The sequence below is a fragment of the Bradyrhizobium erythrophlei genome, from assembly GCF_900129505.1.
In the GTDB taxonomy this organism is placed as follows: Bacteria; Pseudomonadota; Alphaproteobacteria; order Rhizobiales; family Xanthobacteraceae; genus Bradyrhizobium; species Bradyrhizobium erythrophlei_D.
The window spans coordinates 7,083,247-7,195,075 of the sequence record NZ_LT670818.1; the positions used below are offsets into that span (position 1 = coordinate 7,083,247).

Sequence of the window (111,829 nt, forward strand, 5' to 3'; positions counted from 1 at the left end):
ATCTCGGCCGGCAGCTTGGAGAGGAAATACAGCGTGGGATCGAACAATTCGGTGCTGGTCAGCCAGGACAGGAACTGCCGGATCGATTCGATGTTCAGGCAGATCAAAAGACCGACAAGCAGCCCGGTCAGCGTGCCGACCACGCCGATCGCCGCGCCCGTGATCAGGAAGATCCGCATGATCGAGCCTTGCGAGGCGCCCATGGTGCGCAGAATCGCGATATCGCTACCCTTGTCCTTCACCAGCATGATCAGGCCCGAGACGATGTTCAGCGCGGCCACCAGCACGATCATGGTGAGGATCAGGAACATCACATTGCGCTCGACCTGCAGCGCATTGAAGAAGGTCGAATTGCGCTGCCGCCAGTCGACCAGGAACACCGGCCTCCCGGCCGCTTCGGTCACGGTCTTGCGGAACTCGGCGATCTTGTCGGGGTTGGTGGTGAACACCTCGATCGCGGTGACGTCATTGTTGCGGTTGAAATAGGCCTGCGCCTCGGTGAGCGGCATGAACACGAAGCTTGCGTCGTATTCCGACATGCCGATCTCGAACACGGCGGCGATCCGGTAGGGTTTTATCCGCGGCGTGGTGCCCATCGCGGTCACCGCGCCCTTTGGCGATACCAGGGTGATCATGTCGCCGGCGTGCAGCGACAGCTGATCGGCCAGCCTGCGGCCGATGGCGACCCCCTGCCCCTCGTCAAAGCCCTCGAGCGTGCCTTGCTTGATGTTCTTGGCGATCGAGGTGAGATTGTTGAGGTCATCGGAGCGCATGCCGCGAATGAAAACGCCGGCCGCGTTGAACGGCGAGGATGCCAATCCCTGACCGTCCACGACGGGCGCGGCAAGCCGGATACCCGAAACCTGCGAGATGCGCTCAGCGACATCCTTCCAGTCGGTCAGCGGCGATTCCAGCGGCTGCACCAGCAGATGGCCGTTGAGGCCGAGGATCTTGTCCAGCAGCTCCTTGCGAAAACCGTTCATCACAGCCATCACGATGATCAACGTGGCGACGCCGAGCATGATTCCCAGAAAGGAAAAGCCGGCGATGACGGAGATAAAGCCTTCCTTGCGACGAGCCCGTAAATAGCGTCCGGACAGCAGCCATTCGAATGGCGCGAAAGGTGGGGTTCGAACTGACTCGCTCATGGCTTCATCCATAGTCCGATTTTCACACGATTCGGGCCAATTGTGGCCGCAGCGATTAATACCCGGATACGCGTAGTGGATAATTCGTCACGCGGTCAGCTGCGCCACGACATCCGCCGGGCTGAGATTTTCGCGCGACCCGTCGCTGCGCCGCTTGAGTTCGAGCTTGCCTTCGGCGAGGCCCTTCGGTCCCACCAGAATCTGCCAGGGAATGCCGATCAGGTCGGCGGCCGCGAACTTGGCGCCGGCGCGTTGGTCGGTATCGTCGTAAAGCACCTCGACGCCTTTGTCCGAAAGCTCGTTATAGAGCTTTTCGCAGGCAGCGTCGGTAGCTTGGTCGCCCTGCTTCAGATTCAAGATCATTGCCTCGAAGGGCGCCACGGCTTCCGGCCATTTGATGCCGGCGTCGTCATGGCAGGCCTCGATAATGGCACCTACCAGACGCGAGACGCCGACGCCGTAGGAGCCGCCATGGATCGGCACGTCGACACCGTCGGGGCCTGCGACCAGCGCTTTCATCGTGTCGGAGTATTTGGTGCCGAAATAGAAGATCTGGCCGACCTCGATGCCGCGGGTGTGCAGCTTCTTTTCCGCAGGGACCTCGCGGTCGAAGCGCGCGGCGTCGTGGACGTCCTCGGTCGCGGCATAGACCGAGGTCCATTGCTTGATGATCGGGGTGAGATCGCCCTCATAGTCGATATCGTCGCCGGGCACCGGCAGATTGAGCACGTCGCTGTCGCAATAGACACCGGACTCGCCGGTCTCCGCGAGCACGATGAATTCATGGCTGAGATCGCCGCCGATCGGGCCGGTCTCGGCGCGCATCGGGATCGCCTTCAGTCCCATCCGCGCAAACGTCCGCAAGTAAGCGACGAACATCTTGTTGTAGGCGCGCCGGGCGGCGGCCTCGTCGATGTCGAAGGAATAAGCGTCCTTCATCAGGAATTCGCGACCGCGCATGACGCCGAAGCGCGGGCGCTGCTCGTCGCGGAATTTCCACTGGATGTGGTAGAGATTGAGCGGCAGGCTCTTGTAGGATTTGACGTAGGCGCGGAAGATCTCGGTGATCATTTCCTCGTTGGTCGGCCCGTACAAAAGTTCGCGCTTGTGGCGGTCGGTGATGCGCAGCATCTCCGGACCATAGGCGTCGTAGCGGCCGCTTTCGCGCCAGAGGTCGGCGAGCTGCAAGGTCGGCATCATCAGTTCCAGCGCACCGGCGCGGTCCTGTTCCTCGCGGACGATCTGCTCGATCTTCTTCAGGACCTTGAAGCCCAGCGGCAGCCACGCATAGATGCCGGCCGCTTCCTGCCGCATCATGCCGGCACGCAGCATCAGCCGGTGCGAGACGATCTCGGCCTCTTTCGGATTCTCTTTGAGGATGGGTAGAAAGAACCGTGATAATCGCATGGGCACACCAATAGAATCGGTCGGGCACAGGAAGCCCGCAGTGAAACCGGATCGGGTGCGAAAACACAAGGGCGGGGATGAGGATAACCCGCTAAGCTTGCGGTTTTCCTGCCGTTTTACGGCCGACGTTAAGGGCGCGAATAAGGCACGGTCGGTCACAAAGCACGGGACCTGCGAAAAACCCCTTTCAAGGGGCCGGCGCCTCGAAATCATCTTCCAGCTTGTGCGGACGGCGAGCGGCGCGGCCGCCGCCAGCCGGCACGCCACCAGCATGAATGCGGCCGCGACAGCCGTGGATCGGCCTGCCGCGGCCATTATCGGTCTCACATCTTCATGCCGGAATGATCGGGCGTCTTCTTCATATCCATGTTCTTCATGTCGGTGTGACCGCCGGCGTTGTTTGCCGGCGCCTGTGCGCCGATGCCCGCGACGTCGAGCGAGACCTGCACCTTGCCGGCTTTCTCGAATTCGAGCGTGACCGGCAGTTTCTCGCCCTGCTTGAGCGGGCTCTTGAGGTCGAACATCATCAGATGATAGCCGCCGGGTGCCAGTTTCACCGTTTTGCCGGGCTCGATCGCAAGACCCTTCTCGAGCGGGCGCATGGTCATCACGCCGTTGTTCATGGCCATTTCGTGCACCTCGACCTTGCCGGCGACATCGGCCGATCCGCCGATCAGCCGGTCCGGCGTGGAGCCCTTGTTCTCGATGGTCAGATAGCCGCCGCCGATCTTTGCGCCGCCCGGCGTGGCGCGGGTCCATGCCTGGGTGATGACGAGGTCGCCGGCCTTGACCTCTTGCGCACGCACAGGTGCTGCGAGAGAGCACCAGAGCACCGCAACGGCCGCGATGGCGGTCGTCATCGATACCGACGCCGGCTTTTTCATTGTTTTCTTCATCTGCATTTTTGGGTCCTCTTTCTCGGGCACGATCGCCTCAACGTCTCATGAAAGGTGGATGGCGGGATGCAGCGTGCCGAGCACGCCGACAATGGCGAAAATGGCCAAGCCCAGAGCGATCTCGACGACGCTGTTGCGCATCAGCTTGCGAACGGCTTCGTGGTCGTTCCCCGACGAGACCACCAGCCGCGGCGTCAGGGCGAACCGGTTCACGCCAGCGAACACCAGCATGGCGGCGAACACAATCAGCTTGAGCATCAGGACCTGCCCGTATTCCGTGGCCGGCAGTGCGCGAAACGAGCCTACCAGAATCCAGCTGTTGACGAGGCCGGTTACCGCGAGCGTCGCGACACTGACGATGCCGAGCGTCGAAAACCTTTGCGCCGCATCGCGGGCGAGCGACGCCCCACCGTGGCGCCGAACCGCGGCGAGCAGCAGCGAAAGCGCCACCAGGCCTCCGATCCAGCCTGCCGCGGCAACGAGATGCAAGGCATCGGCGGCCAGATGCAGGTTTCCCAGTTCGCCGAGCGTCGAGCCGGCGTGGCCGGTCCATGCGATCGAGGCGGTCAGGCCGACAGCCGCCGCGAGCGCCAGCCGGTCCGCCAGCGCAAACCGGTCAAAGGCAAGGGCCGTTGCCAGAATGATCGCCAGCACGCTGCGGATTTCCGTCACCACGCCGAATTGCGTCTCGTTCAGCACCGTCGACAGCACCTGCGAGGTCATGGCCTCGCCGGGCGGCAGGCCGCTCATGGAGACCGCCTGCAGCAGGAGCCAGCCCGCCCCGGACAACAGCGTCACCGCAAGTGCGATCCAGGCAACCCGCAAGGTTTGCGACCGCCATCCCAAGGCGATCGCCTGCTCGGACGGCAAAGCGGGTCTTGCCACCCACGTCCGGAAAACCAGGGTGCCCGTGATCACCGCGCTCGCCGCGAAGTGAATCGCGCGAACCGTGATCAAGGGCCAATCGACCCCAGCGCCGAACCAGTCCATGGGTTGCGCCTACGGACCGACCTGAAACGTGAAATTCCCGTCGGTCGTATGCGTGTCCACCGACAGCACGCGCCAGTTCACGTGGTAGGTTCCGCTCCCGCCGCCGCGCAGCGAAACTGACATCTGGTTGCCGCTGACACGGGCCTTGCCGGTATCGATGCGTTTGCCCGCAGAGTCCGTGACGGTGACACTGCTGAAGGCCGGCTCCAGCTTCTGGGTAAACCAGAGCGTCACCTCGCGCGGCGGGGTTGCGACCTTGTTGCCGACGCGCGGTTCGGCATGATCGAGAAAGGCATGGGCTCCGGCTTCGCCCGTCGCAAGCAAGAGCAGCAGCGGGATTATTCCGATCAGAGATGAGCGTCGCATGATCAATTCCTTGCGAAGGGGCTGGCGGGCTGAACCGGACCTCCAAAGATCGGCTTGCCGATGCCGCGCGGATCGATGTCGTCGAGGTAGAGGTGTAATTGCGCGATCACCCCGACATTGGTGCCGCTTTGCCGGTTGATCGGGATCAGCGCCTCGACAGCGACCTGAAAAGTATTTCCAACCCAGATGACACCGGGATTGATGGTGCCCGTCGTCATCGTTCCCGAGGTGAGCGTATTCGCCACCGGCGTTTGCAGGGTTGCTTCGACTAGCGGGATTAGATGATTGATGAATTCCGGCAAGCCGAGATCCACCACCGCGGACTTCAGATAAGGCATGCTGTATTGGATCGTCGCACCCCAATTCAGAACTCGGGGATTGAATTGGGTGTCAACAGTCGGATTGCCGGTGTCCGGATCGATGCCAAACGTAGTGGTCGAGTTTCTGGCCGGGATCGAATAGCCGACTTGGCCGGTGATCGCGACCGGTCTGATCCAGGACAGCGTGTCGGGAAGATCGCCGAGGCCTTTGCCGAAATAGAGATTCGGCGTGTAATGATGGAACGGCTCCGCGCCAACACTTTCGGCACCCGTCCCGCCCCACTCGATGCTCAGACCGACCGACATCACGAACTCATGTTCCGGGTTCTTGTAGACGCGGTATTTGAAGGTCGTATCGAGGTTCTGAAAACCGTTGGCTCCGGCTGCCGTTGGATCGATCGGGCCAAGAAAGGTGTAGGTCGAGCCAAACGATATCGCGAAATCCTCGGTGATCCGTTTGGAAAACTCGCTGGATATGTCGCGCTGCCGCACGGGCGGAACGTCGCCGGTCTTCAAGCTGTCGACGGTGGGAAGCGACAGCTCGTCGTTCACGCCGGGATCGTCGATGCCGATCGTTGCCGGGAAGAAGCGATTACCGACGATCTCGTGGGCAACGCCTTGACTAAGGGGAATAAGCGCGACGGCGAGCCCTGACAGGCCCGCGCGCGCGAGACGGATAGACATGGAATTCTCCGCATGTGCGAATTGTGAACGCGTTAAGAACGGCCGATGGCCGTCAAGCTCACAGCGGCAGCGGTGGTGCGCGCGCCTGCGCGTTGGAGCCGACGCGAACGGTCGGCATCGGTTCTGTGGCTTGCAGCCAGGACAGGCGCTGGTACTGGCGGTGCAGCGTTACAAAAATCAGCGGCGCCGGCGCCAGCGCCGTGGCGCCGCCATGACCGCCTGCGCAAAACGCGCAGCAATCGCCGCGATCGTGCTGGGTGTTGGCCGGGGCCGTCTGCGCATCATCGGCGGCAGCTCCCATGCCGGAGCAGATCGACGCCATGTAAAGGGGATCGTTGGCGGCAGAGGCGAACGCGCGGAAGGCTGCGATCGGCGCCATCAACTGCACCAGGATCGCAAGTAGCACGATTGGAATGAGGAGTTCCAGCCGCCGTCGCATCATTGTCTCCAAAACGCCACGCTCGTCCTACCACCCGTTCCCCGCCCTGTCGAGACGGCCGCTGAAAGCCGGTTGATGCAGCGCAAAGAGGCGGTGGAAATGCCGGATAGGATTCGTCTTCGTCCACGGATCGTCAGATGTTCGACTTCGACCAACCGCTGCTTGTTGCCGGACTGCTGCTCGGGCTGTCGTCGAGCCTGCACTGCTTCGGCATGTGCTCCGGCATCGCCGCGAGCCTGCATTTCGCCGCCAGCCTCGATCCCAAACGGCCTGCGCGTGACCTTCTGGCGACGACGTTGCTGATCAACGCCGGGCGGATTTCCGGATATGTGATCGCGGGCGCGATCGTCGGCGGTGTGGGATCGGGCGTCTTCGGTGCATTCGATCATGCGACTGGCAATGCGGTCCTGCGCTGGGCCGCCGCGGCGGCGCTCGGCTGGATCGGACTTTCCATGCTCGAGATCGTGCCGCTGCCGACCGCGCTCTACCGGGTTGCCTCACACGTCAGCCACACGATGGACGCCGTGGCGCGCGCCGCGCGACTGCCGGCCAGGATGGGCCTGTTCCTCAGCGGGGCGGTGTGGGGATTTCTTCCCTGCGCCATGGTCTACGCCGCCCTGTTCTACGCGATGCTGTCCGGCTCCCGGCTCGGCGGGGCTGTCGTGATGTCCGGCTTCGGCCTCGGCACCTTGCCGATGCTGATCGCGGCCGGCCTCGGGCTCCCGCTGCTCCGCCGCCGCGCAACCTCGGTGTGGCTGCGCAATACGGTCGGGGTTGCCATGATCATGGTGGGCATCGTCAGCGCCGGCGTGACGCCGACGAATTTCGTGGCGTGGTGCCGATCCGGTTTATGAGATCCCACGTTGCAGCGTGGGGTCGAGTGAAAACGCTCGAACGAATCCTGCCGGGCGAATTTGGCCTGAAGTAGAATCCGACCGTCGTCGTCCAAGTGATAGCGGCGGAACGAGCACCTCAAATCCGCGCCCGATGCCGTAACGCTGGCATACCAGAGCAGGCCTACATTTTTTTACGATTTTCGGTTCGCAATTCGCCACTAACAGCCACTTTGCCCCATGAGGATGCAACCGGCGGTGGCGAAATCCCAATCATTTCGCAAATTGCTCGAATTTTGAACAATCGTTGCTGAAAATGGTGACAAGGCGAAAAAAGTGGTCTACGAGTGCAGCCTCAGGCTGGCCGAGAGGTTCAAGTCTGGTGGTCCAAGTCTCGGGAGGAGCCCTGGCGCGCACAAGCAGCGTCGCCCCGTCAATCAAGATCAAATCCAATTTTCGGGGATACAAAAGGGTCGACACAATTTTCAGAGCAGGGCTTCTTGCCCTGCTCTTTTTTTATTTTGAGCAGGGCTTCCCACCCCCGCTGTTTTTCGCGACAAGTTTTTCGAGATGTTTATCTTGCCTCGAAAGCGCTCACACCCGTTCGGCTCACGACGCGATGGCGCCCACCAATCTGATCCGGCACAGTCTTGAACTGGCCGCCGGGCGTTGCGAAGACATCACGCCTATGGTGTATCGCCGCCTGTTCCGCCAGCACCCCGAGGCCGAAGCGATGTTCCGCAGCGAGGGCGGCGATCTCGTCAAGGGGTCGATGCTGGCGCTTGCGATCGACGCGATGCTGGATTTTGCCGGCGATCGCAGCGGGCACTTTCGCATGATTGAATGCGAGGTAGCCTCGCATGAGGCCTACGGCACCCCGCGAGAACTGTTCGGCGAGTTTTTCCGCACGATCGCCGACACCTTACGTGAACTTCTCGGCGACGACTGGTCGCCGGAAATGGAGCAGGCCTGGCGAAACTTCCTTGGTGAGATCGATCAGGTCATCGCGCAGGTAGCGTGAACGCCAGGATTGTGAGACACTGCGTTCTCCCGTGGCGCAACAAAACGACGCCATCGGGGTAACAAAACTTAAAATCGAGGGAGCAAGCAATGTCCAGGAGCGAGAAATTCTCAACGACGAGGCGTGATCTTCTTCAGGCGGCGGCCGGCGCCGGTGCGGCAACGGCCTTGCTCGGCGGGCTGGGCACCAGTGCAGCGCTGGCGGCGGAAGTGGGGCGTTCGGAGAAGCCGCTGAAGGCCGCGTTCTCCAACGCGGGCCTGCAGGCGACCTGGTGCGCGCAGGGCAAGCAAGCGGCCGAATGGTGGGGCAAACTGTTCAATGTAGAAGTCACCTGGTTTGACGGTCAGCTCGACGCCGTCAAGCAGCGTGCGGCCATCGACAACATGGCCTCGCAGAAATGGGACTTCGTCGCCATCCAGGCGTTCGGCATCGGCACGCTGACGCAGCCGGTGCAGAAGATGATCGACGCCGGCACGCCGGTCATCGACATGGACACGCTGATCGCGCCGCTCGATCAGATCAAGGTCCACTCGTTCCTGGCGCCCGACAACGAATTCATGGGCGCCTCGGTGACCCAGGCGCTGGTCAGCGCCCTCGGCGGCAAGGGCAAGGTGATCATGACCCAGGGTGCGCTCGGCCACACCGGCGCGCAGGGCCGCGCCAAGGGTTTCAACTCGGTGGTCAAGCAGTACCCCAACATCGAGGTGCTCGATACCCAACCGGCGGACTGGGACGTCTCGAAGACGGCGCGGCTATGGGAGACGTACCTCACCAAATACCCGCAGATCGACGCGGCCTTCTTCCACAATGACGACATGGCGCTCGCCGCCTACAACATCATGAAGGCGCACAACCGCACCAACATCCTGATTGGCGGGGTCGACGCCATGCCGCCGGCGATCCAGGCGGTGAGCGAAGGCCGCATGTTCGCCACCGTCCGCAATCCTTCCTGTCGCATCCACGGCGGCGCCATTGTCGCCGGCGTCGCCGCTGTCGTCGGCGGCGAGAAGAGCGGACAGGGGATCCCGAAAAGCGTCGTGACGGATGGGCCGGTCGTAACCAAGGCCAACGCGACGGGAATGCAGTGGATGGAGGATCACTTCCTGATCTGAGCGCCTCATGCCGCAGGGCCGCTCACCCATGCTCGAACTGCACCAGATCACGAAGGCCTTCGGCGGCGTCGAGGCGCTCCGTGGGGTCGACTTCGCGCTCTCCGCCGGCGAGATCCATGGTCTCGTCGGCGAGAACGGCGCGGGCAAAAGCACGCTGATGAAGATCATCGCCGGCGTGCACGCGGAATTTTCCGGCCGTTTCCTGCTCGATGGGCGGGAAACCCGGTTCCGCTCCGTGCGTGACGCCCGTGCCGCCGGCATCGCCATGGTCCATCAGGAACTCAGCGTGGCGCCCGACCTGTCGGTGGCCGAGAACGTATTTCTCGGCGCGCAACCGACCAATCGCTTCGGCCTGGTACAGTGGCGGCGGATGGCGCGCGAAGCGGGCGAACAGCTTGCCAGATTCGGTATCGACGTCGATCCGCTCTCGCGGCTCGGCGATCTCCCGATCGGCCTGCAGCAGTTGATCGAGATCGTCCGCGTCCTGTCGTCCGGGGCGCGCATCATCATCCTCGACGAGCCGACCTCCGCCCTCTCGCCGCCGGAGGTGGAGCGCCTGTTCGCGACCTTGCGGCGGCTGCGCGACGAAGGCACCGGCATCGTGTTCATCTCGCATTTCATCGAGGACATCCTGCGGATCTCCGACACGGTGACGGTTTTCCGCAACGGCCGAAAGGTCGCCGAGGCGCAAGCCGCCGCGACCAGCAAGGCGGCCCTGATCGAAGCAATGATCGGCAAGGGCCGCGAGGAACTCGAAGAGAGCTACACCCACGACATTCCGCTGCCGCCGCGGAGCGATCATCCAGTGGTGCTGGAGGCTAGCGGGCTCTCGCTGGCGCGCAGCCTGAAGGACGTGTCGTTCGCGGTGCGCTCGGGCGAAGTGCTCGGCATCTACGGCTTCATGGGCTGTGGGCAGCTCGAGCTGGCGCGAATCCTGTTCGGCAAGCTGAGGCCTGATGGCGGAACGCTTGCGGTGGCCGGCGACGAAAAGACCTTCGCCAGCACGGCGGCAGCGCGGCGGGCCGGTATCGCCTTCGTTCCCGAGAGCCGCCGCGCCATGCTGTTCCACCAGGAACCGGTCTACAAGAACATCTCGATCAGCATCCTGGGCCGCATTTCGAACCTGTTTCTCAAACCGTCGCGTGAGCGGTCGATCGCCTTGCGGCAGGTCGAGCAGCTGCAAATCAGGCCGGCGGGCGTCGAGATCGAGCTCGGCATGCTGTCCGGCGGCAATCAGCAGAAGGTGGCGCTGGCGAAATGGCTGAGCTTTCCGCCGCGGCTTCTAGTGCTGTGCGAGCCGACCCGCGGCATGGATGTGGGCGCCAAAAGCGACGTCATCAACATCATCCGCGATCTGCGCGGGCGGGGGCTCGCCATCATCGTGCTCTCGACCGAGCCCGAGACCGTCCTGTCGGTTGCCGATCGCATCATCGTCCTCAAGCGCGGCGCGGTGGTGCGCGAATTCGCAGGTGAGGCGATCAGCAAGGACCGCCTGCTGGAAGCGGCGTGAGGAGACGCATATGACGACGGGTGAAAGCGTGACAGTCCCCGCGGCGGATCGGAAGCGGCCGCGCAAGATCGCCGCGATGTTGCGTTCCCAGATGCGCAACATCGCGCCGTTCCTGACGCTGATCTGCCTCAGCGGCTTCTTCGCCGCGGCAAGTCCCTCCTTTGCGACGCTCGACAATGTCGGCAACATCCTGACCCAGGTTTCGGTCACCGGCATCATCGCCGTCGGCCTGACTTTCGTGATCCTCTGCGCCGAGATCGATCTTTCGATCGCCAGCATCGCCAACGTCACCGGCATCGCGGTCGCCTATTTCACCATGCAGGAATCCTACGTGAACATCGCCAACCTCCCGATGGCCGGCTGGGCTGCGATCCTGCTCGCGCTCGTGCTCTGCGCGATGCTCGGTCTCGTCAACGCGCTCGGGCTCACAGTGATCGGCATCCCCTCCTTCATCATGACGCTGGCGATGATGCAGATCGCGGCCGGCATATCGGCGCTGCTGGTGCGCGGACAGATCGCCTACAGGGTGCCCGACCTCGTCACCACGCTCGGATCGTCGTCGATCTCCGGCGTTCCCTGGATCGTGATCGTTGCCGCATTGATGTTGCTCGGGGGTCATCTGGTGCTCACCTATACCCGCTTCGGGCGCTACGTTTACATGGTCGGCGGCAATCGCGAGGCGGCGGAATATTCCGGGCTCAACGTCAAGCTGATCCTCGGCAGCGTCATGGTCATCTCGGCGGTCTGCTCGGGGATCGGCGGCATGCTGGGCGTCGCGCATTTCGGCAGCGCGCAGCAGAACGAGTTCGACACCTATCTGCTCGATTCGATCGCCGCCGTCGTCGTCGGCGGCACCAGCCTGTTCGGCGGCCGCGGCGGCATCGGCAATACCATCGTCGGCCTGTTCGTGCTCGGCGTCCTCAACAACGGGCTCGATCACGTCAATATCGACAGCTTTCTGAAAATACTGATCCGCGGCCTCATCCTGCTCGCGGCGCTGGTCATCAACGTCTATGCGCAGCGGTGGCGGGACCGGGCGGTCGATTAATCGTGGCCCTCACCCGGCGAAATCCGGTTGCCAATCGTGCAGCTTCTTCGCCGCTTTCGTCACGTCGCCGATCGTGCGGAACGACGGCGCGCCCAACATCATCGCGCGCGCGAGGCGCAAGGCCCGCGCCTCGCAGGTCGCCCGCAGCCGTGCGTCTTCAATCCACTCGAAGTCGATATTATGCGCCAGACCAAGGATACGGCGGATAATCTTTGCCGCCGCGAACCCGACGGTGTCGCCGAACAGGCGCTCCATATAGGCCTGCCGCTCGGCCTCCAGCCGCGCAGCGCCGGTCTCGCCCGAGAAAAGCACGGCGGGATAGCCGTCACCATGGCCCCCGGCGCGCCAAAGCCCGAGAAATTTTCGGGAAAACTCCGCCCAGACGTTTTCGATCGTTTCCAGCATCCATGCCTCGAACGAACGCCGTTCGCCGGCCGAGCGCTCGTGGCCGGGCGAGGCCAGATAACCCATGATGAGATTGCCGAGCACGGCGCCGAGATCGAATCCCATCGGTCCGTAAAACGCGAACTCCGGATCGATTACCTTGGTCTCGCTTTCCGTCACCATGATCGATCCGGTGTGAAGATCGCCGTGGATCAGCGCTTCCGGACCTCCCATGAACTTCAACTTGAGCCGCGAGACCGCGACGTGCAGGTCGAGATCTTCACGAATGGCTGCGGCGCTCGCATCGAGCCACGGCGAAGTCCAGCGGTTCTGTTCGGCCTGACGGTAAGGGTCGGTAAAGATCAGATCCTCGGTGATCCGGCACAACGCATGGTTACCGGCGAACGCGGCAATACCCTCCTTCTTTCGCGCCGCCGCAACCGCGAGGTCGGAGCTCAGAAACAAGGTCCGCGCCAGAAAGGTCGTGATATCTTCGACGAAGCGGGGATAACAGGTTCCGGAAATCAGCCCCTTGCGCATGATGATGTGCGGCTCGAGCAACTCCATGGCGACGAGCGCAAGCGCCTCGTTGTGGTGAAGCACGGCGGGTACGAGACCGGGCGCCAGCTCGGCCTGATGTACGAGCGCCAGATATTCGTAATGGGAGCGCGACAGCGGCAGTGGCCAGCTCTCGCCGACCAGGCGCACATAGGGCAGCGCCTGCTTGACGGCAATTCCGCCCTTCGTTCCCTTGACGATGAACACGAGGTTGAGATTGCCGTCGCCTACCTCGCCGATCGACCAGCCGGCCGGCGCCCCGCCAAGCAGCGAAGCGACCGCGGGCAGCGACGCAAAATAGTCTCGCAGGTCCGCGTCCCGCAAAATTCGATATTCGTCCTGCGAAGGGGCGCCCGACGGTCGCTGCGGTGAAGTCATTGGATGTTGCTCCCAGTGCGATGGCGGGAGTGACGGCTTCAGTCCCGATCGAGGAAATTCGAGCCGATGTCGGCCTTCTTCTTGATCGGATCGTAGTCGCAATAGACGTTGTCGGCGACCAGCGTATAGCTGGCGCTGACCGTATATTTATCGAGCTTAACGGAGTTCAGCCCGATGACCGCGGTTCTGGTCCCGCCGTTCCATTTGAACGGGGTCGAGCTCGGCGCCTTCTCGCAGGCCGCGACCGCGTCGGCGAAGACATAGCCTTCGACAAAGGCTTTCACGGTCCGCAGCTGGGTCGCGAGCTTCCAGTCGATGTAGAAGGCCCCGGCGAGACCGGCGATCACCAGAATCAAAAGCCCGACAACGATTCGTTGAAACGTCATTTGCCCCTGCCCCAAAGTTACTGTCCGATCAGAACGGAAACCCCATCAGCTTCGACAGTCGCTCGACATTGAGAAGGCCGGCGCTGTAGGCCAGCCATGAGACCGCGAATATGACGGCCGAGATCACCGTGGTCCAGATCAGCTTGCGGCCCAGCCCCGGCACGATGGGCGCGCCGGGATCGGTCCCGGGCGCGCCGACACCGTCCTCGTGCTGGCTGCGCACGCCGAACGGCAGCGTCAGGAACAGGGTGACCCACCACATCACGAAGTAGATCGCAAACGCGGTTGAAATTGTGTACGCCATCGCGGATCAGGCCTGCTCGATTTCGACCAATGCGCCGGAAAAGTCCTTCGGATGCAGGAACAGCACCGGCTTGCCGTGGGCGCCGATCCTGGGCGTGCCGTCGCCGAGCACCCGCGCGCCCTCCTTGATCAGGGTATCGCGCGCCGCGATGATATCGGGCACGTCGTAGCAGACATGATGGATGCCGCCGTCGGCATTGCGCTGGAGAAATTTGGCGATCGGCGAGGATTCGCCGAGCGGCTGTATGAACTCGATCTTGGTGTTGGGCAGCGTCACGAACACGGTGATGACGCCGTGCTCGGGCAGCGGCACTGCTGCGGAGATATCGGCGCCGAACGCCGCGCCATAGATTTTGGCGGCCTTCTCGGCGTCCTTGACCGCGATCGCGACATGATTGAGCCGGCCCAGCATGGAATTCCTCCCACCGAAATTCTAAACAATCAGAACGTGAACGTAGCACAGGGGCTTCTTGCCCCAATGCTCGTTGATCACGGCGCGCACGGCCCGGCGCACCGATTCCGCCGTGGCCTCGGGATCGCGCCGCCGTGCCCGCGGCAGGCCCTCCACCGTCGAGACCACGACGTCGAACACAATCTCGTCGATGACCTCCCCGGCCGTATTCTTCTCGGGGATGCCGACGAGATCAACCTCGGGATCGTCGGCCAGTTCGCCTTTTTCGGTCATCGCGACCGCCACAAAGGCGCAGCCGGCAAACGCCAGCCGGCGCCGTTCGACCACCGCACGCGACTTGGAATCCTCCAGGATCGAGCCGTCCTTGTAGAGCCGTCCCGACGGCAATTGCTCGATGATACCAGGGTCGCCCGGCCCTAGTTTCACAAGATCGCCATCCCGGCAGATCAGCGTTTTGGGCACGCCCGCGGCGCGCGCCAGCTTGGCATGTTCGAACAAATGCAGCGCCTCGCCGTGCACGGGGATCAGGAGCTGCGGGCGTACCCACGAAATCATGTCGCGCAATTCGTCGCGGCGCGGATGACCGGAGACGTGGACGAGATGGGTACGGTCGGTGATGACTTCGATGCCTTGTGTCACAAGGCCGTTGATGATGCCGCCGACCGCCCTTTCGTTGCCGGGAATGGTGCGCGAGGAAAAGATCACGCAGTCGCCCTTGTTCAGCGTAACCTGCGGATGGTCGTCATTGGCGATGCGCGACAGCGCGGCGCGCGGCTCGCCCTGGCTTCCCGTGCACAGCGCCAGCACTTTGTCCGGTGGGAAATGGCCGTAGAGATCGGCGCCCCGGAAATTCTGCACGCCGTCGAGATAGCCGGTCTCCCGCGCCACCTGCACGACGCGCTCCATAGCGCGGCCGACGACCACGACCTCGCGGCCCGCCGCCTTTGCGGCATCGGCCACCGCACGCAGCCGCGCGACGTTGGAGGCGAAGGTGGTCACCGCGACCCGGCCTTTTGCCCCCTTGACCAGTTCGGTAATGGTTTTGGCGACTTCGGCCTCCGACGGCGAGCGCCCATCCCGCACCGCGTTGGTGGAATCACCGATCAGCGCCAGCACGCCGGCATCGCCGAGCTCGCGCAGGCGCCGCTCGTCGGTCGGCAAGCCGATGATCGGCGTCGGATCGATCTTCCAGTCGCCGGTGTGCAGCACCGTGCCGGCGGATGTATGGATCGCCAGCGCGTGCGACTCGGGAATCGAATGCGCGACCGGAATGAACTCGACATTGAACGGGCCGAGGTCGATGCGGCCGCCCGAGGGCACCACGGTGACCGGAATTTTCGGCGGATTGCGCTCCGACGCGCATTTGGCCTCGAACAGAGCGGCGCTGAATTGGGTGGCGTAGATCGGGCATTTCAGCTTCGGCCAGAGGTCGATGACGGCACCGAAATGGTCTTCATGGGCATGCGTCAGCACCAGCCCGACCAGGTTCTTGCGCTCTTTCTCCAGAAAGCGGATGTCCGGCATGATCAAATCGATGCCCGGCAGATGCTCCTCGTCGCCAAAGGAGACGCCGAGATCGACCGCCAACCAGGAGCGCTCGTGGCGGTTGCCGAGCCCGTAGATCGACAGATTCATGCCGATCTCGCCGACGCCGCCGAGCGGCGCAAAGGTCAGTTCGTCCGGGCGCGCCATCAGGTCGTCCCCGCCGAGGCCGCCGAGCCGAAATAGACGTCGCCGGCCGAGATCGGGACCGGCTTGCCGCCTGATGTCCGGACGATCATGCAACCGGTCTCGTCGATGCCATCGAACGTGCCCTCCACGGTGGTGCCACCGGTGTGGATGGCGACCGGCTGTCCCAGCCCCGCCGCACGCTCCAGCCAAAGCTTGCGGATCTCGCCGAAACCGCGCCCCATGTCCCAGATACCCCGGTATTCCGCCCAGGCATCCGAAAGCTCGGCAAACAGCTCCTCCGCACCGATGTTGACCCCCAGCGAGCGCAGCGAGGTCGCAGGCGTCGGTGTGCCCTCGGGTGCCGCGACAACGTTGGTGCCGATGCCGACCACGACGGCCAGGGCGTTGTCCCCCACGGCCTCCGCTTCCAGCAGGATGCCGGCTAGCTTTTGGCGCCCTGCCAGCACGTCATTGGGCCATTTCAGCGCAAATTTCATATCGTCCGATCCCGCTGACCTCAGCGATGCTTCAATGCTGACCCGGCGCAGCGCCGCCTCCAACGCCAGCCCGGCGGCAAAGCCGAGCGTCGCTGCGACCGCGGGCGAGACATCGAGCACTTCCAGGATGCTGCTGGCGAGATTACCACGGGGCGCGATCCAGGGACGATGGCGCCGGCCGCGTCCGGCGGTTTGTTCTGTAGTTACGAACCAGGTCGGCGCGCGCTCGCCCTGGCGGGCGCGCGCCATGGCTTCCGCGTTGGTCGAACCGATCTGATCGAAGGCGGCGAGCCGGTAACCCGCCGAAAGGGCTCGTGGACCGAGCGTGAATGCCATCTAGAAAAGCGACTTTGCCGCTGCCGCGGCAACGCTGACCAGCGGCCCCGGATAGACGAAAAAGAATATGTTGAAGAGCCCCGCGAACGCCAGCACCGTACGCAGCTCGACGCGCATCGGATCGAGTTTTGTCAGCGGCTCGTCGAAATACATCACCTTGACGATGGAGAGATAGTAATACGCGCCCACCACGCTGGTGAGCACACCGACCACCGACAGCGTGAACAGCCCGGCCTTGATCGCCGCAACGAAGACGTACCATTTTGCGAAGAAGCCCGCCAGCGGCGGAACGCCGGCCAGCGAAAACAGCAGCATCGCGAAGAAGAACGCCAGTAGCGGATTGGTGCGCGAAAGCCCGGCGAAGTCGCTGATGTTTTCGAAATGCTGACCGTTGCGCTTCACCGTCAGGATGACGGCGAAGCTGCCGAGCGTCATCGCTACATAGATCGAGATGTAGACCAGCACGCCCTGCGCGCCTTCGGCGGTGCCGGCGGCGAGCCCGACCAGGGCAAACCCCATATGGCCGATCGACGAATAGGCCATCAGCCGCTTGATGTTCTTCTGCCCGATGGCGGCGAACGATCCCAGCGCCATCGAGGCGATCGACACGAACACCACGATCTGCTGCCATTGCGGCACGATGCCCGGGAACGCGGTCAGCGCCACGCGGGTGAATACCGCGAGCGCCGCGACCTTCGGCGCGGAAGCAAAGAACGCGGTGACCGGCGTCGGCGCGCCTTCATAGACGTCGGGTGTCCACATGTGGAACGGCACCGCCGAAATCTTGAAGCAAAGCCCGGCCAGCAGGAACACCAGGCCGAACACGATGCCGATGCTGCCGGTTTTCACCGCCGCCGCGATCCCGGCAAAGCCCACGGTGCCGGTGAAGCCATAGATCAGCGAAGCGCCATACAGCAGCATGCCGGACGACAGCGCGCCCAGCACGAAATACTTCAGGCCGGCCTCGGTCGATTTGGCATTGTCGCGGTTGCTCGCGGCGACCACGTAAAGCGCGAGCGACATCAGCTCGAGCCCGAGATAGAGCATGATCAGGTCGCCGGCCGAGATCAGCACCATCATGCCGAGGGTGGAAAGCAGCACCAGGATGGCATATTCGAAGATGCGCCGGGACTGATCGGCCAGATATTCGATCGAAAGCACCAGCGTCGCGATCGAGCCGATCAGCGCCAGGATTTTCAGGAACTTTGCGAAGTCATCAACGATGAAACTGCCGCCAAAGGTCTTGCCGCCCGGCAGCCACAGCTCCAGCATGCCGGTCACGACCAGCAGGCAAACCGCCAGCCCCGTGACGAGGCCCGTGGTCTGCGGCCCGCGATAGGCGCCCAACATCAGAAGCGCCATCGCACCCAGGGCCAGCACAAGCTCCGGCAGCACGGGCAGCAGCTGATAACCTGCACTCTCAAAGCTCATGACGCGCTGTCCTGATCACTGCACAAGCGCGGCCGCTTTCACGGCCGTCACTGCGGTGTTGTAGTTGTTGACGAGTTGCTGCACCGAGGTGGCCGACATGTCGAGCACCGGTTTCGGATAGAATCCGAACAGCAAGGTGAGCGCGACCAGCGGCACCATGATCAGGCCCTCGCGGAAGGTGAGGTCCTTGATGGTGGCGAGCGACGGCTTTGTCAGCGCGCCGAACACGACCTTGCGATAGAGCCACAGCGCATAGGCCGCCGACAGGATCACGCCGGTAGTGGCGAAGGTGGCGGTCGGGATCGAGACCTTGAAGGTTCCAATGAGCGTCATAAACTCGCCGACGAAGCCGCTGGTGCCGGGCAGCCCGACATTGGCCATGGTGAAGACCATGAACACCAGCGCGTAGATCGGCATGCGGTTGACGAGGCCGCCATAAGCCGTGATCTCGCGGGTATGCATGCGGTCGTAGATGATGCCGACGCAGAGGAACAGCGCGCCCGACACGATGCCGTGCGACACCATCTGGAACACGCCGCCGGCGACGCCCTGGGTGGTGCCGGCGAAGATCCCCATGGTGACAAAACCCATATGCGCCACCGACGAGTAGGCAATCAGCTTCTTGATGTCTTCCTGCATCAAGGCCACCAGCGAGGTGTAGATGATGGCGATGACCGACAGCGAGAAGATCAGCGGCGCGAAATCATGCGAGGCCAGCGGGAACATCGGCAGCGAGAAGCGCAGGAAGCCGTAGCCGCCCATCTTCAGCAGGATCGCGGCCAGGATCACCGAGCCCGCGGTCGGCGCCTCGACATGGGCGTCGGGCAGCCAGGTGTGCACCGGCCACATCGGCATCTTCACCGCAAAGGAAGCGAAGAACGCCAGCCACGCCCAGGTCTGCAAGCTGCGCGGCACCGCGGTGTGCATCAAGGTCGGAATGTCGGTGGTGCCGGCATTCCAGTACAACGCCATGATCGCCAGCAGCATCAGGACCGAGCCGAGCAGCGTGTAGAGGAAGAACTTGAAGGAGGCATAGACCCGGCGCGGGCCGCCCCACACTCCGATGATCAGGAACATCGGAATCAGGCCGCCCTCGAAGAACAGATAGAACAGCACGAGGTCGAGTGCGGAGAAGGTGCCGACCATCAGCGTTTCCAGGATCAGGAACGCCATCATGTATTCGCGCACGCGCATGGTGATCGATTTCCAGCTCGCGAGGATGCAGAACGGCATCAGCGCGGTGGTCAGGATCACGAACGGCAGCGAAATGCCGTCGACACCCATGTGATAGGTGATGCCGGTGGCAAGCCACGACGTCCTTTCGACGAACTGGAAGTCTGCCTGTGCGGGATCGAAGCGCCAGACCAGAATCAGCGACACCACAAACGTGATCACCGTGGTCCACAGCGCGATCCAGCGCGAAGTGCGCCGCGCGGCCTCGTCGTCGCCGCGGTTGATATAGATCAGCAGCGTGCCGAATATCGGCAGGAAGGTAACGACCGAAAGAATGGGCCAGGTTGTCATCACTGGCCTCCCAAGCCGAACATGAACCAGGTGATCAATCCCGCGACGCCGATCAGCATCGCGAACGCGTAGTGGTAGAGATAGCCGGTCTGCAGCTTCACGACGTTGCGGGTCACGTCAAGCACCCACGCCGACACGCCGTCGGGGCCGAAGCCGTCGATGATCTTGCCGTCGCCGACCTTCCACAGGAAACGTCCGATCCACTTGGCCGGGCGCACGAAGATCAGGTCGTACAATTCGTCGAAGTACCATTTGTTGAGCAGGAACTGGTACAGCAGCGGCTGCTGGCGGGCGAGTTCGACCGGCAGATACGGCCGGCGGATATAGAAGACGTAGGAGATATAGGCGCCGATCACCATCATGACGGTCGGCAGATAGGCGATGGTCTCGGGGATATGGTGCATGTCCTCGATGATGTGCGGGTTCATTTTGACCGACTCGCGGAAGAATTCCTCGACGCCGTGGCCGGCGAACAGTTCCTTGAACGGGAAACCCGCGAGGATCGAGCCGGCGGCGAGAACGCCGATCGGGATCAGCATCCACAGCGGGCTCTCATGCGCCGCCTCGTAATGTGCCTGGTCGTGCGGTTCGCCGAAGAAGGTCTTGAAGATCAGACGCCAGGAATAGAACGAGGTCAGCCCGGCTGCGATCACGGTCATCAGGAAGCCGTACAGCGCAAACGGATTGTGCGAGGCGTAGGCGGACTCGATGATCGCATCCTTGGAGAAGTAGCCCGCGAACATCGGAAAGCCGGTCAGGGCCAGGGTTCCGATGCACATCACCGCGAACGTGTAGGGGATCTTGCGCCACAGCCCGCCCATATTGCGGATGTCCTGCTCGTGATGCATCGCGTAGATCACCGAGCCGGAGCCGAGGAACAACAGCGCCTTGAAGAAGGCGTGCGTGAACAGATGGAACATGCCGACCGAATAGGCCCCTGCCCCCATCGCCACGAACATGTAGCCGAGCTGCGAACAGGTCGAATAGGCGACGATGCGCTTGATGTCGTTCTGGACCAGGCCGATGGTCGCGGCGAAGAACGCGGTGGTCGCCCCGATAAACATCACGAACGCCTGCGCGTTTGGCGCGAGTTCGAACAGCGGCGACAGTCGCGCCACCATGAAGACGCCGGCGGTGACCATGGTCGCGGCATGGATCAGGGCCGAAACCGGCGTCGGACCTTCCATGGCGTCCGGCAACCAGGTGTGCAGCAGGAACTGGGCCGATTTGCCCATCGCGCCCATGAACAGGAGCAGGCAGGTCAGCGTCAGCGCGTCGGCGTGCCAGCCGAAGAAATCAATGGTCTTGCCGGTCAGGCCCGGCGCGCCGGCGAAAATGGTCTCGAAGTCGGTCGAGCCGATCAGCGCGAAAACGGCAAAAATACCGAGCGCGAAGCCGAAGTCGCCGACGCGGTTGACCACGAAGGCCTTGATCGCCGCCGCGTTCGCCGACGGCTTCTGGTACCAGAAGCCGATCAGCAGGTAGCTCATGAGGCCGACGCCTTCCCAGCCGAAGAACAGCTGTACCAGGTTATCGGCGGTCACCAGCATCAGCATCGCGAAGGTGAACAGCGACAGATAGGCGAAGAAGCGCGGCCGGTACGGGTCCTCGTCCATGTAGCCGATCGAATAGAGATGCACGAGCGACGAAATGGTATTGACCACCACCAGCATCACCGCGGTGAGCGTATCGACCCGCAGCGACCACGCCACCTGTAGATCGCCTGAATTGATCCAGGGGAACAGCGCAATCCTGACGTCATGGTGCATGAAGCCGACATCGACAAATGCCACCCAGGAGAGTGCCGCCGACACCAGCAGCAGCCCCGTGGTGATCAGTTCGGCCGCGCGCGAGCCCGCGGCCGCCGGTTCGACCGCATGATCGTCGTGGCCGTGGTCGTCGGCATGCCCGTCATGGGCTTCGGAGACATGGGCGTCGGCGCCATGCGCGTCGCCGTGATGCTCGACCTCGTCGCCGCTCGGATTGCGCGCATGGGCACCGAAGATCGAAATCAGCCCCGCGAGAACCGCGCCGATCAGCGGCAGAAAGACGATTGCCTGGATCATTGGCGGGTTAGCCCTTCATCAGATTGACGTCTTCAACCGCGATCGAGCCGCGGTTGCGGAAGTACACCACCAGCACCGCAAGACCGATCGCCGTTTCCGCCGCGGCCACCGTCAGCACCAGCAGCGCAAATACCTGGCCGACGATGTCGCCGAGGAAGGTCGAGAACGCCACCAGGTTGATGTTGACCGCGAGCAGGATCAGTTCGATCGACATCAGGATGATGATGATGTTCTTGCGGTTGAGAAAGATGCCGAGGATCCCGAGCGTGAACAGGATGGCGCCGACCGACAGGTAATGTCCGAGACCGATCGTCATTGCACCCACTCCGCCGCGTCCGCGTCCTGCAGGCCCTGGCCCGAGGCGACCTTGCGCACGCTCATCGCGATTGCCGGCGTCCGCGCGTTCTGCACATTGATGTCCTGCCGCTTGACGCTGGCCTTGTGGCGCAGCGTCAGCACGATGGCGCCGATCATCGCGACCAGCAGCACCATGCCCGCGATCTGGAAGTAATAGATGTACTTGGTATAGAGCACGAGGCCGAGCGCTTCGGTGTTGCTGACGTTTGCCGGAATCGCCGCGGTAATCGCTTTGGCGACGCCGGCATTGATGACCCACCCGCCGCCGACCAGCAGCAGTTCCGCGAGAAATATCGCGCCGATCACGAGGCCGATCGGCAGATATTCGAGGAAGCCTTCGCGCAGCTCCGTAAAGTCGACGTCGAGCATCATGATCACGAACAGGAACAGCGTCGCAACCGCGCCGACATAGACGAAAATGAGAACCATCCCCAGAAATTCGGCGCCCATCAGTATGAACAGGCCGGCCGCGTTGACGAATGCCAGGATCAAAAACAGCACGGAGTGTACGGGATTGCGCGACACAATCACCATCACCGCCGAGGCAACGCAGATGCCGGCAAACAGATAGAAGAACAGCGCTGGAAGGATCATGCCCTCACCTCACCGGTACGGCGCATCGAGTTCGATCGATTTCGCAATCTCGCGCTCCCAGCGGTCGCCATTGGCGAGCAGTTTCGCCTTGTCATAATAGAGTTCCTCGCGGGTCTCGGTCGCGAATTCGAAATTCGGTCCCTCGACGATGGCATCGACCGGACAGGCCTCCTGGCACAGCCCGCAATAGATGCATTTCACCATGTCGATGTCGTAGCGCACGGTACGGCGGGTGCCGTCGTTGCGGCGCGGACCGGCCTCGATGGTGATGGCCTGCGCCGGGCAGATCGCCTCGCACAGCTTGCAGGCGATGCAGCGTTCCTCGCCGTTGGGATAGCGGCGCAACGCGTGTTCGCCCCGGAAGCGTGGCGAGATCGGCCCCTTCTCGAACGGATAGTTCAGCGTCGGTTTCGGCTGGAAGAAATAGCGCATGGCGAGGAAGAACGCCGATACGAATTCCGACAGCAGAAGCGAGCGGGCTGTGGCGTTGATATTGACACTCATAGCGACCTCATTGCGGGGCGATCCCCGCGAAGTGCAGCACGCCGGCGACGACAACTACCATCGCCAGCGACAGCGGCAGGAACACCTTCCAGCCGAGCCGCATCAGTTGATCGTAGCGGTAGCGCGGCACGATCGCCTTCGCCATCGCAAACATAAAGAACATGAAGAATAGTTTGAGTGCGAACCAGATCACGCCGGGCACCCAGGTAAACGGCGCTACCGCGATGGGCGGCAGCCAGCCGCCCAGGAACAGGATCGTGGCCATCGCGCACATCGTGGTGATCGCGACATACTCGCCGAGCATGAACAACAAATAAGGCGTCGAGCCGTATTCGACCATGAAGCCCGCCACCAGCTCGGATTCGGCTTCCACCAGGTCGAACGGCGGGCGGTTGGTTTCCGCCAGCGCCGAGACGTAGAACACCACGAACATCGGGAACAGCGGGATGAAGTACCAGTTCAGGATGGTCAGCCTGGGCAGGCCGATCAGGCTGGCGAGCCCGCGGGTGTTCTGGGCCTCGACCACGGCCGATAGGTTCAGCGAGCCCGCGCACAACAGGACCGTGATGATGACAAAACCGATCGAGACCTCGTAGCTGACCATCTGTGCCGCCGAACGCAGCGCCGCCAGGAACGGGTATTTCGAGTTCGACGACCAGCCGGCCATGATGATGCCGTAGATCGACAGCGAGGAGATCGCGAAGATGTAGAGGACGCCGACATTGATGTCGGAGATCACCCAGCCGAGATCCATCGGGATCACCGCCCAGGCCGCGAGCGCCAGCACGCAGGAGACCAGCGGCGCCAGCAGGAACACGCCCTTGTTGGAGCCGGAAGGAATGATCGGCTCCTTCAGCACGAACTTCAGGAGATCGGCGAAGGACTGGAACAGTCCCCACGGGCCGACCACGTTGGGTCCGCGCCGGATCTGCACCGCCGCCCAGATCTTGCGGTCGGCGAGCAGGATGTAGGCGATCGCCACCAACAGCACGACGAGCAGCAGCACGCTCTCCGCGACCATGACGATCAATGGCCACAGGAAGCCGGTCCAGAATGCGCTTGCGAAGAAATCAGCCATCAGGTCACGCTCACTCCGCTGCCGTCAGCATCTGCCCGGACGCCAGGCGGGAACATTCCGCCATCACCGCCGACGCGCGCGCGATCGGGTTGGTCAGGTAAAAATCCTCAACGGACGATCTGAACGGCGTCTTCTCGACGCTGCCGCCCTTGGCGGCCCGCGTCTTGAGGCCGGCCTTGCCGGCCCGCGCCTTGAGGTCGGCCGCAGGCACAGCTGCGATCTGGTCGACGCGCATCAAATGCGGCACCGCCTTGAACAGCGCCTGGCGCAGCGCGGGCAGCGAATCATACGACAGCTTCTTGCCCAGGGTCTCCGACAGCGCGCGGATGATCGCCCAATCCTCGCGCGCCTCGCCCGGGGGAAACGCGGCGCGGTTGCCCATCTGCACCCGGCCCTCGGTGTTGACGTAGATGCCGGATTTCTCGGTATAAGCCGCACCCGGCAGGATCACGTCGGCGCGATGCGCGCCGCGGTCGCCATGGGTGCCGATATATATCACGAAAGTGCCGTCCGGCGCCTTGGTTTCGTCGGCGCCCAGCAAAAATAGCAGATCCAGCGTGCCGAACGTCGTCATCTGCGCCGCGCTCAGGCCTCCGGCGCTCGCCGCAAAACCGATATCGAGCGCGCCGACCCGGGAGGCCGTATCGTGCAGCACCGCAAAGCCGTTCCAGCCGTCCTTCACCGCGCCGACATCCGCCGCGAGCTTGGCGGCGGCCGCGAGAATCGCCGCACCATCATGCCGCGCCGCCGCGCCGGTGCCGACCAGCACGATCGGATTCTTGGCACCCTTCAGCACCTCGGCGAAGGAATGCTTGCCGGCTGCGAGATCGGTGAGCGAATCCGTGCCCGCACCGAGATGATCGTAGGTGTAAGTCAGGTCGGCCTTGGCGCCGATCACGCCGACCTTGAGCTTGCCCGTGCGCCAGCGCTTGCGGATGCGCGCGTTGAGGACGGCGGCTTCCTTCCGCGGATTCGAGCCGATGATCAGAAGCGCGTCGGCCTGCTCGATGCCCGCGATGGTCGGATTGAAGATATAGGAGGCGCGACCGGCCTTCGGATCGAAGGCGTCGCCGCCCTGCACCGCCAGATTGACCGAGCCGTATTTCGCCAGCAGATCCTTCAGCGCGAACATCTCCTCCACGGCGGCGAGATCGCCCGCGATGGCGCCGATCCGCTTGCCGTCGCTCATTTTCACCCTGGCGGCGATGGCCGCGAACGCTTCAGGCCATGTCGCGGCGCGCAGCTTGCCGTTCTCCCGGATGTAGGGACGGTCGAGCCGCTGCGTGCGCAGGCCGTCGACGACGTGGCGGGTCTTGTCGGAAATCCATTCCTCGTTCACCGCCTCGTTGACGCGCGGCAGGATCCGCATCACCTCGCGGCCGCGGGTATCGACCCGGATCGCCGAGCCAACGCCATCCATCACGTCGACCGACTGGGTCTTGCCGAGCTCCCAGGGCCGCGCCGCAAACGCGTAAGGCTTCGAGGTCAGCGCGCCCACGGGGCAGATATCGACCAGATTGCCCTGCAATTCCGAGGTCAGCGCCGACTCCAGATAGGTGGTGATTTCCATGTCCTCGCCGCGGCCGGTCGCGCCCATCTCGGGCGCGCCACAGACTTCGGCGGAGAAGCGAACGCAGCGGGTGCACTGGATGCAGCGGTTCATCGAGGTCTTGACCAGCGCGCCCAGATACTTGTCCTCGACCGCCCGCTTGTTCTCGGCGAAGCGCGAGGTATCGACGCCGTAGCCCATCGCCTGATCCTGCAGGTCGCACTCGCCGCCCTGATCGCAGATCGGGCAATCCAGCGGGTGGTTGATCAAGAGGAATTCCATCACGCCTTCGCGCGCCTTCTTCACCATCGGCGAGCGGGTGAGGATTTCCGGCGGTTCGCCCTTGGGACCCGGACGGCAATCGCGCACGCCCCAGGCGCAGCTTGCGACCGGCTTCGGACCGCCCTTGACCTCGACCAGGCACATCCGGCAATTGCCGGCGATCGACAACCGCTCGTGGTAGCAGAAGCGCGGAATTTCGGCGCCCGCGGCCTCGCACGCCTGCAGCAGCGTGTATTCGGCGGGGACATCGATCTCTTTGCCATCGATGATGAGTTTTGTCATAGCGCTCTCAAGTCTTTCCGAGCTTGCAGTCCGGTGATGTGACGCTGGCGGTCCTTAAGGACGCCTTCACCCATTGCTGGGTGTCCGTGGAATAGGTTTCGAGGTAGGCCGGCTCGGTCCTCGACTTCTCGCACAGGAACGGCAGATGCGCCTTCAGGTCGTAGTCGCAGGATGCCGTCCACTCCCGCCGGTCGGCGAAGGCGGCGGTCGCCTCCTCGCAGGCATAGAGGAAATACGAGACAAAACTCTCGTACTGGATCTGCTCATCGCGGCCGGCCGCCTTGATTGCCTCGTAATCCGGCGCCGAGAACTTCGGATTCTTGAACGCCAGGTCGGTGTAACCCAAAAACGCCTGCCGCGCGCTGACGGCGCGATTGCTGGTGCGGATTTCGTTGATCTGAAACAGGATCGCAACAAAGCCGAGCAGCGCCACGGACGCCTGCGCCATCTGCGCCAGCGTCCCGTATTTCTGCCACCATAAAATGCTCGGTTGCGACATCAACCCTACTCCGCCGCGACCATATGGGCGGGATCGAGAATACCGGCATCGTCGATATCCGCCTTGTGCGAATACTCGCTGATGCGCTCTTCGATCTCGTGACGGAAATGCGCGATCAGGCCCTGGATCGGCCACGCCGCGGCGTCACCGAGCGCGCAGATGGTGTGGCCCTCGACCTGTTTTGTGACTTCCAGAAGCATGTCGATCTCGCGCTTGTGGGCGCGGCCCTCTGCCATGCGCGTCAGCACCCGCCACATCCAGCCCGTGCCCTCGCGGCACGGCGTGCACTGGCCGCAGCTCTCGTGCTTGTAGAAATAGGAAATCCGGGCGATCGCGCGGATCAGGTCGGTCGACTTGTCCATCACGATGACGGCGGCGGTGCCGAGACCCGAGCGCAGCTTGCTCAAGGAGTCGAAATCCATCGGCGTGTCGATGATCTGCTCGGCGGGCACCATGCGCACCGAGGATCCGCCGGGGATCACCGCCTTGAGATTGTCCCAGCCGCCGCGGACGCCGCCGCAGTGGCGCTCGATCAGCTCGCGGAACGGAATCCCCATCGCCTCTTCGACGTTGCAGGGACGCTCGACATGGCCGGAAATGCAAAACAGCTTGGTACCGACATTGTTCGGCTTGCCGATGGCGGCAAACCACGCCGCACCGCGCCGCAGGATATCGGGTGCCACCGCGATCGATTCGACATTATTGACGGTGGTCGGGCAGCCGTAGAGGCCGACATTGGCGGGGAACGGGGGCTTCAGCCGCGGCTGGCCCTTCTTGCCTTCGAGGCTTTCCAGAAGCGCGGTTTCTTCGCCGCAGATATAGGCGCCGGCGCCGTGCGCGACATAGAGCTCGAACGGCCAGCCGTTGAGATTGTCCTTGCCGATCAGCTTCGCCGCATAGGCCTGATCGACCGCGGCCTGCAAATGCTCGCGTTCCCGGATGAACTCGCCGCGTACATAGATGTAGCAGACATGGGCGCCCATCGCGAAGCTCGCGAGCAGGCAGCCCTCGACCAGAAGATGCGGATCATGCCGCATGATCTCGCGGTCCTTGCAGGTGCCGGGCTCGGATTCGTCGGCATTGACGACGAGATAGCTCGGCCGGCCGTCGGTGGATTCCTTCGGCATGAACGACCATTTCAGGCCGGTCGGGAAACCCGCCCCGCCGCGTCCGCGCAGGCCCGAGGCCTTCATCTCGTTGATGATCCAGTCGCGGCCCTTGTCGATGATCGCCTTGGTGCCGTCCCACGCGCCGCGGCGGCGCGCACCCTCCAGGCCCCAGTCATGGAGGCCGTAGAGGTTCTTGAAGATGCGGTCCTTGTCATCGAGCATGACGTGAAGCTTCCCAGAGTCAGCGGTTGGACTGCGAATAGGCGAGACCGGCGGCGCATCCGCCGAGGACCAGCGCCCATAACAGGCATGATTCAAGCGAGGCATGCAGCACGAAGCGCTGCAGCAGGAAGATGAAGGCCGCGGCAGCGACGGTATGCAAGCCGATGTAGCGCCAGTTCTTCATCGCACCGACACTCCCCGGCCCCGCCGCTCGCAATGTGCGCTCGCGCGTCATGTGGTTTCCTTCAGCGTGGTCGGTCCGCCCACCGGCGCGGAGAACTGGCGGTCGATCTGCGGTCCCGGCTTCGGCGGATTGCCGGAGGCGAAGCCGTCCAGCACCTTGCCGAAGTTTTCCTTGGTCAGGTCCTCGTAGGTGTCCTTCCAGATCAGCACCATCGGCGCATTCACGCAGGCGCCGAGACACTCGACTTCCTCCCAGCTGAAATTGCCGTCCTTGGACAGATGGAAGGGATCGTGATGGATGCGGCTTTGGCACACATCGATGATGTCGCCGGCGCCGCGGAGGCGGCACGGCGTGGTGCCGCAGACCTGGACGTGCGCCTTCTTCCCGACCGGCTGCAGCTGGAACATCGTATAGAAGGTCGCGACCTCCAGCACCCGGATGTAGGGCATGTCGAGCAGATCGGCAACCGCGCGGATGGCGGCTTCCGAGACCCAGCCCTCGTGCTGTTCCTGCACCCGCCACAGGATCGCGATGACGGCGGAGGCCTGGCGGCCTTCCGGATATTTGGCGATCTGTTCCTCGGCCCAGGCGAGGTTTTCCGGCGTGAACGCGAAGTTCGCGGGCTGCAGTTCTTTCGGAGCGAGGCGGCGGACAGACATCGTCGTTCAGTCTCTCATTGCATGCGGCGCGCGGCATTCGCGTTCAGGGCGCTGATCCGGTTCTGCCAGAAGGCGCTTGCGGTGCCGAACACGTTGTAGCCGACGTGAGTGGAAACCTTGATCCGGTCGAGGATCGAAAGCTCGGTCACGGTTTCCAGGCGGTTGGAGCGGGGATCGTAGACGATCAGCTGAAGCGGGGTCTGGTCGAGGATGTAGCGCGACACCGTATGATTGCGGTCGCTGCCGTGTTCCTCGCACAACAGCACGCTGTCGCCCTGCAGCAGCCGGGTGCCGCCCTTGATGGCCTCGACTTCGACGCCTTCGACGTCGAGCTTGATCAGGTATTTTCCTTCGGCGGAAATCTTGCCGTCGTCGAGCAGGTTGTCGAGCGCGATGACCGGAACATCCTCGCCGCCGCTGTTCACGCCGCCGGCGATGCTGAACGCTTCGTGCTTGGTGCCGGACAGCCGCGCGGTGCCGCGCGCGGACCCGATCGCGCACTTCATCACCTCGAAGCGGCCGCCATTGACCTTGGCGTTGTTCGCAAGCTTGGCGAAATTCTGCGACGACGGCTCGATCGCGATCGCCTTATGCGAGCCGTAAGGCGCGCTGGAGACGAGCACCGACCAGTAGCCGAAATTGGCGCCGCAATCGAGCAGCGTGTAATCGACGGCAACCGAATCCCTGACCAACAGCTCCAGCTCGTCCTCGTAGGAGAACGAACGGTTAAGTAGCTTGCTCCAATACCCATCGCCATAGGGAAATTCGAACGTCGCGTCCGGATTGAGTTTGATCGCGATATCCCGCTCGGGCAAAGCCTTGCGCAGCAGATTGGCGCAGTGGTTGTAACCGCGGTGCGAAAAGTGCGACGATATTTTGGAGCCAGTCGCGAAGGCGAGCGCCGCCGTCCGCTCCCACAGATTGGCGCCCTCGAGCGCTCCCGAAGCCCGGTCAAAATGGATGGGCGGGAGCGCGATCACCGATCGACCTCTCCGAACACGATGTCGAGCGAGCCGAGGATGGCGGAAACGTCGGCCAAGAGGTGGCCCTTGCAGATGAAGTCCATCGCCTGCAGATGCGCAAATCCGGGCGCGCGGATCTTGCATTTGTACGGCTTGTTGCTGCCGTCAGAGACCAGGAACACGCCGAACTCGCCCTTGGGCGCCTCGACCGCGGCGTAGACCTCACCCTCCGGCACGTGGAAGCCCTCGGTATAGAGCTTGAAGTGATGGATCAGCGCTTCCATCGAGCGCTTCATCTCGCCCCGGCGCGGCGGGGAAATCTTGTGATCGTCCACAACCACGGGCCCTTGCCCATCGGCGGCGCGGAGCTTGGCGATGCACTGCCTCATGATGCGCACGGACTGGCGCATCTCTTCCATGCGGAGCAGATAGCGATCGAAGCAGTCGCCGTTCTTGCCGATCGGAATGTCGAAATCCATCTCGGCATAGCATTCGTATGGCTGCGCCTTGCGCAGGTCCCACGCCGCCCCCGAGCCGCGCACCATCACCCCGGAAAATCCCCATTCCCAGGCCTGCTTGAGCGACACCACGCCGATATCGACGTTGCGCTGCTTGAAGATGCGGTTGCCGGTGAGCAGCCGGTCGAGATCGTCGACCACGCGCAGGAACGGATCGCACCAGGCCTCGATATCGTCGATCAGTTTCGGCGGAAGGTCCTGGTGCACGCCCCCGATGCGGAAATAGGCCGCATGCATGCGCGAGCCCGAGGCGCGCTCATAAAACACCATCAGCTTTTCGCGCTCCTCGAAACCCCATAGCGGCGGGGTCAGGGCGCCGACGTCCATCGCCTGCGTGGTGACGTTGAGCAGATGCGACAGGATGCGGCCGATCTCGCAATACAGCACCCGGATCAGCTGCCCGCGGCGCGGCACCTCGATGCCGAGCAGTTTCTCCGCCGCGAGGCAGAACGCGTGCTCCTGATTCATCGGCGCGACATAGTCGAGCCGGTCGAAATACGGGATCGCCTGCAGATAGGTCTTGGTCTCGATCAGCTTCTCGGTGCCGCGATGAAGCAGCCCGATATGCGGATCGACTCGGGCCACGACCTCGCCGTCGAGTTCCAGCACCAGGCGCAGCACGCCATGCGCCGCCGGATGCTGCGGTCCAAAGTTGATGGTGAAGTTACGCAGTGCTGGTGCTTCGTTCATCGAGCGGCGCTCCGCGCCTTGGCGAATAGCGAATGGCGAATAGCGAATAGCGTCATCGGGTAGCGGCCTTTTCCTGCAGCGACCGTATCAAAGCGCGAAGCATTTTGCCCAAGCTCTCGCACTGGATGAGAACCGACTGCAGATCCAGCGCCGCCATGACACCAACTCGCTCCGCTAAAAGCATGTGCGTTTCGAGCTCCTTTAAAGAGCCCTGCGAGATTCGCAGGTGCTGCAAGAAGCTGCCAGTATTTTCGCGCTCGTGACCTTCGGCAATATTGGCCGGAACCGATCCCGCCGCGCGTCTGATTTGCGATGTGAGTCCGAACAATTCGTCTCGTGGAAATTGGCGCGTCAATCGGTAACAGGCTTCCGCTAAGGCCATGGCATCCTGCCACACCCTCAGGTCCCGATAGGAGTTGATCGATGGGTCGGTCAAACATCATCCCTATTCGCCACTCGCCATTCGCTACTCGCCACTTCTCTTCTCATCGCCGGGCAGCACCGGATAATCGGCGCCTTCCCAAGGCGAGAGAAAATCGAACTTGCGGAATTCCTGATTGAGGCGGACGGGTTCGTAGAGCACTCGCTTCTCCTGGTCGTCGTAGCGGACCTCGACGAAGCCGGTGGTCGGGAAATCCTTGCGCAGCGGATGTCCGTCGAAGCCGTAGTCGGTCAACAGCCGCCGCATGTCCGGATGGCCGATGAAGATCACGCCATAGAGGTCATAGGTTTCGCGCTCGAACCAGTCGGCGCCCGGAAACACCTCGATGATCGACGGCACCTGGGTGGTCTCGTCGGCCGCCAGACGAAGGCGGATGCGGGCGTTCAGCGTCGGCGACAGCAAGTGATAGACGACATCGAAGCGCTTTTCGCGGCCGGGATAGTCGACCGCGGTGATATCCGTGAAGTTCACGAAGCGGCAGCCGGGGTCGTCGCGCAGGAAGGTTACGACATCGACGATTCTGTCGGCCTGGACCGCAACGGTGAGCTGCCCGAACGCGACCGTATGACCGGTTGCAGCACCCGGAAGCGCGCCAACAATCGTCTGCCCCAATGCGTCGAGCCTGCCGTCATCCATTCCAAAACCCTTAGCGTTCGATGGTTCCGGTACGCCGGATCTTCTTCTGCAGCAGCAGCACACCGTAGAGCAGCGCTTCCGCCGTCGGTGGGCATCCGGGCACGTAAATGTCGACGGGCACGATGCGGTCGCAACCGCGCACCACCGAGTAGGAATAGTGATAGTAGCCGCCGCCATTGGCGCACGACCCCATCGAGATCACGTAGCGCGGCTCCGGCATCTGGTCGTAGACCTTGCGCAGCGCCGGCGCCATCTTGTTGGTCAGCGTGCCCGCAACGATCATCACGTCGGACTGCCGCGGCGAAGCGCGCGGCGCGAAACCGAAGCGCTCGACATCGTAGCGCGGCATCGACACCTGCATCATCTCGACCGCGCAGCAGGCCAGACCGAACGTCATCCACATCAGGGATCCCGTCCGCGCCCAGGTGATCAAATTGTCGGCGGTGGTGATGAAGAAGCCCTTGTCGGACAATTCGTGATTGACCTCGAGGAAGTACGGATCATTGGCTCCGACCGGCAAGCCGGTGGAGGGGTCGAGAATCCCGCTCGCGGCGGGTGCGACCGCCGGGGCAAATCCGGGCCTTGCGGCAGAGGGGCTCAATCCCATTCGAGCGCGCCTTTCTTCCATTCGTAGGCGAAGCCGACGGTCAGGACGGCAAGGAAAACCACCATCGACCAGAAGCCGGTCGCGCCCAGCTTCCCGAAGGCCACCGCCCACGGAAACAGGAATGCGACTTCGAGGTCGAAGATGATGAAGAGAATGGCGACCAGGTAGAACCGGACGTCGAATTTCATGCGGGCGTCGTCGAATGCGTTGAACCCGCATTCATACGCCGAGAGCTTTTCCGGATCGGGTTGCTGGAAGGCGACGATGAAGGGGGCGATCAGGAGCACCAGCCCGATCAGGGCGGCGACGCCTATAAACACGACAAGGGGAAGATAATTCTGCAGGATGCCGGTCATCGGCGGGGCCTTTTCCTGCGGTAGCTGACAGCCGCAGATTCGTTTGATTGGAATTATTCCGAGGCTTAGCGCAGCGCAACAAGGGGCGCAAGACAAGCAATTTTGACGGGGTCCGGGGTCTCGATTGGGGCGGGAAAATTTTGGAACACGACGGCCGGTCGGGGCCAGCCCCCGCCGAGCGAATGAGCTGCTCACGGCCTGACCTTCCCCTTGACCTGGATCAAGACGGCGGCAATTTCTGTGGCGGGGCGAAGAAAACATCGCTGGGGAATGGCGGTCGAGGCGTCGCCGCCCGGGCCCCGAGCACCCGACCGGGCCGGTGCAATGTTGTCAGCCGAGGTCTTTTTCGGCCTCCAGCATCCTGGCAGCGGTGTCCGTCAGGCGCTCGATAAGCCCCAGCAGCATTGCCACTTCGCCCTTGCCAAGCTGCTCCAGCAAACGCTGGTTGCGTTCCAAGGCCCCTGCCACGATCGTGTCGTGGGCGATCAGCCCCGCTCGGGTGAGGCAAACCAGCACTTCCCGGCTATCCCTGGGATTGACCCCTCTCGAAACCAGCTTGCGCGAAACCAGCCCGGCGAGCGCCCGGCTGATCTGGCCCTTGTCCATGCCAACCGCCTCGGCGAGCCTCGCCACGCTCATCGGCGGTCGGCGCCCCAGCGATGCCACCAGGCCGAACTCCACCGACGAAAGCCCGGCCAGACGCTTGTAACGGAGGATGGCCCCGCGTTTCAGCAGGTTGGCGAGCACCATCAGGCGCGACGACATCATCGCGGTGATCGGCGCCGCCCGATCATCCGGTTGGCGGGTCGGCGGCGCCCGGACAGCGCTTCTCGACGGCTGCTTCATGGCCAAGGTGTGCCAACAAAACCCTCGGCTGCCAAGGTTTTTGAAACCGTTGACATTGTCATCGATCTAACGTTCACTTTGCGAAAGGTTCTCATTCTTAAGGGAACGCGGCCGAAGGCCGGCAGGGAGGAAGCGGCGATGAACATCACCCAGCGTGATCGCGAACTCGGCACCGCCTACGCCATGCGGCCGTCGACGACCCGGACGGAGCTGACCGAGGTCGGCCGCGGCACGCCGATGGGGGAACTGCTGCGCCGATATTGGCATCCGGTCGGTCTTTCCGGTGACGCCACTGACGTTCCCCGAAAAGTCCGCGCGCTCGGCGAGGACCTGATCCTGTTCCGCGACAAGCACGGCCGCGCCGGCCTGCTGCATGCGCGCTGCTGCCATCGAGGCACCACGCTCTATTATGGCAAGGTCGAGGAAGACGGCATCCGCTGCTGCTATCACGGCTGGAAGTTCGACACCGAGGGCCGTTGCCTGGAGCAGCCCTGCGAACCCCAAGGCGGCCAGTTCAGGGACAAGGTGCGCCAGCCCTGGTACCCGGTCGAGGAGCGCTACGGGCTGATTTTCGCCTATCTGGGGCCGACTGAGAAAAGGCCGGTGCTGCCACGCTACGAATGCCTGGAAAAGATGGACGACGGCGAATTCGTGGAGGCCGATGACACCTCGATCGGCGGCGGCGGTCCGACCGTCATTCCCTGCAACTGGCTGCAGCACTTTGAAAATGTGGTCGATCCCTACCACGTTCCGGTGCTGCACGGCTCGTTCAGCGGGCCGCAATTCACCAACATGATGGCCTCGATGCCGGAGGTGAAGTTCGAGATGTCGCCGCGCGGCGTCATCGTGCGCTCGATCCGCAACCAGGACGACGGCAAGATTTTCTATCGGGTGACCGAAGCGGCGCTGCCGACGCTGCGGGTGGTGCCCAATCCGCGGGTCGCACAATTCGCCCGTGTCGAGTCGATCGGCTGGACGCTGCCGATCGACGACACCTCGTTCCGCATCTACGTGGCCGGCCGGGTCAAGGCGCGCGGCGATATCGGCCGGATGCGCTCGAAATTCAACGGCAAGTTCTGGTGGGACATGACCGAACGGGAACACCAGCAATTCCCCGGCGATTACGAGGCGCAGGTCGGCCAGGGGCCGGTGACGGTGCATTCGGAAGAACATTTCGGCCAGAGCGACCGCGGCATTCTGATGATCAGGCGCATGTTGAGCGACCAGCTCGAGGCGTTGGCCACCGGGCGCGATCCGATCGGTGTCTCGTTCGACCAAGCCTCACCGCCGGTCGAATTCGAGGCGGGGAACTTCATTCGCGAGGCGTGAACACTCGGCCGGACCCGAGAGAAGCAAACTGGTGAAAACCATGGTGGATGTCGCGCCCGATCTCACCGCACAGGCGGACAAAGCCGCAAGCCGGACCACAGGACGATACTATGTGCTGGGACTGTTGACCGTCGTTTACGCGCTGAATTTCCTCGACCGCACCGTTTTCAACGTCCTGATCGAGCCGATCAAAAAGGAATTTGTCCTCAGCGATACCGCCATGGGCCTGCTCGCGGGCTTCGGCTTTGTCCTGTCCTATTCCCTGCTCGGCATCCCCATTGCGCGCATTGCCGACCGACTCAACCGGCGCAACATCGTTGCGCTGGCGTTCGCCTTCTGGAGCGCGATGACGTTCCTGTGCGGCATGGCCTCGAGCGTGACGACGCTGGCGCTGGCAAGGATCGGGGTCGGGATCGGCGAGTCTGCCGGTACGCCCGCATCGCAATCCATGGTCGCCGATCTCTTCGACAAGAACGAGCGGCCGCGCGCGCTCGGCGTCTACGCCATCGGCACCTATCTCGGGGTGTTTCTGGGCTATTTCATCGGCGGCTATGTCAACCAGCACTACGGCTGGCGGATGGCGTTCTTCACCGCAGGCATGCCCGGCATCGCGCTGGCGGCGATCCTCTGGCTGACGATTTCCGAACCGAAGCGGGGCGCCCACGCGGAAACCTTTGTGCCGGAACCCATCGGACCGACGCTCGGATTCCTCGCCTCGCAAAAGACCTTTGTCATCGTGCTGATCGGCTTCTGCCTCACCACCTACACCAATTACGCCACCGCGGCCTGGATTCCACCGTTCCTGGCGCGGGTGCATCATCTGAACAGCGCCGAGATCGGAACCTATGCCGGCACCTTCAAGGGCCTGTTCGGCATGGCGGGCACGCTGGTCGGCGGGCTGGTGGTGGCGCAGATCAGCAGCCGCGACGATCGCTGGAAGCTATGGGCGCCGGCGATCACCTCCGGCCTCGCCGGCCCGGTGTTCGCGCTATGCGTGCTAACACTGGATTTTGCAACCATGGTTGCCGCGCTCGCCGCCACCTCCTTCCTGGTCGGCTTTCATCTCGGGCCGATCTTCGCCATTGCCCAGACCGTGGCGCGTCCCAGCATGCGCGCGCTGGCGTCCGCCATCGTCCTTTTGACCGCGACCTGTTTTGGCCAGGGCGTCGGCCCGCTCGCGGTCGGCATGATCAATGACGCGCTGAAGAACGACTATGGCGCCGACGCGGTACGCTATTCGCTGCTCTCGGCATCCGTCACGACCACTCTCGGCGCGCTGTTGTTCCTGTGCGCGGCAGCGTCGATCCGCGCCGACATCAAGCGGGCGGCGTGATCCTCAGCTGAGCGGGCCCGTGTACTTTTCCAGCTGCGCCCAGGCCTCGGCGCCGTAGGTCTTCTGCCACTGCGTGTAGAAGCCCGCCTTCACCAGCGCCGCCCTGAACCGCACCGGGTCCGGCTTGTTGAAGACCATGCCCTTGGCCGTAAGGTCGGCCTGCAACGAGTGCTCCATTTCCAACAGATCGGACCGCTCCTTGATGGCGGCGGCATCGAAGCTGCTGTTGAGGATCTCCAGGAGGTCGTCAGGCAGCGCGGCCAGCGCGCGGCGGTTGGCGATGACCCAATAGCCGCTCCAGCAATGGTTGGACAGCGCGCAATATTTCTGCACCTCGTAGAGCTTGCCGGTCGATACCTGCGCCAGCGGGTTTTCCTGGCCCTCCACGATATGGGTCTGCAGGGCCGAATAGAGCTCGCTGTAGCTGATGCTCGAGGGCAGCGCGCCCAGCCCGCTGAACAGCGAGGTCAGCAAGGCCGTAACGGGAACGCGAATCTTGAACCCCTTGAGGTCCTCGACGCTGTTCAACTGCCGGCTCGAAGACGAGGTGATCTGCCGAAACCCGTTGTCCCACATTTTCTTCATCGGCACGATCCCGGCCTTGCCAATGGCGTCGCGGACGACATCGCCGACGCCGCCATCCATCGCGGCCCAGACCTGGTCATAGGACTGAAAGGCAAAGCCGATGCTCGGCAAGCCCGACAGCGGCACCAGCGTCGACAGGGTCATGCTGGGTGCCGCCAGCAATTCGATACCGCCGGCGCGAACTTGCGAGAGCATCTCGGGATCGCCGCCGAGCTGGCTGTTGGGAAAAACCGTGACGTTGAGCCGGCCCGACGACTGGGCGCCGACCGCGCGCGCGGCTTCCGTCAGTCGAATCGTGAGGGGATGGGTATCCGGCGTGTTGACCCCGAGCTTGAACTCGAACTCGGCCGCTGCGCTGGCGGACCTGCTCACAACGGTGGTTGCCCAGGCGGCGGACGCGGCGCCGAGCAAACCCCTGCGGGTTATTGTCATTTTCTTCTTGCCTCCCGAGCGCTTTATCGCGCCTGCCGGCAGTTTCCTTCGAAACCGCTGCGGTCCGCAAGGTCTGGGAGCCGCGGCCGCAACGTCCCGTCCGTTCCCCGTCCGGCCGACGAAACCATTTTTGGGAATCCACGAAACCACCCGGAAACAGATGGGGGGTATTTCTACCGTCAACAAAGCGGTGGCAAAGCTGCCTGGAGGCTTAAGATGAACCATTCAATTCATTCAGCGGACCGCAGTACCCACCTGAAAATCGTGGTTGTGGCACTCGTGGCGGGCATCGTGGTGGCCGGCTTGGGTATCTCGGCGCGCACCAGCGCAGATTACAGCCAGACTGCCCACGTCATGAAGGCCGGCAAGCCGATCGCAGTGACCAGTTCTGACGCGATGCTGGTCCGCTAGGTCAGGCTCCCTTCATCCGGAAAAGGAAGGCGGCCGCCGGCGGGCGGTCTTTTGTTTTTTCGGCGCCCTAAAGCCCTCCAACACTCAGTCTACGAGCGTGGACGACAATGAAAACCTAAGGGCCTGAGTGGCGGTCGTTGTGGGCGGCGGCCGAAAAACCCGCCTAAGTACTTGAAAAGATGGCGCGAGAGACGGGACTCGAACCCGCGGCCTCCGCCGTGACAGGGCGGCGCTCTAACCAACTGAGCTACTCCCGCGGATGCCGTAATCGCTGACTGATCCGCACAGGAATGAGGGCTTAAAGGCGTGCCTCTCTTTAGTCAAGGTCGTTGCGAATCCTCCCATTTGGCAGGCCTTTTCCGGATGTCGATGCAAATAATAGGCTGTTTTCAGGTAGAACAGCGTAGGCACTCGCACCCCGAATCGTTTAAGGCCTGCTACGTCTGAGTTTCCTGAGCCATCAAACAAACGAGGAGGGCCAATTATGGCGAAGAAGGCAGCAACCCCGACCACGGTCACGCTCAAGCATCTGGCGGCGGCAATCGCCGACGACCAGGAACTGTCCAAGAAGAAGGCTGAAGAGATTCTCAGCGATCTGGTCAACCGGATCACCAAGCACCTGAAGAAGGGCGAGCGCATCCGCATCGTCGGCCTCGGCATCCTGCAGGTCCGCAAGCGCGCCGCCCGCATGGGCCGCAACCCCGCCACCGGCGAAGCGATCCACATCAAGGCGAGCAAGAAGGTTGCCTTCCGCGCGGCCAAGGAACTCAAGGAAGCCGTCTAACAAGACGCCCCTTCTGATCGGACTTTCAAGCGCCATTCCGGGTCGCGACGCGGCCCCCGGAATGGCGCTTTTCTGTTATAGAAACCTCCGGTTCCCATCTTGCCGCGGATATCATGTTGGCCACGTCCCCAGCCTTTACCCACACCGTGACCGAGCGCTTTCTGCGCTACGTCGTGATCGACACCCAGTCGGACCCCGCCTCCCCGACCTGCCCGTCCACCGAAAAGCAGAAAAATCTGGGCCGCCTGCTCGCCGCCGAGCTGCAGGCGATGGGTCTGCGCGACGCCCATCTCGACGAACACGGCTATGTCTACGCGACCATTCCAGCCAATACCGACAAGCCGGTCCCGGTGATCTGCTTCTGCTCGCATATGGACACCTCGCCCGATTGCAGCGGCAAGGACGTCAAGCCGCAGATCGTGCGGAATTATCGCGGCGGCGACATCGTGCTGCCGGGCGACCCCTCACAAATCATCCGTGCGGCAGAACATCCCGCACTCAGGGACCAGATCGGCAGCGATATCGTCACCTCGGACGGCACCACGCTGTTGGGGGCCGACAACAAGGCCGGCCTCGCCGAAATCATGGATGCGGCGCATTTCCTGATCAACAATCCGCAGATCAAACACGGCGCCATCAAGATCCTGTTCACGCCCGACGAAGAGATCGGCCGCGGCGTCGACAAGGCCGACCTGAAGAAGCTGGCCGCGGATTTTGCCTACACGATCGACGGCGAGACCGCCGGCAATATCGAGGACGAGACGTTTTCGGCCGACGGCGCCACCATCACCATCGAAGGCGTCAGCGTCCATCCCGGCTTCGCCAAGGGCAAGATGGAGCACGCCATCAAGATCGCCGCCGCCATCGTCGAGCGGCTGCCGAAAACCACCTGCTCGCCGGAAACCACCGAGGGCAAGCAAGGTTTTCTGCACCCGATTGGCATCTCCGGCGCGCTGGAGAAAGCCACGCTCGGTTTCATCGTGCGCGATTTCACCGACGAAGGCCTGAAAGAGAAAGAAGCCCTGCTCGAGAGTATCGTCAAGGACGTGATGAAGGGCTATCCGCGCTCGAGCTACCGGCTGGAGATCAAGCCGCAATACCGCAACATGAAGCAGGTGATCGACCGTCACCCCGAGATCGTCGACCATGCGATGGAGGCAATCCGCCGCGCCGGCCTCAAGCCGGTGAAGACCTCGATCCGCGGCGGCACCGACGGCTCGCGGCTGTCGTTCATGGGACTGCCCTGCCCCAACATCTTCGCCGGCGAGCACGCGTTCCATTCGCGACTGGAATGGGTCAGCGTTCGGGACATGGAAAAGGCCGTGCTGACCATCGTCCATCTCGCGATGATCTGGGAAGAGCGGGCTTAAAGCGTTTTCAAGCGAAGTGGATACCGGTTCGCGTTAAGAAAACGCGTCAACACAAAATCGCTCAGGCCCGCGCCGTCACGATCCAGATCGCGGCGGGAAGCGGCACCGACTGTCCCTTGAGAAAAGGCGTCAGCGCCTCGCGTATCGAGACGGCGGCGGCAGCGACCACTTCCGGCGGCTGTTCGGCGAGCGCGCGGGCGGCCGGTCCGATGTCCAGCGCGCTCTTGACCGCGGTATCGAGCCCGCGCCCGACCGCGATATCGAGCGAAAAATTGCACGGCTCCATGGCGATGCCGGTGAAGCCGGCCTCGCCCAGGATGCGCTGCACGCGCGCCTCGGAGGCGAAAGCGAACGGACCGGGATCTTCGGGCCCCTGTTGCGGCAGCTTGGGGACGTGCTTGTAGACGGCCTGCAGCGGCGCCATGAAGAACGGATTTTCGCGCGGCTCCCGCCAGCAGGCGAAGGCCAGCCGGCCCGACGGCTTCAGACCCCGGCGCAGATTGGCGAAGGAGCGCGCCGGCTCGGCAAAGAACATCACGCCGAAGCGGGAGGCCAGGAGATCAAAGCTGGCAGGCGCGAACGGGTAAACGGTGGCGTCCGCCAGCACGAATTCGACCGGCAGCCCCACCGGGGCGACCTCGCGGGCGCGGGCCAGCATCGGACCCGAAATGTCGATCCCCATCACGTATCCGGTCGGGCCGACCTTCTGCGCCAGCGCAATCGACGTGGCACCGCTGCCGCAGCCGACATCGACAATCCGCTCGCCGGCCGAGGGCCTGGCGCGGTCGATCAGGCGATCGGCGACCGGCGCCAGCAGAACGTCCTGGGATTGCTGCCGGTCGGCCCAGCGCTGGCCGCCCGGGCCGTTCCAATAGGCGATCTGGTCCGCGTTCAGGTCGTGGCCGACAGGTGTTTCCATGGGTCGAAACTCTTTGTTGGTCCGCCTTCGTCGCTTCGCAACTTCGGCGCGACAGCCTTCGCGTCGTTCATTTTTCGGCTCGCCGGGCCGAAGCCCAGAAGCGCGAAGGCTGGTAGGCGGCGAGAGATTCGAACTCCCGACCCTCTCGGTGTAAACGAGATGCTCTAACCAGCTGAGCTAGCCGCCCGTCAGCGCCTGTTTAGCGCCGCCCGAGCCCTCGGCGCAAGGTCGGACACCGTCAGTCGGTCGGCCGTCCCGGCAATCCCCTGATATCCTCGATCCAGGGCACAGCCGAACGGCACCAGAACTGCCGGCTTGGCTTGAGCTGGTCGCGCTGGCGAATGCTGCCCCATCGGATTCCCCAATCGCCAGGACCGCCCTCGCCGCTGGTGAACAGCGGGGAACCGCAATCGGAGCAAAAATGCTGAAAGCGCCGGCGGCCGTTGTCGCCTGTCTTGGCATAGACCGTGGGCGCTTTCCCCGTCATCCGGATTTGTTCGCCGGCGCAGATCACGGTGACCCGATAGGGCGAACCGGTCAGCGTCTGGCAATCCGTGCAGTGACAAACCGAGACTTGGTCAGGATCGATGTCGGCCTGATAGGTCACAAGACCGCAATGGCATTGCCCGTCGATGTTCATCGCGCTCACTCCGAAAACGGCGATCACTGGCGGTCCTCGCAAAAGAAAACGGCGCCCAAGGGCGCCGCTTTAGCATTTTAGATTGAATCGTTCAGTGCGCGGTCAGGCCACCGGCGGCTTCGTCGCCGGCTTCCGGCTTGACCGGCACCTTGCCGGTATCCTCTTCCCAGACAATCGGCACCGGAGGCCGCACCAGCGCCTTGGAGATCACGTCATCCAGCCGAGCCACCGGAATGATCGTCATCCCGCCCTTGATCGCATCGGAAATCTCCGTGAGATCCTTGGCGTTGTCCTCGGGGATCAGCACCGTCTTGATGCCGCCGCGCGCGGCCGCCAGCAGCTTCTCCTTCAAGCCGCCGATCGGCAGCACCCGCCCGCGCAGCGTGATCTCGCCCGTCATGGCGACATCATGCCGGACCGGAATCCCGGTCATGATCGAAACGATCGCGGTCGCCATCGCCACACCCGCCGACGGTCCGTCCTTCGGGGTCGCCCCCTCCGGCACGTGGACGTGGATGTCGCGCTTGTCGAACAGCGGCGGCTCGATGCCGAAGCCGACGGCGCGCGAGCGGACATAGGAGGCCGCCGCCGAAATCGACTCCTTCATCACGTCGCGCAGATTGCCCGTGACCGTCATCTTGCCCTTGCCGGGCATCATGACGCCTTCGATCGTGAGCAGCTCACCGCCGACATCGGTCCAGGCAAGGCCCGTGACAATGCCGACCTGCGGCTCGCTCTCGATCTCGCCATAGCGATATTTCGGCACGCCGAGGAATTCCTCGAGCGACTTCTCGGTCACCTTCACCGACTTCTTCTTGGAGATCATCAGCTCCTTCACCGCCTTGCGGGCGAGTGTCGAAAGCTCACGCTCCAGGTTACGCACGCCCGCTTCGCGGGTGTAGCGCCGGATCATCAACAGCAACGCCTCGTCGTCGATCGACCATTCCTTGGAATCCAGGCCGTGCTTGGCGATCGCGTTCGGGATCAGATGCTTGCGCGCGATCTCGACCTTCTCGTTCTCGGTATAGCCGGCGATCCGGATGATCTCCATGCGGTCCATCAGCGGCCCCGGAATATTCAGCGTATTCGCGGTCGTGATGAACATCACGTTGGAGAGATCGTAATCGACCTCGAGATAGTGGTCGTTGAAGGTCGAGTTCTGCTCGGGGTCCAGGACCTCAAGCAGCGCCGAGGACGGATCGCCGCGGAAATCGGCGCCCATCTTGTCGATCTCGTCCAGCAGGAACAGCGGGTTCGAGGTCTTCGCCTTGCGCATCGACTGGATGATCTTGCCGGGCATCGAGCCGATATAGGTGCGGCGGTGACCGCGGATCTCCGCTTCATCGCGCACGCCGCCGAGCGACACGCGCACGAATTCGCGCCCCGTCGCTTTCGCGATCGACTTGCCGAGCGAGGTCTTGCCGACGCCGGGAGGCCCGACCAGGCACAGGATCGGTCCGGTCAGCTTGTTGGCGCGCGACTGCACCGCCAGATACTCGACGATGCGGTCCTTGACCTTCTCGAGCCCGTAATGATCGCTGTCGAGCACGGCTTGCGCCGCGACCAGGTCCTTCTTGACCTTGGACTTCTTGTTCCACGGGATCGACAGCAGCCAGTCGAGATAGTTGCGCACGACGGTCGCTTCCGCGGACATCGGCGACATCTGGCGCAGCTTCTTCAACTCGTGCTGTGCCTTCTCGCGGGCTTCCTTGGAGAGCTTGGTCTTGGCGATCTTCTCTTCCAGATCGGCCAGCTCGTCACGACCTTCGTCGTCGCCGAGCTCCTTCTGGATCGCCTTCATCTGCTCGTTGAGATAATATTCGCGCTGGGTCTTCTCCATCTGGCGCTTGACGCGCGAGCGGATGCGCTTCTCGACCTGCAGCACCGAGATCTCGCTCTCCATCAGCCCGAGCACCTTCTCGAGGCGCGCGGTCACCGACAGCGTCTCCAGGATACCCTGGCGATCGGCGATCTTGACGGCGAGATGGGAGGCGACGGTGTCGCCGAGCTTGGCGAAATCGGTGATGGCCTGAACCACGCCGACGACTTCGGCAGAAATCTTCTTGTTCAGCTTCACATAGCTTTCGAAGTCGGACACGACCGAGCGCGCCAGAGCTTCGGCCTCGACGGATTTGGCATCGGTATCGGCGAGCGCGATGGCGGTCGCCTCGTAATATTCCGACCGGTCGCTGTATTTCTGGACGCGCGCGCGCTCGAGGCCTTCGACCAGCACCTTCACGGTGCCGTCGGGCAATTTGAGCAGCTGCAGGACGCTGGCAAGCGTGCCGGTTTCATAGATCGAATCCGGGCTCGGATCATCGTCCGACGCGTTCTTCTGCGTCGCCAGCATGATCAAGGCGTCGTTCTTCATCACTTCTTCGAGCGCACGGATCGACTTCTCGCGGCCGACGAACAGCGGCACGATCATGTGCGGGAAGACGACGATGTCGCGAAGCGGCAGCACCGGGTAAGCGTGGCTTTCGCCGTGGACGATAGATGGCCGGGGTTTCGGGGTCGTCATGGCCTATTCCTTTTGTTGTGCCCCCTTGCACGCAGTCCGCTGTTTTGCGCAACCGCCACAAGGTGCCGGGATGTTCCGGGACTGATGACCGCCTCTTGCGGCCGACATTTCCGGATCGTTGGTGCGACGAATCTCAAGGTTGGGTCTTCATCGCCGACAGCATTAGGTGGCTATCGACCATGGGGGTGTCAAGTGATGAAAAAGCCCGCCAATCGGGCCTAAGTCGCAAGGTAATGCTGCGCAAACGCGGCCGTCGAAAGTCTCGACGGCCGTTACTTCTTGCACACCTCAACTCACCCGCAGCCAGCGCGATCAGGCGCTGGCGCTGCTCTCGACGGCGCGGTCGGAACGATCCGCGTAGATGTAGAGCGGGCGAGCGGTGCCCTCCACCACTTCGCGCGAGATCACGACCTCTTCGACGCCTTCCAGGCCCGGAAGATCGAACATGGTCTCGAGCAGGATGCTCTCCAGGATCGAACGCAAGCCGCGCGCGCCGGTCTTGCGCTCGATCGCCCTGCGGGCGACCGCGCCAAGTGCCTCGTCGGCGAAGGTCAGCTCGATATTCTCCATTTCGAACAGGCGCTGGTACTGCTTCACCAGCGCGTTCTTCGGATCGGTCAGAATCTTCTTCAGCGAGGTCTCGTCGAGATCCTCCAGCGTCGCGACCACCGGCAGGCGGCCGACGAACTCGGGGATCAGGCCGTATTTCAAGAGATCCTCAGGCTCGACGTGGCGGAAGATTTCGCCGGTACGGCGGTCTTCCGGCGCCAGCACTTGCGCTGCGAAGCCGATCGAGGTCGAGCGGCCGCGCGCGGAGATGATCTTCTCCAGCCCGGAGAAGGCGCCGCCGCAAATGAACAGGATATTGGTGGTGTCGACCTGCAGGAATTCCTGCTGCGGATGCTTGCGGCCGCCCTGTGGAGGAACCGAAGCCACCGTGCCTTCCATGATCTTCAACAGCGCCTGCTGGACACCCTCGCCCGACACGTCGCGGGTGATCGAGGGATTGTCGGACTTGCGGCTGATCTTGTCGATTTCGTCGATATAGACGATGCCACGCTGCGCCCGCTCGACATTGTAGTCGGCCGACTGCAGCAGCTTCAGGATGATGTTCTCGACGTCCTCGCCGACATAACCGGCTTCGGTCAGGGTCGTCGCATCCGCCATCGTGAACGGCACGTCGAGAATCCGCGCCAGCGTCTGCGCCAGCAGCGTCTTTCCCGAGCCGGTCGGACCGATCAGCAGGATGTTCGACTTCGCAAGCTCGACGTCGTTGTGCTTGGTCTGGTGATTGAGGCGCTTGTAGTGATTGTGGACCGCGACCGACAACACCTTCTTGGCATGGCTCTGGCCGATGACGTAATCGTCGAGGACCTTGCAGATTTCCTTCGGGGTCGGGATGCCGTCGCGCGACTTCACCAGCGAGGATTTGTTTTCCTCGCGGATGATATCCATGCACAGTTCGACGCATTCATCGCAAATGAAAACGGTTGGACCCGCGATCAGTTTGCGAACTTCGTGCTGGCTCTTGCCGCAGAACGAGCAATAAAGCGTGTTCTTGGAGTCGCTCGTGCCGACCTTACTCATTCTTCTCTCCGTCCGCCGTTCGATCCCGTCCGCTCGATCGCCCTATTCCGGTACACACCGGCTCATAGTTCTAGATAGAGCAAATTTCGTACCAAAAAAGACCCTACATTCCAGATGCCGCACTCGGACTGCGGCGCACTCGAATCTCCTGCGACCCTGGCCGATCCCGCCTAGCCAACCATGGTCGCACCCGACTATCAAGAATTCGCTAATCGGCCGACCATCCGCTACCCGTGACAATACCGTGATTTGCGAGGTTCGCACGAGCGAAACCTGCCGAAATCAGCCAAGCGTTGCGCGATTGTCACGCCGCCAAATGAGCACGAAAGCGGAACTTTTTGCCCGCGCGAGGGCATTATAGTGCCGCTAGCGGCCAAAAGGGCCTAACGCAATAGTCCGTTAACGTTGCCGCGGGCGCAATCCGTGGTCCTACGTGGTCTTCATGGGGACCGGGTCTTCCATGCGCTTGTCGATCACCTTGTCGACAATCCCGAAGTCACGCGCCATCTCGGCGGTCAGGAACTTGTCGCGTTCCAGCGCATCCTCGATCGCCTTGTAGGTCTGGCCGGTATGTTTAACGTAGATCTCGTTGAGCCGCTTTTTCAAGTTCAGGATTTCCTGGGCGTGCAGCATGATGTCGGTCGCCTGACCTTGGAAGCCGCCGGAGGGCTGGTGGACCATGATACGCGAATTCGGCAGCGAGAACCGCATGTCCTTGTGGCCGGCGCACAGGAGCAGCGAACCCATCGAGGCCGCCTGCCCGGTGCATAGCGTGGACACCGGCGGACGGATGAACTGCATGGTGTCGTAGATCGCGAGGCCCGATGTCACCACGCCGCCGGGCGAGTTGATGTACATCGAGATTTCCTTCTTCGGATTCTCGGCCTCGAGAAACAGAAGCTGCGCCACCGTCAGCGTCGACATGCCATCTTCGACCGGGCCGGTCACGAAGATGATGCGCTCCTTCAGGAGGCGCGAGAAAATGTCGTAAGCGCGTTCGCCGCGGTTGGTCTGCTCGACCACCATCGGCACGAGGTTCATGTAGGTTTCCACCGGATCGCGCATTAGTCACCCAAAGGTTTGTAAAAGAGGGTTTGTAGATAGAAGGTTAGTAGACGGTTTGACCGACGAACTTCCATCGGCAAGACAGAACCGGCTGGAATTGCCAGGCACGGACGAACGTCCCGTGATGCAGGACTTAAAGGCAGGCTGACAGATATGGGCCAATTCCCCGGTAGCAAGCCCGGGCAAATAGCGGGGTTGATCTGCCGCACTTGAAGCTGATTCGGACGGGCGGGCATAGCGACGGCGGCCGCCGCCCAGCCGCTTTCACTTCTCAACCTTAACGTCAGGCGGCGCTCTTCTCGACCTCCTCGTCCCTGTAGAGTTCCTCGCGGGCCACCTTCTTCTCAGTCACGTTGGCGAGTTCAAGGATGAAATCGACTACCTTGTCTTCATAGATCGGAGCGCGAAGCTGGGCCAGCGCATTGGCATTGTTGCGGTAGTAGTCCCAGACCTCTTTCTCGCGACCGGGCATCTGGCGCGCGCGTTCGATCACCGCGCGGCCGACTTCGTCGTCGGTGACCGTAATCTTGTTCTTCTCGCCGATCTCCGACAGCACGAGGCCGAGCCTCACCCTTCGGTCGGCGATCTTGTGGTATTCTTCCTTCGCCGCCTCTTCCGTGGTGTCTTCGTCGGCGAAGGTCTTGCCGCTCGACTCCATCTCGGCCTTGATCGAGTTCCACATCAGATTGAATTCTTCCTCGACCAGCGACGGCGGCGCCTCGAAGCGGTGGGCCTCGTCGAGACGGTCGAGCAACATGCGCTTGACGCGCTGGCGGGTCGCGCCGGCGAATTCCGCCGTCAGCCGCTCGCGCGCGGCTTCCTTCAGCTTGTCGAGCGATTCCAGCCCGAGCGCCTTGGCGAACTCGTCGTCGATCTTGGTCTCCTGCGGCGCTTCGACCAGGGTCGCGGTGGTCTCGAACTCGGCCGGCTGGCCGGCGAGTTTCTCGCTGGCGTAGTTCTTCGGGAAGGAAACCTTCAGGGTGCGGGTTTCGCCCTGGGCGATACCGGTCAGCTGTTCCTCGAAGCCGGGAATGAAGGTGTTGGAGCCGATGGTGACCTGGATGTTCTCGCCGGTGCCGCCGTCAAACGGCACGCCGTCGATGGTGCCCTTGAACGAGATCGTAACCCGATCCCAGCTCTCGGCCTTGGCGCCCTCGCCCTTCGCGGCATAAGACCTGTTGCCATCGGCGATCCGCTTGATGGCTTGATCGACATCGGCCTCGGTCACATCGGCGACCGGCTTCTCGACGGTAAAGCTCTTGAAGTCGGCAAGCGCAATCGCCGGCACGACCTCGATCGAGACCGTATAGGTGAGATCGGATTTTCCGGCGAGGATATTCTCGACGGCTTTTTCTTCCGTCGGCATGGTGATTTTGGGCTCGGTCGCGAGCCGGAAGCCGCGCTCGGTGAAGATCTGCGAATTGGTATCGCGGATGGTCTGGTCGATGGTCTCGGCCATCACCGAACGGCCATAGACCTTCTTGAGGTGGCTCACTGGGACCTTGCCCGGACGGAAGCCGTTGAGACGGACCTTGTCCTTGAGATCGACCAGACGGGCATCCGCCTTGGCATCGAGGTCCGATGCGGGAACGCTGATCCGGAATTCGTGTTTCAATCCCTCGACGAGGGTTTCTGTGACCTGCATGGTGCCAATCTTCTTCCCGCTTTTGTCCGACCTTTCGGCGCGGACATTTGTCAATCTCGTCGACGCGCAGCTTTTGAGCCTGCGTCAGTGGTTCGGCGGACCCGTTTCTCTTCGGGCAAGTCGCCCCTTCGAAAAACAAATCCTCCAGCAATCGTCATGCAAACGCTGTCAGCGCTTGGTGCGGGCGGAGGGACTCGAACCCCCACAACTTTCGTCACTGGAACCTAAATCCAGCGCGTCTACCAGTTCCGCCACGCCCGCTGATCGCATCATGTCCGGCCGCAACGCCCGAGCACGATGCCGAAAAATGTGCAACGGTTTTCGGGCGGCCATCATGCTCCAACTTAATGGAATCGATCACGTTTATGATTTGGACGCCCGCATCCAAATCCCGAACGTGATCGTTGCGGCGGGCTTATAACATGGGCCAACCTGTTCGCAGCAAAAAAATGGCCGATTCAGACCTCCCGGGAGGTACCTGCACCAACTGGACATATCCAGCGGAAAATGGCCGCATCAACCTCATGGCAGATCGAATCTTCCGGTTAGACCGGCGCGAGCTTTTGACCGGGTTGGGCATTGCAGCCCTTGGTGCGTCCCTGCCGGATATCGCGACCGCTCAAGGCCGCCTGTCGCTGAAGCTGCAGGCCAAGGCAGGCAGTCTCGCCCTGCGTGCGGGCCAATCGGAAACCTTGATATGGTCGCTCCAGGGCTCGCCGCCAGACCCCCCTTTGCGTTTCCGGCGCGGCGACGAGCTTGAACTCACCCTCCAGAACGACCTGCCAGTACCGGCGGTGCTGAACTGGCGCGGGCTCGACGGGGTCGTGGCCGCCGAACCGCTTGCGGCGCGGCCGCCGCTGGCGTCGGCGGCAAAGGAAAGCCTAGTGATTCCATGGCGTCATGCCGGCACGCTCCTGTGTGACCTCAGCTTGCTGGGTGGAGGGGCGGCGCGGCCCAGCCGGGGATTGCCGGTGATCGTAGCCGAGAGTGAACCGGTCGCCGTCGACCGCGACGAGATGTTCCTGATCGAGGATTGGCGGCTGCGCCCGGACGGGATCGCGATCGCGCCCGGCGTCGAACCGACGGACACGACGCCGCTTTACACCGTCAATGGGCTGCAGACGCCGGATATCGCGATGCGCGCCCGCGAACGGCTGCGATTCCGCTTCGTCAATGGCTGCCAACGGACTGTCATTGCGGTCAAAATGGACGGGTATGAGGTCCGGGTGATGGCCCTGGATAGCCAGCCGGCTGAGCCGTTCCCGGCGCGGAACAGCGCGATCGTGCTGGCGCCGGGAGGTCGGGCCGACGCGTTCGTCGACGCTGGCGAAACGCCCGGTACTACCTCACCTGTCCTCTTGCACGACGGCAAGGAGGCCCGGCCGATCGCCCGCCTAATCGTTTCCAGCGAGCCGGCCCTGCGGGCCGCCGCCCTCCCCGCCGCGCCGGCGCTGCCATCCAATGGCTTGCCGGCCGAGCTTGACCTCAGGAGCGCCCAACGTTTTGAAGTGACGCTCGGCGGCCCGCAGGGCGACTGGGTGCGGCCTGCGGATTTTGCCGGATCGGCGGCGCCGGCGTTCGCTGCCAGGGCCGGCCGCACCGTGGTGCTCGCCCTGACCAATCGCGGCGTCATCCCGACCGTATTCCATCTCCATGGCCATCACTTCCGCCTGCTGGACCGACTCGACGACGGCTGGAAGCCGTTCTGGCTGGATACACTGGCGATCGATGCCGGGCAGACGCAGCGGGTCGCCTTCGCCGCCGAGCACGCCGGCCGCTGGCTGATCGAGGTTGTCGCCACCGACTGGGCGGCGGCGCGCCTCGTGCGATGGTACAATGTCGCGTGAGGCAACCGCCGCGCGCCGTCGTCTCCTCAGGCCACTTGAAGCCTCCTGCTTCGCAGGAGCCCTGCGCTCTCTGACGCTTCGTCCGGATGTCAAAAGCTGCAGCCGCATCGCACCCTTCAGTGCCATGGCAGCGCATGATCAGAACGCGGTGACCGAGCGCTTGGCGGATATTGCTGCGCTCAATACTCGATGCCGAACGCGTCATAGAGGCTGCGGAACACAGCCGGCAGCGTCTCCGGCAGGTCTTCCGCGATAAGTCCCGGACCGGCCTCGCGCGCGGCCTCGCCATGCATCCAGACCCCGATCGAGGCGGCCTCGAACGCCGGCACACCCTGTGCCAGCAGACCTGCGATCATCCCTGACAGCACGTCGCCGGCGCCCGCGGTGGCGAGCCAGGGCGGCGCGTTGGCGGCGATGGTGGCGCGCCCATCGGGTGACGCCACCACCGTATCCGGTCCCTTGAGCAGCACGACGCTGCCCGCGCGTTCGGCGGCTGCCCGCACCCTTTCGAGCTTCGAGCGAAGTGGATGTTTGTTGCTGATGTCGCTGAACAGGCGGGGAAATTCTCCCTCATGCGGGGTCAGAACGACCTGCGGATCGTGCGATGCTTTAATCGCTTCGAACAGATGTTCAGGTGCTTCGGCAAAACTCGTCAGGGCGTCCGCATCGAGCACCAGGCCGCGTTGCGCCGTCAGCGCGGTGAGCACGAAATCGCGGGTCCGCTCGCCGGGACCCGCCCCCGGTCCGATCACGCAAGCGTTGAGACGCTTGTCGGTCAGGAGTTCGGCGAACTCGATCGTGGTGTCGATGGGGCGGACCATCACCGCGGTCAGCGCCGCGGCGTTGACGGTGAGTGCGTCGCGCGGCGAGGCCAGCGTAACGAGGCCGGCGCCCGCCCGCAACGCGCCGCGCGCCGACATCCGCGCGGCTCCCGTCGCTGCGATGTCGCCGGAAACGACGACGGTGTGGCCGCGGGCGTATTTGTGTCCCTCGATTTTCGGCACCGGAAACGATTCGCGCCAGGTGTCCGGGATGTTCTCGAACGTCCGCGGGGCAATTTCCGCAAGCACTGCGAGATCGATGCCGATATCGGCGACGCGCACGCGGCCGCAATGCACGCGGCCGGGCAACAGTAAATGCGCGGGCTTGCGCCGGAAAAAGGTGACGGTCTCGGCGGCGCGAACCGCGATGCCCATGACGGATCCGCTGGTGCCGTTGATGCCGCTCGGCAGATCGACGGCGAGAACCGGCGCGCCGTTGGCGTTGATCGCCTCGATCACGTCATGCGCTTCGCCCTTGACCGGCCGGTCGAGACCGGCCCCGAACAGCGCATCGATGATCAGAGCGGGCTTGCCGATCGCCTGCGGATTGAACGGCAACAGCGGATGTTTCCACCCCTTCGCCGCGGAGGCCGCGTCGCCCTGCAGGCTCTCCCGCTCGCACAACAGCATCACCGAAACCTCGCGGCCGCGCGCCGACAGCTCCGCCGCCGCCACGAAACCGTCGCCACCATTGTTGCCGGGCCCGGCCACAACGAGGATCGGCCCCTCCTCCACCAGCTCCATCGCAGCCTCCGCGACGACCTGGCCGGCACTCAGCATCAGAGCGAAGCCGGGCGTGCCCGCAGCAATGGTGAGCCGATCGGCACGTTCCATTTCAGCCGTTGTGAGAACTTCCATGCCAAATCCCTGGTAAAAGCGCCTTATCCTGAGGCATTTCTTATGCCACGCGTAGCCCAATCCCCAGCAGTTGCATACCGATTGATCTGTTTGCCTATTTGGTGTGCTGAGCTATGGTGAAGCTATCAGCCCACCCGCTGGCGAATGCCAGATAAAAGGCTGATAACATTTCAAAATCAGGCGTCTTAATAACTTGGCATAGACCCTGCTTTTGAGGAAGTCGGCTCTGGATGATCGTGCTCAACGCCAATTGTTGGTATTCCCCGGCTACACGTCAGGACGAACGATCGAACAACCTGCGCGATATCGCGCAACGTCGAAGCAAGTCTGCTGTCTGAATTTTGGAAATGCCCGGGAGGCGCTCAGTGAAGAAGATCGAAGCCATCATCAAGCCATTCAAGCTCGACGAGGTAAAGGAAGCGCTCCAGGAAGTCGGACTGCAAGGCATTACCGTAACCGAGGCCAAGGGTTTCGGACGCCAGAAGGGGCACGCCGAACTCTATCGCGGTGCGGAATATATCGTGGACTTCCTGCCCAAGGTGAAGATCGAGATCGTGATCGGGGACGACCTGGTCGAGCGGGCGATCGACGCCATCAGGCGCGCGGCCCAGACCGGGCGCATCGGCGACGGCAAGATCTTCGTGTCCAACATCGAGGAAGCCATCCGCATCAGGACAGGCGAATCCGGGCTGGACGCCATCTGAGCCGGAGTTGCGAACCAACCGCATTTGTGACCGGAGTGGGCGATAGTCTGATATTGTATTGAACTTCCCCCGATTGTATTGAGCTTGACCGACGGTCTCGGCCCATGGCCAGATCGCGACGACCTGTAGCCAAAAGGGGTACTCATGAAGACCGCCAAAGACGTCCTGAAATCGATCAAGGACAACGACGTCAAATACGTCGACCTGCGCTTTACCGATCCGCGCGGCAAGTGGCAGCATGTGACTTTCGACGTCGGGATGATCGAAGAGGAAACGTTCGCCGAAGGCCTCATGTTTGACGGCTCCTCGATCGCCGGCTGGAAGGCAATCAACGAATCCGACATGTGCCTGATGCCCGATCCGGTCACCGCGACGATCGATCCGTTCTTCGCCGAGACCACCCTGGTCATCACCTGCGACGTGCTGGAACCGACCACCGGCGAACCCTACAACCGCGACCCGCGCGGCATGGCCAAGAAGGCCGAGGCGATGGTCAAGTCGATGGGCGTCGGCGACACCGTGTTCTTCGGACCGGAAGCCGAATTCTTCGTGTTCGACGACGTGCGCTACCAGACCACGCCTTACAACACCGGCTTCAAGCTGGATTCGGTCGAACTGCCGATCAATTCGGACACCGAATATGAGGGCGGCAATCTCGGTCACCGCATCCGCACCAAGGCCGGCTACTTCCCGGTGCCGCCGCAGGACTCGGTGCAGGACATGCGCTCGGAAATGCTCGGCGCGATGGCCAAGATGGGCGTCAAGGTCGAGAAGCATCACCACGAAGTCGCCTCCGCCCAGCACGAGCTCGGCATGAAGTTCGACACGCTGACGCTGATGGCCGACCAGATGCAGATCTACAAATATTGCATCCATCAGGTCGCCCACATCTACGGCAAGACCGCCACCTTCATGCCGAAGCCGGTGTATGGCGACAACGGCTCGGGCATGCACTGCCACCAGTCGATCTGGAAGGACGGCAAGCCGGTGTTCGCCGGCAACAAATACGCCGACCTCTCGGAGACCTGCCTGTCCTACATCGCCGGCATCATCAAGCACGCCAAGGCGATCAACGCCTTCACCAACCCGTCGACCAACTCCTACAAGCGTCTGGTCCCGGGCTACGAGGCGCCGGTGCTGCTCGCCTACTCCGCGCGCAACCGCTCGGCTTCGTGCCGCATCCCCTACACCTCGAACCCGAAGGCCAAGCGCGTCGAGGTGCGTTTCCCCGATCCGATGGCCAATCCCTATCTCGGCTTCGCCGCGATGCTGATGGCCGGCCTCGACGGCGTCAAGAACAAGCTCGATCCGGGCCCGGCGATGGACAAGGATCTGTACGATCTGCCGAAGGAAGAGCTGAAGCAGATTCCAACCGTCTGCGGCTCGCTGCGCGAGGCGCTGGAAAATCTCGACAAGGACCGCGCCTTCCTCAAGAACGGCGGCGTGTTCGACGACGACTTCATCGACGCCTATATCGAGCTGAAGATGACCGAAGTCGAGCGCTTCGAAATGACCCCGCATCCGGTCGAATTCGACATGTACTACTCGCTGTGAGCTGACGCGCTTCCGCGCATCACTGTCCGACAATGCAAAAGGCGCTTCCGGTGGAAGCGCCTTTTTTGCGCGATTTTCCTTTTCCGCAATGAAAACGCGCTAACGCTTCTGCGCCACCAGTGCCTCGCCGAAAGCCTCGAACAGCGCCCGGTTGATCGGGTTGCGCTGCGGATCGTATTCGGCGTGCCACTGCACGCCGAGCGCAAAGCCTGGCGCGTCGGCGATCCGGATCGCCTCAATGGTGCCGTCCTCCGCGACGCCCTCGATCACGACCCGCTTGCCCGGCTCGAGGATCCCCTGGCCGTGCAACGAGTTGACGCGGATGCTCTCGCATTTGAGGATTTGCGCAAACGCGCCGCCGGGAACGAGGCTGACCTCGTGGCGGTCGGCGAAGATGACCTTGGGATCGGGGTGGATTTCACCGTTCTCCAGCCGCGGCATGCGGTGGTTCATCCGGCCGGGCAGCTCGCGGATTTCCGGATGCAGCGAGCCGCCGAAGGCGACGTTCATCTCCTGCAGGCCGCGGCAGATCCCGAACAGCGGCACGCCGCGGGCGACACAGGCTTCCGACAGCGCCAGCGCCAGATCGTCGCGCTTGATGTCGTAGGGTTCATGGCGGGGATCCGGCTCGGTGCCGAACCGCGTCGGGTGGACATTAGCGCGGGCGCCGGTCAGCACCACGCCGTCGACGGTATCCAGCAACGCGCCGATATCGGTGATATCGGGGCAGCCGGCGAACATCAGTGGCAGCGCGCCCGAAACCTCGGCGACCGCGCGGAGATTGCGCTCTCCGACCATCTGTGTCGCAAATCGATTTTCGATGCGGTAGGCGTTTCCGATAACCCCGACCACCGGCCTTTTCATCGTCTTCAATGCCGATTCTCACCTCGCAAAGGTCAGTTGCCGATCATGCCTGCCGGCCGCCAAGGGATCAACAGGTTAGGCCGCAAGGCGGCGATGCTATTTCCGCGTAAAGGCTTCCCTGGCGTCGAAGGGTTCGCCGGTCGGCAATCCGGCCGCCTTGATCGCGGTCGCCGCCGAGCCATCCGCCGCGTTCAGCCACTTCAATTTCGCTTCGATCCCGCGCGTCACGGGCTCGCCGAGGGGTCCTCCGAAATCGAGCGGCCACAAACCGTTCGGCACCACCTCCGCCGTCACGCCGTGAAGGCGAAATCCGTTGCCGAACACCGCTTCCAGACCGTCCGGCGCGACCTTGCGCGCGGTTGCGGGATCGCCCGCGTCGGCGAACGTCAGCAGAACCGGAATCAGTGCGCCGGTCACCGCTGCCACCCCTGTCATCCCACTCATTTCATTGAATGTCGGATTGCGGCCGGCGGCCTTGTAGGCGCGCAGCGCTACGTAATTGATGTCGTCGAGATCGACCGTCTTGTCGACATGCGCCAGCAAGGCGACAAGGTTCTTGCCACCACCGAGATCGACGAACACGGCATCGCCCTTCGTCGCGGTGTGGCCGCGACGGCTGTAACCCCGGTCGGGATGCACCGACAGGACGCCGGAGGCCGCCTTGAGCCCGCCGGGCGTCTCCACCCCGATGGTAAGGCGATATTTGTGGCCGGGGCGGTTGATGCGAATCTGATCGCCGATGAAGAGCGCAGCCAATAGGGCCACCGGCCCCAGCCATTTGAAGTTCATGCCGCGCGCCCCCGCCTATTCCCTGTCCCGCTGATCGCTTGGCACAAGGCAGGCGCCGACGTCAAACCGGCGCGTCCGTCGAGCTTGATCCCGGGCGCAATTGACGAAAGAGTGCGGCTGCAAACCGGTTGAGAGAAGGAATCATGGTAGCAGTATCGGCTCGCGAACCTCGTCCGTCCCGCAACGACCTGGCATGGGCGATATCGGTCGGCGGCATCGGTATTGTCGGCTTTGCCACCCTGCTGCTGTTCACCTGGTACTATTCCGCGACACTGTTTCTGATTTTCGCGGGCATGCTGCTCGGCGTCGCGCTCAACGCCCTGACCGCGATGCTCGGCCGCATCGTCAAGCTGCCGCATCCGCTGCGGCTGACCATCGTCTGCCTGGTGCTGGCGACGTTGTTGTCGGGCGTGGTCTTCCTCGGCGGCGCCACCATCGCGCAACAGGCCACCGCGCTGAGCGATACGATCAAGGGACAATTGGTCGGCGTCAAAGCCTTCCTGGAGCGCAACGGCATCGATACCAGCTATTTCGAGCTCGGCAATTCCAGCGCGACACCGGCTTCGTCGACATCGGCAACGCCGAGCCCCGCACCAACGCATAACCTACCGAGCGCAGGCGCGCTGGCCTCCAGCGGCGGCGCGATCGTCAGCCAGACCTTCAAATTGCTGCTGGGCACCCTGAGCGCCGTCGGCAATTTCTTCATCGTCCTGTTTCTCGGACTGACCTTCGCGGCGCAGCCGGGCGTCTATCGCAGCGGGCTGTTGTTCATGGTCCCGGCGCGGCATCGCGCCCGCGCCACTGTGATCGTCGACCGCATCGGCGAGACGCTGGAGCGCTGGCTGATCGCGCAGATCATCACCATGTTCGTGGTCTTCGTCGTCACCTGGATCGGCCTCTCCATCATCGGCGTCCAGGGGTCGTTCATCCTGGGCATCCAGGCCGGATTGCTCACGTTCATTCCGACCGTCGGCGCGCTGATCGGCGGCTTGATCGTGGTGCTCGCGAGCCTTGCGTCCGGATGGGTCGCGGCATTCAGCGCATTCCTGCTGTTCCTCGGCATCCATGCGCTGGAAAGCTATATTCTAACGCCGATGCTGCAGCGCCAGGCGCTGGAGATTCCGCCGGCCACGCTGTTTGCGTTCCAGATCCTGCTCGGCGTCGTATTCGGCATCTGGGGGCTGGCGCTGGCGCTGCCGCTGATGGCGATCGTGAAGGTCATAATCGATTATTTCAAATCCGACGAGGCCACGGTGGAGCCGGTCGCGGCCTGAGGCCTCGCGGGACGCGGCGGACATTCAGCCCGCCGAGGTCAGCACCGTCTCGGTATGTTCGACCTCCGGCGGCGCGGCAAAATACTGGCCGACCAGCCCGCGCCACGCAGCGAAATCCTCGGAGCCCCGGAAATCGACGGTGTGATTTTCCAGCGTCTCCCACTTCGCCATCAACCGGTAGCGCTGCGGCTTCTCGATCGACTTGTGCAGTTCAAAACCCTTGCCGCCCTTGGCGCGCAGGAACAGCGGACGCGCTTTGGCGACTGCTGCTTCGAAATCCTTCTCGGTGCCGGGCTTGACGTCGATTTGGGCGATTTCGGTGATCATGGGATTTTCGGCCTCTCGTTGCGAACGCAACGTCTCTATCACCGAACCCCGGAAAAGAAAAAGGCGCCTCGCGGCGCCGCACTGCGTCATCTTCGGCCGCGGCCACTCATTTCAGCAGCAGCACCGTGCCGGCAACCAGCAGCGCGCAGCCGACAAACATCAAAGCGGGCCAGCGGTTGCGTGGCCGCTCGTAGCGGCCCTGCGCACGGCGTTCCCTGATCAACGCGGTCTCGTATTCGTCCGAATTCGAGAACATGCAGGCAAAGCCGCCGCGCGCCGATGCGGCTGCGGCTTCGAGCGACATCAGGGCGGCGTGGGCATTGCGGCTGCGGGGCGTGTTCATGGCCGGGATGATAGGTAGCGAATGGTAAGCGGCAGGTTACCGCCGCCAGCCGTCACCCCTCATGCCAGCTTGACGACGCCCGTCGGCTCCTGGCGCTGGGCGCCCAACTTCTTGCGGCGCTGGTTTTCCAGCGACAGCGGCAACTCTTCGGCCGCCTCGACCCGGTTGCGGCCAGTGCGTTTGGCCTGATAGAGCGCGGTATCGGCCGCCGCCAGCAGCACCTCCAGTTCGGTACCGGCCGGCCCGCCGGCGACGCCGATGCTGACGGTGGTATCGACCGGGCCGGTCTCCACCTCGATTCCGGAATTCGCAAAAGCGGTGCGCACCCTTTCGGCGGCAATCACGCCGTCTTCCAGCGAACACGGCAGCAAGGCCGCGAACTCCTCGCCGCCGACGCGCCCGGACAGGTCCGACAACCGCAACGTGTTGATCACGACGACGGCAAATAGTTTGAGAACCTCGTCGCCCGCGGCATGGCCGAAGCGGTCGTTGATTGACTTGAAATGGTCGATGTCGAAAATCAGCGCCGTCACCGGACGGCCGGCATGGGCTTCGCGATCGATCAGGCGCGAAGAGGCTTCCGCGAACCCGCGGCGATTGAACATGCCGGTCAACGGGTCCGTCGACGCCGCGTTCTTGTGCGCGATCACCGCGCGCTCGGAAACCAGAATGAAGATGACGAACACGGTGCCGATGGCATAGAGCACGAGTTCGACGGAGAAGCCGGTCACCCAGACGCTGGTGGCAAACTTGCCATCGTGGGGATCCAGCAGGCTGCCAAGCAGGATCGGCAGCATCAGCACGAATCCATGCATGACCGGCACCACGATCAGGGGCCAGCGCCGTTGCAACGGCCGGCGGCGCTCGGTCCATAACTCGGTGGCCGTCAGAGCCGCATAGAAGGCAACAATGCCGGCGCCGATCGTCACCCGCATCATGGAGGCCGGCGGCGCCAGCGTCATGGCGGCGGCGATCCAGGCGATGGCGCCCAGAACCAGCCCCGGCAGATTGGGCTTGCGGCCGTGGAACACGCGGGATGCGTTCCAGACCATGCCGCAGGCAATGAAGCCAACAGCATTCAGCGCCAGCGACAGCACTTCGTCGAGCGTGCCGCTGGTGACCGTCCAGATCCCGACCGAGGCCGCGCCCAGCAGATAGGCGCTTCCCCACCATTTCAGGGCCCGGATGTTTTCCTGCTTGCCGAATAGCAGCAGCATGGCTCCCAGCATGGCCGCGACCATGGTGGCGACGATGTAAAGCGTGGGGGTATCGAGCGACATGGGCCGTCCAGCGATCGTGATGCAGCATCTTGCTTGGCTGAAGGCGGAGCGCACGCCGTCAGCGGGATACAATCTACGACCGCTCTGTTCGAAATGAGTTTGCACGCATCCACAAGTTTTCGGGAAAAACTGCGTCAACTGCTCGGTAAATGCGCAGCAACAGACCAGAATGAAAAAGGGCGCCCGGAGGCGCCCTTTCCTGGATCCGCAGCATTTGCTGCAAATTTTAACGTTTCGAGAACTGGAACGATTTGCGCGCCTTGGCGCGGCCGTACTTCTTGCGCTCGACGGTACGGGAGTCGCGGGTGAGGAAACCGCCCTTCTTGAGAACGCCGCGCAGATCCGGTTCGAAATAGGTCAGCGCCTTCGAGATGCCGTGACGCACCGCGCCGGCCTGGCCCGACAGACCGCCACCGGTCACGGTGCAGATCACGTCGTACTGGCCCGCACGGGCGGCGGCGACCAGCGGCTGCTGGATCATCATCCGCAACACGGGACGGGCGAAATAGGTTTCGACCTCGCGGGTGTTGACGACGATCTTGCCGGCGCCGGGCTTGATCCAGACGCGGGCGACCGCGTCCTTGCGTTTGCCGGTGGCGTAGGCGCGGCCGTATTTATCGACCTTCTTGACGTATTTCGGCGCTTCCGGCGTGGCCGGCTTCAGCTGCGACAGCTGGTCGAGCGACTGCATGGTATCGGACATCTTATGCGGCCCTCATGTTCTTGCGATTCATCGAAGCGATATCGATCGTCTCGGGTTGCTGGGCCTCGTGCGGATGCTCGGGGCCGGGATAAACGCGCAGATTACCGAGCTGAACGCGGCCAAGCGGCCCGCGCGGAATCATGCGCTCGATGGCCTTCTCGACCACGCGCTCGGGGAAACGACCCTCGAGGATCGACTTGGCGGTGCGTTCCTTGATGCCGCCGATGAAGCCGGTGTGATTGTAATAGACCTTGTTCTCGCGCTTGCGCCCGGTGAGCACCGCATGCGCCGCGTTGATGATGATGACATGGTCGCCGCAATCGACGTGTGGGGTATAGGTCGGGAGGTGTTTGCCGCGAAGGCGCATCGCGACCAGGGAAGCGAGCCGGCCGACCACCAGACCTTTGGCGTCGATCAGCACCCACTTCTTCGTCACCTCGGCGGGCTTTGCCGAAAACGTTTTCATATGAGGAAATCCGTGAATGGGGGATATCGGACGCATACGTGCCCGAACTGCGCGGATTTCTAGATAAGCCCGCGGCGCGCGTCAATGCCCAAGCAGGATAATTAGACAAGCAAAACCAACTGGTTACAAATATGGTGTTATATTACCGTAAAAAACCTCAAGTGTTTGGAATGGAATAGGTGGAGGTTACATGGGCGATCGGATCCGGTGACGTGCCCGACAGCAGGTTGACCTCGCCAACCGCCAGCCGCTTGCCGAGCTTCAGGAGCCTTGCTGCCGCCAGCACATCCTGTCCGGGTGCCCCCTTGCGGAGGAAATTGATGTTGAGATTGGTCGTCACCGCGAGCCCGACCGGGCCGATCGCCGACAGCAGCACCACATACATGGCGCAATCGGCCAGCGCCATTAGTGTCGGTCCCGATATGGTTCCGCCGGGGCGCAGCATTTGATCGCTGTAGCGCTGGCGCAGCAGGCAGGAGGCACCATCGGCGCTTTCGATGGATATTTCGCCGCCGCTGAACGCCTGGGGAAATTCCGCATGCAGGAACTTCTCCAGGTCGGCCACGCTCATTTTTGCAATTGCCATGTCGCTCCGCCTGCCCTCGCCTCACCCCGCTTGTTACATTAAGGTGACGCGACGGCCCAAGTAGATATCAAGTAGATATCAAGTGGATATTTCGATCATGAGCCAGACCGCACGCGCCGCCGCGCCGCAATCGCCCGTCCTCCTGCGCGAGACGCTGGGCAGCATCGCGGTGCTCACCCTCAATCGCCCCGCAAGCCGCAACAGCCTGTCCGAGGGCCTGATCGCCGAACTGCATGCAGCGTTGGCTGAAATCCATGACGACGCTAGCGTGCGCGCGGTGGTGATCGCGGCCAATGGCGCTGCCTTCTCGGCCGGCCATGACATGAAGGAACTGACCGCCCGCCGTACCGACGCCGATCGCGGGCGGGCCTATTTCGCGCAAGTGATGAACGCCTGCAGCGCGATGATGCAGGCGATCGTGCAGCTGCCCAAGCCGGTCGTGGCCGCGGTCCAGGGCATCGCCACCGCCGCGGGCTGCCAGCTGGTGGCGAGTTGCGACCTCGCGGTCGCCTCGGAGGCCGCGGCGTTTGCCACGCCGGGCGTCGATATCGGGCTGTTCTGCTCGACACCGATGGTGGCGCTGTCGCGCAACGTGCCGCGCAAGCAGGCGATGGAAATGTTGCTCACCGGCGAGCCGATTCCGGCAGCGCGCGCACTCGAACTCGGCCTCGTCAACCGCGTCGTTCCCGCCGGCAGCGAGCGGGATGGCGCGATCGCGCTGGCGCAGAAGGTCGCGCTCAAATCCGCCTATACGGTCAAACTCGGCAAGGCCGCGTTCTACCCTCAGGCCGAAATGAGCCTTGCGGACGCCTATCGCTATGCGGCAGAGGTGATGACCGAGAACATGATGGCGCGTGACGCCGAGGAAGGCATCGGCGCCTTCCTCGAAAAGCGCGAGCCGAAGTGGCAGGACAAGTAATTCCGGTCATTGGGAAGCGACGAAGCAGCACCGACTTCGTCATTCCGGGATGGTGCGTTAGCACCAGACCCGGAATCTCGAGATTCTCCGATGTGCAATTGCACATCGTAGTTCGATGCTACGCATCGCCCCGGAATGACCGCCCCGAACCGCTTCACCGCGCTCGCAATGGCGCAATGGATACTCGCAATGAACCACGATGCCTACGACGACAATTATATCCGCGCAATTCTCAGCGGCGTGAAGACGATCGCGATGGTCGGGGCGTCGCCGGTCAATGTTCGGCCGAGTTACTTCGCCTTCAAATATCTAGCGCAGCGCGGTTACGATATGATCCCGGTCAATCCGGGTCATGTCGGCAAGAGCCTGCTCGCAAAACCCTTCGTGGCGTCGCTCACCGACATCGACCGCCCGGTCGACATGATCGACATCTTCCGGAACTCAAGCCACATCATGCCGGTGGTGGAGGAAGCCCTGAAAATGTCGCCATTGCCGAAGGTGATCTGGATGCAACTCGGCGCGCGCGACGATGCCGCCGCAGCGAAGGCCGAAGCCGCCGGTCTCAAGGTCGTGATGAACCGCTGCCCGAAGATCGAATACGGCCGCCTGTCCTCGGAGATTTCTTGGATGGGCGTCAATTCGCGCACGCTGAGTTCGAAGCGCGCGCCGATACCGATCCAGGGCATGCGGCTTTCGTTGAACCGGACGAGCCTCGGTGGCGGCGAAACCGCCGCCTCCGACCGCGCCGCGAAAAACAAGCGCGAGCCTTCGTGACGCAAAAGCGAAACGATTTTGCTGCCAACGCGACTAAACGAAGCACGGCCCTTGCGAACAACAAGTGACGCGTCGCGCCGCCTTGACGGCGGACGCCGCTGACGCGATTGTCCCCCAAAAGGACGAGGCGGACCTGCACCGTCTCGAACTAAAATCGCCCCGCTCATCTTTCGCGACGCGGCCGCACGGCCGCCCTTCAAACGATGAGACCGTCACAAAGGAAACTCAATGACCGATCGTGTTCCCGGATTTTCGACTCTCGCCGTGCATGCCGGCGCGCAACCCGATCCGACTACCGGCGCCCGGGTGACGCCGATCTATCAGACCACGTCATTCGTGTTCAACGACGCCGATCATGCCGCGTCGCTGTTCGGCCTGCAGGCGTTCGGCAACATCTACACCCGCATCGGAAATCCCACCAACGCGGTGCTCGAAGAACGCGTCGCCGCGCTCGAAGGCGGCACCGCCGCGCTGGCCGTAGCATCGGGGCATGCCGCGCAGGTCGTCGCCCTGCATCAGCTGCTGCGGCCCGGCGACGAATTCATCGCCGCGCGAAAACTCTACGGCGGCTCGATCAATCAGTTCACCCACGCCTTCAAGAGCTTCGGCTGGAACGTGGTGTGGGCCGATCCCGACGATATCGACAGCTTCAGGCGCGCGGTCACGCCGCATACCAAGGCGATCTTCATCGAATCGATCGCCAATCCCGCCGGCAGCATCACCGATATCGAGGCGATTTCGGCGGTGGCGCACGAGGCCGGCGTGCCGCTGATCGTCGACAATACGCTGGCGACGCCCTATCTGATCCGCCCGATCGACCATGGCGCGGATATCGTCGTGCATTCGCTGACCAAGTTCCTCGCAGGCCACGGCAACTCGATCGGCGGCGTCATCGTCGACGCCGGCACCTTCGACTGGTCGAAGGACAACAAATATCCGATGCTGAGCGAGCCGCGGCCGGAATATCACGGCATCAAGCTCCAGGAGACTTTTGGGAATTTTGCTTTCGCGATCGCATGCCGCGTGCTCGGCCTGCGCGATCTGGGGCCCGCGCTCTCGCCGTTCAACGCATTCCTGATTTTGACCGGCATCGAGACGTTGCCGCTACGCATGCAAAAGCACTGCGAGAACGCGAAAGCGGTCGCGGAATTCCTCTCGGGCCATCCGGCGGTGGCGGCGGTCAACTACGCCGGCCTTGCCAGCGACAAGTACAACAACCTCGCACGCAAATACGCGCCGAAGGGCGCCGGTGCCGTGTTCACCTTCAGCCTCAAGGGCGGCTACGACGCCGGCGTCAATCTGGTGTCGAACCTGAAACTGTTCTCGCATCTCGCCAATGTCGGCGACACCCGCTCGCTCGTGATCCATCCGGCCTCGACCACGCACAGCCAGCTCGACGACGAGGCCAAGATCAGGTCGGGCGCCGGCCCCGACGTGGTGCGGCTGTCGATCGGCATCGAGGACAGGGAAGATCTGATCGCCGACCTCGAGCAGGCGCTGAGCGCGTGACGTTTGTCATACCGGGGCGCGCTGAAGACGCAAACCCGGAATCTCGAGATTCCCCGATGCGCAATGGCGCATCTGAGGTCTGGTCCTTCGGACCATCCCGGAATGACGCCATCAGGCCTTAGCCATATTCGCAAATACTTGCCGTCGATGGCTCCCGCGCCTCACGGCCTCCGATATATTGACGGGCGAAGACCCCCATCCTTCGGAGCCGCCGATGTTGCGTTTTGCCGTCGCAGTGCTTGCCGTTGTCGTCACCTGCGGAACCGCTGAGAGCGCCGACCGGGCGCTGGCGCCTTATCGCTGGCATCGCGCCGTTGGACTGCCTGCGGGGCTGCCGAGACCGCATTATAATTTCAGAACCACGATCACCTATGCCGCGCCGTACAGCTATCGCCGGCCCTGGCCCCGGCTTGCGGTCTATGAGGCGCCGGCCGTGCTGTATCCGCCAATGGTCTATATCGATATCCCCTACATCGCGCCGTGGCCGGTCGCCCCGGTAATCGACCCCTATGTTCCCTATTGGGACCGCCTACCCTACGCCTGCGGCGTTTACGGCTACTGCTAGCGCAAGGCTCAGTCAGCTCAGCCGGTTTGGGCGGCGGGCAGGGCGAGCTTGTGCGGCTGCTCGATCTGCCGTCCGGCCAATCGCTCGGCCTGAAAGACCGCCAGCGTCAGCACCGCAATCGCGACGGCCTGGTGGGCGAGTGCAAGACCGATCGGGACCTGATTGAGCAGCGTCAGAATGCCCAGCGTCGCCTGCAAGATAATGGCGGCCACGAGCCACAGCGCACCGTTGACCGCGGCGGCCCCGGCACGCGACCTGATCGCGTCGAAGGCGTGCAGCACGGCCAGCACCAGCAAGAGATACGCCGTCATGCGATGCTCGAACTGCACCGCAAGCGTATTGTCGAACAAATTGCGCCACCACGGCACGTCGAAGAAAAGCCGCGCCGAGGACGGAATGAACGCGCCGTCGATCGCCGGCCAGGTGTTGTAGATCTTGCCGGCGCGCAGGCCCGCGACCAGCGCACCGAGATAGAGCTGCAGGAAGGTCAGCACCACCAGCGCTATGCCCGTTAATCGCAGCCGCAAAGATACCGAAAGCGGCGGCCGCTCCGTCAGCCGGCGCAGCGTCCAGACGATCGCGGCGAAGATCAGGAGCGCCAGCACCAGATGGGCCGCCAGACGGTAGTGCGAGACTTCCACCCGCTGCGAAAGCCCCGACGCCACCATCCACCAGCCGACCGCGCCCTGCAGCGCGCCGAGGCCGAAGATCAGCCACAGCCGCCGCTTCAGATCCGCGGCCAGAAAGCCGCGCCACATGAACCACAGAAACGGCAGGAGATAGGCGATCCCGATCACGCGACCGAGCAGCCGGTGGCCGAATTCCCACCAGAAAATCGTCTTGAACTCGGCGAGATTCATGCCGGCGTTCATCTGGCGATATTGCGGGATTGTCTTGTAGGCCTCGAACGCCTGCGTCCATTGCTCCTGATCGAGCGGCGGCAGCGCGCCGGTGACCGGTTTCCATTCGACGATCGAAAGCCCGGCCTCCGTGAGGCGGGTGGCGCCGCCAACCAGCACCATCAGCGCGATCAGGGCCGCGATCGAGACCAGCCACCATCGGACGGCGCGGATTTGGGGTGCCTGTGCGGGAACGCCGGTCATCGAAGCTGCGCTTGAATGAATTTGCGTGCCCCTTATAGTCCGCCCCTTCCCGCGCGCAAGGCGCGCCACCGCCACGAGTTGCACATTTCCGTCATGACCATACGCACCCGCAAGTTTTTCGGAACCATCGCCCTTCTCGTGCTGGTGGTGGTGTGGTCGCTGATGGGAATGGCGGCGGCGCAGATGCCGTGGCTTGCGAATTCGGGGCTGGCGCAGGCCGTCTTCTACGTGGTGGCCGGCATTGGCTGGGTTTTGCCGGCGATGCCGATCATCAGCTGGATGGCGCGGCCCGATCTCTAGCGCAATTCAACAAGGTTGAATTCCGCTAGTTTCTCTTTTTGAAGCATGATCTTTCCGGAAAACCGGCCTCCACTTTTCCGGATCATGCTTAGATGGCGTCGCGGTCGCGTCTCACCGGCGGGAACGCCGCGCCCGACAGGATCACCCGCATCGCGCGCAGCGAATGCTGCCGTCCGTCCCAAGCAACCCGCGGCAGCGCATGCAGACCGGTCCGGCCCTCCGTCCGAACCACGTCGGGTATGGCCGAAGCCGCGCTGGCGAAGCCCGCCTCCTCCGCCATCGCGGCGTGCTGGCGGCGGAACGATGCGCGGTCGCCGAACGGAAACGCAAAATGCCTGACGTCGCGGCGGAACGCGGCCTGCGCGACCGCGCGGCCCATCGCCATCTCGCGGAACGCATCGGCATCCTTCAGGTTCGCCATGACCGGATAGTTCACCGTCGCGCTGCCGATCGTCACATTGGGGTCGGCCGCAAGCTTTCCCAGATCGTCCCAATCCATCGAAGCCTCGCGCGACAGGCGCGCAAGGTCGACCGAGTAACGCGTGCAGAGATCCTTGATCGCGAAGGAAAGATCCGCCGGCGCGAGCGAGCGCATCCAGCTCTCGAGAAATGCGTAGAGCTGATATTTTTCCGTCGTGGTGGCGATATCGAAACGCTGTTCCTTGCGATCGATCACCAGGCTGATGCGCTGCTCCAGCCCGATCACCTGCTCGAGGGCGAGCCACCAGGCCTCACCCAGGCCGTCCGGAAACGCCGTCGGCACGTAGACGGCGAAGGGAACGCCGTGATTCGCAAGCACCGGATAGGCCGACGCGATCAGATCCTTGTAGGCGCCGTCGAAGGTCAGGCAGACGAACCGTCTTGGCTCCGCCAGCGTGACCGCCCTGCGCAAAACCTCGTCCAGCGGGACGATGTCGTAATTCCAGCGCTTTAGCGCCCGGATGGTCCGATCGAGAAATTTGGGCGTGATTTCCTTAGCCTTCAGCGGCTGAAAACGGTCGCTGCGCCGCGGGCGCACGCGTTCGAACCGCAGGACGACGCCGGCGACGCCGGCGCGCCGTCCCCTCAGCCACGGCACCCCGCTGAAATAGGCAAGCTCCAGCCTCAGCTTGTTCAGGAATCGGATATCCGACGGCAACGTCTGCTTCCTTCGCGGGGCGATTTCCGCCTCATCCCCGACCTTATGTCATTACTCTTTGTTGACATTTCTTTGCAAAGGTCGGCAGAAGCCGAAAATTGTAAATAATTCCCTGTGGACAGGTTCGTCATGACCATGGCTGCCGCGATCGAAAGCCGAACGGCGGAAGCGAAAGCGTGGTCGAGATCGAGCCGCATCGCCAGCGTCGACATCGTTGATGACCTCGGCCAGGCCGAGGCGATCTGGCGCGGCCTCGAAGGGCAATTCTCCACCCCGTATCAGCGCTTCGATTTTCTCGGACCCTGGCAGCGACAGGTCGGCGCGCCCGAGGGCCTCTCGCCTTTTATCGTCATCGCCCATGACGCCGAGCGCCGGCCGCTGTCGTTGCTGCCGCTCGCACTCCGCCGCAAGCACGGCGTTCGCACCGCCTGCTTCATGGGCGGCAAGCACGCCACCTTCAACATGGCGCTGTGGGACCGCGATTTTGCCACCAGTGCGACCGAGGCCGACCTCAGGGCGCTGCTCGGCGGAATACGCGAACGCGCCGCGGCCGACGTCCTGGCGCTCACCCAACAGCCCTGGCGCTGGCAGGATTTGCCGAACCCGATGGCGCTGTTGCCGAAGCAGCCCTCGGTCAATGATTGCCCTGTCCTGACGATGGCGCCGGGAGCGGTCCCGTCGGACCTGGTCAGCAATTCGTTCCGCCGCCGCCTCAAGGGCAAGGAACGCAAACTGCAGGAGCTTGCCGGCTATCGCTATCACACCGCAACATCGGACGCCGAAATCACACGGCTGCTCGACTGGTTTTTCACCGTCAAACCCCAGCGGATGGCAGAGCAGAAACTGCCCAACGTGTTCGCCGACCCCGGCATCGAGGAGTTCATCCGCGACGCCTGCATGACGGAGCTTGCGGGCGGCAGCCGTGCCATCGACATTCACGCACTCGAATGCGATGCCGAGATGATCGCGATCTTCGCCGGCGTCGCCGACGGACGCCGCTTCTCGATGATGTTCAACACTTACACGATGTCGGGCAGCTCGCGTTTTAGCCCCGGCCTGATCCTGATGCGCAACATCATCGACCACTATGCCGCGCGCGGCTACCGCGCACTCGATCTCGGCATCGGATCCGATGACTACAAGCGGCTGTTCTGCAAGGACGACGAGCCGATTTTCGACAGCTTCATCCCGCTTAGCCTGCGCGGCAAGGTAGCCGCCGGCGCGATGTCAGGCCTCAACCGCGCCAAGCATCTGGTGAAGCACAACCAGGCGCTGCTTCACGCCGCGCAGCGGCTGCGGAGCGCGCTCCACTGACGCCATACCGAAAGCCCATCGGAGCCGCCGTCAGGCGGCCGCCACCCGCGGGCCCGGCTCGATGGCGTCGGCGGGTTCGGCCGGCCCGCTCAGCATCGTCACCTCGGAAAAGCCCACCGCCATCAACTGATCGCACATCAGGGCGCGGGCGTCGGCGGCCATCGAGGCATCCGGCACCACCACGGCGCGCGCCTGCGCCGTCAGCAATTCCGCCGGCAGATCGGAAGCGCTGCCGGCATCCAGCAGGACATGGTCGTAGACCCGCAGCAGCGCGTCGATCGCCAGCGTCAGCCGCGGCAACTGCAACAGTGCGCGGTCGAAGCCGGGGCGCCCGGCGCTGACGAGATGAAGGCGCGACAGCCGATCCCTGGTGATCACTTGCGAAAAGCTCGCCTCGCCCAGCATCAATTCGGCCAGCCCAGGTGCAGCCGGATCGACCGAAACGACTGCGATCGTCGGCGACGACGCCGACAGATCGACCACCACGACCCTGGCGTCGTGCGCGAGCAGCCGCGCCAGCGTCAGCGCCGTCAGCGTGATGCTCTCGCCGGTTGCGGTGCCGAGGATCGTGACCTTGCGTGCAGCCTCGCCGGCGTTGCGCAGATCGTCGGCAAGATCCTCGATTTCGGTGAGTTCGGGCGTGATCTCGTGTTCGATCTCTGCGCGCGGTGCGCCCGAAATTTCCGAAACGGTTTCCTCGAATATCGGCTCGCGATCGGCCACGGCGATCTCCGCGGCCGCGGGCACAGGGGACGGAGCCGGCGGGGTGCCGAACACGGCGACCGCGCGTGGCGCGCTCATGCGCAGCAATTCGCCGGTCGCGATCGCACCCGCGCTCAGCATCAATGTCGCCAGCATCGCGATCAGCACGATCGGCAGCTTCTTCGGATAGGCCGGCGTATTGGACACGCTGGCGCGGGAAATGATGCGGGCGTCGGCCGGCGCGGCATCGATGTTCTCGCGGGTATTGGCTTCGCGGTATTTCGCCAGATAGGATTCCAGCAGGTCGCGCTGCGCCTTGGCTTCTCGCTCGAGCGCACGCAGCTGGACGTCGTTGCCATTGGTCGAGGTCGCCTGCTTTTTCAACTGCTCGAGACTGGCACTGAGGCCTTCGACCCTTCCGCTGGCGATACGCGCGTCATTGTCGAGCGAGCGCGAGAGCTTGCTGGCCTCGTCGCGAATCTGGCGGTCCAGATCCGCAAGCTGCGCCTTCAGCTCCTTGATGCGCGGATGGTTGTCGAGCAGCGTCGATGATTGCTCGGCGAGCTGGCCGCGCAGGGTGACGCGCTGCTCCGACAACCTGCGGATCAATTCCGAATTGATCACTTCGGAAGCCTCGATAGGCTTGCCGCTCTGAAGCATTTCACGGATCAGCCGCGCTTTCGATTCCGCATCCGATTTCAGCGCACGCGCGTTGTTCAACTGCGTGTTCAGTTCGCCCATCTGCTGGTTGGACAACGTGGTATTGTTGGTGCCGACGAACAGGCTGGATTTCGAGCGGAAATCCTCGACCCGGGATTCGGCTTCCGAGACCTTCTTGCGCAGGTTGTCGATCTCGCCCGACAGCCACTGGCTGGCGGCCTTGGCCTGCTCCTGGCGCGCATTCTGCTGCAGCACCAGATAGCCTTCGGCGATCGAGTTGGCGACGCGCGCCGCCAGATCCGGATCGCTCGACTGGAATTCAATGACGATGACGCGCGATTTATCGACCGCATAGGCGGTGAAGCGGTCGTAATAGGCGTCCAGCACGCGCTCTTCCGGCGTCAGCGAAAACGGGTCGCGGCCGATCCCCAACAGCGCCAGCAGCGATTTCAGCGGCGACATGCCCTGCAGCACCGGGTCGAATTCCGGCCGCTCGGCGAGCTTGTTCTTCCTGATGACCTCGCGGGCGAGGTCCCGTGACAGCAAGAGCTGGACCTGGCTGGTGACAGCCTCGGCGTCGAGCGAGGTGCGCTCTTCGTTGCGCTCGCCACTCGGCCGCAGGAACACGTTCTCCCTCCCGTCGACCAGGATGCGCGCTTCGGATTTATACCGCGGCGTCACCAGATTGACGGCGGTGATGGAGAGCACGGCGGCGAGAAGGGTCGGGATGATGATCCAGCCCCGCTTGCGCACCAATGCCTGGCCGAGGGCACCGAAATCCAGATCACCTGCCACGGTCGCGTCGACCGAATTGGTGTTGGCCGCAGGACTTGCGGCGGCCGGCTGGAGCACGGGCTCTTCCCTGCCCGCACGCTCCATACCTGCACGCCAGAACGCAAAACGCATCACATACTCCCGCGGACGCCACTGTTCCACTTCAATTGGCGCGATTACACTCCATTAAGGTTGCCGCTGGGTTAATCGCACGGATTTGTCGCCGGCAACAACGGCCCGGGTCCTGCAGCGGTCATGCTTTGTTAACCATGAACGCCCTTAATCGGAATCATAACTCTCTCAGGGTTTTCCGATGCGAGGCGTGCGCGCCGTCATGATCTGTCTGGTCGCGGCCCTCGCTCTGCCGGGCCGCATGCACGCGGCCGGCCCCGCCGCGATGGCGGAGCCGCAAGGCGATCTCGATTCCCTCGCCTACGGGCCAGCCGACGGATCGGGCTCGATGCGCGTGGTGGTGCCGCTCGGCACCGCGGTCAGCCCCGGCGATGCCGTCCTCGTCGCAGAACGCTGGTTCTGATCATGCCCGAGACTCCAGACCAGCCGCTTCGTATCCTGCACGCGGTGCGCGCGCCCGTCGGCGGCATCATCCGTCACATCCTCGACCTCGCCAACGGCCAGGCCGAGCGCGGCCATCATGTCGGCATCATCGCCGACAGCCTGACCGGCGGCGAACGCGCCGCGGCGGCGCTCGAGGAAATCGCCCCCCGCCTCAAGCTCGGCGTTCATCGCCTCGCCATTCGCCGCGAACCTCACCCTACCGACTTCCTGGTATGGTTGCGTATGATGCTCCTGATCCGGCGGCTGAAACCCGACGTGCTGCATGGCCACGGCGCTAAAGCAGGCGCCTTCATCCGCATGAAACGCCGGTCCAGACGCAAGATCCGCATCTATACACCGCATGGCGGCTCGCTGCATTACCCGCTGGATACGCTGAAGGGCGCCTTCTACAGCCGCCTCGAACGCGCGCTGATGAACAATACCGAGCTGTTCCTGTTCGAAAGCGCGTTCGCGCGCGACACCTATCAGCGCACCATCGGCATTCCGAAGGGGCTGGTCCGCTGCGTGTTCAACGGCGTCACCGCGGACGAATTCGATCCGGTCGTCAAACCGGCCGATGCCACCGATGTCGCCTACGTCGGCGAGTTCAGGCATATCAAGGGCGCCGACCTCCTGATCGACGCGGTGGCGCGGCTGCGTACAGACGGCAAGCCGGTCACGCTGACGCTTGGCGGCGACGGCGAGGAGATGAACGCGCTCAAGGCCAAGGTTCGAGAGCTCGGACTCACCGAGGCGATCCGTTTCATCGGCCACATCAAGGCGCGCTACGGATTCTCCAAGGGCGGCCTGCTGGTGGTTCCGTCCCGGGGGGATTCGATGCCCTATGTCGTGATCGAGGCGGCGGCGGCGGGAATTCCGATGGTGGCCGCCAATGTCGGCGGCATTCCGGAAATTTTCGGCCCCCATACCGACGCCCTGTTTGCGTCCAACAGCGCAGGCGCGATGGCGGACGCGATCGAGACCGCGCTCGCCGATCCCGCAACCGCGCTGGCGCGCGCAAGATCGCTGCGGGAACGAGTCCTCATTCATTTCTCGCAGAAGGCGATGGTCGAAGGCGTGCTGGCGGGCTACCGGGGCGCGTTTGCAGATCGTTAACCATCCGTTACCACGATAACCGTTTCTTCCGATTTGTCCGTTAAGCCCCGAGGCAGGGAATTCCGCCTCGGCGCGCGCGTGCCTGGATGCCTGCGCGAGATACGGACGTGGGAACAGTGGAACCGATCAACGCACGCTCGATGTTAGATGCTGCCGCCCTCGCCGCGGCGGACCGCCCTCCGATGGAACGGCGGCTCCGGCTGTCGCCGGCAGCACTTGCCGTCACCAACCAGAAAGTGCAGCGGGCCATTTCGCCGATTGTGATCGCGGGTGCCGTCCGCGTCGCCGATTTTTTCCTGCTCGGCCTGGTCGGCGTCGCGCTCTATCTTGGGTATGTGACGCGGCTTGCCGGCTTTCACTGGGAATATGTCGCCGCCATCTTCGGCATGACCGCGACCGCGGTGATCTGCTTCCAGGCCGCCGATATCTATCAAGTCCAGGTGTTTCGCGGCCAGCTGCGGCAGATGACGCGGATGATTTCATCGTGGGCGTTCGTGTTCCTGCTGTTCATCGGCGCATCGTTCTTCGCCAAACTCGGCAACGAAGTATCGCGGCTGTGGCTCTCGGCATTCTTCTTCGTCGGCCTCGCCGCGCTGATCGCCGAAAGGCTGTTTCTGCGTTCGATGGTACGCGGCTGGGCACGTGAGGGCCGGCTCGACCGCCGTACCATCATCGTCGGTTCAGACCGGAACGGCGAACACCTGATCGAGGCGCTCAAGGCCCAGGAAGATTCGGATATCGACATCCTCGGCGTATTCGACGACCGCAACGACAGCCGCGCGCTGGAAACCTGCGCCGGCAGCCCGAAACTCGGCAAGGTCGACGACATCGTCGAATTCGCGCGCCGTACCCGGATCGACCTCGTGCTGTTCGCGCTGCCGATCTCCGCGGAGACGCGGATCCTCGAAATGCTGAAGAAATTGTGGGTGCTGCCGGTCGACATCCGGCTTTCCGCCCACACCAACAAGCTGCGTTTCCGTCCCCGCGCCTATTCCTATCTCGGCAAGGTCCCGACGCTGGACGTGTTCGAGGCGCCGATCACCGACTGGGATCTGGTGATGAAGTGGCTGTTCGACCATGTCGGCGGCGGCGTCATCCTGCTGCTGGCGCTGCCGGTGATGGCGCTGGTCGCGCTCGCAATCAAGCTCGATAGTCCCGGGCCGGTGCTGTTTCGCCAGAAGCGGTTCGGCTTCAACAACGAGCGCATCGACGTCTTCAAGTTCCGCTCGCTATATCACCACCAGGCCGATCCGACCGCCGCGAAGGTCGTGACCAAGAACGACCCCCGGGTCACCCGTGTCGGACGCTTCATCCGCAAGACCAGCCTCGATGAATTGCCGCAGCTCTTCAACGTCGTGTTCAAGGGCAACCTCTCGCTGGTCGGCCCGCGCCCGCACGCCGTACAAGGCAAATTGCAGAGCCGGCTGTTCGACGAGGCGGTGGATGGATATTTCGCGCGCCACCGCGTCAAGCCCGGTATTACCGGCTGGGCGCAGATCAACGGCTGGCGCGGCGAAGTCGACTCTGAGGAAAAGATCCAGAAGCGCGTCGAGTTCGATCTCTACTACATCGAGAACTGGTCGGTGCTGTTCGATTTCTACATTCTTCTCAAGACGCCGCTGGCACTGATGACGAAGAACGAAAACGCTTATTAGAGCCCTGTCCGGCGTCGCATATCGTTGGGTTGCGTGAGTTTTGCATAATGGCGTATGCGGCGACAGCCGGAGACTTTGCTTCAACGCCGACTTCCGCGCCACGCGTGCTCGCGCTGCAACGCGCGCTGGTGTGGCTGGTCGGAGCCAGCGGCGCGATCGTTTTTATCGAGCCCAGCCCCTACGAGCTGGTAACCGCTATCTCCGCAGTCATCTTCCTTGCCACCGGCTTGCGGCTGCGGCTGGCGTTCATTCCGCTGTTGCTGCTCTTGATCCTGCTCAATATCGGCTATTCCGTCGGCGCCGTCCCCGTCATGGCCAAGCCGGGGGTCCCCAACTGGATCGCGACGTCCTGGTACATGGCGGTCACGGTGATGTTCTTTGCCACGGTCATCACCGGGGACACCGAGGCCCGGCTGGATATGCTTCGCCGCGGCCTGACCGTCGGCGCATTGATCGCAGCGACCTCAGGCATCGCCGGTTACTTCAATCTCGTCCCCGGCGGACACGAGCTGCTGACGCTGTATGACCGGGCCAGCGGCACCTTCAAGGATCCGAACGTGTTCGGCGCGTTCCTGATCCTTCCGGCTCTGTTCGCCCTGCAAAGCGTCGTTTCCGATTCTCTCGCAAAATCGCTCCGCAGCACCATTGCGCTGGGAATCTTCGCGTTGGCGATCCTGCTTGCGTTTTCCCGCGCGGCATGGGGCGGACTCGTCCTCACCGCGGGCTTCATGCTGGCGCTGATGGTGCTGACCAGCGCCTCGCGCGCGCGGCGCTCGCGCATCATCGTGATGTCGGTCATAGCCGTCATCGTCGTGGCGCTGCTGCTCGCGGTGCTGCTGTCGTTCGACTCGGTCGGCGAGATGTTCAAGCAGCGCGCGAGCTTCGATCAAAGCTATGACGAGGGCCGCTTCGGCCGGTTCGGGCGGCATGTCCTCGGCGCTGACATGGCGCTGGACCTGCCATTGGGCATCGGGCCCCTGCAGTTCCACCGCTATTTCCCGGAGGACACCCACAACTCCTATCTGAACGCCTTCATGTCCGGCGGCTGGCTCGCCGGAATCTGCTATCCGGCACTGGTGTTCATCACCGTGATCATGGGATTCCGCCACGCGTTCGTCCGCGTGCCCTGGCAGCGCGCCTATCTTGCGATCTTCTCGGCGTTCCTCGGCACGGTCGGCGAAAGCTTCATCATCGATACCGACCACTGGCGGCATTTCTGGATGATGCTGGGCGCGATGTGGGGCATGTTTGTCGCCGCGCAACGCTACAAGGCGACGTCGGACAACGCGCTCATGGCGCCCGCGGAGGCTTCGTAGCAGCCGCGCGCTTGCCCTTGGGCTGTTCCATCATCGCCTTGAGCTCCTCGTTCGCCGCCAGCATCGTCCTGCAGCCCTGCGTCATGAACCTGAGCAGCAGCTCAAGCTCCGCGTCCGAATAGCTCGCCCAGTCCTTCAGGACCGCACGCTGCATGTGTTGGTAATACTTTCCGACCTGGGCGATGTTCTCCGGAACGGTGGCAATGAACACCTTGCGGCGATCACTCTCGTCGCGCTCGCGGCGTACCAGGCCGGCTTTCTCCAAGCGGTCCACCACGCCGGTGATGGCGCCCGTGGTCAAACCCGTCACCTCCGCGAGCCTTCCCGCGGTCACGCGGCCCTCGAGGTTGAGAAAATCCAGGCATTCCAGGTCGGAACTCGAAATTCCGACCCGGCTTGCAACGGTCTGTCCGAACAGCACGCCCAGCGCCGAGGACCGCCGTACGGCGTGTTCCAGTTGCTCCATCAGCGCGGCGCGCGCCTTCGGCCTTGACAAGGTCGGCTTCATCTCTTAGTCCATATATATCTTAGATAATAAGATATTTAGCATCTGGACTTTCTACCACCCCTGGAACCTCAGGAGCAAGCGATGACGAAACCTTCGCGCAAAGCCATCATCATCGGCGCCGGGATCGCGGGCCCGGTCACCGCCATCTTTCTCAAGCGAGCTGGAATAGATGCCCAGCTGTTCGAAGCATGGCCCCACTCGACCGGGATCGGCGGCGGATTGCAGATCGCGCCGAACGGCATGCATGTGCTGGCCGAGCTCGGGCTCGCCGACGAGATGATCCGGCGCGGCTCGGTCGCCGAAGCCTTCGAATTCTATTCGCGATCCGGCGCCCTGCTCGGCTCGATCAACCACAATATGAAGGAGCGCTTCGGCCAGCCCGCGGTGAATATGCGCCGCGCCGCGCTGAACGAAGCGATTTTGAACAGGGCCTGGTGCGAGAATGTCGAGCTTGCCTTCGAGAAACGGCTGTTACGCATCGAGGACCGTGCCGATCAGCCCATCGTTGCGCATTTCGCCGACGGAACCAGCGCCGAGGGTGACTTCCTGATCGGTGCGGACGGCGTCCATTCGGCCGTGCGGGAGCATGTCATTCCGGACGGCCCGAAGCCGTTCGACACCGGCCTGATCGGCTTTGGCGGTTTTGCGCCGAGGGCGTTGCTGGCCAACACCTCGATCGGACAGCCGTCAAGACGACGTTCGGCCAGAGCGGATTTTTCGGTTACGGCTTCTGCAGTTCCGATCCGACCGATGGGGTGATGTGGTGGAGCACCCAGCCTGCGCAGGGCATCGACGCCGCCACCTTCCGCGCGATGGCTCAGAACGCGCTGCAGCGACATTTGCTCAGCTTCCACGCCGGCTGGCACGATCCGATTCCGCAACTGCTCGAGGCGGCCCAGAACATCGTCGTGACACCGACGCTTGACGTCGCGACCTTGCCGACCTGGTCGCGCAGGCGGAGCTTGCTGATCGGCGACGCCGCGCACGCCACCAGCCCGCACGCCGGCCAGGGCGCATCGCTCGCGCTCGAGGACGCCATGCGGCTCGGGCGGCTGATGCAGGAGGGACAGGAGCTCGGCGCGACCTTCCGGAAATTCGAGGACGAGCGCCGCCCGCGCGCCGAACGCGTGGTGGCGCTTGCCCGTCGCAACGGCAACAGCAAGCGCGAGTTCAGCGCGACCGGCGCCTGGATCCGCGACCGGATGCTGAAACTGCTGTTACCGGTCTCGGCGAGGGGCATGAACTGGATGTACGCCTACGATCCCCGTGCGGCGTGACCCACGCCTTATTGTTCGACGCTAAAGGTGAGGCCGGCGTGGTCGACCAGCCGCTTGATCAGCCGGTCGCCCATCGCCGCGCCCGGCGTCCAGATCCCGGCCGGCACCTCGGGCGCGTCGCGCAGCAGGCAGATCGCGCATTCCGAGATCATCTTCGAGGTCGAGCCGTAACCGGGATCGCGATCGCCGTGGACGGCGACGCGGACCTGGCGTCCGTCGGGGGCAATCGCGACGAACAGCAGATCGTAAAAGCCGTTTTCCCGCTCCTCTTTCGACGGCCCCTCGCCCGGCCTCGGTCCGCTGGAGTTCATCTTCTCGGAAGTGTTGGCGGCAGTGATGCGCCTCGCACTGGCTTCGCCCTGCTCACCGGGCCCCGTCAGCATCATCTCGTCGTAGACAAAATCCTTCCCGTAGCGAAGGCCCATCAGAAGATTGGAGCGATGCACATTGCGGGTGTTGATGTTTGCCATGACGAATGGTGCGGTCCAGGAATCGAGTTCCTGATCGAACACCGGCCGATTGCCCGGTGGCTGTTTTGGGCCCTCAAAGCCCGGCGTCAGTGCAAACGGACTCCTCAACAACGCGACCAGACTGTGATCATTCGCGGCCGCCGCGAAGAGCCCCCTCATGCTTGCGGCGGTGCCGCCGGAGACCGTCAGTGTAATGGTGCGGACGCGGCCTTTGACACGGTTGGCCGGCGCGCCGAACACTTTCTTCGCTTCCTCCTGCGCGCAGAACACGCCGAGTTCGAACGGGAGTGAATCGAAACCGCAGGAAAACACGATTCGTGCGCCGGTCGATTTGGCCGTCGCCTCGTGCGTTTCGATCATCTGCCGCATCCACAACGGTTCGCCGCAGAGATCGAGATAGTCGGTCCCGGAAGCCACACAGGCCGCGACCAGTTCGGAACCATAGAGCTGATATGGACCGACGCTTGAGATCACCGACTTCGCCTGCGCGACCATGGCTTTCAGCGAGGCAGGATCGCCGGCATCGGCGACGATCAAGGGCGTGTCAGCCGACGCACCGATCGCGTCGCGCACGGACGCAAGCCTTTCCTTGCTGCGTCCGGCCATCGCCCATTTCAGATTCGCATCGCCTTTGTAATGCGCCGCCAGATATTCGGCGACGAGCTGGCCGGTGAAGCCGGTGGCGCCATAGACAATGATGTCGAATTTCGACGAAGACATATTCGAATTCCCCCAGATGATTTGTTGGCTTTTTCTGTCATTGCGAGCGAAGCGAAGCAATCCAGCGTTCGGATTCTTCAATAAATGGATTGCCTCGTCGCTTCGCTCCTCGCAATGACGGCCCGGTCCGCTTAAACTTATTTCTTGGCGTAGGACGCGCCCATGCCGGCGCGCACGTCGGCCTGGATGCCATAGGGCGCGATCGGATAGCGCAAGCCGTTCTTTGCGAGCTGCTTCATACCCGCGATGGCCTTGGCCAGATGCGCCGGAGATAACGCCATTGACATCTCCTCATCCGGGACGCCACCATAGCGGCGCTCGGCAAAGCAGGGCAGCGACAGGCTGGGCTCGCCGGTCTTGAGCGCGCGCCCCCAGGAATCGGCGCAGGCGGTCTCGCCGACCACGCCCCATTCGAACTTCCTGTAGCCGGTATATTGCAGCCCGTTGATCAGAATGATCATCTGGCCCGGCGTCGCGTAGACCAGACAGATATCTGGCGGATTGAGCCGGCCGCTGCTCAGGGGGCTGACCGCCAGCGCCTGGTATTGCCCGAAGGCAACGACGTCGAGCGCCTCCTGGCGCTTGCGGGCATCTTCCGTGGTGCCGTGCCAGACGCCGACATAGGCCTCGCCGGCGAGCCATTTTTCGTCTTGTTGCGCGAGCCCGATCACCGCGCGGCATTGCGCGCCGACGAGGTCGTCTGCGGTGATGCCGACCGTCCAGCCCAGCCGCGAGGCCATGCTGACGATCTGGTCGGTGGTGTGAACCGCCGACGGACGGCGGATCTTCGGGATCGCCGTCATGTCTTCGACGCTCGCAAACATCTTCATGCCGATCACGGTGGTCTTCAGGCGAAGCAGGCTGTTGAGATCGGCCGCCATGGCGGCGAAATCGAATTCTTCTTTTGCTGGTGCTGCTTGTTGCATGAATCTCACTCCCTTGACGGGCAGGCTGATCGCTGCACGCGTTTTGACGCCTGATCCTAGCCGGTTTGTCCGCCGGCCGCGACCCGCGCTCTACTTCGGATTCGGCCCCGGAAAAAGCTCGCTGGTCCTGCCTGTTATCCAATAGGCCGCAAGGCCCAGATATTCGCGCACGGCAATTTCCGTCCGCTCCAGCCCGTCGAGCGCGAAAGGCGAGAACGTCAGCAAATCGCCGGTGCCGCCGGTGCGCCAGTCAACCGGATAGGGGTCAACCGCAAACCCGGCCTTTCTGAAGATGCCGACCGAGCGCGGCATATGGAAGGCCGAGGTCAGCAACAGCCACCGCTCGCCGCTTTTCGGCGCCGCCAGCAACTTGGAAAATTCCGCGTTCTCTTTTGTATTGCGCGAGCGCCGTTCCATCGTCAGCCGGTCTTTGGAGACGCCCAGGCGCTCGAAGATCGCGGCGGCGTAATCGGCCTCCCGCGCGTCGGTATCGATCAGATTCGCGCTGCCGCCGGAATAAATGATGCGCGCCTTCGGGTATTGACGGGCAAGGGCCGCCGCCTCAATCACGCGATCGGCCGCACGCGTAAACACCGCCTTGCCATGGCTCACCGAAAGATCGCCGTCGATCGCGCCGCCCAATACGACGATGCCGTCCGGCGCGCCGCGCGCCGGATCCCACGGCGGAAATCGCGCTTCCAGGGGATAGAGCAGAAGATTTCCCAGCGGCGAAAACCCGCAAATGGCGATCAGCACGACGGAGGCGATCAGGAGCTTGCGGCCGAGCCGCGCCAATCGGGTGGCGAGCAGGATCGTGCCGACGAGCCCGATGCCGATCAGGAAATTCGCGGGCAGCAGCGCGATGCCGATCGTTTTGGACAACACAAAAAACAAGAGAGGCCCCTTTGAATGTCTGGTACAGGGTCATACGCGACCGCGGTCCCAACCAGAAGCCCCCGTCATGACCCATCATCGCCTGCATTCCAGCCCCGAGACCTGCCATTGGGGCTTTTTCGAAGCGAAACTGAAGCCTGTCCTCACCGTCAAGAGCGGCGACGAGGTAACCGTCGACACAATCAGCGGCGGCCCCGAAATGGTGCCGGACCGCAAACAGTTTCATGTCCCGCCCGAACTCGACGCGGTTCACGGCAAAAGCGAGCGGATGGTGCCCGGCCATATCCTGACCGGGCCGGTCGCGGTCGAGGGCGCCGAGCCCGGCGATGTGCTGGAGGTCGAGATCCTGGACGTCAGCCTGCGGCAGGACTGGGGCTATAACGCGATCCGGCCGCTCGCCGGCACCCTGCCCGACGATTTTCACGAGACGCGCATCCTGAACATTCCGCTCGACCGGGAGCGGATGGTGGGCCGGTTGCCATGGGGGCTCTATCTGCCCCTAAAGCCGTTTTTCGGCGTGATGGGCGTGGCGCCGCCGCCGGCCTGGGGCCGCATCACCTCGCTGATCCCGCGCGCGATGGGCGGCAATCTGGACAACAAGGAACTGGTGCCGGGCGCCAAACTCTATTTGCCGGTGTTCGTGCCGGGCGCGCTGTTTTCCTGCGGCGACGGCCATGGCGTGCAGGGCGACGGCGAGGTGTGCGTGACCGCGATCGAGACCGCGCTGCGGGGCCGTTTCCGGCTGACGCTGCGCAAGGATCTACGGCTCGATTATCCGCGCGCCGAGACGCCGACGCATTACATGACGATGGCGATGGATCCCGACCTCGACCAATGCGTGGTGCGCGCCTTGCGCGACATGATCGTGCTGCTCGGTGAAAAGCGCAATCTGTCGCGGGAGGATGCCTACACGCTCTGCAGCCTGGCCGCGGATTTGCGGGTGACGCAGACCGTCAACGGCTCCAAGGGCATCCACTGCATGATCGCGAAAGCGGTCGTGCACGGGTGATCTCCCAGTCGCCCGACCCTGATCCGATCTCCCTGACCACATCCACGCCGCCCTTGTGTTTCGCAAGCCCCGCTCGCTACTATCTGCGCAACGAACAAAACTTCAGGGAACGACATGCTCAAGGACAGGCTATCGCCGGCCGACGTGGGCGCACGCGAAAAGGAAATGCAGGACGCGCTCGCGGCCTGCCCCCGCATCCTCGATCTCGTCGCGCGCGGCCCGCTCGCCGACCCCGATGCGGAGGCGGTAGTGTATCTGCGCTCGCCGCTCGATCCCCATCCGGTCATCGTCTCCAACGATCAGCTGATGGGTTGCACCAAAGCGGCCGAGACTTTCTTTCGCAGCCACGGCGTCGGCAAGGACGATCCGGTCGCGGTATTGCTGCCGATCTGCCCCGCGACGATTGCCGCGATCTGGGGCGCGGCCGCCTGCGGCATCGCCGAACCGGTCAATCTCCTGTTTACGCGCGAGGCCATCATTGCCCAGCTCAACGCGGTCAAGGCAAAATTGCTGCTCGCGCCGCCGCCGGGCTTGCCGGGCGGGCTCTATGAGAAGATCGAAGGCCTGCAGAACGACGTTCCCTCGCTGCAGCGTATCGTGGTCGTTCCGCTCGACGGCACGATTTCGTTCGATGGCGAGGTGCTAAAACCCGATCCGGCCTGGCGCGACGATTACGGCCGATCCCGCGACGCCGCCGAAGCCGACCGCGTCGCCGTGATGCTGCCGACCGGCGGCACCACCGGCCACCCCAAGGTGGCCCGCCTCACCCATCGCGCGATGGTCGCCTCCAGCGTCTCCTCGCGCATGGCGCTGGATTACCGCAAGGGTGACCGCGCCATGATCTCGCTGCCGCTGTTCCATGTCGGCGGCCTGTTCGTCGGGGTCGGCGCCTGCCTGTCGGCCGGGGTCACGATCATCATTCCCGGCCCTGCCGGGGCGCGCGATCCGGCGCTGGTCAAGAACTTCTGGAACATCATCGAGAAACATCGGTTGACGCATGCCGGCAACGTGCCGACGACGCTGGGTGCGCTGGCCGATATAGAAGTCGGCGATTGCGACATTTCGAGGCTGCGCGTGACGCCGACGGGCGCCTCGATCTGCCCGCCGGAAATCGAGCGCCGTTATCTCGCGCGATGGGGCGGCCCGTGCGTCCAGCAGGTCTACGGCATGACCGAGCTTGCCGGCGCGATTACCCACGACGTCGTCGGCGTGAAGCCGCGGCCGGAAAGCGTCGGCATGCAGAACCCGCTGGTCGAACTCGCCATCCTCGCGGGGGATGGGTTGCATACGGGGCCGTGGCCCTCCCCGGTCGGCGAATTGCTCACCCGCGGCCCGCAGGTGTTTCCGGGCTATGTCGACAACAAGCAGACCGAGGACGCATTTTTTCAGGGATGGCTGCGCACCGGCGATATCTGCCGCATCGACGCCGACGGCTTCGTCTACATCATGGGCCGCGCCAAGGACGTGATCATCAGAGGCGGACACAATATCGACCCGCGGGCGATCGAGGACGCCGCGCTGCAGTTTCCGGGTGTCGCGCTCGCAGCAGCCGTGGGCCGTCCCGACGCCTATGCCGGCGAGGTGCCGATGCTGTTCGTCTCGGCGCAGCCCGGCGTCGATATCGATGCCCAGGCGCTTTCCGCCTTCGTGCTGGACAACATCCCGGAACCGCCGGCACGGCCGCGGGCCGTTGCCGTGATCGCCGAAATGCCGGTCACGCCGGTCGGAAAGATCTTCAAACCAAAGCTCCGGGAGATCGCGGCCTGCGAAGCCGCCCGCGAATTGCTGGCGGCGGAGGGTTTGGCGAAAGAGGTCAGCGTCGAGGCGATCACCGATCCCTCCCGCGGACTCTATCTGCGCGTCAGCGCGTCACCAGACAAGGCGGTGACGGCCGAGCGCGTGCTGAAGAAGTTTCCGGTCAAGATCGAGATGAACCTCGATGCCTGAAGTAGCGATTTTCAGGCCGGACGTTCGCGTCGATCAGCCGAGCTTCCAGCCGACTTCGGCAGCAAAACTCTGATAGAATTCCGGCGTGTAGGCCTGTTCCGGCGTCTGCCGCACGCGTTGGTCGAGACGTTCGGCGTCGGCGCCGACCAGGATGCGCCAGCGCTCGGCCTTGACGCCGTCGAGGATGATCTTGACCGCCGCGGCGGCCGACGTCGGCGCCTCGTCGCGGAAACTTCGGGCGCGATCGAGCGCGATGTTCTGGATGTCTTCATCCGACATCGGCGCCGTGTCGATGCCCGTGCCGTTGAGGCGCTGGCGCGCCAAAGCGATTTCATTGTCGCTCAGCCGCTCGGATTCGGTGCCGCTCTGGATCTTGCGGGAATTGGAAACGATGGAGGTGCCGATATGGCCGGGCATTACCACCGAGCATTTGATGTGCGGCGCGTTGAGCCTGAGATCGTTGATCAGCGCTTCGGTAAATCCCTTCACCGCGAATTTGGCGGCGCTGTAGGCGGTATGCGACACGCCCATGCCGACCGAGGCCCAGAATCCGTTGACGCTCGAGGTGTTGACGATGTGCGCCTCGTCGGCCTTCATCAGCAGCGGCAGGAAGGTGCGGACGCCCAGATAAACCCCGCCCCAGCAGATATTGAAGGTTCTTTCCCACTGCTCCCGCGAGTTGGTGAACAGGCTGCCGCTGCCGCCGATGCCGGCATTGTTGAACAACAGATGGATCCTGTCGGTGGCCTGCTGCTCCATGATCTCGTCGCGGAAACGCCTGAGCTGGTCCTCGATCGAAACATCGGCGACATGGGTGGTGACGCGCAGGCCCTGCGGCAGCTTTTCGACCTCGCAGAGGCTTTTTGTCTCGGCCATCGCGTCGGCGGAAACGTCGCACATCGCGACATTGCAGCCTTCGGCGACCAGTTGGCGCGCCAGTTCGCGGCCCATGCCTGTGCCGCCCCCGGTGATGACCGCAATCTTTCCGGCAAAATCCTTCATGAACGCCCGGTCCCTATGATCCCTGTTCTTGTTTTCCGGCCGGCAGAGCCGGTCGTCCTATCTAACGCAGGCGACCGCGCCTGAACAGGGTTTCGCGCGCACCTGATGGCCGCCCATGGCCCGAATTACAGCAGATGCCTGGCGAGCTCGCGAAGCTGCTCATCCGGTTCAAGGCGCTGACCGGCTGCCCGATCCTGGTCAACACCTCCTTCGACGTTCGCGGCTAACCGATCGTGTGCACGCCCGAAGACGCCTTTCGCTGCTTCATGGGCAGCGAACTCGACCTGCTCGTGGTCGGCAATTGCGTGTTGCGGAAAACGGCGCAGGATCCCGCGCTCAAGATCGATTACAGCCAGTCGCTGGAAGCCGATTGATTTTGATCGACGCCGGGTTCCGGCAAATCAGGCGTCGATACCGGCCCCGCTGCTATCCGCCGGGCTCAGCTACCTATCTTAACCAAGCACTGCTTCAGGCGTTCAATCTCCGAACGGACTTGCGTTTCCATGGCGTCTTGTAATGCGAGCGTGCCTCTGCTGGCCAATTCTGCGGATGCCTTTCTGTCCAGATTCTGCTTCCAATCCCGGATTGCCTGCTTAGTGGCGCTTTGGGCCTCCGACGTAGCCTTAAGGTACGCCTTTATGCAGGCGTCGGCCATTGAGCAAGTCTTGCACTCTTGAGCGGCGGCAGCATTCGAAACAAACAAGATAAGTGTCGCGGCAAAGACCCTCATGCTTTCCTCCCGGTATTGGCCCCCGGCGGATGTTCTACTTGGTGGGGCTTGTTTGCAACGGTGGCCGCAGATTCACGCGAATGAATCGGCCGCGCGGCTCATCGCGAGTCCTTGAAATCGGCCGGCAGTCCACAATAGCTATCGCCGGCTACGAGCTTCGTGCCCATCCCATGCAAAGGCATGCGCCATTTGCGCCCGACGAAAACTCAATTCGCGCATGATTCGTGCTCGTCGATAACCCGCGCCTGGTCAATCATTACCTGACGGCATTTGCACCGGGCGGGATCGGGTTGGGTGTGACTGTCAACACGGTAAAAGCCGGCGTCAACAATTGCGTTCTCAAAAAGACCCGCAGGATCCGCGCTCAAGATCGATTACAGCCAGTCGCTGGAAGCCGATTGAAGCTTGCGCGCGTGGGTCGGTCAGACTTTGTCCGGTGTTGCTACTGGGTGAGCAGCGCAGCGGAGGAGTAACGTTTCCATCGATTGACGTCGTCAGGAATGAACTGGGCGAACGCCTCCCTGACGCGGGCCGCGGGGGTGATGTCGCGGGTGAATGAAGGCTCCACTTTTGCCGCGACCTTGTTCAATCCGGGCGCGTAGACGGCGCGTTCAGGCAACGCGCCGCTGAAGTGCGAATTGCCCTTGTTGTCGCCAAGGGCAGCAGCGGAGGTCCAGCGCCTGCCGTCATTAGGAACGTACCGGGCGAACGCATCCCTGACGCGGGCCGCCGGGGTGACATCACGGGTAAATCGAAGCTCCCTCGTTGCCACGACCTCTTCCGGACGAGGCGCGTAGACGGCGCTTTCATTCAACGAGCCGTTGAAGCGCGGATGGCCATCGTGGTCGCCGAAATAGGCATCGGAAGCGAAGATGAACGCGAGCAGCGTCGATCCGACGATGGTAAAATATCTGAAAATCGGCATTGGCGCGCGAGCCTTCCTCTTTTTGAAAAGAGGATGCCGCGTTCGCGATAAAAGCCCGGTTTAAGCCTGCCTGGCTTTTGCCCGAACGGTTGCCGGCCCGTAGCCAAATCGAGGAAAATTTTAATCAACGCTCGCCGCGATCGCGGGTGGCATCAGCTATCAGGTCCGGTCACCGATTCCGTCGACCATTCGATCGGGTCAAAGACCATTCCACGCCTGAGCATTTCCGCTTCGAGATCGGCGGCATGCTTCTTCCACTCGGCGGTCTCCCGCACGCAAAACCGTGCCTCTTCGCCGAGGCTGTTGAGCTCGTCGTCAGCAGCCAAAGCCCCTCGCGCGCCATAATACATCATGGCGAGGCTGTCGTTGGTGAACGCGCAATAGTCCATCCGAGATCACGTTGCCTGAGTTAGAATGCGGTCTCATGAGAGGCAGGCCCGCCGATATTTCGGCAGAAGTGATACGGACAACGCGGTGCGGGCAAGGAATTTCGGACGTTAACGTAAACCGGGCCGGCAGACCCGGCGATGCCGCTTGTTGGCACTTTCCGCGCGAAAGGCCGGCGGGAGGCCTCACACCCGAAATGCCGAACCATTCTGGTTCTTGGTCGGTGTTCGCAAATATCACGAGAGAAAAAAGCCCCATTTAGGGGGCCTTTATTGGTCGGAGCGAGAGGATTTAAACCTCCGACCCCTAGTCTCCCAGGCGAGGGTCGGCCGTTGAAAATGCTCGCATTTTTTGGAAACTCGGTGATTTCATCCCCATTGATTCACAACGACTTTTCAGTTCGATTGTAAACCAAAACGCGGTCACTTTGCCCTTGCGCCGCTCGCTTCCGGTCTTCCCCCCATTTGCGGACATTCCCAGCGTCAGTCGGCATCTCTCAAAGGTGCCAGAAGCGGTCATCAGTTAGCAGACAAGCTCCTGGCCGCCTCCATGTTGGCCCACTCAGGACGAGAGCCACAGTCTGGCATTAAATCAGGCGGCCCTTTGGGGCCGCCTGATTTAGCCTCAGCGCGGATGACCTATTGGCAGAGATGCCGGAGACCGTCAGCACCCTTGAAATAGGTGCCGGGCCTGCAGACGATGCCGTTGCGGGCAGCATACGTATTCCAGCTGCCGTGCCAGCCCATGTCGCCGGACATGGCGTAGGAATTGCCCCAGCCGCCGACGGTAGCGCCCGCCGCCGCCGGCTGGCGATACGCCGTTTGCCGAGTTGATTGCCGATATCGATAGGTGGGGGTACTCCCGGTTCCAAGACCCGTGCAGCTGGCGAATTCAGCTTCGCATGCGTCCGGATTGGAGAGGGCCGCCTGCGCCAGTGCAGCAGAGCTGGACAGGGCGGATGCCGCAATCACGACCGCGCCAATAACTTTTAGATTCGTCATGACTTGCTCCTTGCGGTTGGACCGTGGCGCAAAATGCCACGTCTGGCAGTAGCCTATCGACGTTTGCGAGCCTGACTATGCAACTTCGGAAAAAATCGCACCGCCAAGATTGGGACTGCTTTGGGTCAAAAGGCGGTAGTGTCTCAGTTTGAAATCCGGAGCGGTTGACGAGCATGGCGCGCCGCAGACGGCGAACGCTTAGGGAGCGGCCAATGGCATGGTGGCATCGATTGTTCTCGCCAAAGGCCGGAGCGCCTTCAGAGAGTTCCGAGTATAAGGTGGCGTTCTGTCTCTACAGCGCGGACGGAAAGCGAGGCACAGAAGTGCGCGTGCGCCGCATTGGTCGAGCCTACTTCGTTGAGCGGGAGTGGGTTGAGGGGACCACCTTCAAGGACCGGGGACGCGGCGAGGAAATAGGCCCTTACGAAACCCCCGAGGCAGCTGAGGCGGCGGCTGTAGCCCGCCCATGGTTCTCAGGCGGCGAAAATTCAAACTGAGACATTACCCAAATGGCGAAATACTCGCTGCGAGTAGATGTTTTCCGCTTTGGCCCCAACAACGGACATCGCTCAATAGGGTCGGCATGTCCGTTCGGTGCCATGAGCAGACATGATCATGCCGTGATCGCTTCCGACGCTCGCGGCCACGGAGCCTACTCATGTTCGGACGCGCGAGGAGCCACTTTTGGTAGCGTTAGTTTTACCCTCGTTCCTTTCCCCGGCTCCGCCTTGAGATCGAGGCGGCCGCCGAGCCGGTTTGTAACCACGCTGTACACGATATGCAGGCCAAGGCCGGTGCATCCCTGGTGGCGGCGGGTGGTAAAGAAGGGGTCGAAGGCCCGTCGCCTGACATCCGGCGTCATACCGCAGCCGTCGTCGGTGAAGATGATTTCGACATCATTGGCGCTGGACGCACTCACCTTGATGGCGATCTTCCCCAGCTGGCCGTCCGGAAACGCGTGCGCGATCGAATTGAGGAACAGGTTGGTGAGTACCTGCCCATAGGAGCCGGGATAGCTGCTCATCGAGAGACCCCGCTGGCAATCGACGTCAAGCGTCACACCGTGCTTCGGTAGCGCCGGGCGCAACCCGCTGGCGACCTGATCGGTGAGATCGCCGAGGTCGAACGAGCGCAGGTCCGAATTGTTGCGGTCCGACGCCACTTGCTTGAACGACTGGATCAGCTCGGCTGCGCGATTCAGGCTCTGCTGAAGCTGGGCAGAGCCGTCGCGTATTGCTTCGACGAATTCCTTCAGGCTGGAGCGCTTGAGTGTTCCTTGCGCCATCTCCGACGCCAACAACTCGCTCTTATGCTCAAGCGAGGATGCGACCGTCAGGCTAGTGCCTAGCGGATTGTTGATCTCATGCGCGACGCCAGCGACCAGCCGGCCGAGGGCCGCGAGTTTTTCCGCTTCGATGAGATAATTCTGGGTCTCGCGCAGGTTTTGCAACGCGGCTTCCGCCGCATCCTTTGCCCGGCGCACTTCTCGCTCGCTGCGCTTGCGCTCGCTGATGTCGATATGGGTACCGATCCAGCCATAGACCACGCCTCCCGGATCGCGCAGCGGAACGACGCGAGTCAGAAACGGGCGATACTCCCCATCCTTGCCGAGCAGCGAAAGCTCGGACTCCAGTGCCGTGCCGGCGGCCATCGCCTCAATCCAGCGGTTACCAAGCACCGCGTGCCAGCCATGCGGATTAATCTCGCCCGTCGGCCGGCCCGTGTATTCGTACCAGTGACTGTTGAGCCAATAGATCGCGCCTTGCGCGTCGGCCATCCACACCAGTTGTGGAATGGAATCCGCCAGTGTGTGGAATTGGCGTTCACTGGCCCTGAGAGCGGCTTCCGCGCGCTTACGCTCCGTGATCTCCTCGGCTGCGACGTTGACTCCGACAATCTCGCCATCCGCATTGTGGTGGGGATGCCAATAGGTAACCCAAAAACGCTCCTCGGCCTGGTCGGCGCGCTGGCCGGCGACCTCAATCCCGGTGACGGGATCGCCGGTCCGCATGATTGACTGGACGATACCTTCGACTGCGTCCGCCAGTGCGGGAACGCAATCCCTGACGTGGCGGCCGAGATGGTCTTCAACGGAAATGCCGCAGATATCGGTCAGACGCTGGTTAATCTGGAGATAGCGGCAATCCGGCGACAGGAATGCCAGGCCGATCGGCGCGGTGTCATAGATCAATTGCAGCGTCGGCTGCCGCGCGTCAAACACCGCATCTGAAAAGGTCGGCGGCACACCGGTCGCGATCGAAGGTTGGAATGACCTCATCGGCTGCTCTCAGCTTCCATCGCCAATACTCCCACGTCGCGCTCTGCATTCGTACCGAGTCCGGTGATGGCGTTCGCCCTCTTTGCTGGCGACCGAAAGTACGCCATTTACCTTTTGCCCCGTCCGCGGCGTGCGGGCTATGCAACTTCGGCATCGCCGATTGGGACTGCTTGGCTCAATCGCGTCATTTTGGCCGTCGGCAGACCACTTCCGGTCCCCCGGGAACGGACATCGTCAGGCCGGCCCGGCACCTCCGAAAAGTGCCAACAGGCGACATTCGAAAACGCTAGGCACAACAGAGGCGACGTTGCCACAGTTCAACGGCGTAGCCATCAACGGCGGCTTTTTGCCAGCCGCCGCGCCTCTTTCTCATCGGCAGAGCCGCTTCCTATTGCATTGTAATCGTAACACCGCCCACGGCGGCCGAAACTTCAGCGCCGACCCGGACACCACTGAGCTGTAGGATGACGCCGTTGGCGTTCTGCAACTGTACGCCCCCTGCTCCGGCGGCAATCGCACCGCCAGCGCCCCCTGTGACGTAGCTGCCTGCAAGATCGCCGGGTCTCCGCAAGTTCAGTGCCTTGCCCACGAACTTACTGGTGGAGGCGCCGATCGAAAAGCCAAAGCTCGCGCCCGAAACCGCAAAGGGATATTTCTTGCCATGAAAGGTTAGTACACCTTGGCCGCCGCCTACATCGACGATAAAACCGCCTTTGGTAAATACGACACTCACCGTGCCAGTATCAGCCAAGCATGCGGTTGTTAAACCCAGCAGCGGCAACAGAGCTACAAAGGCGATTTGAGCCATCCGACGAATTTTCATAGTGCCCTCCCAACGTCTGGTTCTTTCACCTCTCCATGGGAAGCGAAAGGCCCCATCCATGTCAATGGAAGACTCACGATTAGATGCAGACGTGGAGACAGGAATTGCGTCCCGGCCGGGTTTTCCATGGCCGAGACGCGGAATGATCGAGCATCGGTATAACCTCAGCGGACCAATGCGACTTCGCTCGGCCGCCAAGCCTTGGTGAAGAATGATTCCCGAGGGCTGTAGAGGCGAAGGAGCATGAACCAGCCTTTGGCGGGCATGTTCTGTATCCGGTTGCCATCCTTTGCGTCGGCTGGCTTGGTTGGGCCGAATAGATTGTCGTCGGGCCGTCCGCGTCGGCAACGGGTGAAGGGTACGACTGGCTGCCGGCACGCGGGTAACGGTACTGCGAATATAGCAAAAGTCCCGGGCAATGTCGGGGCTTTGAACATTTCGATGTTCTGTTGCCGATAGGCGGGAGCGCGAGAAATGGTTTGTTATTCCTCGTTCGGGGTTACTCGCGTATTCAATGCCCGCGAAAACGCTTCACTCCTTGAATAGGTCGGCGCTGATTAGGCGGCGCGCGAGACTACCGTCGTGCGACCTGATGTCCGAAACGGGTCCAGGCTGTGTGAAAAACTCCGACGTCGAACTTGCGCGTGGACATTTTGTCTCGATTACGTTGAATAGGAAAAGAACAGCGCTGGCAGTCGCAGACGACAAATCGCTGGCCAAGGATGAGCGAAAGCGATTACAGGTCGAACACGCGCCGCATAATGTTTTCTGCTTTGCCACCAATAACAGACATCGCTCAATAGCGTCGGCAGGTCCGTTCGGTGCCAACATCGGACTCATGCACCGCAGCAATCGGCCGAGCTATTCGATCACCTTGCCGGCCCAGCGGCGATCAAATCGCTGCATATTACAATTGTAATGCAAAGGTTCATTTCGGAAATAAGCTCGTAGCATGATGATCGTCATATTGTGCTTACGATTAGAACGACAGGTGCGACATGACGAGCGGTTCCCAAGTTCATCGCGGCTCTGACAGCCATATCTGGCTCAAGCAATACCCTGCCGGCGTGCCTGCCGACATCGACGCGACGCCATACGCGTCCCTGGTCGAACTGCTGGAAGAGAGTTTCGCGGCGTTTCGTGGTCGCAGAGCGTTCATCTGTATGGAGAGATCGATCTCCTATGACGACCTCGACCAGATGTCGCTGGCTTGATCCTCGGGATGAACAGAGAGAGAGAGAGAGAGCCATGACCACGACCTTCAATGCGGCTGCTACCAAAACCGTCGGCGTCAATGCGACGAACTTCGAGTTCACCTTCACACGGCTCGAACGAATCGCGTTCGGCCCCGGCAAGATCACGACGCTCGGAGCCGAGCTCGAGCGGATGGGCGCGACGCGCGCGCTGGTCAAAAGGCGAAATACTCGCTGCGAAGCGCGGTAGGGACGATCATTGCTGACCGCCCCCCGCCCAAATCCGTGCAGGCGGGATTCCCGCACACGGCTCCTACCTTGGGTGCATGACGGCAAAACGCCTATCGGGATATGGGTGAAGGATGCGCGGTTGGGGGAGCCAGTCGGCGGCTAGCCCATGCATTCGCTGCCACGAGAAGCGGTCCTTCTGGCTACGCCGCCGCAGCGTGCGCAACCAGATGCGCTTCACATAATAGTAGAATGCTCTCAGTGCAGGGCCGTTGGTCGGCACGGCATGATAAGCGAAGAAGCCTCTGACCACCTGCTTGAGCCAAGCCCCTTGCTCGGGGATAGGCTCGTGCATGCGCCGTCGCAATTCCTCCTTGATCCTCCTGAGCGTTGCCTGCATGCGATCGCGCCGTGTTGTTCTTTTGACAAGGAACTGTCCACGGCTGTTGCGTTCACAGATGAAGGTAAAGCCAAGAAAGTTGAAGGTCTCCGGTTTTCCGAGCCCGCGATGAGCGCGTCGTTCCGCCGCAAAGCGGCCGAACTCGATCAGGCGAGTCTTGTCCGGATTGAGCGACAGCGAGAACTCCTCGAACCGCTTGCGCATATCGTCCCAGAAGCGCCGGGCGTCCCCCTCGTGCTCGAAGCCGACGACAATGTCATCAGCATACCGCATGAGGATCATGTCGCCCGTGGCCTCGTGCCGTCGCCAGCGCTCGGCCCAGAGGTCGAACACGTAATGCAGGTAGACGTTGGCGAGCAGCGGTGAGATTACCGATCCCTGCCCCGTTCCCTTTTCACTGACCGTGACAACCCCGTTCTCTAGGACACCCGCCTTCAACCACTTCTGGATCAGGCGGATAATGCGCAGATCGCCGATGCGGTGCTCCACGAATCGCACCAGCCAGTCTTTGCTGACTGAGTCGAAAAAGGAGGCCACATCTGCGTCAAAAATGAAGTTCACTCGCCTGCTCGTGATCCCGACAACCAGCGCATCCAGCGCATTGTGCTGACCTCGCTTGGGTCGGAACCCGTAGCTGAACCCGAGGAAGTCTTCCTCGTAGATGGCGTTCAACACAGCTGCGGTCGCTCTCTGGACGATCTTGTCCTCGAGTGCCGCAACCGCCAACGGACGCTGTTTCCCATCAGCCTTCGGTATGTATGTCCGGCGTGATGGCAGTGCCCGGTATGCTCCCCGATGAACCCGCTCATGCAGATCAGTGAGGTTTCGGTCAAGGTCTGCTTCGTAGGTCGGCCACGTCAGTCCATCCACCCCAGAGGCGGCATCGCGTTTGAGCGCGAAGAACGCTATCCGCAGGCAGTCGATACTGATGTGGTGGAGGAGTGCAGTGAGCTTCCCCTTCTTCCGTTGCCTTGCGGCTTGCCGTACGCGCTCCAGCGCCTGTGCCACGCGCTCCCGTCCCTGTGTCCGGTGCGTGCTTTGCCGGCGCGCGTTCCCCTTGGCCCCCGCCCTTGGCTCCACCGGCTCCGCTGCGGTCGGGACCGCTTTGTTCGTCGGCTTCACAGCTACTATGGCAGAGTCTGACTTCTCACGACCGTGCATCATCGGCTACGGCTCCTCACCTTCCCGATGCGGACCGGCGGCTGTTGCCGAACGGTCGATCGCGAGATCTCCCGGTTCCCGCGCAAGGAGCGTCTGCACATGCCAGGGTCTCTGACCACGCCGGGTCGTCCTGGCGCTCGCGATGACGCGCCCAGACGTATTGCCTTCCACGATCTGCACGGTGTCGGCACCCAGAATAGGAATCTTTCGCGGCTCGATGGCTGGCCTATGCGCTCCCCTGTCAACGCTTCGCCGAAACCCTCGCGGGCAACTGCGCATGACTCGGGGCCGATGTGGATCGCTACTCCCTCATCGTAAGAGACTTGCACTCTCTACTCCTTGCCGGTCTCCCGGCGCTTCGTAGATGTTTTCCGCTTTGGCCCCAACAACGGAGCGAGCGAAAAATGTAAACCGCCTGTAAACGGGCGGTTGGCTGTAAACCCGCCGCGCCGAAGTGCCTTTGACAGCATTGGAAAATTTGGTCGGAGCGAGAGGATTTGAACCTCCGACCCCTAGTCTCCCAGTCTGGGAACTGCGCTATTTGGCAAGTCCTACTGACACGTCATGAGACCGATTTCCCTTATTTTTCAATGGTTCCAACGTCTCATTTTGTCCACTATGGATCAGGGTATCTGCCCATTTCCTTCCCCATCGGGGAAGGAATATAGGATTTCTGATCCATCGCCTTCTCTTCGGTGAAGGCGGTCTCCTCCGTACCCCCAAGTGTGCTTGCCATGAAGAAGTTGACCGACGCTGCCATCAAAGCGGCTCGCTGCCCCGAAGGCAAGAACCGCCTCGAGCTGTCCGACGCCTCCTGCCCCGGCCTAATCCTGCGCGTGACAAAGACCGGGTCGAAGACGTTCCTGTTCAAATACTGGTCACCCCTGCTCTCGAAGACGGTAGGGCTCACGCTAGGCGCCTATCCGGATGTCGGCTTGGCCGCTGGCCGAGCCAAGGTGGCTGACCATCGCAAGACGATCTCGCTCGACGAGGATCCTAGGCGCATTCAGCGCGCGCAGCGCAGGCAGGCCGCACGCGAGGAGGAACTATCGTTCGACTACTTCGCCGACCTCTACATCGCCGAGTATGTGAAGGGACCCGGCTTCCCGGAGCGGCCGAACAAAAAGTCGTGGCAGAACGACGTTGGTTACCTGAAGCGCCCACGGGCGGAATGGGGCAAGCTTCCGGCTGCGGCGGTCACGGACGACGACGTGGCCGAGCTGCTCGATGTGATCTCTGAGACGGCGCCGGTGTCGGCGAACCGAACCCAGAGCGTCCTTCACACGATGTTCAAGTGGGGGAAGCAGCCAGGTCGCAAATACGTGCCATCGAATCCACTTGCCGAGATGTCGCGCCGCGGCGGCCGTGAGCGCAAGCGCGATCGTGTGCTGAGCGATGAGGAGATCCGGACGCTATGGTGGGGTCTCGATCGAGACGGTGTGCCGGGCGATCGCCATGTCTGCCTTGCGATCCGGATGATCCTGACGACCATGGTTCGCCCCTATCAAGCCGCCGGCGCCGAGATCAACGAGCTATTCGACCTGGGTACCTCCAACGCGCTCTACGACATGCCACCAGGCCGGGTGAAGAAGGACCGGGCCGTCATCGTCCCGCTGTCGGATATGGCCTGCGCTATCATCGACGAGGCGATCGAGGACAAGAAGCAAAAGGTCCTCTTCCCGTCGAAGTTCGACAACACGCTCAGCACCTCGATCGCGCGCGCGAGCATCTCACAAGCGCTCAACGGCAAGAAGAACGGGACGAAGAAGAACGGTAAGACGGAGGACCGGATCGGGATCCGAGAATTCCTCGGCATGAAGCACTTCACAGCGCACGACCTCCGCCGTACCGCCGCGACGATCGCCCGGCGCGCCAGCGCGCCCAGGCCGGACGTGAAAGCCTTGCTCGACCACGTGAACGGCGACGTCACGGACGTCTACGACAAATACGACATGCTGCCGGAGAAGCGCGCGGTGGTGAACATTCTCGCGGCCGAGCTGCGCCGGATCATCGGAATCAAACCCGCTACTCCTGGAGCTCCCAGTTGATCTGGAGGGGCGAGCATCTCGTCGAGCTCAGCTGCCTTTGGCCCAGGCGTTCGATGCAGGCAATGCGAGTAGCGAGGGGCGAAATTCGAAATTTGCCCCCATCTTCTTGCAGCTCTCCGTGGAACAGCCTCGCATCGGGCCGCGAGTGCGTATAAGGGCAGAGCTCATCGTAGATGGAATCCGCCCGGCCGCTCGGCTTGAGAACCGAAACCGGAACTGCGCCCGATGTTGCGCCACGGAGCTTGCGCACGCAGCTCTGGAACGGGAAGCTGCCGAGATTATGCTTCTTCCAGCGGACACAGTCCTTGTCCTGCGGCGCGAGGTTTCCGAGCGCGCCGATGGCGATCAGCTCAATCGCGCTTCGCAGATTGGCAACCGCCGACCGGTAGTAGCCGTGCAGAAAGCCGAACGTGCTTGCCTGAAGGCAGTCGCCGGCATCCAGCATGCCGCCGAAGAGCTCATCGTGATCGTCACCGATGGCCTCAACCCAGTCGCCCCAAAGCTCATAGAGCGTGACGAGTTGCTTGCCGTGATGATTGGAGGTGGTAAGGGCCACGTCGTCCGGCAGATGCATGATACCCGACCAAATCCTTTCCTTGATAAGGTCGGTCGGTCCCGGCCGTTTGCCGCTGACAAGCGCAAAGGCCTCGTCGGGCAGGAGGCCGCGATGAGAGCGAAAATCCTTTGGCGGCGGCTTGTTGGACTTGTTCAGCCTGGCAGATGAGAGTCGGGCTCGTCCGGACCAAAGCCGAGCGGTTGATCGAATGACATGGGGCCGGGCACTTGCTCGATCGCCGCGTCGGGGTCCTCCCCCCGTTTGCGTGCGGCCGCGGCGATGCCCCGCCGCGTATGCTCCGCGAACTCGGAATTGAGGAAGCTCCGGACTCGTGCCGACTTCGTGGCCAGTTCGCTCAGGTCCACCTCGATGCCGAATGCCTCCAACGAGAACAGGCCAACTCGAGCGTCGAGCTCGCGTCCGCGGACATCCGGAATAGTTAGCTTGCTGCTCCCGTGGTGATAGGCGCCGGCGCCGAAGATCGTTATGTGCCCGCCCGTGACACGGCCCTCTTCCACCTTGTCAATCCAGAAGAACTTGAAGGCGCCATAAAGAGGCAAGGTCGCCTGCTCCCGATTTGCCAGATTCCTGAGATTTCCCGCCAGATGGTCCATCTTGTTGCGGGCCAGCCTTGCGTTCTCCGCGCTCGCCCGATAGTCCCTGAGAACAGGATGATCGACGACCTCCTGCTGGGCGGCGCCCCTCAGAAACGTGCCGAGATTGTGAGCCTGGTCGACCGCCGCCCACACGTCGAGGAATAGCGCCCGCCGCTCCAGCACGGAGATGTCGAGATGCCGGGGCGCTCGCTTGACGAACGACGTTACATTTTGCTCCAGCCGCGAGACGGCGAGTTCGAGCATGTCGGCCGCGTAGCCGACCGCTTCCAGCAGCATGCGCTGTTCTCGTATGAGACCGATGGGAAGCGCGTGAAGAAACTCGGGCTTTTGCTCCACAGTCATTTGGCCACTCTCCGGAATGATAAGAGGCGCACAAGTTACCGCGAATCTAGACCAGGACCTATTTGGTGATCTGCCGCTCGATTGTCTTCCAAGCCGGAAAGTTCTCGAGCGGAAAGGACTTTAGCTCGGGGATCTTGGGCAGGAAGTCGAGCTTGTGCAGATGGCGCAAGCTCATGAATGCCGGCACGAAGGCCGCGTTAAACACGCCCTCATTGGTTTCCTTCCAATCATTCAGGAATTTCTCGATGCATTCCCGCTGGTCGGTTTCCGTTCGTCGCCATATCACCTCCTGCGCCTCCTTGGTCCCCTCGAACCAGATGAGGACCGACTCCGCCGACGGATGCGTAATGGAGCAAAGTTCGCCGTAGAGCGCGTGAACATCCGCAACGCCAAGCTGTTGCAAGCCATCAAGATATTCGCGGATTTGCTTTGCCGCATGCACGGGGTCCGCAACTTCCTTGCGCTGCAGTTTGCGGCCATGCGTAAAATGAATCAGCCGGTCTTCGAGCTCCTTGGAAATGTACACTGTATCGGTCGGCCTTTCCTTGAGACGCGCGCGGATGGACGCCAGGCTTGTCGCAAGCGTCTTCGGCACGGGCGACAGAGAGTAGCAGGCGTCGGCTGCCGACTCGAGGAATCCCCGGCAAGCCGCGTAGGTGCCGAAGAGACAATTTCCGTCGATCGTCATGAAGAGCGCGTTCAGCCATTCGGTGTGCCGCAACACCGACGCGCAACAAGAGAGATGAACCCGCATGATCATCTCCCGCCAGTAGATCGCTTGAGCACGTTCGGGCCGTTCGCGGACCAGCGCATTGTACGCATCCATATCCATGAAGGAGTACGGTTGATTTCTGGTGGCGGCTTCAATGGAAGGCAGCAGCTGCCATGTGGAAACTGCAAAAGGTCCAAAGTAGGCCGACAGGATTGACTCGGGCGTTCGCGGGGCTGTCATGAGAAGGGGCGCTTGGTTTGCTGTCCTTTCGACATGGTAGCACAAACTCGCCATTGCACCCCTCGTTGCGCTACCAGGTCGCCATCCCTGCGACGTGGACCGAGGATTCGGCCGGCTTCGCACTCTGCCGTTCGCGCGCATTTCGGCTCGATGCGCTATATGCATCGCGCGATGCAAGAATCGGCGCGGAATCGGCGGCGTTAGAGTGAGAAAACGCCCTGTGGCGAGGCCACCGGAGTCAGCGCTCCGATTGATCGGCTTACATTTCTGAGGGGGCGCATCACTTTCAAGGACCCCTGCCCTCCGAAGGCGAAGGCCACACGTTCGAATCGTGTCGGGTGCGCCAATTTCTCTTTATACTGCAGGACGATGCGGGCGCTCACACGGAAGCCGCAGCTCAGCGCTCATTCGCGAGAGTAAGCAATCCGAATGCAAAGTGTCGCCGAGCGCTGATAGCGCGGTAGCGATGGACGTGGGTGCCGGCTCGCCTGGCTGAGCAGCAATCGATCTAGTAGACTTACATCCGCCGCGGAATGGCGCCTCTTGACCCCATTGCTGACGCTCGAGATCCCGGTCATCCGCGCCATTGCTTGTCGAGCTTCCGAAAAATCGGAGACAGAGGTGGGTTGTGAATCCGATCGAACGGGCTTCTGCTCGACCCATACCCCGAAGCCACAAGTGCGCCGTTTGCCTAGTTGTGACGTTCACAACCGAAGCGGTAGCCCGGTAACTCGTCGAACGCGCGCGTCAAATCAACCATCTGCGTTGTCAGGTCACCTGACCCGAAGTTGCTCCTGATAGCGATCTTCGATGCTGATGACCAAAGGGAGGCCGGCGATCCGGACGCTGCACGTATCCGCGAATCGAGGAGCACGGCTGGATGCAGGACCCGCGCCGCTGCGCATGCTGCGACAACGGCCGGTGGGTTTGCGAGAACCACTCCCTTGGCTTGGCGATCGCGCATGCGACTGGGGCGGTGCCGGTGGGCCCTACCCCGTCTGTAATCGCTCGGACGGGTGGGAGACGCTGCCGGAGATGCCGTCAATCATGCAGCCGACAATCGATCTGCTGCCGCCGTTACCGGAAGCCCGGCCCAGGCGAGTGGGATCGTAGCGCGGTCTGATGGACGTCTACGATCGTCACCGCGACGAACGTGATTGCCACGCAACCGGCGATGACGGCGAAGAACGCGGTCGCACCATAGTTCAGGGCGTACGTTCCGACATAGGCGCTGACGATTGCTCCCGCCCGGCCGAAGCCGGCAGCCGCACCGACTCCCGTCGACCGGATGTTCGTCGGGTAGACGTTGGCGGCCAACGCATACAGGGAGCCCTGCGCGCCGAGCAGACAGAATCCTTCGACGCAGAGAAGCGCCATCAGCAGCGGCTGGGTTTCAGTCGATAACGGCATCGACGCCAGGACCGCGGCACCGACGGTCGCCGCGCCGGCGATGGTCAGAATCGCGATTCGCGAGCCGTACCGGCCGATCGCCCAACCGGTGACGATGCAGCCACCGACGCCGCCAAAGTTGAAGAGCGCCAGCCCCAAGCTCGCCGACTGGACGTCGAAGCCCTTGCTGGTCAGGAGGGTCGGAGCCCACGCATAGAGTACATAGACCGGCAGCAGGCAGAAGAAGAAGGCGATCCACAGGGCCGTCGTGGTGCGACGGAGACCGGCGATGAACAGCGCGGTGACCGAGGCACGCTGCACTCCTGCGTCCCGGCGGTCGACGAAGACGCCGAATGCTGCCGCGGTCTCGTCGAGGATCCGCACGGACTTCGCCACTTTCGCCGTGTCCGCCCCCCGCGCCAGAAGATACTGCGGCGATTCCGGCAGCGCGATAGCAAGGATCAACGCGACGATCATCGGCAAAACGCCGCTGACCACGAAGAGCATCCGCCAGCCATAGTCGGGCTGCAGTCGGGCTGCAGTCGGGCCGCGAGGACGCCGCCGATCATGCCGCCGATCGGGATGCAGACGATGCCCAGCATCACGGAGAGACTGCGGTTCCGCTTGGGCGTGAATTCGGCGATCAATGCGGTCGCCGCCGGTAGCGCCCCGCCGAGCCCCAAACCGGCCAGAAACCGGTACAGGCTGACTTCGCCCACCCCGTAAGCGATGGCGATGGCCAAAGTCGCCACACCGAACAGGAAGACCGAAGCGATCAGAGCGACCTTTCGTCCGAGCCAGTCGCCCACGATGCCTCCGATCGGGGTGCCGATCGTCATGCCCACGAAGCCGAGGGCCAGGGCCGGAGCGAAGTCGCCGCGTGTGACGCTCCATTCCTTGATCATCGACGGGATGGCGAAGCCGAGAATCTGATTGTCCAGGCCGTCGAGGGCGATGGCCAGGGCACACAGCAGCAGCACCTGCTTGCGCGGCCTGCTCCAGACTCCCTCTTCGGCCAGCGATCCGATGTCGATGACCGGTCTTTGCGTCGTGTCCAATACTTGCGTTGTCATGTTCTTCCTCCCCTTCTGTGCAGATCCTTCGGCTTCTTTTTTCCTTGGAAGCGCGTGGCGCGGACGCCGGAAGCGTTCGCTCGTTGCGGCGTCACCGACCCGCAGCGATCGAGAGATCGCGTCACCTCCGCTCAGACGGCGGTCGCCACATCTGCTTCCGCCGCTTTCGATCGAGCGGCCTCCATTCGGGCGGCGGCGCTCAACGTGTTGGCCAGCAGACAGGCGATGGTCATCGGACCGACTCCGCCGGGAACAGGCGTGATCGCACCCGCGACATGGATCGCCTCGTCGAAGGCCACGTCGCCGACGAGCTTCTCGGCGCCGGACGGAGATTTGATGCGGGTGATGCCTACGTCTATGACCGTCGCACCCGGTTTGACAAAATGGCCACGGATCAGGCCGGGGACGCCGGTCGCGACGACGAGGATGTCCGCTTCCCTGCATCGCCGCTCGAGATCGGTCGTGCGGATGTGCGCGATGGAAACCGTACAAAGTTCCTGTAGCAACAGCCGTGCCATCGGACGGCCGACGACGTTCGACGCGCCCACGACCAGCGCGCCGAGCCCCGCAATGTCGTCGTGCACCGACTTGATCAGGTGCATTACGCCGAGAGGGGTGCACGGGATCAGGGCGCCCTCCATGCCGGCCGCGGTCCGTCCCACGTTCAACGGATTGAACCCGTCGACGTCCTTGTCCGGGCGGATGGCGCATACGACGCGTGCCGTGTCGATGTGGGGCGGCAACGGAAATTGAACCAGGATTCCATTCACCGCCGCATCCCGGTTCAGCTCCTCGATCAGATCAAGAAGAAGTCGTTCTGTCGTGTTCGCGTCGAGCACGAACCGACGGGACCGCATGCCCACGGCTTCGCTCTGCCGCACCTTGTTTGCGACATAGACGTGGCTGGCGGGATCGTCGCCGATCGGCACGACGGCCAATTCCGGGACCGCCGCTCCGCCTGCGACGAGGGCGGCGACTCCCTCCGCCACTTCCTTCCGAACCTCGGCAGCTAGCGTTTTTCCGTCGATGATACGCGCGGTCATGGCTACGGTTCAGACCTTGGACAGGTCGGCGCGCCGATTGTCTTTCTTGTAGGGTGCCGGAGCCACTCTCGCGCGGATGTGCTTGTGTCGACGCCCGGGCTCGCCCCAAACCACGACGACCTCGGTGCCGATCTCGGAGTGATCGACGTCGATGGTGCACAGCGACAGCATCTCGCGGAAGAAGTAGCTGTATCCTCGCGAAGTGGTCACGCCAACATCTTTACCGCCGCTCAGCACCCGATCGGCATACATGAAGCCGCGCTGGTCGCGGGGCATTTCCATGTACTGGTAGGGCTCCTGCTCCTTCCGGAAGAGGGAGGCGTGGACGTCCGCTACGTCGTCTCCGTTCCAGACCAGCGTGCGGATCGCGCGCCGCGGATTGGCGACCTCTTGCTCGAGCGCGGCACGCCCGATGAATTCATGGTCGAACTTGATGTTCTTGCCCCAGCCGAGTTCGACCGGGCTTCGGTACCAGTCGCGGATGTCGTCCGACTGGAAGCTGCCGGCGATGTTGAACGTCGACGCGAAGCCCGGCATCGCTGCGCGGAATTCATCCTGATATTCCTTCATATCCTCGTCGAAGATCGCGGGCATGTAGTCGGTTACGATCGTCGGGAAGCAAGCTTCGAGGTGGTTGATGAAGATCGCGCGGCCGCCGATGCGGCGGAGGCCGAACTCCTGACCGGCGGTGACGATGGCGTCGTAGACGGCCGCCGCCTGCTCCGTGGGTCCCTGCAGTTCGAAGCCGATCTCGCCCGACATTCCCTGCCGCAGCGCGAGCATCTTGCAGCCGGCGATCTCGATCTCGCCCGAATGCATGAACTTAACGTCCCGCAGCGATTGCTTCGAGACCTTCTCGATGAGCGCCAGAGATGTCGGACCCTGGACCTGGAAATTGAACCAGTCGTCGGCCGCGGAGGTGACATTGTAGTCGCCGTGGCGACGGATGTAGTCGACCCAGAACGTGCCGCGTCCGAACAGCATGAATTCGTCGTCGGACAAGCGCGTGAGGATGCCCTCCGCTATGACCTTTCCCTGCTTGGTAGTATGGACGACGTGCTTCGACTGCCGGATGTCGAACTTCTGGAAGCTGTTGACGGAGGTGTCCGAGAAGAGCTTCAAGACATCGGGCCCCTTGAAGCGCCGCTCCCAGAGGAACGACCAGTCGCCGATCGCACAGGTTTCCTTCCAGGACATGCTCTCATCAATCCAGTCGGTATATTCGGGAAGGCCCCAACGGGAGGTGAAGTAGCCTTCGGGCGTTCTGCGCATGTCCTTGGATGTCAGCATTGTTCGTTCTCCCTTTTTTTCAGTCGGCAAAGACGATGGTCCGGTCGCCGTTGATGATGACGCGGTCCTCGAGGAAGAGATGGACCGCGCGCGAAAGGACCCGGCGCTCGATGTCGCGCCCCTTCCTGACCAGATCTTCCGGCGTGTCGCGGTGGCTGACGCGTTCGACGTCCTGTTCGATGATCGGACCTTCGTCGAGATCGCTCGTCGCGAAGTGCGCGGTGGCCCCGATGATCTTTACGCCGCGCGCGTGCGCCTGGTGATAGGGCTTGGCTCCCTTGAATCCCGGCAGGAAGCTGTGATGGATGTTGATGCAGCGGCCTTGCAGATGGCGCGAGAGATCGTCCGAGAGGATCTGCATGTAGCGCGCGAGGACGACGAGATCAGGCCTCGTCTCTTCGACGAGCGCCTTGATCTGCGCTTCCTGCTCCATCTTCGTTTCCTTCGTGACCGGAAGGTGATGGAACGGAATGTCGCCTACCAGGCTGACGGCGAGCGCTGAGCGCGGATGGTTCGAGACGATCCCGACGATGTCCATGTGGAGCTCGCCGAGCTGATGGCGGTATAGAAGATCGCCAAGACAGTGATCGAATTTGGAGACGAACAGCAGGACCCGCTTGCGTTCGGCCTGAGACCGGAGTTTCCAGTCCATTCCGAAGTTCCGGGCGATCGTCTCGAGCCCGGTCCGCGTCTCCTCGGCGCCCTCTTCCGAGAGAGTGACGCCGACCCTCATGAAGAAGCGTTCGCTCATGATCTCGTCGACCTGCGCGGCCTCGACGATGTTGCCGCCGTTTTCGAACAGGCAGCGCGAGACGTCGGCCACGATTCCGGGCACATCGCGGCACGATAGAGTGAGGATGTATTGCGATTTCGATGCAGTTTCAGCGTGCATAGACGGAAGGTTCCTCGCAGCCATGGACGATCGGATCCGGCGACTCCGACCCGGGGAGCGGATGTTTGCAGAAAGAGAGGTGGACCGAGGAAGGATGCGTGAGGCTTGCGCGCCCGGCGGGCTACACCTCTGAATTCACTCCCAAAGTCGGCCTCTGCGGGGCCTTGCAAAGGCACCATTACGCAGAAAGCTGTCATTGAAAATCCGGTAATATCCAATACAAGCTATCAGTATGATGGATATCAGAAGGCTCGACCTGAACCTGCTTCTTCTGCTCGACGGGCTCTTTCGTGCGCAGAACCTATCGGCCGTGGCCCGCCAACTCGGCATGAGCCAACCGATGGCCAGCGCCGGGCTCCGCAAGCTTCGGGAATTCTTCGGCGACCCGTTGTTTCTATCGACGGGCCGCGGCATGCGGCCGACGCCGTTCGCGGAATCGATCGCCGAAGCGGTGCGGTCGGTGCTGTCGACCGTCGACCAGCAGATACTCCGCAAGCCGCGCTTCGTGCCGGAAGAGAGTGACCGCGTATTCACGGTCACTACCTCGGATATCGGCGTTCTGATCTTCATCCCGCCGATCCTCCAACGCATACGCACGATGGCTCCCGGAGCGGGCCTGCGATGCGTGCCGACGTCCCACGAACATCTGGAGGACGCGCTCGAAAGCGGCGAGATCGATCTGGCGATCGGCTACTTTCCGGACCTCGTCGGTCCGAACATCGTGACCGAAGACCTCTTCGATCACCCCTTCACCTGCATCGTCCGAAAGGACCATCCGACGATCGGCGACACCCTGTCCCTCGAGCAGTTTCTCGCGGCGGACCATATCGTCGTAAACCAGCAGGGCCGTAGCCAGGAGATCTTCGAAAGACGGATCCGAGAACTCAAACTGCAGCGCCGCGTCGTCCTGCACTTGCCGCACTTCATGAGCGTGCCGCAATTGATCGCGACGAGCGACATGATCGCCACCGTACCGTTCTCGCTCGGGGCCTGGTACCCGGACGCTGGTCTGAACCTTCTGCCGCCGCCGGTCTCCATACCTCTCATCGAACTAAAGCAGCACTGGCACCGCCGGATGGACAACGAACCCACCGTCCGCTGGCTTCAATCGATCGTGGCCGAGGAGCTGCGCGATCGTGATCCCGCGCTGGCGATGTCGGCCGATTATTCCAAGTCCCGCGCCAAGGCCGCGGGGCCCGCTATCGCCGTGCGGTCCGCGTCCGAAGGGACGTCACGGCGTCGGTGAACCGATCGATCCGTCACCCACTATCGACTAGGCCGTGAATGGAGGCTTCCCCTGGCTGGAGATCAGGTGCGCGCGCTGCAAGACGCCGAGCGACGTCGACCTCGCGGCGATGAAGCACCCGCCGACCACCTTCGTGCACGATCTCGCCAGCCGGCTGCGCTGCCGCAAATGTGCCAAGGCGGGCCGGCGTCCATCCGCGACTCTGCTACAATTGGCCTGGCAGCCGCGCCACCCTCGAACCGAAGCCTGACCGATGTGCAATCTCTATTCGATCACGACAAACCAGGCCGCCATCATCGCGCTGTTTCGCGTCGTGAACCGATACGTTGGCAATCTGGCGCCGATGCCGGGGGTTTTTCCTGATTGAACCACATTGGGCCGGACATGATCGTCGCATCCAACCGGCTTGAGCACGCCCTCGCCTGGGTGGGCATTGTACTGGCCGGGGATCCATCAGCGCGCGCTGAGCTCGTTGCCCGTTCGCGTCACAGCAACCGTAGAGCAAACGAAACGAGATTGTCAGCACAACAAACAGATCCATAGCCGCGACGCCGTCGGCATGATTGCGGATAAAGGTCTTCCAGCCTTGGGACGGCGGGTGTCTTCGCCTGACCATATACTTGGCCACGCTCGTTTGTCCGATATTGATGCCGAGCTTGAGAGCTCTCCATGGACCCGCCGCGCTCCCCACAGTGGGTTTGCAACGCTCATCTCTCGGATCAGCCCGCGTATTTCGAGCGGCACCGTTGGTCGACCGCCACGAGGTCGCGACTTCCAGCGCCAGTACGATCTGAATCCCGCGCGGTGCCAACGGACAATGGTTTCCGGCTTCACAATCGCCAACGCATCGCGAACGTTAGGAAACAATCGATACAGACCAACGAATACCAAACGGTCGATGGCGCTGAAGGAGAGTTTCTTTGGAGCAGTCCGCCGCAGAACGTTTATTTGCTGCCGCAACGTCCAAATCTCTGCCTCAAGCGCCGCTCGCGAGCGGATCAGATCGACGACCATCCAACCAATAAGCCTGCAAAGATCCCTCATGGCACAACAGCATCGCCCGATTCTCTATCAACTGCCAGCCAGACAAGGTTTGGGACAGGGACAACCGGATTCTTCGAGCAATGCGCGCACTTCGTGTCCGCTGAGCCTAACACGGGACCGCAATCGCCGCGCAACGGACTCCAGCGATCTGCGGCGGTTTTCGAGGAGCTTGCGATACGCCCCTGCTGCCTTCCCCGCAGCAATCCAGCGATCAAAAGTCCGCGCGGAAAATGCGCATCAAGCGCCCGCCTTCAGCGGCGTTTGCTTTTCTTCGATGACTGGCAGGGTCGGGGCACGTTCCGCGTTCAATCCAACCCAATGCGCCCACTCTGGAGGCAGGTCGGCCTCGTCATAGATCGCCTGGACCGGGCAGACCGGCACGCAGGCCTGGCACAAAATACAGGCCACCGGATCGATGTACAGCATTCGGCTATCGCCGTGAAAGCATGAGACAGGACAAACCGTCACGCATTCGGTGAACCGGCAGTCCCTGCACTTTTCGGTGACGACAATGGCCATCGCTGCGATCGATCAAGCTGTGCCGTATGTGAGACCCAGGGCGCCGAGCCAGCGGCGATAGGCAACTCCAAATTTGTCGGTGCGGTGGTGAATTTCGGCGCGCAGATCGACCGGAATCCGCTCGGGCCGCTGGGTTTCGACAATATCCTTGTCCTGGGAGAAGACCATATCCTGCCGCCGCTGAATATCTTCCTCGTTGAGATTCTCGCCGAAGTTGATGGCCACGCAAAGGCGAATGATGCAGTTCACTTCATCGACCGGCTGCGCGGTAAGAAACGTGCAGAACCGATCATCCGGACCGCCGAAATGACGCTTGTCGCGATCTGCGATTTCCACCTGCTTGGAGAAATAGGCCACCAGGGGACGAAATACCCGGTAGGTATAAGTTGCGTTCACCGGAACCTGACGATGATCGCCGTATGGTTGAAAGACACGAATACCGCTGGTGCTGATGCCGTTTTCATCCTCGAAGACCTTGTAATCCTCTACTTTGTCCGGCGCATCCTCGACGCCGTTCAGACCGCGGTGAACAAACGGAAAATGCGTTGCATCGATGAAGTTCTCGACAGAACGAAATCCGTTGGCCTTGAAGAAATAAGGTCCGGTGTTGAATTTGCGGAAACTGACGTCATCCCATTCGGGGAAGGTTGGAACCGGATGTTTCGGCTCACCCAGTGATGCCCAGACCATTCCGTAACGTTCTTCGGCGAGATGAGGGAAAGCCCGCGCCTTCAGCGGCGGCGGTTGGTCAGGTGCGGCAGGAACCAGAACGCATTTCGCCGAACCGTCGTAACGCCAGCCGTGATAGGGACAAACCACCGTGTCGTTGGCGATCCATCCCTTGGAAAGCCGCGCGCCGCGATGAATGCAGAGATCCTTCCAGACGTGGAGCTTTCCCGAAGCGTCGCGCCACAAGATCAGATCTTCGCCCAGTAACGTCGCGGCGACGACCTTTCCTGCAGGAACGTCCTTGCTGAAGGCGATAACGTGCCAGTCATCGATTAGGGCAGCGTCCGGGCTGGCGGTCTCTGATATCATCCGCACTGGAACATTCATGTGGGTCGTCCCTTCATGCCTTCTGCCATCAAACGATCACAACGGAACTGATCGGATGGTCTTGCTTCCATCAAGCAATTTGCCTGCCATTTGACCTCGAACCACCGTTGCCTGATTGGGTAGAGCTGCCCTGCTTGGGCTGCCCATCCGTCGCCGTCAAAATCCGACAGCCGCTCCATCGCCGCGGGGGTCTGCACCGCCCTTCATCACACCGGTCGATCGATCAATGAGGATCGCGCCAGCATGTCCCATGATGTCGGAGTAATCCGGCGTCAAATTGATCCGATGGCCAAGCCGCCGAAGTTCGAGGACGACGTCATCGCGTACGCGTCCCTCGAGATTCAGCAGCGTTCCAGGTTGCGACAAATCGAGCATGCGGCCCTGCAGCCAGCGCGGTGCCTCGATTGCCTGTTGGGGTGACATCTTGTAATCGATGATCCGCGCGACGATGGCCGCTTGCGTTTGCGGTTGGCCCTCCCCGCCCATCGTCCCGTATAAAAGGTCCGGCGCCCCGTCCTTGAACAGCATTCCTGCGATAAGCGTATGGAAACATCGCTTGCGCGGTTGAAGCCGATTGGCCGAGGTTTCATCAAGAACGAAATATTTGCCGCGATTTTGCAGGTGCACGCCGGTTCCGGCAGGCATGATCCCCGAACCAAATCCGTCGCAGACGCTTTGTATAAGCGACACTGAATTGCCGTGCTTATCCATGACGCCGATCCAGACCGTATCGCCACCCTTGATGACGGACGCACTCGATGCGGCGCAAACCGATTGCTTGATTTTGTCGGCTTGCGCCCTGCCGTGAGCACGGGACAGCAGTCGGTTGAGCGGGATATCTACGAACGTTGGATCAGTCAGCCACTCGTCGCGGTCGGCGAACGCAGCCTTCACAGCCTCGGCCATCAGATGATAGAACCCGGCCGAACCGTCCTCGACGCGCGCGAGATCGAAATTGTTGAGGATGTTCAGAATGCCAAGAGCCGCCATGCCTTGCGTGTTCGGCGGCAGATTGTACGCCGTATAGCCACGGTAGGGCACTGAAATCGGATCAACCCAGTCGGCAGTGTGATTGGCGAAATCCTCTTCCGTCAGTACCCCACCGTTGGCCAGCAATTCTGATGTGATCGCCTTCGCGATATCGCCCTTGTAAAAGGCGCTGGCACCCTCTTTGCCGATCAATTCGAGCGTTGCGCCGAGATCGGATTGGCGCATGACATCACCGGCACGCAACGGACTGCCATCGGGCTTGCAGAAGTGCCGTTTCATTTCCGGAAACCGCTGCAAATTTCCAAAGTTCTTATCTGCGGCGTCAAAGTCCACCAGTCCACGCAGATCCTGATGCGACGAAACCGGAACGCCATTTCGCGCGTACCCAACCGCGTCCGACAATAACTCCTTCCAGGCGATCTTGCCGCCCAGCCTGCCGACGCTGTGCTTATATGCAGCGTCCCAGCCGGAAACCGCTCCCGGAACAGTATTCGCGGCGAGATATCCCCGCGCCGGAATCGCCGAGACCTCGTGCTCGCGGTAGTGCGCGAGCGTCGCCTTGGTTCCGGAACGGCCCGAGGCATTGAGCGCAAGTGGCGCCGACTGGCCGTCTTTCGAGATCAGCCAGAAATTGTCCCCGCCAATGCTGTTGGCCTGCGGATAGACCACCGCAACCGTCGCGGCTGCAGCAATCGCGGCCTCGATGGCGTTGCCGCCCTGCTGAAGGATACGTAGTCCAGATTGCGAAGCGAGATAGTGCGGCGATGTCACCATTCCGTTCATCGCCAAGGTTGTCGGTCGCGTCATATTCGGGGAACTTTCAGGGTCAATTGCGGTAAGAGGGATCTTCACTGTCGAGTTTGCGCACCAGCGCCTGCCACTCCAGGGCGCCGGGATTCGCGGTCAGTTGCTCCTCCGAGTAGCGAAGGCGCGCCGAATATTCAGAGATTTCTTCAGACGGAATGATCAGCTTCTGCCCGGACGATTGAGCCTTAAGCTGTACCTCACAGGATTTTTCGAGGTAATACATGAGGATGAATGCCTCAGCGACCGTGCGCCCTGTCGTCAGGACGCCATGGTTCTGCATCAGCATCGCCTGGGTATCTCCCATGTTTGCAAGCACGCGATCGCGCTCGTCGAGACGCACCGGCGGACCTTCATAAGGATGATATGAAACGCGCTTGTAGAATTGCTGCGCCCAGACCGTGAGGGGAAGCAGACCGCATTCCAGACTTGATACTGCCATTGCGTGAATCGGATGTGCGTGAAACACGCAAACTCTGTGATCACCCGAGCGATGAATTGCGCTATGCAGGACAAAGCCTGTAGGATTATGCACCCACCGGTCGTCGGGCTCGACCATTTCTCCGTTTTGATCGACCTTGATGAGTGATGAGGCCGTGACCTCGCTGAACATCATGCCATATGGATTTAGAAGAAAGTGCAATTCCGGACCGGGAACACGCGCGGAGAGATGGGTGTAAATTAGATCGTCCATACCGAGCTTTGCAGTCAGCCTGTAAGCTGCAGCCAGTTCGACTCTCAGCTTGACTTCTTCGGCACTCCATTTGCCATCCTTGGCGATGGGTGTGGCAATGTTCATGACTTTACCCTCCTATTTTGTTGGAAATTATTCCCAGTCAGAGTGATGGTCGAACGCGGCTTTGATCTGCTGCTCGTTTTCGATGAACAGCGTCCTGGAAATGTCGTGACAGACGCGCTCTGCCGCGTATTGAAGACCTGACAGATTGCATCGGAAACCGCTCAAATGCGCGACACCGGAGCAGAGGTAATAAATGCGGCCGACGAAATGGTCGCGGTCATGGAGCGGCGTAAATTGCAGGGCAGATCCCAGATAGGGGCTGTTTTCCAGCTCGGGATGGGTCGCCAGTCCGTTAGGGATGTAGCCATCCTTCCAGAGCCGAATGGATGGCAGCAAGGATTTCAGTTCACTTTGATCCGCCAGTGAATTACGGCTGCCGGTTCCGCAGATCATGAAATCATGTCGCATCTCCAGACCGCCATAACAGCCGATGATTTTGTCGTTCTCATAGCGAAGCGACTCGATGCCGGCACTGCCGTAGATGTTGAACCGCTCGTCTCTGATTGCCTCGTAGTAAGTATCCCGAGGTGGCGGCACCCCGAGATCGAGGTCTGCCAGCGAGTAAGCCCACTTCATTTCATCGCGGAGATCGATATAATGGCGATGATACCCCTGCCACCGGCTGGCGAGGCAAACGCGATGGACAGGCGGCAGATTCTCCCTCCTCACCAGGAGGTCGACCGAACGCGCTCCGGCCTCTAGTGCAGCATTGGCAGTATCAAAGGCGCTCGCACCTCCGCCAATGACAACAACATCGCGATCAACCAATCGATCGACAGGAAGATCGCCCATCGTGTGGGTATAGGCCTGCGGTGGAAGATTATCCCTGACCAGATCTGGAAACCGTTGCAGGCCAGCGCTCTCAATTCCGGTGCACAGAACGACAAACTGCGCGCGCGCGACACCTTTCGAAGTTTCAAGCTCGAAGCACCCGATATCCGGGCGCCAGGCAATGTCGGAAACGCTCACGTTGTATTCGATCGGAAGTCTCAGAACTTCGCCAAACCAGTCGAGATACTCCGCCCACACCAGACGCGGAATTTTCTTGATGCTCCGGAAGTAATCTTCACCGAATTTCAGATCGCACCAGCGCTGAAAATGAAGATTGGGGAAACCCCAGTGCAATCCTCCGGTCTCGCTCTTGCGGGTGCGCAACAAATGGTTTCGCGCGTAATTTCGCCAAGGACCCTGCAGTCCCGGCGGATTACGGTCGAATACCTTCACATTATGCAGACCGAAGCGATCGAGGCCGAACGCGACCGCCTTTCCAGTTTGCCCCGCGCCGATCACCGCGACTTCGAGCATGCCCTTCCGCGGTTCGTATGGGAGCGGATCGACTGGATAGCGAAGCAGCTCGATGTCAACGCGAATTTGCGCCTCGAGGTCGCATAGACGTGCTTCCCAACCGATGAGCGGAAACGGCCGATACAGCCGGTCCGCCATTGAGAAATCGCCTGGAATATCGTGCTTGCGAGCGAGATTTGCCATTTAAATATTTCATGTTTCATTTCACAATAAAGATGCGTAAACGGATGTCAAGCATCGCGGCTGATCGACCAATCACGTCAGCTAGTCGAGATGCCGGTCCACAAGCGTCCACTTTCCGCCCTTTGCTTCGAGCACGTAGACGACCTTGATAGCGTCGCCATCCGAGTTGATGGACAGGGGGCCAACCAGCGCCGGAAATTTGCTGAGTTTGCGGATCTGATCGCGGACAGCTGTTCGTTCAGCTGCAAGTCTATCCCTGTCGCCGGTGA

General features: G+C 62.5%; 107 protein-coding genes, 4 tRNA genes and 5 pseudogenes (2 of these 116 running past the window's edge). 36 read left to right on the plus strand and 80 right to left on the minus strand.

The window, feature by feature from the left end:
• The 7 genes from B5525_RS33145 to B5525_RS33175 all read right to left on the minus strand — a co-directional run.
• Positions 1-1,160: the 5' portion of a lipoprotein-releasing ABC transporter permease subunit gene (locus B5525_RS33145; protein WP_079569980.1), read on the minus strand. It extends 121 nt beyond the left edge of the window; 1,160 of the gene's 1,281 nt are visible here — the first part of the coding sequence; it begins with the start codon at positions 1,158-1,160; the stop codon falls past the left edge of the window.
• A gap of 75 nt (positions 1,161-1,235) precedes the next feature.
• The gene (gene proS, locus B5525_RS33150; protein ID WP_079569981.1) at positions 1,236-2,555 is read right to left on the minus strand and encodes a proline--tRNA ligase; all 1,320 of its coding nucleotides are present in this window, start codon (positions 2,553-2,555) and stop codon (positions 1,236-1,238) included.
• A gap of 323 nt (positions 2,556-2,878) precedes the next feature.
• Positions 2,879-3,439, minus strand: a complete 561-nt coding sequence (locus tag B5525_RS33155) for a copper chaperone PCu(A)C (RefSeq protein ID WP_425305226.1) — start codon at positions 3,437-3,439, stop codon at positions 2,879-2,881.
• Between the two features lie 57 nt (positions 3,440-3,496).
• Entirely contained in the window at positions 3,497-4,441 is a 945-nt protein-coding gene (copD, locus tag B5525_RS33160; protein WP_079569983.1) for a copper homeostasis membrane protein CopD, read from the minus strand.
• A gap of 9 nt (positions 4,442-4,450) precedes the next feature.
• Positions 4,451-4,807 carry a copper resistance CopC family protein gene (locus tag B5525_RS33165; RefSeq protein WP_079569985.1) on the minus strand — a complete coding sequence of 119 codons (357 nt, stop codon included), beginning with the start codon at positions 4,805-4,807 and terminating at the stop codon, positions 4,451-4,453.
• A gap of 2 nt (positions 4,808-4,809) precedes the next feature.
• Positions 4,810-5,811: a hypothetical protein gene (locus tag B5525_RS33170; protein WP_079569986.1), complete on the minus strand. Its 1,002-nt coding sequence runs from the start codon at positions 5,809-5,811 to the stop codon at positions 4,810-4,812.
• Between the two features lie 58 nt (positions 5,812-5,869).
• Positions 5,870-6,250, minus strand: coding sequence for a DUF2946 family protein (locus B5525_RS33175; protein WP_079574113.1), 381 nt, complete (start codon positions 6,248-6,250; stop codon positions 5,870-5,872).
• 137 nt (positions 6,251-6,387) lie between these two features.
• Here B5525_RS33175 and B5525_RS33180 point away from each other — a divergent pair, with 137 nt between their 5' ends.
• The 5 genes from B5525_RS33180 to B5525_RS33205 all read left to right on the plus strand — a co-directional run bounded on the left by B5525_RS33180 (position 6,388) and on the right by B5525_RS33205 (position 11,774).
• Positions 6,388-7,104 (plus strand): sulfite exporter TauE/SafE family protein, encoded by a 717-nt coding sequence (locus B5525_RS33180; protein ID WP_079569988.1) that lies wholly within the window; start codon positions 6,388-6,390, stop codon positions 7,102-7,104.
• A 361-nt stretch (positions 7,105-7,465) separates the two neighbouring features.
• Positions 7,466-8,104: a globin gene (locus tag B5525_RS47620; RefSeq protein ID WP_338075236.1), complete on the plus strand. Its 639-nt coding sequence runs from the start codon at positions 7,466-7,468 to the stop codon at positions 8,102-8,104.
• 89 nt (positions 8,105-8,193) lie between these two features.
• A complete protein-coding gene (locus tag B5525_RS33195; protein WP_079569993.1) occupies positions 8,194-9,216 on the plus strand; it encodes a sugar ABC transporter substrate-binding protein in 1,023 nt (340 codons plus the stop codon).
• A gap of 7 nt (positions 9,217-9,223) precedes the next feature.
• A complete protein-coding gene (locus B5525_RS33200) occupies positions 9,224-10,726 on the plus strand; it encodes a sugar ABC transporter ATP-binding protein (RefSeq protein WP_079569995.1) in 1,503 nt (500 codons plus the stop codon).
• Between the two features lie 10 nt (positions 10,727-10,736).
• Positions 10,737-11,774 carry an ABC transporter permease gene (locus tag B5525_RS33205; RefSeq protein WP_079569997.1) on the plus strand — a complete coding sequence of 346 codons (1,038 nt, stop codon included), beginning with the start codon at positions 10,737-10,739 and terminating at the stop codon, positions 11,772-11,774.
• A gap of 9 nt (positions 11,775-11,783) precedes the next feature.
• On the opposite strand, the gene mtnK is transcribed toward B5525_RS33205, so the two are convergent.
• From mtnK to B5525_RS33330, 25 genes are all read right to left on the minus strand, one after another.
• Positions 11,784-13,094: an S-methyl-5-thioribose kinase gene (gene mtnK, locus B5525_RS33210; protein WP_079569999.1), complete on the minus strand. Its 1,311-nt coding sequence runs from the start codon at positions 13,092-13,094 to the stop codon at positions 11,784-11,786.
• 38 nt (positions 13,095-13,132) lie between these two features.
• Positions 13,133-13,480 carry a hypothetical protein gene (locus B5525_RS33215; protein ID WP_079570000.1) on the minus strand — a complete coding sequence of 116 codons (348 nt, stop codon included), beginning with the start codon at positions 13,478-13,480 and terminating at the stop codon, positions 13,133-13,135.
• Between the two features lie 28 nt (positions 13,481-13,508).
• On the minus strand, positions 13,509-13,784 hold the full coding sequence (locus tag B5525_RS33220) for a DUF1467 family protein (RefSeq protein ID WP_079570002.1): 276 nt from the start codon (positions 13,782-13,784) through the stop codon (positions 13,509-13,511).
• Between the two features lie 6 nt (positions 13,785-13,790).
• Positions 13,791-14,195 (minus strand): methylmalonyl-CoA epimerase, encoded by a 405-nt coding sequence (mce, locus tag B5525_RS33225; RefSeq protein ID WP_079570004.1) that lies wholly within the window; start codon positions 14,193-14,195, stop codon positions 13,791-13,793.
• A gap of 21 nt (positions 14,196-14,216) precedes the next feature.
• Positions 14,217-15,887, minus strand: coding sequence for a ribonuclease J (locus B5525_RS33230; RefSeq protein WP_079570005.1), 1,671 nt, complete (start codon positions 15,885-15,887; stop codon positions 14,217-14,219).
• Entirely contained in the window at positions 15,887-16,699 is an 813-nt protein-coding gene (locus B5525_RS33235) for a biotin--[acetyl-CoA-carboxylase] ligase (RefSeq protein ID WP_079570007.1), read from the minus strand. Before B5525_RS33235 ends, B5525_RS33230 begins: the two co-directional genes overlap by 1 nt.
• Complete coding sequence (gene nuoN, locus B5525_RS33240; protein WP_079570008.1) at positions 16,700-18,130, minus strand: NADH-quinone oxidoreductase subunit NuoN; 1,431 nt, start codon at positions 18,128-18,130, stop codon at positions 16,700-16,702.
• Between the two features lie 15 nt (positions 18,131-18,145).
• Positions 18,146-19,654, minus strand: a complete 1,509-nt coding sequence (locus B5525_RS33245) for an NADH-quinone oxidoreductase subunit M (RefSeq protein WP_079574115.1) — start codon at positions 19,652-19,654, stop codon at positions 18,146-18,148.
• Positions 19,654-21,720 (minus strand): NADH-quinone oxidoreductase subunit L, encoded by a 2,067-nt coding sequence (gene nuoL / locus B5525_RS33250; RefSeq protein ID WP_079570010.1) that lies wholly within the window; start codon positions 21,718-21,720, stop codon positions 19,654-19,656. The genes B5525_RS33245 and nuoL overlap by 1 nt, the downstream gene beginning before the upstream one ends.
• 7 nt (positions 21,721-21,727) lie before the next feature.
• Positions 21,728-22,036: an NADH-quinone oxidoreductase subunit NuoK gene (gene nuoK, locus B5525_RS33255; protein ID WP_079570011.1), complete on the minus strand. Its 309-nt coding sequence runs from the start codon at positions 22,034-22,036 to the stop codon at positions 21,728-21,730.
• A complete protein-coding gene (locus tag B5525_RS33260; RefSeq protein WP_079570013.1) occupies positions 22,033-22,671 on the minus strand; it encodes an NADH-quinone oxidoreductase subunit J in 639 nt (212 codons plus the stop codon). Before B5525_RS33260 ends, nuoK begins: the two co-directional genes overlap by 4 nt.
• 9 nt (positions 22,672-22,680) lie before the next feature.
• Positions 22,681-23,175 carry an NADH-quinone oxidoreductase subunit NuoI gene (nuoI, locus tag B5525_RS33265; protein ID WP_079570014.1) on the minus strand — a complete coding sequence of 165 codons (495 nt, stop codon included), beginning with the start codon at positions 23,173-23,175 and terminating at the stop codon, positions 22,681-22,683.
• A 7-nt stretch (positions 23,176-23,182) separates the two neighbouring features.
• Positions 23,183-24,253: an NADH-quinone oxidoreductase subunit NuoH gene (gene nuoH / locus B5525_RS33270; protein ID WP_079570016.1), complete on the minus strand. Its 1,071-nt coding sequence runs from the start codon at positions 24,251-24,253 to the stop codon at positions 23,183-23,185.
• Positions 24,254-24,263: 10 nt separating this feature from the next.
• Positions 24,264-26,366 carry an NADH-quinone oxidoreductase subunit NuoG gene (gene nuoG, locus B5525_RS33275; RefSeq protein WP_079570017.1) on the minus strand — a complete coding sequence of 701 codons (2,103 nt, stop codon included), beginning with the start codon at positions 26,364-26,366 and terminating at the stop codon, positions 24,264-24,266.
• A gap of 7 nt (positions 26,367-26,373) precedes the next feature.
• Entirely contained in the window at positions 26,374-26,865 is a 492-nt protein-coding gene (locus B5525_RS33280; RefSeq protein ID WP_154073592.1) for a hypothetical protein, read from the minus strand.
• Positions 26,866-26,870: 5 nt separating this feature from the next.
• Entirely contained in the window at positions 26,871-28,196 is a 1,326-nt protein-coding gene (gene nuoF, locus B5525_RS33285) for an NADH-quinone oxidoreductase subunit NuoF (protein WP_079570020.1), read from the minus strand.
• A 19-nt stretch (positions 28,197-28,215) separates the two neighbouring features.
• Positions 28,216-28,431: a hypothetical protein gene (locus B5525_RS33290; RefSeq protein ID WP_079570022.1), complete on the minus strand. Its 216-nt coding sequence runs from the start codon at positions 28,429-28,431 to the stop codon at positions 28,216-28,218.
• Positions 28,428-29,039, minus strand: coding sequence for an NADH-quinone oxidoreductase subunit NuoE (nuoE, locus tag B5525_RS33295; protein ID WP_079570023.1), 612 nt, complete (start codon positions 29,037-29,039; stop codon positions 28,428-28,430). Before nuoE ends, B5525_RS33290 begins: the two co-directional genes overlap by 4 nt.
• A gap of 14 nt (positions 29,040-29,053) precedes the next feature.
• Positions 29,054-30,016: an FkbM family methyltransferase gene (locus tag B5525_RS33300; protein ID WP_172900123.1), complete on the minus strand. Its 963-nt coding sequence runs from the start codon at positions 30,014-30,016 to the stop codon at positions 29,054-29,056.
• Positions 30,016-31,209 (minus strand): NADH-quinone oxidoreductase subunit D, encoded by a 1,194-nt coding sequence (locus tag B5525_RS33305; protein WP_079570026.1) that lies wholly within the window; start codon positions 31,207-31,209, stop codon positions 30,016-30,018. Before B5525_RS33305 ends, B5525_RS33300 begins: the two co-directional genes overlap by 1 nt.
• A gap of 52 nt (positions 31,210-31,261) precedes the next feature.
• Complete coding sequence (locus B5525_RS33310; protein WP_197687976.1) at positions 31,262-31,591, minus strand: four helix bundle protein; 330 nt, start codon at positions 31,589-31,591, stop codon at positions 31,262-31,264.
• A gap of 84 nt (positions 31,592-31,675) precedes the next feature.
• The gene (locus B5525_RS33315) at positions 31,676-32,287 is read right to left on the minus strand and encodes an NADH-quinone oxidoreductase subunit C (protein WP_079570030.1); all 612 of its coding nucleotides are present in this window, start codon (positions 32,285-32,287) and stop codon (positions 31,676-31,678) included.
• 10 nt (positions 32,288-32,297) lie between these two features.
• Positions 32,298-32,894: a NuoB/complex I 20 kDa subunit family protein gene (locus B5525_RS33320; protein ID WP_079570031.1), complete on the minus strand. Its 597-nt coding sequence runs from the start codon at positions 32,892-32,894 to the stop codon at positions 32,298-32,300.
• Positions 32,885-33,250: an NADH-quinone oxidoreductase subunit A gene (locus tag B5525_RS33325; RefSeq protein ID WP_079570032.1), complete on the minus strand. Its 366-nt coding sequence runs from the start codon at positions 33,248-33,250 to the stop codon at positions 32,885-32,887. The genes B5525_RS33320 and B5525_RS33325 overlap by 10 nt, the downstream gene beginning before the upstream one ends.
• 330 nt (positions 33,251-33,580) lie before the next feature.
• Entirely contained in the window at positions 33,581-34,096 is a 516-nt protein-coding gene (locus tag B5525_RS33330; protein WP_079570033.1) for a MarR family winged helix-turn-helix transcriptional regulator, read from the minus strand.
• Between the two features lie 138 nt (positions 34,097-34,234).
• Here B5525_RS33330 and B5525_RS33335 point away from each other — a divergent pair, with 138 nt between their 5' ends.
• Together B5525_RS33335 and B5525_RS33340 are read left to right on the plus strand one after the other, a co-directional pair.
• On the plus strand, positions 34,235-35,425 hold the full coding sequence (locus B5525_RS33335; RefSeq protein ID WP_079574117.1) for an aromatic ring-hydroxylating dioxygenase subunit alpha: 1,191 nt from the start codon (positions 34,235-34,237) through the stop codon (positions 35,423-35,425).
• Positions 35,426-35,465: 40 nt separating this feature from the next.
• Complete coding sequence (locus tag B5525_RS33340) at positions 35,466-36,758, plus strand: spinster family MFS transporter (RefSeq protein WP_079570035.1); 1,293 nt, start codon at positions 35,466-35,468, stop codon at positions 36,756-36,758.
• A 3-nt stretch (positions 36,759-36,761) separates the two neighbouring features.
• Here B5525_RS33340 and B5525_RS33345 read toward each other — a convergent pair whose 3' ends face one another.
• Complete coding sequence (locus B5525_RS33345; protein ID WP_079570037.1) at positions 36,762-37,775, minus strand: TRAP transporter substrate-binding protein; 1,014 nt, start codon at positions 37,773-37,775, stop codon at positions 36,762-36,764.
• A gap of 216 nt (positions 37,776-37,991) precedes the next feature.
• Here B5525_RS33345 and B5525_RS33350 point away from each other — a divergent pair, with 216 nt between their 5' ends.
• Positions 37,992-38,186, plus strand: coding sequence for a hypothetical protein (locus B5525_RS33350; protein WP_079570038.1), 195 nt, complete (start codon positions 37,992-37,994; stop codon positions 38,184-38,186).
• Positions 38,187-38,366: 180 nt separating this feature from the next.
• On the opposite strand, the gene B5525_RS33355 is transcribed toward B5525_RS33350, so the two are convergent.
• Positions 38,367-38,443, minus strand: a tRNA-Asp gene (locus B5525_RS33355).
• Between the two features lie 227 nt (positions 38,444-38,670).
• On the opposite strand from B5525_RS33355, the gene B5525_RS33360 reads away from it, so the two are divergent.
• Positions 38,671-38,970 (plus strand): HU family DNA-binding protein, encoded by a 300-nt coding sequence (locus tag B5525_RS33360; RefSeq protein ID WP_079570040.1) that lies wholly within the window; start codon positions 38,671-38,673, stop codon positions 38,968-38,970.
• Between the two features lie 113 nt (positions 38,971-39,083).
• Entirely contained in the window at positions 39,084-40,340 is a 1,257-nt protein-coding gene (gene pepT, locus B5525_RS33365) for a peptidase T (protein WP_079570041.1), read from the plus strand.
• A 61-nt stretch (positions 40,341-40,401) separates the two neighbouring features.
• On the opposite strand, the gene B5525_RS33370 is transcribed toward pepT, so the two are convergent.
• From B5525_RS33370 to B5525_RS33405, 8 genes are all read right to left on the minus strand, one after another.
• A complete protein-coding gene (locus tag B5525_RS33370; protein WP_079570043.1) occupies positions 40,402-41,259 on the minus strand; it encodes a class I SAM-dependent methyltransferase in 858 nt (285 codons plus the stop codon).
• A gap of 110 nt (positions 41,260-41,369) precedes the next feature.
• A tRNA-Val gene (locus B5525_RS33375) sits at positions 41,370-41,446 on the minus strand.
• Between the two features lie 51 nt (positions 41,447-41,497).
• Positions 41,498-41,899: a GFA family protein gene (locus tag B5525_RS33380; RefSeq protein ID WP_079574119.1), complete on the minus strand. Its 402-nt coding sequence runs from the start codon at positions 41,897-41,899 to the stop codon at positions 41,498-41,500.
• A 91-nt stretch (positions 41,900-41,990) separates the two neighbouring features.
• Positions 41,991-44,420, minus strand: coding sequence for an endopeptidase La (gene lon / locus B5525_RS33385; RefSeq protein WP_079570045.1), 2,430 nt, complete (start codon positions 44,418-44,420; stop codon positions 41,991-41,993).
• A gap of 312 nt (positions 44,421-44,732) precedes the next feature.
• On the minus strand, positions 44,733-46,007 hold the full coding sequence (gene clpX, locus B5525_RS33390; protein ID WP_079570046.1) for an ATP-dependent Clp protease ATP-binding subunit ClpX: 1,275 nt from the start codon (positions 46,005-46,007) through the stop codon (positions 44,733-44,735).
• A 429-nt stretch (positions 46,008-46,436) separates the two neighbouring features.
• Entirely contained in the window at positions 46,437-47,072 is a 636-nt protein-coding gene (locus B5525_RS33395) for an ATP-dependent Clp protease proteolytic subunit (protein ID WP_079570048.1), read from the minus strand.
• 283 nt (positions 47,073-47,355) lie between these two features.
• Entirely contained in the window at positions 47,356-48,717 is a 1,362-nt protein-coding gene (gene tig, locus B5525_RS33400) for a trigger factor (protein ID WP_079570049.1), read from the minus strand.
• A 176-nt stretch (positions 48,718-48,893) separates the two neighbouring features.
• A tRNA-Leu gene (locus B5525_RS33405) sits at positions 48,894-48,978 on the minus strand.
• Positions 48,979-49,121: 143 nt separating this feature from the next.
• On the opposite strand from B5525_RS33405, the gene B5525_RS33410 reads away from it, so the two are divergent.
• Entirely contained in the window at positions 49,122-50,564 is a 1,443-nt protein-coding gene (locus tag B5525_RS33410; protein ID WP_338075237.1) for a multicopper oxidase family protein, read from the plus strand.
• Positions 50,565-50,743: 179 nt separating this feature from the next.
• Here B5525_RS33410 and B5525_RS33415 read toward each other — a convergent pair whose 3' ends face one another.
• The gene (locus B5525_RS33415; protein ID WP_079570051.1) at positions 50,744-52,243 is read right to left on the minus strand and encodes an NAD(P)H-hydrate dehydratase; all 1,500 of its coding nucleotides are present in this window, start codon (positions 52,241-52,243) and stop codon (positions 50,744-50,746) included.
• A gap of 365 nt (positions 52,244-52,608) precedes the next feature.
• Here B5525_RS33415 and B5525_RS33420 point away from each other — a divergent pair, with 365 nt between their 5' ends.
• Positions 52,609-52,947 (plus strand): P-II family nitrogen regulator, encoded by a 339-nt coding sequence (locus tag B5525_RS33420; protein ID WP_007603495.1) that lies wholly within the window; start codon positions 52,609-52,611, stop codon positions 52,945-52,947.
• 144 nt (positions 52,948-53,091) lie between these two features.
• Entirely contained in the window at positions 53,092-54,501 is a 1,410-nt protein-coding gene (gene glnA, locus B5525_RS33425) for a type I glutamate--ammonia ligase (RefSeq protein WP_079570052.1), read from the plus strand.
• A gap of 99 nt (positions 54,502-54,600) precedes the next feature.
• Here glnA and B5525_RS33430 read toward each other — a convergent pair whose 3' ends face one another.
• Both B5525_RS33430 and B5525_RS33435 read right to left on the minus strand, forming a co-directional pair.
• Positions 54,601-55,365, minus strand: a complete 765-nt coding sequence (locus B5525_RS33430; protein WP_079570053.1) for a gamma-glutamyl-gamma-aminobutyrate hydrolase family protein — start codon at positions 55,363-55,365, stop codon at positions 54,601-54,603.
• A gap of 96 nt (positions 55,366-55,461) precedes the next feature.
• Positions 55,462-56,154 (minus strand): hypothetical protein, encoded by a 693-nt coding sequence (locus tag B5525_RS33435; RefSeq protein ID WP_079570055.1) that lies wholly within the window; start codon positions 56,152-56,154, stop codon positions 55,462-55,464.
• Between the two features lie 143 nt (positions 56,155-56,297).
• On the opposite strand from B5525_RS33435, the gene B5525_RS33440 reads away from it, so the two are divergent.
• Entirely contained in the window at positions 56,298-57,428 is a 1,131-nt protein-coding gene (locus B5525_RS33440) for an AI-2E family transporter (RefSeq protein ID WP_079570056.1), read from the plus strand.
• Between the two features lie 24 nt (positions 57,429-57,452).
• On the opposite strand, the gene B5525_RS33445 is transcribed toward B5525_RS33440, so the two are convergent.
• The 6 genes from B5525_RS33445 to B5525_RS33470 form a co-directional block, all read right to left on the minus strand.
• The gene (locus B5525_RS33445; protein WP_079574123.1) at positions 57,453-57,755 is read right to left on the minus strand and encodes an antibiotic biosynthesis monooxygenase family protein; all 303 of its coding nucleotides are present in this window, start codon (positions 57,753-57,755) and stop codon (positions 57,453-57,455) included.
• 106 nt (positions 57,756-57,861) lie between these two features.
• The gene (locus B5525_RS33450; RefSeq protein ID WP_079570058.1) at positions 57,862-58,098 is read right to left on the minus strand and encodes a hypothetical protein; all 237 of its coding nucleotides are present in this window, start codon (positions 58,096-58,098) and stop codon (positions 57,862-57,864) included.
• A gap of 59 nt (positions 58,099-58,157) precedes the next feature.
• Complete coding sequence (locus B5525_RS33455) at positions 58,158-59,378, minus strand: GGDEF domain-containing protein (protein WP_079570060.1); 1,221 nt, start codon at positions 59,376-59,378, stop codon at positions 58,158-58,160.
• A 226-nt stretch (positions 59,379-59,604) separates the two neighbouring features.
• Positions 59,605-60,081, minus strand: a complete 477-nt coding sequence (gene rpsI, locus B5525_RS33460; protein ID WP_079570061.1) for a 30S ribosomal protein S9 — start codon at positions 60,079-60,081, stop codon at positions 59,605-59,607.
• Position 60,082: 1 nt separating this feature from the next.
• Positions 60,083-60,547, minus strand: coding sequence for a 50S ribosomal protein L13 (rplM, locus tag B5525_RS33465; RefSeq protein WP_079570063.1), 465 nt, complete (start codon positions 60,545-60,547; stop codon positions 60,083-60,085).
• A gap of 157 nt (positions 60,548-60,704) precedes the next feature.
• Complete coding sequence (locus tag B5525_RS33470; protein ID WP_079570064.1) at positions 60,705-61,133, minus strand: PaaI family thioesterase; 429 nt, start codon at positions 61,131-61,133, stop codon at positions 60,705-60,707.
• A 97-nt stretch (positions 61,134-61,230) separates the two neighbouring features.
• Between B5525_RS33470 and B5525_RS33475 the strand changes: the two genes are divergently transcribed.
• The 4 genes from B5525_RS33475 (at position 61,231) to B5525_RS33490 (ending at position 64,900) form a co-directional block, all read left to right on the plus strand.
• On the plus strand, positions 61,231-62,052 hold the full coding sequence (locus B5525_RS33475) for an enoyl-CoA hydratase (protein WP_079574125.1): 822 nt from the start codon (positions 61,231-61,233) through the stop codon (positions 62,050-62,052).
• Positions 62,053-62,241: 189 nt separating this feature from the next.
• A complete protein-coding gene (locus B5525_RS33480; RefSeq protein ID WP_079574128.1) occupies positions 62,242-62,826 on the plus strand; it encodes a CoA-binding protein in 585 nt (194 codons plus the stop codon).
• A 228-nt stretch (positions 62,827-63,054) separates the two neighbouring features.
• Positions 63,055-64,335, plus strand: a complete 1,281-nt coding sequence (locus B5525_RS33485) for an O-acetylhomoserine aminocarboxypropyltransferase (RefSeq protein WP_079570066.1) — start codon at positions 63,055-63,057, stop codon at positions 64,333-64,335.
• Between the two features lie 214 nt (positions 64,336-64,549).
• On the plus strand, positions 64,550-64,900 hold the full coding sequence (locus B5525_RS33490) for a hypothetical protein (RefSeq protein ID WP_079570067.1): 351 nt from the start codon (positions 64,550-64,552) through the stop codon (positions 64,898-64,900).
• A 17-nt stretch (positions 64,901-64,917) separates the two neighbouring features.
• On the opposite strand, the gene B5525_RS33495 is transcribed toward B5525_RS33490, so the two are convergent.
• The gene (locus tag B5525_RS33495; RefSeq protein ID WP_079570069.1) at positions 64,918-66,003 is read right to left on the minus strand and encodes a COX15/CtaA family protein; all 1,086 of its coding nucleotides are present in this window, start codon (positions 66,001-66,003) and stop codon (positions 64,918-64,920) included.
• 93 nt (positions 66,004-66,096) lie between these two features.
• Here B5525_RS33495 and B5525_RS33500 point away from each other — a divergent pair, with 93 nt between their 5' ends.
• Positions 66,097-66,303 carry a DUF2842 domain-containing protein gene (locus B5525_RS33500; RefSeq protein ID WP_079570070.1) on the plus strand — a complete coding sequence of 69 codons (207 nt, stop codon included), beginning with the start codon at positions 66,097-66,099 and terminating at the stop codon, positions 66,301-66,303.
• 88 nt (positions 66,304-66,391) lie between these two features.
• Here B5525_RS33500 and B5525_RS33505 read toward each other — a convergent pair whose 3' ends face one another.
• Entirely contained in the window at positions 66,392-67,441 is a 1,050-nt protein-coding gene (locus B5525_RS33505; RefSeq protein WP_172900026.1) for a polysaccharide deacetylase family protein, read from the minus strand.
• Between the two features lie 129 nt (positions 67,442-67,570).
• Here B5525_RS33505 and B5525_RS33510 point away from each other — a divergent pair, with 129 nt between their 5' ends.
• Complete coding sequence (locus tag B5525_RS33510) at positions 67,571-68,755, plus strand: GNAT family N-acetyltransferase (protein ID WP_079570072.1); 1,185 nt, start codon at positions 67,571-67,573, stop codon at positions 68,753-68,755.
• A gap of 30 nt (positions 68,756-68,785) precedes the next feature.
• On the opposite strand, the gene B5525_RS33515 is transcribed toward B5525_RS33510, so the two are convergent.
• Complete coding sequence (locus B5525_RS33515; protein ID WP_079570074.1) at positions 68,786-71,023, minus strand: GumC family protein; 2,238 nt, start codon at positions 71,021-71,023, stop codon at positions 68,786-68,788.
• A 181-nt stretch (positions 71,024-71,204) separates the two neighbouring features.
• Here B5525_RS33515 and B5525_RS45915 point away from each other — a divergent pair, with 181 nt between their 5' ends.
• The 4 genes from B5525_RS45915 (at position 71,205) to B5525_RS33535 (ending at position 75,533) form a co-directional block, all read left to right on the plus strand.
• Positions 71,205-71,426 (plus strand): hypothetical protein, encoded by a 222-nt coding sequence (locus B5525_RS45915; protein ID WP_079570075.1) that lies wholly within the window; start codon positions 71,205-71,207, stop codon positions 71,424-71,426.
• A gap of 2 nt (positions 71,427-71,428) precedes the next feature.
• Positions 71,429-72,562, plus strand: a complete 1,134-nt coding sequence (locus B5525_RS33525) for a glycosyltransferase family 4 protein (RefSeq protein WP_079570077.1) — start codon at positions 71,429-71,431, stop codon at positions 72,560-72,562.
• A gap of 116 nt (positions 72,563-72,678) precedes the next feature.
• Positions 72,679-74,217: an undecaprenyl-phosphate glucose phosphotransferase gene (locus B5525_RS33530; RefSeq protein ID WP_079574132.1), complete on the plus strand. Its 1,539-nt coding sequence runs from the start codon at positions 72,679-72,681 to the stop codon at positions 74,215-74,217.
• A 47-nt stretch (positions 74,218-74,264) separates the two neighbouring features.
• Positions 74,265-75,533, plus strand: coding sequence for an O-antigen ligase family protein (locus B5525_RS33535; RefSeq protein ID WP_079570078.1), 1,269 nt, complete (start codon positions 74,265-74,267; stop codon positions 75,531-75,533).
• On the opposite strand, the gene B5525_RS33540 is transcribed toward B5525_RS33535, so the two are convergent.
• Complete coding sequence (locus B5525_RS33540) at positions 75,508-76,041, minus strand: MarR family winged helix-turn-helix transcriptional regulator (protein ID WP_079570080.1); 534 nt, start codon at positions 76,039-76,041, stop codon at positions 75,508-75,510. The genes B5525_RS33535 and B5525_RS33540 overlap by 26 nt on opposite strands.
• 81 nt (positions 76,042-76,122) lie before the next feature.
• Between B5525_RS33540 and B5525_RS46765 the strand changes: the two genes are divergently transcribed.
• Positions 76,123-76,800 carry an FAD-dependent monooxygenase gene (locus tag B5525_RS46765; RefSeq protein WP_244567668.1) on the plus strand — a complete coding sequence of 226 codons (678 nt, stop codon included), beginning with the start codon at positions 76,123-76,125 and terminating at the stop codon, positions 76,798-76,800.
• A complete protein-coding gene (locus B5525_RS46770; protein WP_244567669.1) occupies positions 76,800-77,318 on the plus strand; it encodes an FAD-dependent oxidoreductase in 519 nt (172 codons plus the stop codon). Before B5525_RS46765 ends, B5525_RS46770 begins: the two co-directional genes overlap by 1 nt.
• An 8-nt stretch (positions 77,319-77,326) precedes the next feature.
• On the opposite strand, the gene B5525_RS33550 is transcribed toward B5525_RS46770, so the two are convergent.
• From B5525_RS33550 to B5525_RS33560, 3 genes are all read right to left on the minus strand, one after another.
• Entirely contained in the window at positions 77,327-78,508 is a 1,182-nt protein-coding gene (locus B5525_RS33550; RefSeq protein ID WP_079570081.1) for a saccharopine dehydrogenase family protein, read from the minus strand.
• A 137-nt stretch (positions 78,509-78,645) separates the two neighbouring features.
• On the minus strand, positions 78,646-79,434 hold the full coding sequence (locus B5525_RS33555; protein WP_079570083.1) for a DUF169 domain-containing protein: 789 nt from the start codon (positions 79,432-79,434) through the stop codon (positions 78,646-78,648).
• 90 nt (positions 79,435-79,524) lie between these two features.
• Complete coding sequence (locus B5525_RS33560) at positions 79,525-80,328, minus strand: YdcF family protein (protein ID WP_079570084.1); 804 nt, start codon at positions 80,326-80,328, stop codon at positions 79,525-79,527.
• Between the two features lie 67 nt (positions 80,329-80,395).
• Between B5525_RS33560 and B5525_RS33565 the strand changes: the two genes are divergently transcribed.
• On the plus strand, positions 80,396-81,337 hold the full coding sequence (locus tag B5525_RS33565; protein WP_079570086.1) for an acetamidase/formamidase family protein: 942 nt from the start codon (positions 80,396-80,398) through the stop codon (positions 81,335-81,337).
• A gap of 114 nt (positions 81,338-81,451) precedes the next feature.
• A complete protein-coding gene (locus B5525_RS33570) occupies positions 81,452-83,284 on the plus strand; it encodes an AMP-binding protein (RefSeq protein ID WP_079570087.1) in 1,833 nt (610 codons plus the stop codon).
• Between the two features lie 33 nt (positions 83,285-83,317).
• Here B5525_RS33570 and B5525_RS33575 read toward each other — a convergent pair whose 3' ends face one another.
• A complete protein-coding gene (locus tag B5525_RS33575) occupies positions 83,318-84,286 on the minus strand; it encodes an SDR family NAD(P)-dependent oxidoreductase (protein WP_079570089.1) in 969 nt (322 codons plus the stop codon).
• Positions 84,287-84,441: 155 nt separating this feature from the next.
• Here B5525_RS33575 and B5525_RS33580 point away from each other — a divergent pair.
• Positions 84,442-84,660, plus strand: a pseudogene (locus B5525_RS33580) (carbamoyltransferase C-terminal domain-containing protein); the annotation flags it as partial.
• Between the two features lie 798 nt (positions 84,661-85,458).
• On the opposite strand, the gene B5525_RS45920 reads toward B5525_RS33580, so the two are convergent.
• From B5525_RS45920 to B5525_RS33610, 6 genes and pseudogenes are all read right to left on the minus strand, one after another.
• Positions 85,459-85,941, minus strand: a complete 483-nt coding sequence (locus tag B5525_RS45920) for a hypothetical protein (RefSeq protein WP_197687862.1) — start codon at positions 85,939-85,941, stop codon at positions 85,459-85,461.
• Positions 85,942-86,093: 152 nt separating this feature from the next.
• On the minus strand, positions 86,094-86,330 hold the full coding sequence (locus B5525_RS33595; RefSeq protein WP_079570092.1) for a hypothetical protein: 237 nt from the start codon (positions 86,328-86,330) through the stop codon (positions 86,094-86,096).
• Positions 86,331-86,966: 636 nt separating this feature from the next.
• The gene (locus B5525_RS33600; protein ID WP_079570094.1) at positions 86,967-87,329 is read right to left on the minus strand and encodes a hypothetical protein; all 363 of its coding nucleotides are present in this window, start codon (positions 87,327-87,329) and stop codon (positions 86,967-86,969) included.
• Between the two features lie 652 nt (positions 87,330-87,981).
• On the minus strand, positions 87,982-89,112 hold the full coding sequence (locus B5525_RS33605) for a sensor histidine kinase (RefSeq protein ID WP_244568106.1): 1,131 nt from the start codon (positions 89,110-89,112) through the stop codon (positions 87,982-87,984).
• Positions 89,113-89,223: 111 nt separating this feature from the next.
• Positions 89,224-89,607, minus strand: a pseudogene (locus B5525_RS45925) (PAS domain-containing protein); the annotation flags it as partial.
• A 388-nt stretch (positions 89,608-89,995) separates the two neighbouring features.
• The gene (locus B5525_RS33610) at positions 89,996-90,415 is read right to left on the minus strand and encodes a hypothetical protein (protein ID WP_244568107.1); all 420 of its coding nucleotides are present in this window, start codon (positions 90,413-90,415) and stop codon (positions 89,996-89,998) included.
• Positions 90,416-91,428: 1,013 nt separating this feature from the next.
• On the opposite strand from B5525_RS33610, the pseudogene B5525_RS33620 reads away from it, so the two are divergent.
• Together B5525_RS33620 and B5525_RS33625 are read left to right on the plus strand one after the other, a co-directional pair.
• Positions 91,429-91,641, plus strand: a pseudogene (locus B5525_RS33620) (hypothetical protein); the annotation flags it as partial.
• A 37-nt stretch (positions 91,642-91,678) separates the two neighbouring features.
• Positions 91,679-91,873: a hypothetical protein gene (locus B5525_RS33625; RefSeq protein ID WP_079570097.1), complete on the plus strand. Its 195-nt coding sequence runs from the start codon at positions 91,679-91,681 to the stop codon at positions 91,871-91,873.
• A gap of 63 nt (positions 91,874-91,936) precedes the next feature.
• On the opposite strand, the gene ltrA is transcribed toward B5525_RS33625, so the two are convergent.
• Positions 91,937-93,259, minus strand: coding sequence for a group II intron reverse transcriptase/maturase (gene ltrA / locus B5525_RS33630; protein WP_425305221.1), 1,323 nt, complete (start codon positions 93,257-93,259; stop codon positions 91,937-91,939).
• A gap of 887 nt (positions 93,260-94,146) precedes the next feature.
• On the opposite strand from ltrA, the gene B5525_RS33640 reads away from it, so the two are divergent.
• Complete coding sequence (locus tag B5525_RS33640) at positions 94,147-95,460, plus strand: tyrosine-type recombinase/integrase (protein WP_079570099.1); 1,314 nt, start codon at positions 94,147-94,149, stop codon at positions 95,458-95,460.
• On the opposite strand, the gene B5525_RS33645 is transcribed toward B5525_RS33640, so the two are convergent.
• The 3 genes from B5525_RS33645 to B5525_RS33655 form a co-directional block, all read right to left on the minus strand.
• Entirely contained in the window at positions 95,438-96,034 is a 597-nt protein-coding gene (locus B5525_RS33645; protein WP_079570100.1) for a hypothetical protein, read from the minus strand. The two genes, B5525_RS33640 and B5525_RS33645, sit on opposite strands and share 23 nt — an antisense overlap.
• A 134-nt stretch (positions 96,035-96,168) precedes the next feature.
• The gene (locus tag B5525_RS33650; protein ID WP_154073596.1) at positions 96,169-96,909 is read right to left on the minus strand and encodes a hypothetical protein; all 741 of its coding nucleotides are present in this window, start codon (positions 96,907-96,909) and stop codon (positions 96,169-96,171) included.
• A gap of 124 nt (positions 96,910-97,033) precedes the next feature.
• Positions 97,034-97,927, minus strand: a complete 894-nt coding sequence (locus tag B5525_RS33655; RefSeq protein WP_154073597.1) for a hypothetical protein — start codon at positions 97,925-97,927, stop codon at positions 97,034-97,036.
• Positions 97,928-98,150: 223 nt separating this feature from the next.
• Here B5525_RS33655 and B5525_RS44780 point away from each other — a divergent pair.
• Positions 98,151-98,273: transfer RNA gene (locus tag B5525_RS44780), tRNA-Arg, on the plus strand.
• Positions 98,274-99,004: 731 nt separating this feature from the next.
• On the opposite strand, the gene B5525_RS33660 is transcribed toward B5525_RS44780, so the two are convergent.
• The 5 genes from B5525_RS33660 to purU form a co-directional block, all read right to left on the minus strand.
• The gene (locus B5525_RS33660; RefSeq protein ID WP_079570110.1) at positions 99,005-99,823 is read right to left on the minus strand and encodes an MFS transporter; all 819 of its coding nucleotides are present in this window, start codon (positions 99,821-99,823) and stop codon (positions 99,005-99,007) included.
• The gene (locus B5525_RS47360) at positions 99,790-100,389 is read right to left on the minus strand and encodes an MFS transporter (protein WP_079570112.1); all 600 of its coding nucleotides are present in this window, start codon (positions 100,387-100,389) and stop codon (positions 99,790-99,792) included. Before B5525_RS47360 ends, B5525_RS33660 begins: the two co-directional genes overlap by 34 nt.
• Positions 100,390-100,520: 131 nt before the next feature.
• Positions 100,521-101,432, minus strand: a complete 912-nt coding sequence (locus B5525_RS33670) for a bifunctional 5,10-methylenetetrahydrofolate dehydrogenase/5,10-methenyltetrahydrofolate cyclohydrolase (protein WP_079570113.1) — start codon at positions 101,430-101,432, stop codon at positions 100,521-100,523.
• Between the two features lie 9 nt (positions 101,433-101,441).
• Positions 101,442-102,722, minus strand: coding sequence for a glycine cleavage T C-terminal barrel domain-containing protein (locus B5525_RS33675; protein WP_244567670.1), 1,281 nt, complete (start codon positions 102,720-102,722; stop codon positions 101,442-101,444).
• 19 nt (positions 102,723-102,741) lie between these two features.
• The gene (gene purU, locus B5525_RS33680) at positions 102,742-103,614 is read right to left on the minus strand and encodes a formyltetrahydrofolate deformylase (protein ID WP_079570115.1); all 873 of its coding nucleotides are present in this window, start codon (positions 103,612-103,614) and stop codon (positions 102,742-102,744) included.
• Positions 103,615-103,846: 232 nt separating this feature from the next.
• Between purU and B5525_RS33685 the strand changes: the two genes are divergently transcribed.
• The 3 genes and pseudogenes from B5525_RS33685 to B5525_RS46775 all read left to right on the plus strand — a co-directional run.
• On the plus strand, positions 103,847-104,860 hold the full coding sequence (locus B5525_RS33685; protein ID WP_244567671.1) for a LysR family transcriptional regulator: 1,014 nt from the start codon (positions 103,847-103,849) through the stop codon (positions 104,858-104,860).
• Positions 104,856-105,110 (plus strand): annotated as a pseudogene (locus tag B5525_RS45595) (hypothetical protein); the annotation flags it as partial. The gene B5525_RS33685 and the pseudogene B5525_RS45595, both read left to right, overlap by 5 nt.
• 3 nt (positions 105,111-105,113) lie before the next feature.
• A pseudogene (locus B5525_RS46775) lies at positions 105,114-105,224 on the plus strand (SOS response-associated peptidase); the annotation flags it as partial.
• 917 nt (positions 105,225-106,141) lie between these two features.
• Here B5525_RS46775 and B5525_RS33700 read toward each other — a convergent pair.
• The 6 genes from B5525_RS33700 to B5525_RS33725 all read right to left on the minus strand — a co-directional run.
• Entirely contained in the window at positions 106,142-106,330 is a 189-nt protein-coding gene (locus B5525_RS33700; protein ID WP_244567672.1) for a 4Fe-4S dicluster domain-containing protein, read from the minus strand.
• Positions 106,331-106,435: 105 nt separating this feature from the next.
• A complete protein-coding gene (locus tag B5525_RS33705; protein ID WP_079570118.1) occupies positions 106,436-107,479 on the minus strand; it encodes an aromatic ring-hydroxylating oxygenase subunit alpha in 1,044 nt (347 codons plus the stop codon).
• Between the two features lie 156 nt (positions 107,480-107,635).
• Positions 107,636-109,321, minus strand: a complete 1,686-nt coding sequence (gene ggt, locus B5525_RS33710) for a gamma-glutamyltransferase (RefSeq protein WP_197687863.1) — start codon at positions 109,319-109,321, stop codon at positions 107,636-107,638.
• Positions 109,296-110,072, minus strand: a complete 777-nt coding sequence (locus B5525_RS33715; RefSeq protein WP_079570121.1) for a class II aldolase/adducin family protein — start codon at positions 110,070-110,072, stop codon at positions 109,296-109,298. Before B5525_RS33715 ends, ggt begins: the two co-directional genes overlap by 26 nt.
• Positions 110,073-110,099: 27 nt before the next feature.
• Complete coding sequence (locus B5525_RS33720) at positions 110,100-111,560, minus strand: NAD(P)-binding domain-containing protein (protein ID WP_079570122.1); 1,461 nt, start codon at positions 111,558-111,560, stop codon at positions 110,100-110,102.
• A gap of 81 nt (positions 111,561-111,641) precedes the next feature.
• Positions 111,642-111,829: the 3' end of an ABC transporter substrate-binding protein gene (locus B5525_RS33725; protein ID WP_172900027.1), read on the minus strand. 976 nt of this gene lie beyond the right edge of the window; only the last 188 of its 1,164 coding nucleotides appear in the window; its start codon lies beyond the right edge, outside the window — the gene reads right to left on this strand; its stop codon occupies positions 111,642-111,644.

Excerpts from the sequence above, each read along its gene's own strand:
- proS (WP_079569981.1), bottom strand. The coding sequence starts at position 2,555 with ATGCGATTATCACGGTTCTTTCTACCCATCCTCAAAGAGAATCCGAAA.
- B5525_RS33155 (WP_425305226.1), bottom strand. The coding sequence starts at position 3,439 with ATGAAAAAGCCGGCGTCGGTATCGATGACGACCGCCATCGCGGCCGTT.
- copD (WP_079569983.1), bottom strand. The coding sequence starts at position 4,441 with ATGGACTGGTTCGGCGCTGGGGTCGATTGGCCCTTGATCACGGTTCGC.
- B5525_RS33165 (WP_079569985.1), bottom strand. The coding sequence starts at position 4,807 with ATGCGACGCTCATCTCTGATCGGAATAATCCCGCTGCTGCTCTTGCTT.
- B5525_RS33170 (WP_079569986.1), bottom strand. The coding sequence starts at position 5,811 with ATGTCTATCCGTCTCGCGCGCGCGGGCCTGTCAGGGCTCGCCGTCGCG.
- B5525_RS33175 (WP_079574113.1), bottom strand. The coding sequence starts at position 6,250 with ATGCGACGGCGGCTGGAACTCCTCATTCCAATCGTGCTACTTGCGATC.
- B5525_RS33180 (WP_079569988.1), top strand. The coding sequence starts at position 6,388 with ATGTTCGACTTCGACCAACCGCTGCTTGTTGCCGGACTGCTGCTCGGG.
- B5525_RS33195 (WP_079569993.1), top strand. The coding sequence starts at position 8,194 with ATGTCCAGGAGCGAGAAATTCTCAACGACGAGGCGTGATCTTCTTCAG.
- B5525_RS33200 (WP_079569995.1), top strand. The coding sequence starts at position 9,224 with ATGCCGCAGGGCCGCTCACCCATGCTCGAACTGCACCAGATCACGAAG.
- B5525_RS33205 (WP_079569997.1), top strand. The coding sequence starts at position 10,737 with ATGACGACGGGTGAAAGCGTGACAGTCCCCGCGGCGGATCGGAAGCGG.
- mtnK (WP_079569999.1), bottom strand. The coding sequence starts at position 13,094 with ATGACTTCACCGCAGCGACCGTCGGGCGCCCCTTCGCAGGACGAATAT.
- B5525_RS33215 (WP_079570000.1), bottom strand. The coding sequence starts at position 13,480 with ATGACGTTTCAACGAATCGTTGTCGGGCTTTTGATTCTGGTGATCGCC.
- B5525_RS33220 (WP_079570002.1), bottom strand. The coding sequence starts at position 13,784 with ATGGCGTACACAATTTCAACCGCGTTTGCGATCTACTTCGTGATGTGG.
- mce (WP_079570004.1), bottom strand. The coding sequence starts at position 14,195 with ATGCTGGGCCGGCTCAATCATGTCGCGATCGCGGTCAAGGACGCCGAG.
- B5525_RS33230 (WP_079570005.1), bottom strand. The coding sequence starts at position 15,887 with ATGGCGCGCCCGGACGAACTGACCTTTGCGCCGCTCGGCGGCGTCGGC.
- B5525_RS33235 (WP_079570007.1), bottom strand. The coding sequence starts at position 16,699 with ATGGCATTCACGCTCGGTCCACGAGCCCTTTCGGCGGGTTACCGGCTC.
- nuoN (WP_079570008.1), bottom strand. The coding sequence starts at position 18,130 with ATGAGCTTTGAGAGTGCAGGTTATCAGCTGCTGCCCGTGCTGCCGGAG.
- B5525_RS33245 (WP_079574115.1), bottom strand. The coding sequence starts at position 19,654 with ATGACAACCTGGCCCATTCTTTCGGTCGTTACCTTCCTGCCGATATTC.
- nuoL (WP_079570010.1), bottom strand. The coding sequence starts at position 21,720 with ATGATCCAGGCAATCGTCTTTCTGCCGCTGATCGGCGCGGTTCTCGCG.
- nuoK (WP_079570011.1), bottom strand. The coding sequence starts at position 22,036 with ATGACGATCGGTCTCGGACATTACCTGTCGGTCGGCGCCATCCTGTTC.
- B5525_RS33260 (WP_079570013.1), bottom strand. The coding sequence starts at position 22,671 with ATGATCCTTCCAGCGCTGTTCTTCTATCTGTTTGCCGGCATCTGCGTT.
- nuoI (WP_079570014.1), bottom strand. The coding sequence starts at position 23,175 with ATGAGTGTCAATATCAACGCCACAGCCCGCTCGCTTCTGCTGTCGGAA.
- nuoH (WP_079570016.1), bottom strand. The coding sequence starts at position 24,253 with ATGGCTGATTTCTTCGCAAGCGCATTCTGGACCGGCTTCCTGTGGCCA.
- nuoG (WP_079570017.1), bottom strand. The coding sequence starts at position 26,366 with ATGACAAAACTCATCATCGATGGCAAAGAGATCGATGTCCCCGCCGAA.
- B5525_RS33280 (WP_154073592.1), bottom strand. The coding sequence starts at position 26,865 with ATGTCGCAACCGAGCATTTTATGGTGGCAGAAATACGGGACGCTGGCG.
- nuoF (WP_079570020.1), bottom strand. The coding sequence starts at position 28,196 with ATGCTCGATGACAAGGACCGCATCTTCAAGAACCTCTACGGCCTCCAT.
- B5525_RS33290 (WP_079570022.1), bottom strand. The coding sequence starts at position 28,431 with ATGACGCGCGAGCGCACATTGCGAGCGGCGGGGCCGGGGAGTGTCGGT.
- nuoE (WP_079570023.1), bottom strand. The coding sequence starts at position 29,039 with ATGTCTGTCCGCCGCCTCGCTCCGAAAGAACTGCAGCCCGCGAACTTC.
- B5525_RS33305 (WP_079570026.1), bottom strand. The coding sequence starts at position 31,209 with ATGAACGAAGCACCAGCACTGCGTAACTTCACCATCAACTTTGGACCG.
- B5525_RS33310 (WP_197687976.1), bottom strand. The coding sequence starts at position 31,591 with ATGGCCTTAGCGGAAGCCTGTTACCGATTGACGCGCCAATTTCCACGA.
- B5525_RS33315 (WP_079570030.1), bottom strand. The coding sequence starts at position 32,287 with ATGGATGACGGCAGGCTCGACGCATTGGGGCAGACGATTGTTGGCGCG.
- B5525_RS33320 (WP_079570031.1), bottom strand. The coding sequence starts at position 32,894 with ATGGGATTGAGCCCCTCTGCCGCAAGGCCCGGATTTGCCCCGGCGGTC.
- B5525_RS33325 (WP_079570032.1), bottom strand. The coding sequence starts at position 33,250 with ATGACCGGCATCCTGCAGAATTATCTTCCCCTTGTCGTGTTTATAGGC.
- B5525_RS33330 (WP_079570033.1), bottom strand. The coding sequence starts at position 34,096 with ATGAAGCAGCCGTCGAGAAGCGCTGTCCGGGCGCCGCCGACCCGCCAA.
- B5525_RS33335 (WP_079574117.1), top strand. The coding sequence starts at position 34,235 with ATGAACATCACCCAGCGTGATCGCGAACTCGGCACCGCCTACGCCATG.
- B5525_RS33340 (WP_079570035.1), top strand. The coding sequence starts at position 35,466 with ATGGTGGATGTCGCGCCCGATCTCACCGCACAGGCGGACAAAGCCGCA.
- B5525_RS33345 (WP_079570037.1), bottom strand. The coding sequence starts at position 37,775 with ATGACAATAACCCGCAGGGGTTTGCTCGGCGCCGCGTCCGCCGCCTGG.
- B5525_RS33350 (WP_079570038.1), top strand. The coding sequence starts at position 37,992 with ATGAACCATTCAATTCATTCAGCGGACCGCAGTACCCACCTGAAAATC.
- B5525_RS33360 (WP_079570040.1), top strand. The coding sequence starts at position 38,671 with ATGGCGAAGAAGGCAGCAACCCCGACCACGGTCACGCTCAAGCATCTG.
- pepT (WP_079570041.1), top strand. The coding sequence starts at position 39,084 with ATGTTGGCCACGTCCCCAGCCTTTACCCACACCGTGACCGAGCGCTTT.
- B5525_RS33370 (WP_079570043.1), bottom strand. The coding sequence starts at position 41,259 with ATGGAAACACCTGTCGGCCACGACCTGAACGCGGACCAGATCGCCTAT.
- B5525_RS33380 (WP_079574119.1), bottom strand. The coding sequence starts at position 41,899 with ATGAACATCGACGGGCAATGCCATTGCGGTCTTGTGACCTATCAGGCC.
- lon (WP_079570045.1), bottom strand. The coding sequence starts at position 44,420 with ATGACGACCCCGAAACCCCGGCCATCTATCGTCCACGGCGAAAGCCAC.
- clpX (WP_079570046.1), bottom strand. The coding sequence starts at position 46,007 with ATGAGTAAGGTCGGCACGAGCGACTCCAAGAACACGCTTTATTGCTCG.
- B5525_RS33395 (WP_079570048.1), bottom strand. The coding sequence starts at position 47,072 with ATGCGCGATCCGGTGGAAACCTACATGAACCTCGTGCCGATGGTGGTC.
- tig (WP_079570049.1), bottom strand. The coding sequence starts at position 48,717 with ATGCAGGTCACAGAAACCCTCGTCGAGGGATTGAAACACGAATTCCGG.
- B5525_RS33415 (WP_079570051.1), bottom strand. The coding sequence starts at position 52,243 with ATGGAAGTTCTCACAACGGCTGAAATGGAACGTGCCGATCGGCTCACC.
- glnA (WP_079570052.1), top strand. The coding sequence starts at position 53,092 with ATGAAGACCGCCAAAGACGTCCTGAAATCGATCAAGGACAACGACGTC.
- B5525_RS33430 (WP_079570053.1), bottom strand. The coding sequence starts at position 55,365 with ATGAAAAGGCCGGTGGTCGGGGTTATCGGAAACGCCTACCGCATCGAA.
- B5525_RS33435 (WP_079570055.1), bottom strand. The coding sequence starts at position 56,154 with ATGAACTTCAAATGGCTGGGGCCGGTGGCCCTATTGGCTGCGCTCTTC.
- B5525_RS33440 (WP_079570056.1), top strand. The coding sequence starts at position 56,298 with ATGGTAGCAGTATCGGCTCGCGAACCTCGTCCGTCCCGCAACGACCTG.
- B5525_RS33445 (WP_079574123.1), bottom strand. The coding sequence starts at position 57,755 with ATGATCACCGAAATCGCCCAAATCGACGTCAAGCCCGGCACCGAGAAG.
- B5525_RS33450 (WP_079570058.1), bottom strand. The coding sequence starts at position 58,098 with ATGAACACGCCCCGCAGCCGCAATGCCCACGCCGCCCTGATGTCGCTC.
- B5525_RS33455 (WP_079570060.1), bottom strand. The coding sequence starts at position 59,378 with ATGTCGCTCGATACCCCCACGCTTTACATCGTCGCCACCATGGTCGCG.
- rpsI (WP_079570061.1), bottom strand. The coding sequence starts at position 60,081 with ATGTCCGATACCATGCAGTCGCTCGACCAGCTGTCGCAGCTGAAGCCG.
- rplM (WP_079570063.1), bottom strand. The coding sequence starts at position 60,547 with ATGAAAACGTTTTCGGCAAAGCCCGCCGAGGTGACGAAGAAGTGGGTG.
- B5525_RS33470 (WP_079570064.1), bottom strand. The coding sequence starts at position 61,133 with ATGGCAATTGCAAAAATGAGCGTGGCCGACCTGGAGAAGTTCCTGCAT.
- B5525_RS33475 (WP_079574125.1), top strand. The coding sequence starts at position 61,231 with ATGAGCCAGACCGCACGCGCCGCCGCGCCGCAATCGCCCGTCCTCCTG.
- B5525_RS33480 (WP_079574128.1), top strand. The coding sequence starts at position 62,242 with ATGAACCACGATGCCTACGACGACAATTATATCCGCGCAATTCTCAGC.
- B5525_RS33485 (WP_079570066.1), top strand. The coding sequence starts at position 63,055 with ATGACCGATCGTGTTCCCGGATTTTCGACTCTCGCCGTGCATGCCGGC.
- B5525_RS33490 (WP_079570067.1), top strand. The coding sequence starts at position 64,550 with ATGTTGCGTTTTGCCGTCGCAGTGCTTGCCGTTGTCGTCACCTGCGGA.
- B5525_RS33495 (WP_079570069.1), bottom strand. The coding sequence starts at position 66,003 with ATGACCGGCGTTCCCGCACAGGCACCCCAAATCCGCGCCGTCCGATGG.
- B5525_RS33500 (WP_079570070.1), top strand. The coding sequence starts at position 66,097 with ATGACCATACGCACCCGCAAGTTTTTCGGAACCATCGCCCTTCTCGTG.
- B5525_RS33510 (WP_079570072.1), top strand. The coding sequence starts at position 67,571 with ATGACCATGGCTGCCGCGATCGAAAGCCGAACGGCGGAAGCGAAAGCG.
- B5525_RS33515 (WP_079570074.1), bottom strand. The coding sequence starts at position 71,023 with ATGCGTTTTGCGTTCTGGCGTGCAGGTATGGAGCGTGCGGGCAGGGAA.
- B5525_RS45915 (WP_079570075.1), top strand. The coding sequence starts at position 71,205 with ATGCGAGGCGTGCGCGCCGTCATGATCTGTCTGGTCGCGGCCCTCGCT.
- B5525_RS33525 (WP_079570077.1), top strand. The coding sequence starts at position 71,429 with ATGCCCGAGACTCCAGACCAGCCGCTTCGTATCCTGCACGCGGTGCGC.
- B5525_RS33535 (WP_079570078.1), top strand. The coding sequence starts at position 74,265 with ATGGCGTATGCGGCGACAGCCGGAGACTTTGCTTCAACGCCGACTTCC.
- B5525_RS33540 (WP_079570080.1), bottom strand. The coding sequence starts at position 76,041 with ATGAAGCCGACCTTGTCAAGGCCGAAGGCGCGCGCCGCGCTGATGGAG.
- B5525_RS46765 (WP_244567668.1), top strand. The coding sequence starts at position 76,123 with ATGACGAAACCTTCGCGCAAAGCCATCATCATCGGCGCCGGGATCGCG.
- B5525_RS46770 (WP_244567669.1), top strand. The coding sequence starts at position 76,800 with ATGTGGTGGAGCACCCAGCCTGCGCAGGGCATCGACGCCGCCACCTTC.
- B5525_RS33550 (WP_079570081.1), bottom strand. The coding sequence starts at position 78,508 with ATGTCTTCGTCGAAATTCGACATCATTGTCTATGGCGCCACCGGCTTC.
- B5525_RS33555 (WP_079570083.1), bottom strand. The coding sequence starts at position 79,434 with ATGCAACAAGCAGCACCAGCAAAAGAAGAATTCGATTTCGCCGCCATG.
- B5525_RS33565 (WP_079570086.1), top strand. The coding sequence starts at position 80,396 with ATGACCCATCATCGCCTGCATTCCAGCCCCGAGACCTGCCATTGGGGC.
- B5525_RS33570 (WP_079570087.1), top strand. The coding sequence starts at position 81,452 with ATGCTCAAGGACAGGCTATCGCCGGCCGACGTGGGCGCACGCGAAAAG.
- B5525_RS33575 (WP_079570089.1), bottom strand. The coding sequence starts at position 84,286 with ATGAAGGATTTTGCCGGAAAGATTGCGGTCATCACCGGGGGCGGCACA.
- B5525_RS45920 (WP_197687862.1), bottom strand. The coding sequence starts at position 85,941 with ATGCCGATTTTCAGATATTTTACCATCGTCGGATCGACGCTGCTCGCG.
- B5525_RS33595 (WP_079570092.1), bottom strand. The coding sequence starts at position 86,330 with ATGGACTATTGCGCGTTCACCAACGACAGCCTCGCCATGATGTATTAT.
- B5525_RS33600 (WP_079570094.1), bottom strand. The coding sequence starts at position 87,329 with ATGACGAATCTAAAAGTTATTGGCGCGGTCGTGATTGCGGCATCCGCC.
- B5525_RS33610 (WP_244568107.1), bottom strand. The coding sequence starts at position 90,415 with ATGGCTCAAATCGCCTTTGTAGCTCTGTTGCCGCTGCTGGGTTTAACA.
- B5525_RS33625 (WP_079570097.1), top strand. The coding sequence starts at position 91,679 with ATGACCACGACCTTCAATGCGGCTGCTACCAAAACCGTCGGCGTCAAT.
- B5525_RS33640 (WP_079570099.1), top strand. The coding sequence starts at position 94,147 with ATGAAGAAGTTGACCGACGCTGCCATCAAAGCGGCTCGCTGCCCCGAA.
- B5525_RS33645 (WP_079570100.1), bottom strand. The coding sequence starts at position 96,034 with ATGCATCTGCCGGACGACGTGGCCCTTACCACCTCCAATCATCACGGC.
- B5525_RS33650 (WP_154073596.1), bottom strand. The coding sequence starts at position 96,909 with ATGCTGCTGGAAGCGGTCGGCTACGCGGCCGACATGCTCGAACTCGCC.
- B5525_RS33655 (WP_154073597.1), bottom strand. The coding sequence starts at position 97,927 with ATGACAGCCCCGCGAACGCCCGAGTCAATCCTGTCGGCCTACTTTGGA.
- B5525_RS33660 (WP_079570110.1), bottom strand. The coding sequence starts at position 99,823 with ATGCTCTTCGTGGTCAGCGGCGTTTTGCCGATGATCGTCGCGTTGATC.
- B5525_RS47360 (WP_079570112.1), bottom strand. The coding sequence starts at position 100,389 with ATGACAACGCAAGTATTGGACACGACGCAAAGACCGGTCATCGACATC.
- B5525_RS33670 (WP_079570113.1), bottom strand. The coding sequence starts at position 101,432 with ATGACCGCGCGTATCATCGACGGAAAAACGCTAGCTGCCGAGGTTCGG.
- B5525_RS33675 (WP_244567670.1), bottom strand. The coding sequence starts at position 102,722 with ATGCTGACATCCAAGGACATGCGCAGAACGCCCGAAGGCTACTTCACC.
- purU (WP_079570115.1), bottom strand. The coding sequence starts at position 103,614 with ATGCACGCTGAAACTGCATCGAAATCGCAATACATCCTCACTCTATCG.
- B5525_RS33685 (WP_244567671.1), top strand. The coding sequence starts at position 103,847 with ATGATGGATATCAGAAGGCTCGACCTGAACCTGCTTCTTCTGCTCGAC.
- B5525_RS33700 (WP_244567672.1), bottom strand. The coding sequence starts at position 106,330 with ATGCTGTACATCGATCCGGTGGCCTGTATTTTGTGCCAGGCCTGCGTG.
- B5525_RS33705 (WP_079570118.1), bottom strand. The coding sequence starts at position 107,479 with ATGAATGTTCCAGTGCGGATGATATCAGAGACCGCCAGCCCGGACGCT.
- B5525_RS33715 (WP_079570121.1), bottom strand. The coding sequence starts at position 110,072 with ATGAACATTGCCACACCCATCGCCAAGGATGGCAAATGGAGTGCCGAA.
- B5525_RS33720 (WP_079570122.1), bottom strand. The coding sequence starts at position 111,560 with ATGGCAAATCTCGCTCGCAAGCACGATATTCCAGGCGATTTCTCAATG.